This is a genomic window from Corallococcus sp. Z5C101001 (assembly GCF_007352635.1).
GTDB lineage: Bacteria > Myxococcota > Myxococcia > Myxococcales > Myxococcaceae > Corallococcus > Corallococcus silvisoli.
The window spans coordinates 224,790-340,132 of record NZ_VKLU01000008.1 but is presented as its reverse complement, the minus strand read 5'-3'; the positions used below and the strand labels follow the sequence as shown (position 1 = coordinate 340,132).

Here is a 115,343-nt window from a genome sequence, read left to right as displayed (position 1 = left end):
GTTGAAGCGGCCCATGTCGGTGAGCAGCTTCTCGCTCGGCATGACGCCCGCTTCGCTCGTCTTCGTGGCCTTCACGATCACCATGACCTTCATGTCGGATCCTTTCGCTCGGGCGCCGTCGGCGCCAGTGGAGGGCTTCATCGAGGCGACGACCGACCCCTGACGGGATCGACACGGCCCCCAGAAAAAAATAAGGCCCCGGCTTCCACCGGGGCCCAGCCCTTCACACCCCTGTCCGCCTCACGCCTCCGGAGCGGGGTGCGGCGCCTCGCCGTCCTCCGTCGCGGGCGGCGGCGTGGCGCCGTGCTTGTTGCGCCAGCGGTCCACCAGCAGCAGCAGCGACGGGAAGCCCACCAGCACGATGACCATGTTCACCGCGAAGCCCAGGTTCGCCAGGTCGCCAATGGAGTTCAGGCCCGGGTGCTTGGCGAACACCAGCGCCAGGAAGCCGATGGCGCTGGTGAGCAGGCCGCCCGAGATGGCGCGCCCCGTCTCCGCGTAGACCGTGACGAAGTCCGCTCCGGGCTCTCCCAACCGCTCGACCAGGTGCACGCCCGCGTCCACGGTGGTGCCCACCAGCACCGGCAGCACCACGATGTTCAGGTAGTTGAACTGCAACCCCATGATGGCCATCAGGCCCACCAGCGCCGCGACGGACAAGAGCGTGGGCAGCATGCAGATGACCGCGTTGCGCAGGCTGCCCAGCGTCAGCCACATCGCCAGGAACACGCTGATGACCGCGGCGGCCAGGATGCGCGGCCCCTCCGACGACACCATGTCCAGGATGTCCGCCAGGATGAGCGCCTCACCGGCCGCGGACACCTGGCTGCCGTCCGGCATCTGGAGGTTGCGCACCTCCTTCGTGAAGCGCCGCGTGCCCAGGCCGTCCGACAGGCTCACGTTCGCGTAGACCAGCACCACGCCGCCCTTCTGGCCCGCCGCCGGCTCGAACTGGCGGCGCAGCCCCACCGGCAGGTCCTCCCGCGTGAAGGGACTGGCCGCGGTCATCCTCACCGCGCGCACCAGGTTGTCCCGCTGGTCCTTGCCCACCCGCTCCGGGTCGATGCGCGCCAGCTTCTGGTGGATGGACTGGAGCAGCGCGTGCTTCTCCTCCTGCTGCCGGGGCACCAGGTCCTCCAGCGCGCCCACGAAGTCGATGGTGGAGTCCTTGCCGTACTGCTGCTTGCGCGCCAGGAGCTGGTTCACCACCTCGCGCTCCATCCCCTCCGTGTCCGTCAACACCACCACCGGCGTCGCCGAATAGCCCAGGATGTGGTCGATGCGCCGGTCCAGCCGCACGCTCGGCAGCGACACGTCATCCAGCTTCGTGGAGTCGTAGTTGAACGTCACGCGGTACGCCTGGCTGATGAGCCCCACCAGCGCCACGCCAATGCCCACCGCCACCGCGCGGTAGCGGCGGGGCAGGAAGCGCGCCAGCAGCGCCATGGGCCCGTTCTGCCCCTGGTGCTCGCGCGGCACCCAGCCCCAGCGCGACACCAGCCCCAGGAGCGCCGGGAGGATGAGCAGGTACGACGCCACGCTCACCATCATGCCCACCGCCGCGATGACGCCGAACTCGTGGAACGCCCTGAACTCCGACCACGACAGGCTCAGGAACGTGAGCGCCGCCACCAGCGCGGAGATGAGCGCGGAGAAGCCCGTGTGCCGGAACGTCTCCCGCACCGCCTCCTCCGAGGTCATCCCCTCCGAGCGCAGCGTGCCCCAGCGCCCCAATAGATGGATGCCGTGCTCCACGCCCAGGCCGCCGAGCACCGCGGCCAGGAAGCCCGTGAGCAGGTTCACCTGCCCGTACGCGATGCCCACGAAGCCGTAGGTCCACGCCAGGCCGGCGAACACCGGCGCCATGGTCAGGGCCACCGACAGCGCGCTGCGGAAGTGGAAGATGAGGTAGGCCAGCAGCAGCACGGCGGCCAGCGTGGACGCCTGCGCCAGGTCGCCGGTGATGACGTCCTGCTGGTCGATCTTCTTCTTGAACGTGCCGGTGATGGCGGTGTGGAAGCCGGGGCCGTACTTCGACAGGTCCTGCTTCGCCAGGTAGTCCTCCACCTGCGAAATCACCTTCTTGGAGTACCCCAGGTCCGCGGACGACCCCTTCGCCTTGAGCAGCATCACCACCATGCGCTCCTGCGGATCCAGGTAGTAGAGGCCGCCCTGGCCCGCGAGCCGCATGTTCGCGCCGCCGGTGTACTTCTTCTCGATGTCGCTGAAGTCCAACGACGGCGGGGGCGACTCCTCCAGCCGCACGAAGAGCGGGTTGGCCTGCTCCTTCTCCCACGCGAACCGCGCGTCGATGCGGTCCTGGATGGTCTTCAGGTCCGGCAGGTCCACGTAGTAGAGGCCGTGCTCCTCGAAGAACTGGCTGGGCCGCTGGGCGTTGACGAAGCGGATCTCCGACAGCGACGCCAGCTTCGGCGACATGTCATCCACGAACTGCTTGAGCTGCTCCGGCTCCGCGCCGATGCCCGCCACCACCACGTTGCCCATGCCGCCGAAGCGCGTGCGCAGCTTCTCCAGGTCCTGCACGGACTGGAACGACTTGGGCAACAGGTTCGCCAGGTCCGCGTTGAGCCGCAGGTCGCGCGCGAAGAACGTTCCCAGGCCCGTGAGGACCAGCGTCACGAACAACGCCACCCAGGGCCGCTGGTGGCTCCGGGCCGCCAGGGAGCCCATCGCCGCCTCGAACCGTCCGGACCACCGCATCTCGCTCATGGATGTGACTTCCTGCTGAAAGCCCGCCTGACCTGGCGAGGCAACCTTGAGCCCGGTCGAACCGGGCCGCCCACGCGTATATGCCCCGAGCCTCCGTGCGTCCAGGCATCGGCCCAGGGCCTCCGCCGGCTGCATGCCCGGCCCGGGAATGGGACAAATGCCCATGTATGTCGCCCCGGCGTGCGGCACGCCAGGGGATCCACCTGTCGCAAGGGCTTGAGGCATTTTGCCCCAGCGCGGGAGGCACCGGACGGGCGGCCAGGCCGTGCTCTCGCGCCGTCGTGCAGGAGGACTGCGGGATGGCCAGCTTTTGCTTCGACACGGGCCCTGCCGGGAAGCAGGCGCCTTTTGGAGGGGATGCCGCTGCGTGACCCACAGGCCGGTCGGTTCCGGAACCCGGGGCAGCAGCGCCCACGGTGATGGCCTCGGACCCTTCTTCGCCAGCGGAACGCACGTGGATGCACCGGGTGGAGCACGCGATGGGTACGCTCGCGGCGCACAACCACCGCCGTCCTGTCATCGCCCTGCTGTGCGCGCTGTTGCTCTCCGGTGTGGGGCTGCTGCTCGCGCGCAACCTGTCCCTCAACGCCAACCTGGTGGACCTGCTGCCGGAGTCGTTCGAGAGCGTGCAGGCGCTCCACACCCTGGAGCAGCGCTTCGGGGCGCTGGGGTGGGTGGTGGTGGTGGGCGAGGACGGCGACCCGGAGCAGCTCCAGCGGTTCGCGGATGACCTGGCGCCCCAACTGGAGGCCATTCCGGGCATCCGCTACGTGGAGGTCACCCGGCCCAGCAGCTTCTTCCGGAGCCATGCGCTCTACTTCCTGTCGCCAGAAGACTTGAAGGAGGTGCGGCGCCGCATCGACGCGCGCCTCACCTGGGAGAAGCAGCAGGCCAACCCGCTCTTCGTGTCGCTGGAGGACGAACCGGCGCCATCGCTGGACTTCAGCGACATCGAGAAGAAGTACGGCGGCGGCGCGGCGACGCGCATCTCCACCAACCCCAGCGACTACTACCTGGACCCCGAGGCACGGCGCGTGGTGGTGCTGGCCAAGCCCGACACGACGTCCGCGGACCTCACCTACTCCCGGAAGCTCATCGACCAGGTGGAGGGGGTGCTGAAGCAGCAGGACCTGTCGAAGTACGGGCCGCACTTCCACACCGCCATCACCGGCACCTTCCAGAAGAAGATCGATCAACAGGCGCAGATCACCCGCGACGTGGCGGTGGCCTCGGCGGTGGCCACGGCGCTGGTGTTGCTCTACCTGTTCCTGCACTTCCGCAGCGCGCTCGCGGTGGGGATGGTGCTGGCGCCGGTGGGCGCGGGCCTGGCGTGGACCTACGGCTTCGTGGGCGTGGCGTACGGGCGGGTGAACCTGCTCACCGCGTTCCTGGGCGCCATCCTGGGCGGCCTGGGCGTGGAGCACGGCATGCACCTGCTGGGGCGCTACCTCAACCTGCGCGGAGAGGGGGTGTCCTCCGAGGAGGCGACCCGCGAATCCTTCACGCACACGGGCGGCGCGGCGCTGGTGTCCGCGCTGGTGGCGGCGCTCACCTTCTTCGTGCTGGGCACGTCCCGCCTCCGAGCGTTCCGCGAGTTCGGCGTCATCGCGGGCGTGGGCATGCTGGTGCTCATCGCGGCCTATGTGCTGGTGCTGCCGGCGGCGCTGGGGCTGGTGTCCCGTCACGGCTGGAAGCCGCGCCCCTCCTCCACGGAGACGGCGGAGGCCCCGCTGGGCCGCGTCATCCTGCGCCGCCGCGCGGTGCTCACGGGGGTGTCCGTGATCATCGTGGCGGGGCTGCTCACGCAGCTGCCGCGCGTGCGCTTCGACTACAACGTCTCCTCGCTGGAGGACGAGAGCCTGGGCTCGTTCGTCCTGGACCGCGACGTCAACCGGCTCATCGGCTATTCGCAGACCCCCGTGGTGGTGCTCACCGACTCGCGCGAGGAAGAGGCGGCGGTGGTGAAGGAGCTGATGGCGCGCAAGCAGCAACTGGGCGCGGACTCCAAGGTGGACTTCGTCGCGTCGCTCCAGAGCCTCGTGCCGGCGCGGCAGCAGGAGAAGCAGGCGCTCCTGAAGGACATCGGGACGTTGTTGACGAACGTCCCGGAGAGCCAGCTGGACGTGGAGCAGCGCGAGCAGCTGGTGGAGCTGCGCCGGCAGGTGGAGGCGACGCCGTACACCGCCGCGGACCTGCCCCCCAGCGTGCGCCAGCAGTTCGAGGGCCGGGGAGGACCGGGCACCGGCTTCGTGCTGGTGTACCCGTCCGCGAACCAGTCCGACGGACAGGCCATGCGTCAACTGGCGGACGAAGTGCGCGGGGTGAAGCTGCCGGATGGCCGGCCCGCGGTGGTGGCCGGTGAGGCGCTGGTGCTCGCGGACATCCTGGACCTGGTGTCGCACGAGGCGCCGCTCATCCTGGTGGGTACGACGCTCGCGGTGCTGGTGGCGATGTGGCTGACGTTGGGCGGCCTGCGCACCGCGCTGGTGTGCCTGATGCCCACGGCGGTGTCGCTGTTCGCGCTGCTGGGGCTGATGCCGCTCATGCGGATGGAGTTCAACTACCTCAACATCCTGGTCATCCCGGTGCTCATCGGGACGACGGTGGACGCGGGGGTGCACCTGGTGACGCGGCTGGCGTCGCCGGGCAGCGACTTCGTGCAGGTGTACTCGGAGACGGGCAAGGCCATCTGCGGCGGCCTGCTCACGAGCGCGGTGGGCTTCGGCGCGCTGTTCCTCGCGGACCACCCGGGGCTCAACTCCATTGGCGCCCTGGCGAACGTGGGCTTCGGCATGAACCTGCTCATCATGTTGGTGACCTTCCCCGCGCTGCTGCTGCTGCTCTCGCTGCGCAAGCGGCGCCGCCGTGCGGTACCGCCCAAGGCCCTGGGTGAGCACCTCTTGGATGAAGGCCAGGGTCCTCACCGGCCCACGCCCACCCACTAGGCCGAGGCGCAGTCCGCCCGGCCGCACACCGGCAAGGAGCGGGACATGTCTCAGCGATGGATCTGGATGAGCCTGGCGGCGAGCGCGCTCGCCCTGGGCACCGCGAGCGCGCAGGTGGACCCCGACTCGGCGGGCGCCATCACCACCGGCCAGCCGAACCCCGGGGCCCCCGCGGGCTCCGTGCCCTCGACCACCGACACCGCGACGGGCGTCCCCGCCACCGTGCCCATCGGGAACACGGCGTCCGGCGCCAACACGGACACGGGCGGCATCGGCGCGGGCGCGGTGCTCCCGCAGCCGTACACCGCGCCGCCGTCCATCACCGGCAGCGCGTCCGACACCGTGACCGGCGCGGGCGCGGTGTTGCCCCCCAGCACGGGCAGCACGGTGCCGGGCTCCACCGGCTCCGTGGCCACCACGGGCGCGGTGCTGCCGCCGTCGTCGACCACGCAGACGGGCACCCCCACCACGGGGACGATGGGTGGCCCCCAGACCGGCACGAGCACCCTCGGGTCTCCCATCAACAACAGCAACCCTGTGACAGGTGTCACGGGCTCCATGTCCAGCACGGGCGCGGTGCTTCCTCCGGCCACCGGCACCACGGCCCCGGGAGCGGCGGGCACCACGCTGTCGCCGGACAACAACACGTCCAGCAACTCCGTGACGCCGCTCAACGGCGGCAACGTGACCAGGCCTCCCGTGGGCCCTTGAGTCCCTGAAGGGCCGCCCCCTGTCCGCCCGCCCTCGGGGCCAGGGGGCATGCCCCGGGATGGACATCCGCGGCCGTGCAACCCCGTCATCCCGTCCGCCCGCGACGTCCCCCGAGCAGGCAGGCGGAAGAGCCGTCCCTGCACACACCGCGGGGCCTGCTCACTTTCGGTCCAGCAGACAGTCAGGGCCTCTCAAGCGCTCAGACTCCTATCCGGGGGAATCACATGAAGAAGTTCCTGAAGACCCAATTGACGGTGACGGCGGTGCTCGCGGGCGCGTTGGCGCTCGGCGCGGGCTGCAAGTCGGATCAATCCGCGACGCGCGGCAATGACTCCACCATGGGTACGGACTCCACGGGCACCGGGACGGACACCACCGGGACCGGCACGACCGCGACCCCGCCGCCCAGCAACAGCGGCGGCTCCGGCTACGACACGGGCAACACGTCGCCGGACTCGCAGACGCCACCTTCGGACATGGACACCGGCGGCTCCGGCATGCCGGATGATCCGAACCTGCCCCCCAGCGACAGCGCGGCGCCGGGCACCCGCGAGGCCGAGCCGGGCGTGCACGACGGCGAGATGACCGAGCCGGGCACGGGTGGCTCCGGCACGTCCCCGGATGACAGCGCCATGCCCGAGGACGGCAGCCTGCCCAACGACTCCACCCTGGATCCGAACAACTCCGGGACGAAGGGCGGCGACATGAACACGCCGGTGCCGGACTCCACGGGCACCCTCGCGCCCAACAACGGCACCTCACGCTAGGCCCTGCCTGCCTCCGCCGTGGGCTCCACGGCGGCTGCGGGGACGTGAGCGCCCGCGACCTCCACCGGTCGCGGGCGCTTCGCTTCGCGGCGAAAGGCACGAGGCCCCGCCAACACCTGGGAACCCATGGCGTCAGCGGGGCCCTGGAGGCAGCGACGGCAGGGAGGCTCAAGTCACCTTGACGCCTGGAGACCAGGGCTGGCCCACCGGCTCGATGATCAACGGGTCCCCGTTGTCACCCGGTCCATTGCCGGGCCCCCCGCCCGGGTCGAAGGTGGACGGCACGTGATGTTCGCGCGCATCGCCCTCCGTCCCGGCTTCGCGCGCGGGCGCGGGAGGCAGCCCCTCCAAGGGAATGTGCAGCACATCCTTCTTCTTGCTCATGACGAACGCCTCCTTTCGCCCTACAGGGTGGGGTGGCTCCGGGGTTTCCGCATGCCTTCAGGGAGGAAGGCGGCAGCCATGACGCTCGCTGGCATCCCCCGCGGCCGTCCCGCGCCAGACCGGGTGCCTCCCCGCCTGGATGCCCCCCGCCTCGTCACAGGCCAGGAAGAGCGCGCTCCAGGATGACAGGGAGCAGCCGGGGGCTTATCCAAAGGGGTCCAGGCTGCGCACACCCCAACCGAGAGCGTCCAACGCATGAAGCTGTTGCTGGCAGGCCGACGAGGAGCAAGCGAAACGGTGTTGGCTCCCCCGGAGGCGCCCCTGCCCTGGCTGCGAGGCGTGGAGGCCTGGTTCCAGGAGGTCGCGGAGCCGGTGCTGGAGGGCAGCCGCATCGAGGACGGCCCCCAGGACTCGCCGGTGCTGCGCCTGCGCCTGCACCCGGCGGCGGGCGAGGTGTCCCTGCTGGCGGCGAGTCAGGAACGCATCGTCGTGTCCGCGGACACCAGCGCCGCGGGCCCTGGCTACCACCGCTATCTGGTGGACCTGCTCAAGGCGCTGGGCGACCTCCACGACATCAGCTGGGCTCCGCCCGACGAGGACGTGGGCGTGGGAGACGCGACGGGCTACTTCCACACGGGCGACGCCAGCGCGGTGGAGCCGCGGTTCCTCGGGTGGCTCCAGCAGTCAGTGGGTCAGGTGCTGCGCATGCGCAGCCTGGGCAACTCCGGCTTCGCGCTGTCCATGCGCTTCGGCCACACCTTCCAGCACCCCGGCGCGCTGCTCACGCCCCTGGGTGCCCGCGACGAGCGCTGGCTGCGCACCGTGTTCGAGGATCCGCGCCAGGGCACGGACGTGTTCCCCTGGTGGAACCCCGGCGTGGACGCGCGCGAGCGCTTCACGCGCGCGCTGTGCCGGCTGTGGACGGACATCGTCTGGCGTCCGCCGCTCCTGGAGGAGGAGCGCCAGCGCCTGCGCGACGTGGCCCGGCTGCTGGAGCAGGCGTGGCGCGAGGACCCCACGCTCCCCTACCCGTGGCGCGAGTGGCAGGAGGTGCTCGGCTACCTGGGCCAGGGAGGGACGGTGGCCGAAGAGGTCCACCGCCGCGCCCTGGAGTCGCCCGGCGTCGGGCCCTCCATCGGCTACCGGCGGGGCTCCGTGCAGGTGGCGCTCCCCGAGGGCTGGGAGATTCGCATCCCTGGCTCACTCGCCGAGACGCGCCTGGGAGACGGCAGCTGGGTGGCGCGGGACCACCGGCGCACCGTGCGCGTGCTGCCCCTGGAGGACTCCGTGGAGGAGCCGCTGGCGCCCACCAGCCCCGAGCGCCGCGCCCTGGAGCTGGAGCACCACGGCGCCCGCGTCAGTGGCCGGGCCTCCCTCCAGATGGGTCCCGGTGAATGCAGGCTGACCGCCCTGTGCCGCTCGGGCAAGCGCCGCGCCTTGTGCGTCGTCAGCTTCGACGACCCGGACGAGCAGGACTGGGCCCTGGGCACCTGGCGCTCGCTGGACCACGCCGTCGCCGCCTGATGTCCGGTTTGTTTCACCTCCTGGGGCGGCGCGAAGCGCTCCCGGGTGGACACTAGGCATGTCCGGGCGTCTTGCCGCACCACGGGGTCGCACCCACATTCCGCCGGCAGTGTCCCCACGGAATCGAGCGATACGCATGAGCGGCAAGCGGGAGATCTGGCCGGGCAAGCCCTGGCCGCGTGGCGCGACCTTCGATGGGTCGGGCACCAACTTCGCGGTCTACTCGCAGGCGGCGACGCGGGTGGAGGTCTGCCTGTTCGACAAGGCGGACCCGGCGAAGGAGATCGAACGTTTCGACCTGCCGGTGAGCACGGAGTTCGTCTGGCACGGCTACGTGCCGGACCTGGAGCCCGGGATGCTGTACGGCCTGCGCGTGCATGGCCCGTACGAGCCGGAGAAGGGGCACCGCTGCAACCCGCACAAGCTGCTGGTCGACCCCTACGCCAAGGCGCTGTACGGCGAGGTGGACTGGAAGCAGCCGGTGTTCGGCTACCCGCTGGAGCATCCGAAGAAGGACCTGATGCGCGACGAGCGCGACAGCGCCGCCGGCATACCCAAGGGCGTGGTGGTGAGCGACTTCTTCGACTGGGGCAATGACCGGCGCCTGGACATCCCCTGGCGCAAGACGGTCATCTACGAGGCGCACGTGCGCGGGCTCACCATGCGCCACCCGGGCGTGCCGGAGCACCAGCGCGGGACGTACGCGGGCCTGGGCTCACCGGCCATCATCGAACACCTGCAGAAGCTGGGCGTCACGGCGGTGGAGCTGCTGCCGGTGCATGAGTTCGCGGACGACTCGTTCCTCAACGACAAGGGCCTGTCGAACTTCTGGGGCTACAGCACGCTCAACTACTTCAGCCCGGTGCAGCGCTACGCCAGCCGCAAGACGCCGGGCGGCGCGGTGGCGGAGTTCAAGTCGATGGTGAAGTCGCTGCACGCGGCGGGCATCGAGGTGATCCTCGACGTCGTCTACAACCACACGTGCGAGGGCAACCACCTGGGGCCCACGCTGTCGTTCAAGGGCATCGACAACGCGTCGTACTACTGGACGATGCCGGAGGCGCGGCACTACCTGGACTTCACGGGGTGCGGCAACAGCCTCAACGCCTCCAACCCGCAGACGGCGCGCTTCATCGTGGACTCGCTGCGCTACTGGGTGGAGGAGATGCACGTGGACGGGTTCCGCTTCGACCTGGCCACAGTGCTGGGCCGGACCGGCAAGGGCGGCTACGACCCGAACGCGCCCATCTTCCAGATCATCAACCAGGACCCGGTGCTGGGCCGCGTGAAGCTCATCGCGGAGCCATGGGACGTGGGGCTGGGGGGCTATCAGGTGGGCGGCTTCCCGTCGCCGTGGCACGAGTGGAACGGCAAGTACCGGGACGCGCTGCGCAGGTACTGGAAGGGCGACGAGAATCAAGCGTCGGAGGTGGGCTACCGGCTCACGGGCAGCGCGGACCTGTTCGCGGCGGCGCGCAGGCGCCCGCAGGCGTCCATCAACTTCGTCACCGCGCACGACGGCTTCACGCTGCACGACCTGGTCACGTACAGCAGCAAGCACAACGAGGCCAACGGCGAGCACAACCGCGACGGCGCGGATGACAACCAGGCGTGGAATTGCGGCGTGGAGGGAGAGACGCAGGACACCGCCATCATCGCCCTGCGCGAGCGACAGAAGCGCAACCTGCTGGCGTCGCTGTTCATGTCCAATGGCGTGCCGATGATCGTCGCGGGCGACGAGATGGGCCGCACGCAGCACGGCAACAACAACGCCTACTGCCAGGACAACGAGCTGTCGTGGGTGGACTGGGACCTGGACACGACGCGACAGGACCTCCTGGAGTTCACGCGCAAGCTCATCCACTTCCGCCACCGGCAGCCGGTGTTGCAGCGCCGCCGCTTCTTCCGGGGCGAGCACCTGTGGGAGTCCGAGCACAAGGACCTGTCGTGGTACCGCCCGGACGGCACGGAGATGGGGCCGGACGACTGGCAGAAGCCCTTCGTGCGTTCGCTGGCGTTCCTCCTGGGGGGCGACGCCATCCCCACGCCGGACGAGCGAGGCCAGCGCGTCAGCGGCGACTCGCTCTTGGTGCTGCTCAACGCGCACCACGACACGGTGGCCTTCATGGTGCCGCCGCCGGGCGAGGGCGGCGCGTGGCGGCTGGAGCTGTACACGGCGGACGACCAGCGCGGCGACGAGGAGATGCGGCCCGGGAAGTTCGAGATGGCCGGGCGTTCGCTGGCGGTGTTCCGCAAGGCCGGGAGCGCGAACACGCCGTGATAGCGTGATGGCGCGGACGGTTCACGAGAGGCGTGGCATGGCGGACGAAGGGGACGGCGGTGGATCCGGGACACGGTCCGGCGGATCCGCCGTCGCGCGGGTGTACGGGGAGATCGCCGCCGCCTACGAAGTGCTCTACCCGTCCTTGCACCGCTACGGGGACCGCGTGGAGCGCTTCCTCGCGGACACCGTGAAGCCGGGCATGCGCGTGCTGGACGTGGGCTGTGGCCCGGGTCCGCACACGCGCGGGCTGGACGCGTCCGTGGACGTGGTGGGCCTGGACCTGGCGCCGGAGATGCTGGAGCTGGCGCGGCGCGCGCGGCCCTCCGGCACGTGGCGTGTGCACGGCTACCTGGATCCGGTGCCCGAGGAGCTGGGCCTCTTCGACGTGGCGCTGGCCATTGGCTGCCTGGACTTCTGTGACGACCTGCCGCGCGTACTGGGGCATCTGTCGCGGGCGCTGAAGCCGGGCGGACGGATGTTGTTCACGGTGCTGGAGCGCCGCCAGGGGCTGGAGGGGCACGAGGAGGCCACGCGCACGGTGGGCACCGCGGACACGGAGGTGACGCTGCACCTGTGGTCCGCGGCGGAGACGGCGCGCGCGCTGGATGCGGCCGGGCTGCGCACGGACCTCTATCTGCATGCGCCTGGATGGGAGCTGCTCGCGGAGGAGCGCACCATGTGGTTCGGCTGGTGGTACGTGACGCGGGGCTGAGGCGCGCTGTCAGGATTGTTCGCGCGTTCCGTCTGCTGGCCCCGTCGGCAGCTTCAGGGGGCGCACGGGGTTGTCCCGAGGCGTGCGGTTCCACGCGAGGGCGCTCTGCGCCGGTGCATGGGCTCGGACGTTCCTCACGGCCATCACGCCCGTGTGTTCCTACCTCCATCGAAGGCCGTACCGGTCGCGCGCCACCGCGAGGCGCGCAACGGATGCCCACTCCGGGCGCACACGAACTAGCTCAACGGTAGAGCACGAGATTCTCCATCTCGATGTCGAAGGTTCGAATCCTTCGTTCGCCGGGACCCCGTCGTTCCGCTGGTGTCAACGCGAGTCCACCGCGTCCTCCTTCCCCTCGCCGCATCCTGGCCGGTCGCCAGGGCCTCTGGAGGCTTCCGTGCTGCTCGCGGAACGCCCTGGTCGCCGTCCGTGACCGGCATCCGGTGCGAACGCTCGGGTCGCGGGGCACGGCCCGGACGGTCTGTTCGCGGGAAACGCCCGTGGGCGGCGGGGTCCCTTTTTCCAGCCTCCGGTTCTTCTCAACTTTTCGCGGGTCCCTCCCCTGATGCGGGGAGGTCACAGAGGTGACGTGTCATGGGTATCGGTCGGGTCGAAGTGGCGCAGAACGAGCGGTTGTTCGTGGTCGTGAACGGGCGGGCGGAGCAGTACCTGGGGCCGGGACGGCACTGGGTGGTGCGACCGTTCCAGCACGTGCGCTACGAGCGCGTGTCGTTGGAGCCCGCGCTGACCCGGCTGGACGAAGCGAAGCTGGCGCTGGTGCCAGAGAAGGACCTCCAGGTGGTGGAGCTGGGCGCGGACGAGCGAGCCATCCTCTTCCACCACGGCCAGCCGCTGCGGTGGCTGGGCCGGGGTCAGCATCAGGTGTGGACGGCGCAGCGGCTGCCCGGTCGTACCGGTCGGCCCGAGACGCCGACCGTGCAGGTGGAGCGCGTGGACGTGTCCGGAGTGGCGACGAAGCCGCCCCGCGACGAGGTGCGCGCGCTCCTTCCGGCCAGTGACTACGTGGAGACCACCGCGACGGAGGGCACCGTGGCGCTGCGCTTCGTCGACGGCGTGCTGGATGCCGTGCTGCCGCCGGGCCGTCATGCGGCGTGGACCGTCGCGCACAAGGTGCAGTTCGCGGTCATCGACCTGCGCGAGAAGCTGCTCCACGTCACCGGCCAGGAGGTGATGACGAAGGACCGCGTGACGCTGCGGCTCAACCTGTCCGCCGCGTACCGGGTCGTGGACGCGCGCCGGCTCGCGGTGGTGGCGCGCGCGCCGGATGAAATCCTCTACCTGGCGATGCAGCTGGCGGCGCGAGAGGCCGTGTCCACGCGCACGCTGGACGAGCTGCTGGCGGCGCGAGAGGCCGTGTCGGAGGAGCTGTTCGGGCAGGTGAAGGCGGGAGCGGAGAAGGTGGGCCTGGAGCTGCTGCGCTTCGGCATCAAGGACGTGGTGCTGCCCAAGGAGATGAAGGACCTGCTCAACCGGGTCATCCAGGCGCAGAAGGAAGCGGAGGCCAACGTCATCCTGCGGCGCGAGGAGACGGCGGCGACGCGCTCCATGGCACAGACGGCGAAGGTGCTGGCGGAGAACCCGCTGCTCGTGCGGCTCAAGGAGCTGGAGGCGTACAAGGACCTCGCCGCGAAGGTGGGTCAGGTCCACCTGGTGCTGGGCGAGGGCGCGGTGCCCACGCTCCAGCTCAAGTCCAGCTGAGCACGGCCGTGTGGCCGCACAGCCACACGCACCGTGTCCCGAGCGCCTGCGTCCGAGGGTTCCCGAGGGGAACGGGGTTGGCCCGGGGGCTGCAATGTCCCCGGGCACACCCTGAAACCAAGGTTCCCGACCATGCGAGTCACGCTCGCCACGCTCTTCGTCTGTCTGCTGGCCCTGCCGGCCTTCGCCCAACCCAGTCCTGACTGCCCTCCCGTCGCGTCGCCCACCGCCGGCGTGGCCCAGGGCACGCTCGTGGCGCGCCTCCGCCCGCGGGACAGCACCGCGTGCCCCGACGCCGAGGTCCGCACCTTCAGCCTCAAGCGCACGGAGGTGGACGCGGAGGTCAGCGGCTTCCTCGCGTCCGTCACCGTGACGCAGGTGTTCGAGAACCCCTACACCTCGCCGCTCGAAGCGCTCTACGTCTTCCCGCTGCCGGAGCTGGCCGCGGTGGATGGCATGGAGCTGCACATCGGCGAGCGCATCATCCAGGGCGTCATCCAGACGCGCGAGCAGGCCCGCGACACCTACGAGCGCGCCAAGGCCGAAGGCAAGACGGCCGCGCTGCTCGACCAGGAGCGCCCCAACGTCTTCACCCAGTCCGTCGCCAACATCCTCCCCGGTGAGACGATCCGCGTGCGCATCCACTACGTGGAGCGCCTCACCTACGACGCGGGCACCTACCGCTTCAGCTTCCCCATGGTCGTCGGCCCCCGCTTCATCGGCGGCGCTCCCCTGCCCACGCGCCAGGGCGAAGGCGTGGAGCCCGACACCACCACCGTCCCCGACGCCAGCCGCATCACGCCCCCGGTGCTGAGCGACGTGCGCAGCGGCCATGACATCCAGCTCACCGTGCGCCTGGACGCGGGCCTCCCGGTCCACTCGCTGCGCTCCACCACCCATCGCGTGGACGTGACTCGCGAAGGCCCGTCCCGCGCCAGGGTCAGCCTGGGCCGCGACGACCGCATCCCCAACAAGGACTTCACGCTGGAGTACGTCGTCGCGGACGCGCTCATCCGCCCCGCCGTCCTCATGCACCGCGACCCCGGCGCGGACCACGGCTACTTCCTGGTGATGCTCAACCCGCAGCTCGCCCCCACGCAGAAGGAGATCGTCCCGCGCGAGCTCTACATGGTGCTGGACACGTCCTGCTCGCAGTCCGGCCTCGCCATCGAGAAGTCCAAGGCCATCACCCGGGAGGTGCTCAACCACCTGATGCCCGAGGACACCTTCCAGGTCCTCAACTTCGACACGCAGGTCACCAAGTTCGCGCCCACCGCCGTCCCCGCCACGCCGGAGAACATCCAGAACGCCCTGCCCTACGTCGCCAACTTCTGGGGCGGTGGCGGCACCGACGTGCGCATCGCCGCCCAGGAGGCCATGGTGCCCCCCAACGACCCGGCGCGCCTGCGCATGGTGCTCTTCATGACGGACGGCCTCATCGGCGGCGACGAGAGCGTCCTCTCCACGCTCCAGTCCCACCTGCGCGAGGAGACGCGCATCTTCTCCGCGGGCGTGGGCTCCAGCGTGAACCGCTACCTCATCACCAAGATGGGCGAAGTGGGCCGGGGCGCCTCCACCCTCGTCAACCTCAACCGCCCCGAGGAAGACGTCGCCCGTGAGTTCGAGCAGCGCATGCGCGGCCCCGTGCTCACCTCGCTCGCGGTGGACACCGACGGCCTCCCCGTCAGCGACGTGTACCCCAAGTCCGTGCCGGACCTCTTCTCCGGCCAGCCCCTGTTCCTCGTGGGCAAGTTCACCGGCACCGGTGACGGCCTGCTCCGCATCTCCGGCCGCGTGCGCGGCGAGGTCCGCCACTTCGACGTGCCCATGCACTTCCCGGAGGTGGCCCCGGAGCACGACGCCCTCAAGAGCCTCTGGGCCCGCCAGCGCATCGAGGCGCTCACCGTGGAGGGCTACCGCGGCGAGACGCCGGAGGTCGTGCAGGGCATCACCCAGACCGCGCTCCAGTACCACCTGATGAGCCGCTACACGTCCTTCGTCGCGGTGGAGCAGGTCGCCCGCACGGACGCCAACGGCGAGACGGTGCGCGAGAGGGTCCCCGTGCAGCTGCCCGACGGCATGGTCGCGGGCACCCTCAGCCGCGAGGAGATTCCCCCCGGCGACCCCATCATCTCCGTGCGCGCCCCGCGCAACGCCCGCCGGGTCACGGCCTACTTCCCCTTCGGCCTGGTGAAGCCGCTCACGTTCGACTCGCTGACCCGCGCCTGGCGCGGCCGCTTCCTGGTCCCGCTGGGCATCGAGGACGGCTACTACACCGTGTTCATCATCGCGGAGCTCGCCGACGGCCGCGTGGAGCGCAGCGAGGTGCGCTACCGCCTGGACTCGAAGGGCAACGACTTCGACGCCGTCCTCTCCCAGAAGGAGCTGGCCCCCGGTGACACCCTCACGCTGGACGTGGACGCGGTGGAGGCCACGCAGGAGGTCAGCGTGTACGGCGAGCTGTTCGGCGAGGACCAGCACCTGCTCGACACCCAGGACGGCCTGCGCTTCACGAAGTCGCTGGTCATCCCCGCGGGCACTCCCGCCGGCACGTACGAGCTGGTCTTCGTCGCTCGCGACGCCGCCGGCAACCGCTTCGAACGCCGTGAGACGCTGCGCGTCATCCACTCGCGGCGCGACTGACTGGTGAATCAATCTCGGGTACCCTGACGGTCCGCTTCGGCCCCGTGCCTTCACCGGCGCGGGGCCGTCTCTCTTGCGCTGGCCGTGAGGAGTCTTCCGATGTCGTCGTCGTCCCTGCACTACACGCCCAACCTCCGCGATATTGAGTTCAACCTCTTCGAGTTCCTGGACATCGGCCGCACGTCGCTGGGCAAGGCGCCCTTCGGGGACCTGGACGAGACGGCGGCGCGGCAGACGCTGGAGACGTTCTCCCAGCTGTGCACGCAGGAGCTGGCGAAGAGCTTCGACGAGTCCGAGCACAACCCGCCCACGCTGGTGAACGGCGAGGTGAAGCTGCCCCCCGGCCTCAAGGCGGCGATGGGGGCCTACTACGACACGGGCATGCACCTGCTGGAGCAGCCCGCGCACCTGGGCGGCCTGGGCGCGCCGCCGTCGCTGGTGTGGGCGGCGTTCGAGCTGCTGCTGGGCTCCAACCCCGCGCTGGCCTTCTTCACGCTGGGCAACCTGCTGGCGCGAGTCATCGACAGGCTGGGCACGGATCCTCAGAAGAAGCGCTTCCTGCCGCACCTGGTGGAGCGCCGCTGGAGCGGATCCATGGTGCTCACGGAGCCGGACGCCGGCAGCGACGTGGGCGCCGCGCGCACCAAGGCGCGGCACGTGGACGGCGACATCTGGGAGATTGAAGGCGTCAAGCGCTTCATCACCAACGGCGAGTCGGACATCGCGGAGAACATCATCCACATGGTGCTGGCGCGTCCGGAGGGCGCGGCGCCGGGCACCAAGGGCCTGTCGCTGTTCGTGGTGCCCAAGTTCTGGGTGAACGAGGACGGCAGCCTGGGCGCGCACAACAACGTGGTGTGCACCAAGCTGGAGAAGAAGATGGGCCTGAAGGGGTCCGTCACGTGCGAGCTGACGTTCGGCGACGGCAAGCCCACGCGCGGCCTGCTGCTGGGCGAGGTGCACGACGGCATCCGGCAGATGTTCCACATCATCGAGAACGCGCGCATGGCGGTGGGCCTCAAGTCCATGGCCGCGCTGTCCGCGGGCTACTTCCGCGCGCTGGCGTTCGCGAAGGAGCGGCAGCAGGGCAGCGACCTGGCGAAGGCGCGCGACAAGACGGCGCCGCGCGTGACCATCCTCCAGCACCCGGACGTGCGCCGCATGCTGATGGCGCAGAAGGCGCACGCGGAGGGCATGCGCGCGCTGGCCCTGTTCACCGCGTCCGTGCAGGACCAGGTGGAGCTGCAGGGCGGCCACCGCTCCACCGCGTCCGGCGAGGCGGACGTGCTCAACGACATGCTGCTGCCGCTGGTGAAGGGGTACTGCTCGGAGAAGGCGTACGAGCTGCTGTCCCTGTCGCTCCAGGTGCATGGCGGCTCGGGCTTCCTCACGGACTACCCGGTGGAGCAGTACATCCGGGACCAGAAGATCGACTCGCTCTACGAGGGCACCACGCACATCCAGGCCCTGGACCTGCTGATGCGCAAGGTGGCGCGCGACGGCGGCGCGACGCTGCAGGGGCTGCTCGGGCGCATCCGTGAGACGGCGGAGGGCGACGAGGGCGGAGCGGACCTGAAGACCGAGCGCGCCGCGCTGGCGGAGGCGCTGGGGCACCTGGAGACGCTGCTCGGCACGCTGATGGGCAAGCTGGGCGAGTCCGTCTACCACGTGGGCTTCCAGGGCAACCGCGTGCTGTTCGCCGTGGCGGAGGTGGTCATCGGCTGGCTGCTGGTGCGCCACGCGGCCGTGGCGCTGGACCGGATGAAGGCGAACCCCGGCGACAAGGCGTTCTATGCCGGCAAGGTGGCCAGCGCCCGCTGGTACTGCCACGAGGTGCTGCCCGGCATCGCCCACGCGGCGCGCATGGTGGAGCACGGCAACCTGGACCTGATGGACCTGCCGGAAGAGTCGTTCTAGGCCCACGCCACCGGCCAGCGGCCCCGCACCCGGCCGCTGGCCCCTGGCCACACATGTGGCTGGGGTGAGACACGCGGCGCGGCCCGGCCCGGCGCTCCGAGGGGCGGAGGGCTGGCCCGGGGTTCGCAATGGGGGTGGAGCATGATGCTCTCCACCCTCACGGCCCTGGCGCTCGCGGCCACCGTCACCAACACCGAGGCCGTGCACGACCTGGAGCCGTTCGGCGGCCACGTCGTCGCGTGCACCGAAGGCGGCCTGGAGCTGTTCACGCCCGCGGGCCGCGCCGTCCGCGTGCTCACCGTCGAGGACGGTCTCCCCAGCCACTTCTGCCGCGCGCTGGAGTCCACGGGCGACCGGCTCTTCGTGGCCACGGACGAGGGGCTTGTGTCATTGGACACCGGCTTCCGAGTGACGCCCGTGCTGGACGTGCGCTGGCAGGCCCTGCCTCCCGCCGAGGACGCGAGCACCCCGGACTACGTGAGCCGGCTGGAGTCCCTGGCCGCCGTGCTGACTCCGGGCGCGACGTACACCGCGTTCTCCCCTCGCTTCGCGGGCACCGCGGAGGGACGGCTGTTCGAGCTGGGCACCTCGCGGGCGTGGTCACTGCCCGGGCCAGTGCGCTTCATCTCCGACACGCTCGACGGCGTGGACGTGGGCACCAGCGAGGGAGCGTTCTCCATCGACTCGCGAGGACGGCTGAGCGCCGTGGGCAACGTGCCCACCGGGCCCCTGTCCTTCACCGTGACCGAGCAGGGCGTGCGCATCGTGGGGAGCACCGGCGACGTGCGCGCGTGGGGCGCGCCCGGCTCCGCCGAGGCCCTGCGCGTTCCCGAGGGCATCGCCGTGCCGAGTGCGGGAGCGACGAGCGCCCATGCGGGCACCGCCGCGCCGGGCGCGGGAGCGACGAGCGCCCCTGCCAGCACCGCCGCGCCGGGCGCGGGAGCGACGAGCGCCCCTGCCAGCACCGCCATGCCGCGCGCGACCCACGCGGGCCCCGTCGAAAACGCGGCCGTTCCGGCCGGCGCCACTGTGCTCAAGGCGGACTGGGCGGGCACCCGGGCCTCGGGCGTGTTCCTGCGGGAGAAGAAGGGCTGGCGCCGCGTCACGCCCACCGGACAGCTCTGCGGCAATCACATCACCGCGCTCGCGCGCCACCAGGGGCGGCTCGTCGTGGGGACGTTCGACCGGGGCGTGTGCTGGCAGCTCGAGGACGGCCGGTGGCGCACCACCCGCGCGCCCTCGCTTCCCAGCGACCAGGTGTTGGGCCTCACCAGCGATGGGCAGAACCTCTACGTCGCCACCACCTACGGCCTGGGCCTCCACGACGGAAAGAGCTGGTCGCGGCTGTCGTACGGCGCCCGCAACCCCGTGGCCCTGGCCAAGCTCTCCGTGCTCGGCGTGTCCCAGATGGAGGGCGGCATGGCGCTCGTGGATGGACGCGGCGTGTCCCTCGTCACGCCCGACGGCTCGCCCCTGTCCCTGGTGAAGCGGCTGCCCCTGCCCGAGGGCTGGAGCAAGCACGCCTCCGTCGGCGAGGGCGCCGGCCGCTTCCTGTGGATGGGCAGCGAGGACCGGGGCCTGCTGCGCTGGAACGGCGAGCGCTGGCAGCGCTTCCACGACGGGCGCGACCTCACCGACAACTGGATCACCACGCTGTCCACCGACGCGGAGGGGCGCGCCATCGCGGGCACCTGCCAGGATGGCTTCAACTACTTCGACGGCGCGAAGTGGACGCGCGTGCGCGCCGCGCCCGGCCTGCCCTCGTCCGCCATCGTCTCCACCGCGCTCGTGCCCGGCGGGGCGCTGGTGGGCACACTGCTCGGCGCGTCCTACTTCGACGCGGGCACCGGTGAAGTGCGTGCCCTGCCGGGACTCGCGGATCCGCGCGTGTACGCGGTCCTCCCGGAGGGAGACTCCGCCCTCTTCGGCACCGAGGGCGGCCTGTCCACCATGGCCTGGAGGCCCGCGCCCGCCCTCAGCCGGCGCTGAAGCCCTCAGGCCGGCTTCGGGGCCTTCGCGCGCGCCGCCAGCTCACGCTCCACGTACAGCCGCAGGATGTGCATGAAGTCCTGCGCGTTCGTCACCACGCCGAACGCCTGGTGCGTGCCCCGGTCCTTCAGCTTGCTCACCACGAACTCGGACGAGTCCACGCAGATGGTGGGCAGCTCCCGCAGGCCGCCGCCCTCCTCCGTCACGAACGCCGGCAGCATGTTCCCCGTCGCGATGGCGTGCAGCGCCGTGGCCACGAGCACCGCCATCGTCGCCTTCACCGCGTGCCGGCGCATCGCGTCCTGCGCCGCCAGGTTGTCCGTCACCACGTCCGGCAGCGGCCCGTCATCCCGGATGGAGCCCGTCAGCACGAAGGGCACGCGGTGCACCACGCACGCATGCATGATGCCGTTGGTGATGATGCCCGCCTCCACCGCCTTCGCGATGGAGCCCGCCTGCCGCACCCGGTTGATGGCGCGCATGTGCAGCCCGTGCCCACCGGACGTCGCCTCGCCCGCGCCGCTCATCCCCAGCGTGGTGCCGTAGATGGACGCCTCGATGTCGTGCACCGCCACCGCGTTGCCCGCGAGCAGCGCCCCCACGAAGCCGTTCTCCACGAACCACGTCATGTCCGCGCGCGCCCGCGAGTGCACCAGCGCCGGCCCCGTCACCCAGATGGGATAGCCGCCGCGCTCCCGCTCCTCCACCAGCAGCCGCGCCATGTGCCCATAGTCGATGGGCTTCTCGCGCGACACCTCGCTCGTCATGAACTTGAACTCGCCGTCCCCGCCCTCCGCCAGGTACGCCATGTTCACGTAGACGCCCTCGCTGCCGTCCTCCGCGCGCCCCACCACCACCCGCTCCCCCGCGCGCACCCGCCGGCCCTCGCGCACCCACAGCTCCCCCTGCGCGTCCAACACCAGCGCGCCGTCCATGCGCGGCTCGCGCGGCATCCGCCACCGCCCGTCCACCCGCACGTATGTGGGCAGGTTCGTCGTCGTGAAGAAGCCCTCCGGCAGCACGCCGTCCGCTGGCGCCGGGGTGAAGCGTGCGTCGGGGAAGCCGCCAAACCGCGCCGCCGTGAAGTCGGGATGAGCAATGGTCGTCACCCCGCCACCATGCGCGGGGCCCCCACCCGGTTCAAGCGCCCCGCGCCCACCAGAGCCCCCCACCCCCATCAACCGTTCTCCTTGAACCCATTTCCCTGGGATGTTTCCGCCGCCCCGGGCCCTCCCACCGGGAAAATGCCCCCGCAACCGCGGCGCGAAGCCCGGGTTCATCTCCCCAAGGACGATGCGCCGGCACTGACGCCAGCGCGAATCGAGGAGGAAGCGCCATGAAGCGCGACGGACTGGGCATGCTCGCGGCGGTGGTGGGACTGATGGTGGCGCTGCCGGCCGTGGCCGCGGAGGCGGACCGGCGCCAGGTGAACCAGCAGCAGCGCATCAACCAGGGCGTGCGCAGCGGGGAGCTCACGGGCCGCGAGGCCGCGCGCCTGGAGCGCCAGCACCGCGCCATCCAGCGGGAGATTCGCCGCGACCGCAGGGATGACGGCCACCTGGATGCCGCCGAGCGCGCCCGCATCGACGCGAAGCAGGACGCCCTCAGCCGCCGCATCGCCTGGCAGAAGCACGACGGCCAGAGCCGCTAGGAAATCCCGCTGGAAATTGCGCACCGCGCCATCCACCCCGAGCGGCCCCCGGGGCGGTCCTGGCGCCGGTGCGCGGCCCTTTCATGACGGGGGATCCGCCCCGGGTGCGTTCCTCGCCGGGATGTATGTGCCTGGAGTGAAAAGGAGGCAGGAGACGCAACCTGGGTTCTTGAATACCGAGAATGGAAACAATCGCAGCCGGTGACCTCGGTCGGGTCGCTGCTCCCTTCTTGGAGCCCTCCATGAGCTACCGCATCCAATCTGGCGACACCCTCTCCGCGCTGGCCCAGCGCTATGGCACCTCCGTGGGCGAGCTGATGAAGGCCAACCCGGAGATCCAGAACCCGGACCTCATCTACACCGGGCGCACCCTGAACATCCCTGGCTCCCGGGACAGCTTCGAGGCCGGCACCTCCGGCTCGCGGGGCGGCGGTTCGCAGGGCTTCCGTGGCGCGGGGGACGTGACGGCGCCTCCGGGCGGCGCGGGGCCGGGCACGCGCGGCCCTGGCGGCAGCCCCTTCGACATCGCGGTGTCGCACCTGGGCAAGAACGCGGGCTCGCTGAAGTACGAGAGCAGCGGCGTGGGCGCGGACATGGAGGACTGGGTCCCCAACAACGTCAACTGCGCCAACTTCGTGTCCGCGTGCCTGGAGCAGGCGGGGCAGATCAAGGACAGCCAGCACAGCGCCTCCGTGATGACCCTCCAGGGGAACCTGGACCGCGACCCGAACTTCCAGCGCGTGGACCTGAAGAACGCGAAGCCGGGCGACGTCGTCTGCATGAAGGTGGGCAGCGGCGAGCACGTGGTGATGTTCGCGGGCTGGAAGGACGGCAAGGCCCAGTTCATCGGCTCCAACAACGTGAACGCCGACGGGTCTCAGCGCATCTCCTACTCGTCGTCGAACTACCCCATCATGTCCGTGCACCAGTACCGGGGCTGAACCGGGGGCGTCACCTGCCCTCCAAGGCAACGGGAGTGAGGCGGGCCGCACACTGCCCACCGCCTTTCGTCCAGGGTTGGACGTTCATGGCGCTCGGGGGGTTTGCGGACGGGGGCGGACGGGAGGAGGCTTCCGTCCGCCATGCGAAGCCTCATCCTCCTCGTGGAAGACCATGTCGACAGCCGTGAGATGCTGGAGGAGTTCCTCACGCTGGAGGGCTTCGCGGTGGAAGTCGCCGGGAACGGCCTGCACGCGTGGGAGCGCCTTCGCCGCCAGCCGCTGCCGGACGTGATGCTGCTGGACCTGATGATGCCGGTGATGAGCGGCTGGGAGCTGATGGAGCGCGTGCAGAAGGAGCCGCGCCTCGCGGACCTGCCCGTCATCGTCGTGTCGGGCGCGGGCGCCACCCGGCCCGTGCCCCAGGGCATCCGGGCGTCCATCCCGAAGCCCCTGGACCTGGACGACCTGATGCGCGCGCTGGAGCCCTTCCGCTCGCAGTCGGAGTTAGCCGCCGCGTACTAGGGCGCGGCGCGCGGCAGCAGGACGCGGAAGACGGTGCCCTCCGACGCGCGCGAGCGCACCTCGATGCGGCCACCGTGGCCCTTCACCACCTGCTCGACGATGTAGAGCCCCAGGCCCAGGCCCCCGTGCGTGTTGCCACCGCCGCGACGGAAGGGGTCGAACAGGTGCGGCAGCAGGTCCGGCGGGATGGGCTCTCCGCCGTTGTGCACCTCCAGCACCACGAACGCGTCCGCGTCCGTCAGCGTGAAGCGCACCAGTGAGTCCGGCGGGCTGTACTGGAGCGCGTTGCCCCCCAGGTTGCTCACCACCTGCAGCAGCCGCTCCGCGTCCCAGGCGCCCTCGTAGCGGCCCGGGCCCACGTTGAGCGCGAGCGAGCGCTCGGGCCACGCCGCCTCCAGCTCCTCCACCGCCTGGCGCACCACGGAGCGCACGTCGCCGGACACCCGCTCGATGGGGATGCCGCCGCCCAGCCGGCCGCGGGTGAAGTCGAGCAGCTCCGAGATCATCCGCGCCATCCGCTCACCGGAGCGGGCGATGCGGGACACCGCCTTGCGGTCGCGCTCCTGGAGCGCGTCACCGTGCAAGAGCCGGGTGACGGACAACTGGATGGCGTTGAGGGGGTTGCGCAGGTCGTGGCTGACGATGGCGATGAGGCGCTCTCCGAACTGCGCCGCTTCCCGCGCCGCCTCCTCCGCGCGCCGCCGCTCGGTGACGTCCACCAGGGTGACGACGCCCGCGACGATGTGGTCGTCCCGGTCGCGCACGGGCGCGCTGGAGCCCAGCAGGTGCGCGGTGGTGCCATCCGGGCGGCGCACCTGGAGCGGCTCCGCCTGGCGCGTCTCTCCGGTGCGCAGCGCTCGCGCCATGGGCCAGGCGTCGTCCGCCAGCGGCACGTTGTCCGCGGTGAACATCTGGTGGGACCCTTCGTAGTCCGCGAGGCTGGAGGCGGGCCGGAAGGGGTGGCCCAACAGCGACTCCAGCGCGCGGTTGCCCAGGAGCAGCCTGCCGCTGGGCGCCTCCGCGATGAGCACGCCCGCGGGCAGCTGGTCCAGCACCGCCGCCAGCCGCGCGCGCTCCGCCTCGATGGTGGCCAGCAGCCGCTGCCGCTCCGCCTCCCCGTGGCGCCGCTGGGTGATGTCCAGCACCGTGGCGGCGCGGCCCACGCGCCGGCCCGTCGCGTCCCGCAGGGACGTCACGTGCACGAACGCGGGGAAGCGGCTGCCGTCGCGGCGCAGGTGCAGCGCTTCGTATTCGTGGAATGGCTTGGAGCTGGCGGCGGCCATGTGCCGGGGCAGCGCGCCGCGCGACTCGGGCGCCACCAGGTCCTCCAGCCGCAGGCCCTTCAACGCTTCGGGAGCCTGTCCATGCATGCGCGCGAGCGCGGGGTTCGCCGCCACGAACGCGCTGTCCTCCGCGTCCATCACCGCCACGCCCACGCCCAGGTGGATGAAGATGTCCTCCCAGCGCCGGGGCCCTCCTGGCCCGGCCGGGGCGCCCCGCTCGCGCGCTTCCTCCGCCGCCTCCCGCGCCGCGTGCAGCCTCGCCTGGACGTGGGCCTCCAGTGCGGCGGCCTCCACCGCGTCCACCGCGTCGTGGAAGCGCTCGACCTCGTCCTCCAGGGCTGGCCCTCCCTGCTCGCGCCACAGCCGCAGCACCATGTCGCGCAGGCGCCGGAAGTTCGTCGTCGTGGGATGCCCGTCGGAGCCCTGCACCAGGAGCGACAGGTCGCGCGCGAGCGCGTCGGAGACGCGGGCCCCAGGGTTCGCCATCCAGGCCGCCACCGCGGACAACCCCTGGGAGAAGAGGTCGCCAGAGCCCGGGGCTTCGTGCAGCCAGGCGTCCTGGAGGACGTCCTGGGACTGGAAGAGGAATTCGGCCAGGGGCAGGGGCACGGTGCGGCTCGCGGTGGGAGGAGGTCCGGCAAGACGCCCGCGCCGGCCGCGGAGGTCTCCACCGACTTAGGCGCCCCCCTCTCATGCGACAAGGACCGCGTGGCGGAGGCGTCAGGAGGAAGTCGAACGGACCAGCCCCAACCGCCGCAGCGTCGTCAACCGCAGGAGCCCCTCCGTGGGCTCCAGCCGGTAGCGCACCTGGAAGCCACTCGCGAGCACCACCGCCCCCTCCCGCCCCGGCCGAGGCACCGGGATGGACGGCATCCGCCCGACCAGCGCGCCCAGCTCCTCCTGAAGCCGCTCGCGCACCGCGGACGGACACGCCGTGAGCATGCACACCACTTGCGGCTCCAACTGGAAGCGGTAGGCCATGACCTCCGCAAGGGTGTGCACTTGCAGCGTCCCTGCAAGATGACAGCTTCACGGTGTCCAAGCTGTCGTGCGCTGAGCGCCTGGGGGGAACAGTCCCCGACCCGCACTGTCTGACAGGTGACGGTGGGGCTCCCGTCAGACCCAGGTCTGCTACAAGAATCCAAGGAAAAGAGTCGAATCCACGGAATGGCTTTGGGGATCCACCACCTGCTGCTCGTCGAGGACGACCGGACGTGGCGGGACGGCGTGGGTCGCGCCGCGAGCGAAGCGGGCTTCGTGGTGTCGCACGTGTCCGACGGCGCGGAGGCGTTGGACTGGCTGCGTCATCGCCCGAGGGCACAGCATCCGGACCTCATCCTGTTGGACCTGGTCCTGCCGCGGCTGGATGGCTGGGAGCTGTACAGCCAGCTGCGCACGGACACGCGGCTGAGGCACCTGTCGGTGATGATGGTGTCGTCGGCGAGTGGCCCGCCGGACGTGCCGCTGCGCGGGGTGGTGGGCTTCCTGCGCAAGCCGCCGCGGCCGGAGGCGCTGGTGGAGGAGCTGTCCGCGCGGCTGCGTGAGCTGCCCAGCCGCGAGCCGGAGCCGCCGCGCATGCCGTACGCGCTGCGCCTGCCGGACGACTCGCTCTACAGCCTGCATGCGCTGCCAGCCCCCGTGCGCCACTCCGTGCGCGTGCACCTGCTGCGGGCCGCGGAGCTGGCGGCGACGGAGCTGCCGCTGGCCTCGTCGTGGCTGATGGCGCTGCACAGCGAGCAGCCCTCGCTGCTGGTGACGGTGGAGGGGGTGCGGGTGGTGCTGGAGGTGGACGACGCCGCGTGCGCGCTCACGGCGAGCATCGTCATCGTGCCCAGCCATCTGCGCTGCGCCTGAAGCGGCGCTCGCGCTTCACACCACCGGCACGCGGTGGACCTCTCCCGAGTGCAGGTCCAGCCACACCACGCGGCCGAACCGGTCGTGGACGAGGCACCAGTCGTCGGTGAGCCGCACGACCTGCGGTGGGGCGCCGGAGAACAGGAACGTCGCGCGAGGGTGCCCCGCGAGGTCGGTGAGGTGCGCCTGCTGGACTTCGCCGGAGACGCAGCGGGTCACGCTCCAGGAGCGCCCCAGCACCACGCCCACGCGCCGCGGATCGCGCCACGGCAGCTCGCGCAGGCGCCGCGAGGAGAAGGGGAGCAGGAAGGGCCAGGGCGCGGGCTCCTCGCCTTCGGGCCGCGCGCTGCGCCCCGCGAGCACCTCTCCATCCGCCGTGAGCGAGTGGACGTCCGGCGTCCAGGTGAGGTCCGGCACGTCCGCGCGCTGGCGCAAGGTGGGGCCGCCCTCCAGCTCATAGGTCCAGCGCTCCAGGCGTTGGAAGTCCTGGTCCGAGGCCAGGTGCAGGACGAGGAAGGACAGGTGCTTCGCGTCGACGCCCAGCGACAGCACCGCGCCGCCGGGCTCCGCCACGCGCCAGAGGGCGCGCGGCTCCATCGCCAGCGTGTCCACCATCCGCACGGTGTCGCGCACGGCGGTGAACCACCGGTCCCCGTCGTACGTGGTGGCCCACGCGTCCAGCTCCGTGTCGCACCAGCGCGAGGCGCGGCGCTCCACCAGGTCCAGCCGCGACAGGCGCCACAGGTCGCCCCGGCGCGCCAGCGCGAGGGCCCGGTGCCCCTGGGTGGAGATGACCAGCGCGAACGCCGGCACGTCGAACCACGCCAGCGTGCGTCCGTCCGCGCCCACCAGCCGCGCGCCCGCCTCGCCGAGCGCGAGCAGCACGCGCCGCCCCGGCAGCACCACCGCGTCGTGCACGGCGTGGGCGCCCGCGTCGTTCGCGTCCATCACCACCTGCACGGAGGGCACATCCCGGGACTCGGCCCACGGCTTCGCGTGCACGGCCTTCGGCGCCGGGAGGTCCGTGTAGAGCGCGGCCACGCCAGGAGTGCTCAGGGAGCGCAGCTGGTGGATCAGCGCGTTCAACGGCAGCGGGACCTCCATGAACGCGTCGCGCATCAGCGCGCGGAGGGTGGGCACGAGGAGGGTGGCCCGAGCATCGGAGGGGTCGTCCCGCAGCAGCTCCGTGGCGAAGGTCAGCCGCTCCGGGGCGCGCTCCGGGGCGTCGTCCGACAGCAGGGCCTCCACATCCGCCCGCGCGGCGCCGAAGCCGTCCTCGAACCCGAGCGCCAGCCGCGCCAGGAGCTTCGCGCCGCTCACGCCACCGGCCTGGATGCCCCGGTCCACCCAGGCGCGCGCCAGGGAGCGCGCGCCGGGGACCCGCCAGATGGCATCGACCGCGCGCGCCCAATCTCCGGCCTCCGCGAGGGACTCCGCCCACAGGCGCCGCAGCGCCTGGGCCTCGGGGGGATGGGTCTTCTCCAGGCGCAGCACCGCGTCCGCGAACGCGCCCGAGCGCCGGGCGATGGCCACCGCGCGCGCCTCGTCCTTCGCGAGGAACCATTGGCGCACCACCAGGCTCGCGGGAAGGTTGCGGCCCTCGGCGAGCTCGGCGGCGAGCACCAGGCGGCCGTGCTGTTCCAGGAACGACACGGCCTCCTCCGCCGCGTCCAGCAGCTCCGCCAGGACGAAGGCGGCCTCATCGATGCGGCCCGCGCGAACCAGCAGGCGGAAGGTCTCGCGGTAGCGCTCGCGCAGCGCCTCGAACACCTCGGGGCCGCCGCCGAACACCTGCGCGGCGCCGCCACGACCGCGAGGGCGGATGCGCAGCTCCTGACGCGGCCCGGGGATGCCGAGCGCCAGCTTCGCCCGCGCGTCCATGTCCTTGCCCAGGGGAACCGCGTGGCGCAGGGCCTCGTCGAGGTTGCCCTGCTCGAAGAGTTCGAAGAGGCGGCGCAGGTAGTCGCCCTTGCGCTGGCCCACCAGCTGCCCCAGCGGGGTGTGCTGGAGCATCCACTTCTTCAGCCGTTCGAGCGCGCCGGGCCCCCGCGACTCGGAAGGGCGTGGAGGCCCCGGGTCATGCGAGGTGCTGGCGCCAGCGGCGTCAGGCCGTCCCCCCAGCAGCCGCGAGAGCCAACCCGCCGGTGCGCCCGCTGAACCGAAGAGCCATCGCCACGGACCCGGGCGGGATGCGCGCTGGGTGAGCGCCCCAGGAGTGCTGGCCTCCGGGACGTGAGCCTTCGAGGCGCTTGCACCCGCGAAGAGCGCACCCCACCACCGGCTCAGCAGGCCCGCGCGCCGCGAGGTCGCCACGCCCTCCCGCGAGCCCGTGTGTCTCGCGCGGAAGGCCTGTCGCAGTCGTGCGAGCAGCCCTCCTCGACGTGCGGACGACTCCTCGCGCAGCGCGACCGGCGTCGCTCCGCCCGGCTTCCTGGAGAAAGCCCGCTTCAGCTTCACCAGGAAGCCCTCTGGCACCACGGGAAGCTCCAGCCCCGTCATGCGCGCCAGCATGCGCTGGGCTTCGGGCGCGAGCGCGGGCACCTTCGGTCCGAACCACGCTCGCGTGGGTGGCGGCAGGGGCTGCAACACATCCTGCATGTCCGGAGGGGGCGCCCCCAGGCCCTTCACCCGCACGCGACGCCACGCCGACACGTCCAGCCACGCGCCTGGATCCACCGGTCGCAACGCGCCTGGCGTGTGCAGCGTCGCGACCCCCTCGTGCACCAGCACGACGGAGCCGGGCGGCGGCGACAGCCGTTCGCGCTCCTTCGGCGTCAGCGGCGCGCTGGTCAGCACGCCGGCCTCCATCACCAGGGGCAGGCCCGGCGCGTGCTCCACCGCGACCTTGCACGGCGCCGCCAGCCTGAGCAGGTGGCCTCCCGCCAGCGCCCACACGGTGGCCCCGGGCATCCAGGCCGCCAGCACGCGGCGGCGGACCTCGGGCTCCCCCAACGTCCCGGGATGGAACCAGAAGGCCATCGCCACCACCGTCCCCCGGTGCACGTGCGCACGGGGACGCAAGGCCGCGGACGAAGCACTCATGACGCCGCCGCCGGGAAGGCCCGGTAGAGCACGGTCTTCTCCATCAGGTCCCACAACACGAACTCGCCGGCGTCCGTCAGCCAGCCGAACACCGGCTGCCCGTGGCTCGCCGCCGCCTGCACGACGGGGGCACTGGCCACCGCGAGCGCCTGGGGCGACTGTCGCGAGAAGAATCGGAAGGTGCGTTGATCCGGATCCAGCGCGACCAGCCCGGGAGGAGCCGGCGCGGGAGGCTGCACCACGCCCACCACGCGATACGCCTCCGGCATGAGGATGACGGACACCCCCGTGTCCAGGAACAGCCGCCAGTCCAGGTCCTGGTCGCGCACCGCGAGCAGCCCCGCGTCTGGATGCGCGGAGGATGGGGAGTAACCAAAGAAGGCCTCCCCCCGGCGGGCATTGAGCGGAGTGAGCCGGGCCGGCTCCTCGCCCAGCATCTTGAGCCGCGAGATGACCGCCTGCCCCGGCTCGCCACCCTCGGGAGGAAGGACGCAGACCAGGCGCGAATGCACCTCCGCCATCGCGGAGGACTGCTCCTCCTCCACGAACAGCGCCGACGTCCCCTCCTCCTTGGGACGCGCCAGGGAGAACAGCCGTCCCCTGCCGTCCCTCAACCAGAGGTGTTCCTGGCCGCGAGGATCCACCCAGCTCATCAGCGGCAACGGCAGCGCGCCCGGCGGAGGATCCGGCCGCTGGGAATCATCCAGCGCCTGGTAGCGCGCCTTGCGGAAGCCCTCCGGCGTGCGCACCAGCCCGTGCATCACATACTCGTGCTGATGGCGCGCCAGGACGAGCAGCCCCCCCGAGGAACGCCAGCCAGCGGCCACGACCCGCTGTCCGCTGGGGACCTGGACGCGCCGGGGCTTGGGCACGGTGGCGCGCGGTGAGTGAGGCACGGCCATGCCCTCGACGCCGCCATCCGCGGAGAACAGCAGCACGCGCCGTCCGTCCCCGGAGAAGGAGAAGCCGATGATGCGCCGGTCGACCTTGCGAAGGTACGCCGGCGGTGAGCGGTGGCCGGGGCCGAAGGGGTTGCGCAGCAGGCGCAGGCAGTCATCCGGCGGCGGCAGCTCCAGCACCACCGAGCGAGGAGCGCGGGCCGAAGGCCGCACGTCCACCGCGAGCCGATGCGCGCCGGGCTCCATCGGCTCGACGACCTCCACGCGGGACAGGCCCTCCGCGCCCTCCAGCCGCGCGAGGCGCGGTGCGCCCACGAGCCACGCGTCGCCGGGTGCGTGCCGCAGCTCCAGGGCCTCGCGCCACGCGGACAGGTGGCGCGCGGACGCGGGCTCCGGCGAGCGGGCCCCCAGCCACGCGAGGAGCGAATGGACCTCCAGGCCCGTCCAGGTGGCGCGCGCGGGGTCGGACTGGAGCGCGCCCCAGGTGAAGGCGGCCCCCACGGCCTCCGCCCGGCGCGCGAGCACGATGAGCAACACCAGGTGCGCGATGCGGGGGAGCCCCAGTTGATCCGGCCCCACGTCCAGCAGCACCACGGTGCGCCGGGCGCCCTGGGGCGCACGGAAGGCGGGCTTGAGGAACGCCAGCTCTCCGAACGCCGCGCGCCGCACCAGCTCCTCGGGCGCCTCCAGTGCCCAGAGCCATTCGCTGACGAGCAGCCGCTCGAAGGGCCCGCGGCGGGAGAGTCCGTCATAGCCCTGGGGCTCACCGCCCTCGGCCTCGCCGCGAGGCCGCAACGTCCCGAGCGCCGCCGACAACCGCGCCACGTACGGGCCCAGGTGCAGCGCGAGGTCCTCCGGGAAGAGGGAGAGCTGGGCCGCCCAGGGACGCAACGCGGGGGGCAGCGCGGTCACGGCGCGGACTCCCCGCCATCCCACGAGGCCAACCAGCCCGCCAGCGAGGCCCGCACGACGGGCTGAGCCACACCCACGGGGATGAGCAGGCCGGACGCAGGCAGCACCGCGAGCGGCGCATCCCCCTGCCCCGCGAGCAACGCGCGCTCCAACAGCGACACCGCCACGTCCGGCTCCAGCGCGCAAGGCAACAGGAGCGCGGGGGCCAACGGATCCCGTCCCAGGTACACCGAGCCATCGACCCAGGGCAGCGACGCGGAGGCCCCCAGGAGCACGAGCACGCCCGGCCCCGAGACGCCGCTCCACGCCGCCAGCGTGGCGGCCTCCGCGCGCGAAGCACGCTGTCCCAACGCACGCGCCACCGGGCCCACACCGGCCACGGCGACAGGCTCCAGGGGCAGCACACGAGGGCGCCAGCGCACGGGCCGATCCGCGACGACAGGCTCCAGTGCGGGCCTCATGACTCCCTGCCTCCGCGCATCCCGCACCGGGAGGAACCGCCATGACGCCCGTGGCTCACCCGGTCACTCTAGAACGCCTCCCACGACGGACGAAGGGGGCGGCGCGCCCGACAGGGGGCTTGACGCACGCCGCGAAGCCGCACGTCCTCACGCCGCGCGGCATGCCTCAAGCCACGCACCTCCCCGCGCCACTCAGCAACGCGGCCACCTCACCACGCAGCGCGCGCAGGGCCTCCGGCAGCGCTTCCGGCGCGAAGCCCGCGTCCATCTCGCGCGCCACGCCCTCCAGCTTGAGCCGCCATGCGGCCACCGCGTCCTCATCCGCGTCCTGAGGCCGCGAATCCAGCAACGCCTGCCCCGCCTGCGCGATGCGCTGAGCCCGCGCGAGCGGCCCCGCGCTCGCCTCCAGCGCCGCGGCCGGCAGCGCCGCGTTCTCCGACCCGGCGAGCACGTCTCGCAGCACGTCCCGCGCCAGCGCCTGCGCTTCCTTCGTGGGCACCGCATAGACGAGCGGCCACAGGTCCGCGACGCCCGGCGTCGTCCGCCCCGCCAGCACCGCCGCCGCCGCCACCAGCCGCTGCACCTTCACCGCGCGCCGGTCCGACAGGCCAATGCCCGCGGACCGCAGCGCCCGCAGCGCCTGCGCCAGGTGTGGCCGCACCGGCTCCAGGGCCGCGCATCGAGCGGCGTTCGCCAGCACGTCCAGCGCCTCCAGCGACGCCACGCGCGGCACCGCGTCCGTCCACAGCGACGCGCCCCCCGCGAGCAGCTCCTCCAGTCGGGGATCCGGGACCGGCTCCACGAAGATGCGCGCGAGGAAGCGGTCCGCGAACGCGGCCAGCGCGTCGTCCTCCGGCAGCGCGTTGGACGCGCCCACGCACACCCGCAGCGGACACTGCATGCGCGTGTGCCCGCGCCGGAACGTGCGCTCGTTGAGCAGCCCCAGCAGCGTGTTGAGGATGGCGGTGGAGCCCAGGAACACTTCGTCCAGGAAGGCCACCTCCGCCTCCGGGAGCATGCCCGCCGTCTCCGTCTCCACCACGCCCTCGCGCAGCCTGCGCAGGTCCACCGGCCCGAAGATTTCGGACGGCTCCGTGAAGCGCCCCAGCAGGTATTCGAAGTAGGAGCCGCCCAGGCCGCGCGCCGTCCTGCGCACCGCCTCGCTCTTCGCGGTGCCCGGCGGCCCGACGACGAGCAGGTGTTCGCCCGCCACCGCCGACAGCGCCACCAGCTCCACCATCGCCTCGCGCTCCACCAGCCCCCGCCCCGCGTCGGTGAGGGCGTCGCGGACCGTGGCCGCCGCGACTTCGAAAGTAACGGACATGGCGCCAAGCCTAGCCGCGCGCCCGGTCCGGCATACAGTGGCGCCATGGAAACGAAGTGGACGTGGCTGGCATTGGTGGGCGTGCTGGGGGCGGGGCCAGCGGTCGCGGACGGGTGGCACGGCTATGTCTCCCTGGGCGCGGGCATCACCCTGGATCACTTCAGCGACTGGCGCGCCAAGGGCCCCGCCCTCCAGGCCTGGCTGGGCGTGGAGACGCCGCCCGGCCTGTCCCTGGGCGCGGTCTTCGAAACGACCCAGACCTGGGGCCGCCAGTTCGCCGAGGCCCAGGACCCGTCCCAGATGAGCCGGGTGCAGCTGGACTACACGGCGGTGGGGCTGGAGGCCCGCCTGCGCTTTTTGGGCGACAAGCCGGTGACGCCGTGGATCGGCGCCCGGCTGGCGAAGAGCTGGTCCCAGCCCTTCACCCCCAACAGCCTGGGCCAGCTGCGCCGCGAGGACTTCGACGTCACCAGCATGGCCTTCCGCGTGGGCCTGGACGGATGGATCAGCGACCGGTGGGGCGTGTCCATCGCCACCGCCCTCCAGTTCTGCGACGTGAAGTTCACGAAGGACGCGGACGACACCAGCGCCAGCGCCGGGGTCAGCGTCAGCATGTGCGCCAAGCCGCTGCAGAGCATCGTCGCCGGACCCGTACTGCGCTTCTAGCGCGGCTACAGTGCGCGCCCATGAACGCGCCGCCCCCCACCTCCGCTCCCCGCTGGCTGTACCTGCATGGCTTCGCCTCCGGCCCCGCCTCCGCCAAGGGCGTCTGGCTGGACGCGCACTGGGCCAAGCAAGGCATCCCCCTCCAGCGGCTGAACCTGCGAGTGCCGTCCCTGGAGCACCTGGGCCTGCACGCGATGCTGGACACCGTGCGGGATGCGCTGGGCGGCCCCCAGGACCGCGCCGTGCTCATCGGCTCCAGCCTGGGCGGGCTCGTCGCCGCGCGCACCGCGGAGCAGGACGCGCGCGTGGGGGCGCTGGTGCTGCTGGCCCCCGCCTTCCACTTCGTGGAGCAGCTCCAGCGCCGCATGGGCCCCACCGCCTGGGCGGACTGGAAGCGCACGGGCTTCCTGGAGACGGACGACCACGCGGAGAAGCGCCGCGCGCGCGTGCACCACGGCATCGTGGAGGAGGCCCAGGCCATGGACGCGAAGCGCGGCGTCTGGCCCGACGTGCGCGTGCCCACCCTCATCGTCCACGGCCGCAAGGACGACACCTGCGACGTGCGCTACTCGCGCGAGTGGGCCCAGGGAAAGCGCCACGTGCGGCTGGTGGAGGTGGACGACGGCCATGAGCTGACCGCCTCGCTGGAGCGCATCGCGCAGGAGGCGGATGCCTTCCTCACCCCATGGCGGGGTGGAGCGGACCCCCGTCAGGTGTTCACTGCCGACTGAGCGCGCCATGCCTCCGCGCCCGGCCGCGCTCGCGGCGCGGGCGCTCCGGTTAAGGTGGCGGCCATGAACCGCGAATACCACCGCTGGCACAGCCCGCGGCTGAGCCGGGACATGGAAGTGCTGCTGTACGGGCACTCGGGTGAGCCCGTCATCCTGGTGCCCACCAGCAAGGGCCGCTTCTATCAGGCCGAGGACTTCGGCCTCATTGGCGCCATCGCGGATGGCATCTCCGCGGGCCGCTACGTCGTGGTGTGCGTGGACTCCGTGGACGAGGAGTCCTGGTACAACAAGGACGTCGCCCCGGCCGTGCGCGTGGCCCGCCATGCCCAGTGGGAGGACTACGTGGTGCAAGAGGTGGTGCCGCTCGTGCGAGGCCGCGCCAGCGGCGGGCGGCTCACGCTCGCCGGGTGCAGCCTGGGCGGCTTCCACACGTACAACGTGGGCCTGCGCCACCCGGAAGTCTTCCAGCGCCTCATCTCCCTGGGCGGCAAGTTCGAGACGGACGACTTCCTCGACGGCCACCACGACGAACAGGTGTACTTCCACACCGCGCCGCAGTGGCTGCCCGGCCTCCACGAACCCGCGCGCCTGGGCGCCCTGCGCCGCGTGGAGATGACCCTGGCCGTGGGCGAGCACGACTTCTGCCGCCCCTCCAACGAGAACCTCTCCAAGGTGCTCTGGCAGAAGGACATCCGCAACGACCTGTCCATCTGGCACGGCGGCACCCACGACTGGCCCGTGTGGCGGCAGATGATCCGCCAGTACCTGCCGGCCTGACCCCCGGACTCCGGACATGACAACGCCCCCGGACAAGGACCCCGGGGGCGTCAGCGGCTTCACCGCCCGAGGCGGGAGCTACACCGTGGGCATGAAGACCTTGAAGCCCGTGCGGCCGTTGTTCGTCGTGTTGCGCTCGATGAAGTCGCTCGCGGACGAGTGGCCGTCGCCGGTGGTGATGGCCGTGTGGCCGTAGATGCTGCCCGCGGCCGACGAGGTCCGCTCCCACGTGAGGACGAGGCCCGGAATCTTCAACGCCTCTTCCAGGGACATGTTGACCTGCTTGAACTTGTCGCGCGGCAGGTTGTTGTCGATCTGGTTGCCGTTGCCCGACACGCTGATGCCCAGGGCGTTGCGGAGGGCCCGGCTCACGCCCGTGGCGCACAGGCCCTGGCTGTTGTAGCCGCCCATGCCCATCGCCGCCGCGCGGCCCGCCTGCGCCAGCCGGCGCATCGCCGCGGACGCGTTGCTGGGGCCAGCGCCCGTCGGGCCACCCACGTCCGCGCCGCCGCCCACGCCCCCCGAGCGCCCGCCGCCCGAGTGCCCGCCGCCGCGCAGCCCCTGACGCCCCCCGCCCGCATCGAAGCTGTCACGACCGGAGTGGCCGATGCGCAGCGTGCGGCCCGAGTAGATGAGGTTCGGGTTGGCGATGTTGTTGTCGCGCGCCAGCTTGGAGACGCTGGTGCCGAAACGCTGGGCAAGGGCAGAGAGGGTGTCGCCAGGGCGGATGCGGTAGTTGGACATGTGGGCTCCTGCGCCAATTCTCGGAGCATCCAGATTCAGGTTGCGAGAGATTCCCAGATTCCTAGAGTTTTTTACGCAACTGTAACCTTCCAGCCAGCCCGTCCGAACTCAGCCCTCCAGGGGCCGCAGGGTGCCCGCGCTGACGCGCAGGAAGCGCCACAGCACGGCCCCGGCCACGGTGATGAGGCCCGCGCACAGGCCCCACCAGATGCCCAGCACGCCCATGCCCAGGTGGAAGCCCAGGAGCAGGGTCAGGGGCAGGCCCACGGCGTAGTGGCCCACGATGTTGGCCACGAAGGTGAAGCGCGTCTGCCCGGCGCCGCGCAGCACGCCCGCGCCCACGCCCTGCACGCCGTCGAACACCTGGAAGATGGCGCTGACCATCAAGAGCGGCAGCAGCAGGGGCAGCACCTCCGGCGGCGCGCCCGCCAGCTTCGCCAGGCCGTGGGGGAAGAGCGCGAACACCAGCCCCCCCATCGACATGACCACCGCGCCGGTGGCGAAGGCCATCAGCCCGCTGCGGCGGGCCTGCGGCGTGTCGTGCGCGCCCACCGCCCAGCCCACCCGCACGCTGCCCGCGTTGCCGATGCCCAGCGCCATCGTGAACGTGAGGCTGGCGAAGGAGAGGGCGATTTGATGCGCGCTCACGCTCACCGGCCCCAGCCGCGCGGCCAGCACGCCCGCGAGCGCGAAGACGCCCACCTCCGCCCCGATGTGCAGGCCAATGGGCAGCCCCACCCGGAACGCCCGCAGCTGATCCGCCAGCACCGGCTTGAGTGACGACGTGCCGGGGACGGGAATCCCTCGCACCGCCAGCGCCACGATGAGCACCTCCAGCGCCGTGCACAGCAGCGTGGACAGCGCCGCGCCCGCCGCGCCCATCGCCGGCACGCGCGTGAGCGGCCCCGCCCACTCCGGCAGGGACGCGCCGCCGAAGACGAACAGCGGCACCAGCATCACGTTGACCACGTTGGCCAGCGCCGCGGACACCACCAGCGGCCGGGGCATCCCGATGGCCTGGAGGTACGCGCGCGCCGTGAGGAAGATGAGCATCAGCGGCAGGCTGGGCGCCCGGAAGTGCAGGAAGGCGCGCACCTGGACGATCTGCTCCTCCGCTACGCCCACCCACGGCAGGCCCGAAGGCACCGTGATGAGCACCGCCCACAGCACCACTCCCACCAGCGCGGACAGCCACACCCCCTGCCAGAGCACGTCGCGCGCGCGGCGCGGACTGCCCGCGCCAATGGCCTGGGACACCAGCGGATCCACGCCCATCATCAGCCCCATGCCGAAGCTGCTGACGGCGAAGAACAGGGCGTGGCTGAGGCCCACCGCCGCCAGGGCCGACGTGCCGGCCCGTCCGACGATGAAGGTGTCCGTCACGCTCATCAGCGACTGGCCCGCCTGCGCGATGCACAGGGGCACCGCCAGCGCGAGCAGGGCGCGGAGCTCCCCCCGCTTGCCACCGGACGGGGGGGACGACAGGGAAGGCTCGGCGGCTTCGGGCGGCATGGCGGGGCCTATAGCCTCTTCGGGAGGGGAATGCGCTGCCGCAAGCGACGCGCCTCCCCTCCCTGCCTGACCGCCTGCCCTTTGCGTCAGGGGGTGGCGGGGAGGAACGGCACGGTGACCAGCGGCGTCTGGAGGCTGTCCACCTTGGCCACGCGCACGCCCGAGTCGCTGATGGCGTAGACGTAATCATCCGCCATCACGCTGCGGCGCACGTCCGGCGCGTAGTACCAGCTCCACGTCGGCATCCCCGAACGCTTGTACATGTCCGCCATGGACACCGCGCCCACCGGGGAGATGCCCGCCTCCAGGTCCACGCGGAACACGCGCAGCTCCGTGCGGAAGTTCCTCCAGTAGTCCTCATAGGAGCCGTAATACGGCGTGTAGTCCGTGAAGGGGATGGCCACCAGCCCCTTGGCCGCGAAGTAGTTGAAGGCCTTGTGCTCGTAGACGGCCTCGCTCCAGCCGTAGGCGGTGCCCACCAGCTGCGTGGCGGTCTCCTTCGGGTTCGCCAGGTCGCTGACGTCGAAGAGCGACAGCTTCAGCGCGCTCGTCCCGCAGCAGCCGCCATCCGCGTCCCGGTGGACGCCCATGGTCAGCAGGTGGTGGTCGCCCACCGGGTGCATGTACGTGGAGAAGCCGGGCACCTTCAGTTCGCCCACCTTGCGCGGGTGCGCCGGGTCGCTCAGGTCGAAGGTGAAGAGCGGATCAATCTGGAGGAACGTGACCACGTAGCCACGCGGGCCCACGAAGCGCGCGCTGAAGATGCGCTCGCCGTCGGCCAGGTTCTCACTGCGGCCCAGCTCCGCCAGGTGCCCGTTCCGCACGCCCAGCGTCGTCACGCGGCTGGTCGTGGTGGTGCGGCCCCACCACCAGTCCTCGTGCTCCGGCTCCGGCACGCGGGTGGTCACCGTGGTGGCCAGGCGCAGCACGCCCTCGTACTCGTCCAGGGCGAACTGGTTGACGGGGGTGCCCTCCACCGTACCGGAGCCCACGTACACCGCGCGGCCCGGCTGGCGGATGTCGAACTTGTGCAGGTAGGTGAAGTCCTTCTGCCCCGGCACCGGCCACCACCAGTAATGCGAGTGCGCCAGGTAGAGCGAGTCCTTCGACGCGTACACCGTGCCCGGCTCCGCCACCAGGCTGGTGCGCCCCGGCGCCGCCGCCCGGGCATCCAGGTCCAGGGACGCCACCGTCACGAAGCCCAGCGCGGACGGGGCGTTGCTCCGGTAGAAGTCACCGCAGGACACCGGCACCGCCGTCGTCACGCCCGCCGCGTCCACGTGCTTGCCCTCGGGCAGCCACTGCGCCAGCGTGCTCGCGCGGATCCGCTGCTCGTTGCTGGCGATGAGGGCGTCGATGGCCTTCTCCAGCTTCTTCGTGTCCTTGTAGAGGTCCTCCGAATAGTCCACCCAGAACTTCACGCCCTCCGGCCAGCGGAACGCATCCGACAGCACCAGCCGCACGGAGCTGTCCACGCGGCGCGCCTGCGTGAAGGCGCCGGGCATGTAGAGCTGATCCACCACCGTGGGGTGGGCCACGTCCGACACGTCCACCGTCGTCACCTTGGTGCTGTCGGCGTTGTAGAAGCCACAGCCGAAGGCGGTGCAGGCGATGTCTGGCATTGGCACCATGGTCCCGCCAGCGGAGCCCTTGGCCGGGATGCCCGGCAGTCCCAGGGCCACCTGCGAGACGATGACCAGCCGGTCGTGCTCGTCCAGCAGCATCTCCCGGGGCCAGCCTTCAATCTCCAGCGACGCCGCCAGCGTCAGCTGCTCCGCGGGCCACGAGCGGTGCGCGTACAGCCGGTTGCCCGACAGCACGAAGATGCGCGTGCCGTCGTTCTGCACGAAGTCCGACTCGTGCACGCCCTCCACCTGGTTGTTGGTGCCGGTGGAGTCCTTCGGGCCCGAGTTGGTCGTGGAGCCGCCCGCCGTCTCGGGGCCGTCCGCCGACATGGGCGGCGGGCCGCCGAAGTCCACGCCCCGGTTGCGGCCGAAGCGCTCCCAATAGCCAGGCTTCTGCTGCTCCAGGCTCGCGCGCATCTGCTTGGACGCGGTGTCCTCGATGTACTGCTCCAGCTTCGCGCAGTCGTTGAAGCTCTCCAGCTTCAGCGATTGCTGCACGGGCTCGTTGCCCAGCCCGTCCGGGGTGCCGTCCCCGCCACTGCATCCCACCGCCAGGAGCGTGAGCCCCACGCTTCCGAAATGACTCCAGCGCATGCGCGATTCCTCCCTCTCAAGCTTTGCGGAGCGCAGCGCTTTGCGACACGCATGCCAGCAGGGAATCCCCCAGGGGCCGCCTGGGATTGCGGGGGTTTGGGGCGCGCGCCCAGGCCCGGGATGCTCTCAGAAACCTGAGGCGCGCGCCGGGCCCGCGGCGGGAAAACCGAGGGTCTGCGGCACGAAGCGCACGAAGCGCTGCTGAAGCTGCGCGTCCATGCCCTCCAGCCGGAGGCCCATGCCCGTCTGCGAGCGGAAGGCGCTGCCCAGCCCGGGCGGGTTGCACCACGCCACCACCGCCTGCGCCTCGCAGGGCGTGCGATGGCCGGCCATCACCAGCCGCAGCGACAGCCGCGAACCCTCGCGCGCGGGCGTCAACGTGCGCACGAAGAGGCCCTGGGGGCTGGCGTCATGGCTGAAGCCGCTGAGCGCGGGCCCGCCCTGCGCGGAGAACTCCACCACGGTGAAGAAGGGCACCCGCTCCGCGGCCCGCAGGGGCACGGTGCCCGGCGACAGGCGCGCCATCACCTGCCCCAGCAGCTCGTCCGCGCCCAGCTGCCGCTTCTGGAGGAGCGGCGCGCCGCTCAGCTCCCGCGCCCGCGCCAGCACGTCGGGCGCCTCCTCCACCCGCGACATCAGGACCAGCGGCTTGCGCGGGAACTGCTCCCGCAGGCGCTCGGCCAGGGACAGGGCCTCGCGCGGCAGCCGCGACACGTCCACCACGAAGCCATCCAGCTTGTCGCCGTGGGCCACCGCCTGCGCGCCCGCGTCGTCCAGGTCCTTGGCGTAGAGCACGTGCAGCCCCTCGTGCTCCAACGCGCCGCCCAGGAAGGTGTGCAGGAACCGGCCGCCCTCCACCAGCAGCACGCCCTTGCCCCGCGGCGGGCCCGTCCAGGCGCGCTCGCGCGACAGCCGCACCGCCGCCACCTTCGCCGCCAGCGCGTCCTGGCTCACCGGCTTGGGCAGGAAGTCGTCCGCGCCCGCACGGCCACAGTGCATCACCTCATGCGGTTCGTCCGCCGCGGTGAACATCACCACCGGCACGTTGCGCCCGGCCGCGTGCGCCTTCACCGCCCGGCACGCCTCGTCCCCCTGGAGCTTCTCCAGGTGCAGGTCCATCAGGATGAGCGCGGGCACCCGCTTCCCCAGCTCCCCCAGGCACGCATCCGCCCCCTCCAACCCCACGACGTCGCAGCCCATGCGCGACAGGTGCAGCCGCATCACGTCCCGCGCCGTCCGCGAGTCGTCCACCACGAAGACCAGATCTCTCGGGCGGAGAGAATTACCGGGGTTCGTCATGACTCCCGGAGATAAGCGGACTCCGGGAAAGGCACCACGGACCCGGAGAGACAACGTGCTCTGGTGGACGGCTCTCGTGGTGGCATGGGAGGTCAGCCGCGCGGTTCGGCGCGTCCGGACAGCAGTTTCGTGAGCTGGCGGGCAATGAGGGCGCACTGGGCGGCGTCTCCCGCCGCGAGCGCGTCCTTGCCTCCCACCAGCAGCTGCTGCACGGTGCCCACGGCCGACTCGGTCTCCGGGCTGGGGTTCTCCCTCGCGCTCTTCTGGAGCAGGCGGGCGAGCTTCTCCCCGCGCACCAGGAGCTTGCGGAAGGTCTCCTCCGCCTTGCGCGCGTCCACCACGCCCTGGGCCTGGGCGTAGTGGGATTGCTCCTGGCCCAGCTTCTCCGCCTCGCCCTGCGGGAGGGTGGCGCGGGCCTCCAGGCGCACCAGCTCCATGTTGCCGGAGGTCAGGTCGGTGGCCTTCACGGAGAGGGTGCCCTCGCCGGACAGCTCGAAGACGACCTCCAGGGGCGTCTCCCCGCGCGCGGCGACGTGCAGGTTCTTGAGCACCACCTCGCCCAGCTTGTGGTTCTCGTCCTGGAACTCGCTCTCCCCCTGGTACACGGGGATGCGCGCCTCGGACTGGCCGGAGGTGCCCGGGAAGAAGATGTCGCGCGCCACCACCGGCACGCCCGTGTTCTTGGCGATGAGCCGCTTCACCCGGCCCCCCATCACGCCCACGCCCAGGCTCTGGCTGGCCACGTCCAGGAGCAGCGCCTGCCCCGCCTGCCGGATGAGCTCGTCCGCCTGCACCGCGGCGCCCAGCGCCACCGCCTCGTCCGGGTGCACGTCCGTGGAGGGCGCGCGGCCGAAGAAGTCCGCCACCAGCCGGCGCACCATGGGGACGCGGGTCATCCCGCCCACCAGCAGCACCACGTCCACGGAGCGCGGATCCATCCGCGCCTCGGCCATCACGTTCTTGCAGACGTCCAGGCAGCGCCGCGACAGCGGCTCCGACAGCGTCTCGAAGAAGCTGCGCGTGAGGGCGGTGTTGATTTCGGTGAAGCGCTTGCCGCCCGCCGAGTGGTCGCCCAGGCCGGCGACGGAGATGGTGGCCTCCTCCGCCTCGGTGAGCTCGCGCTTGGCCGCCTCCGCCGCGACCTTCAGCCGCCGCAGCGACTGCGCGTCCTTGGAGACCGCGTCCTGGAAGGAGTCCTCCACCTGCGCCAGCAGCCACTGCACGATGCGCTGGTCGAAGTCCTCGCCGCCCAGCGCGTGGTCGCCGCCCGTGGCCTTCACCTCGAAGACGCCCGCCTTCACGTCCAGGATGGACACGTCGAAGGTGCCGCCGCCCAGGTCGAACACCAGCGCGCTGCCCTCGAAGCCCCGGGACAGGCCGTACGCCAGCGCCGCCGCGGTGGGCTCGTTGACCAGCCGCACCACCTCCAGCCCCGCGATGGCCGCCGCCTCGCGCGTGGCCTGGCGCTGGTTGTCGTCGAAGTTCGCCGGGACGGTGATGACGCACTTGCGCACGTCGCGCCCGAAGTGCGCCTGCGCGTCCAGGCGCAGTTCACCCAGGATGAAGGCGGACACCTGCGTGGTGGGCAGCACCCGCCCGGACAGCTTCACGCGCACGTCCCCCGTGGGGCCGGCCACCAGCGGGTACGGCACCACCGCCTTCGCCTGCTGCACCAGCTCCGGCGTGTAGCGACGCCCCAGGAAGCGCTTGGTGGCCCACACCACCGCGTCCGGGTGCTGCTCCGCCAGGACCTGGGCCGGCTGCCCCACCAGGCGGTCCCCCGCCCGGGTGAGGCCCACCACCGAGGGCGTGAGGCGCCCACCCGCGCGCGAGGGGATGAGCCGCGGACGTCCGTCTTCCACGGTCGCCACGACGCTATTGGTGGTGCCCAGGTCGATGCCGATGACAGGTTCTTGCATGGCGAGGGTGGAGCGCACGCTACGGGCACGGGCCCATTCCGCCAAGTCCTCATGCTCCCAGGGCGTCGGCTGGCGGGCGCTGGCCCGCGCGGATGGGGACAGGGGCTGGCCCGCCCCAGTGGGGGACAGGGATGCCTCCCCACCCCCGCCAGTCGGCCCGGCTCCCACGGACGGACCGCGCGAAGCCGGCATGATTGCCGTGGGGGACGCCCCATGCTAAGGGCGCCACCGTCATGGTGAACGTCTCCATCGCCCGCCGCTACGCCCGCGCCATCCTCGACGTCGCAGCGGAAGGCAACCGCACCGACGTGGTCGCCGAGCAGCTCAACGCCTTCGCCGACGTCGTCGGTAAGAGCCCCGAGCTTTCGGACGTGCTGCTCAACCCCGCCTACAGCCGCGCCCAGCGCAGCCGCGTGGTGGAGGCCGTCCTCCAGTCGCTGCCCGTCACCGCGGAGCCCGCGCTGGCCAACGCGCTGCGCCTGCTGGTGGACCGCAACCGCCTGGGCTACCTGCCCGACATCGCCCGGCTCTACCGCGACATGGCGGATGCCCGCGCGGGCCGCGTCCGGGGTCAGGTCACCAGCGCCGTCCCGCTCACGCCCGACGCTGTCACCCGCCTCCAGCAGTCCCTCCAGCAGCTCACCCAGCGCAACGTCGTGCTGGAGACCCGCGTGGACCCGGCCCTCCTCGGCGGAGTGTCCGCCCAGGTCGGCGGCACCCTCTACGACGGCACCCTGCGCACCCAGCTGGAAGAGATGCGCCGCCAGCTGAAGTAGCCGGCTGTCACTCCCGGTACGGCCCACGTCCCGGGTTGGCGGGGTTGCCCCGTAGTCCTAGTCAAACCTGTATTTCCCGTCGGCTCCGGGAATGGGTATACTTCTCACTAACGCGGACAAGCCCGCGTTTTTCGAGACGACCCGCCCATGCCGCAGCCTGTGTTCCAACGGCTTCCCGGAGCCCTTCCGACCCCGGGGGTTCCCGAGGAGACCCTGCCCTTCCTGGGCGCGTTGCTCAACGCGCCGGGTTGGGGGGTGGCGCTGCTGGACGTGGACTCCCGCTTCCTGTGGATGAACGACCTGCTGGCGTCGCTGTGCGGCCGGCCGGCGCCGCTGTGCGTGGGGCGCTTCCTGGCGGAGGCGTGGCCGGGGCTGGCGCCGCCGCTGTCGCCGCTGCTCGCGCGGGCGCAGTCCGGCGAGCGGGTGGCGGAGGAGCTGGTGTCGGGCCGCTTCGGCGAGGTGGGCACGCTGCGCCACCTCACGGTGAGCGCGCTGCCGGCGTCTTTAGGGGCGGGCGTGCTGCTGCTGCTGCGCGACAACTCCTCGCGCCTTCGCGAGGAGGCGGCGCTGCGCGCGAGCGAGGAGCACATGCGCTCCATCGTGGAGATCTCCTGTGACGGGTACTTCTTCCACGACCGCGGGCAGTTCCTGGAGATAAGCCCCGGCCTGGGGCGCCTCCTGGGCTACTACGAGACGGCGGAGATGATCGGCCGGAACATCCTGGAGTGGGTGGCGCCGGAGTTCCGCGCCCCCGCCCGCGACGTGATGGACCGCGGCGTGGAGGCCCCGTACGAGCTGGCGGTCCTCCACCGCGACGGGCGCCGCATCCCGGTGGAGGTGATGGGCCGTCCGGCCACCTATCAGGGCCGCGCGGTCCGGCTGGGCGCGGTGTGGGACGTGAGCATCCGCAAGGCCTCCGAGGAGCGCCTGACGCGCATGGAGCACTTCCGCGAGCAGTTCCTGGACGCGGCGGGCGACGGCTTCAAGGCCCCGCTCCAGCGGCTCCACTTCGACGTGCTCGCCCTCCAGCACGCCCCGGCGATTCCGGAGTCCTTGACGGAGCAGGTGGGGCGGGTGGGCCAGGGCGTGCGGCGGGTGGAGCGGTTGATCCGCCAGCTGCTGGACTTCACCCGCGCCCGGCTGTCCGGCGGGCTGCCCGTGCAGGCCACCTCCGTCCACCTGGGACAGCTGGCGGAGCGCGTGGTGGCGGACCGGCGTCAGGCCCACCCGGGCCGCGACCTGCGGCTCGTCACCGGCGGCGACCTCCAGGGCACCTGGGACGCGGAGCGGCTCACCCAGCTGATGGATTCGCTCGTGGGCAACGCCCTGCACCACGGGCCGGTGACGTCATCCGTGGTGCTCCAACTTCAGGGCCGGTGGGATGGCATCACGGTCCAGGTGCATGACCCGGACTGCCGGGTGCCGCCGGAGTACCAGGGCACCCTCTTCGAGCCCTTCAAGCACCGCGCGGTCTGCGCCGCGGACGACGGCCTGGGCCTGTCGCTCTTCATCGTCCGGCAGATCGCCCTGGCGCACGGCGGGCGCATCTCCGTGGAGTCGGGGGCGGCGGACGGCACCCGCTTCATCGTGTGGCTGCCCAGGACGGACTGCCCGGTGGCGTCCGGCTCCTGAGCCGCCGGACGGGCGGGCCCCGGAGGGCGTCCTCCCAGGGGGCGCGGAGCACCGGCTTACGTCCGCGATAACGGGCGGCCCGGGGTGGGAAAAGGCCCCGGCGCGTGGTGCGTTGCGATGGGGCCGGTGGGCGTGATAGGGGGCCACCCGGTACATCAAGATTCGTGGCGGCCCTCCCCGTTTCCCAGGCCGCCCCCTCCGCAAGGACGCTAGACGCCCATGGAAATCCGCGCCGACGAGATCAGCAGAATCATCCGGGAGCAGATCAAGGACTACGGCAAGAAGGTCACCGTCGCCGAGACCGGCACCGTGCTGTCCGTGGGCGACGGTATCGCCCGCGTGTACGGCCTGGAAGGCGCGCTGGCCGGCGAGCTGGTGGAGTTCGCCAACGGCGTGCAGGGCCTGGTCCTCAACCTGGAAGAGGACAACGTCGGCGTCGCCATCATGGGTGAGTTCAAGGACATCCGCGAGGGTGACACCGTGAAGCGCACCGGGCAGATCGCCTCCGTGCCGGTGGGCAAGGGCCTGCTGGGCCGCGTGGTGAACGCGCTGGGCCAGCCGGTGGACGGCAAGGGCCCCATCGAGGCCACCGAGCACCGCCGCCTGGAGGTGAAGGCGCCCGGCATCGTGAAGCGCAAGTCCGTGCACGAGCCCCTGCAGACGGGCATCAAGGCGCTGGACGCGCTGGTGCCGGTGGGCCGCGGGCAGCGCGAGCTCATCATCGGTGACCGCCAGACGGGCAAGACGGCCGTCGCGGTGGACGCCATCATCAACCAGAAGGGCCTGGGCGTTTACTGCATCTACGTCGCCATCGGGCAGAAGCAGTCCACCGTCGCGCAGGTGGTGGAGAAGCTGAACCGCTACGGCGCCATGGAGTACACGACGGTGGTCGCGGCGAACGCGTCCGACCCGGCGCCCATGCAGTACTTCGCCCCGTACGCGGGCGTCGCCATCGGCGAGTACTTCCGCGACAACAAGATGCACGGCCTCATCGTGTACGACGACCTCTCCAAGCAGGCCGTGGCGTACCGCCAGCTGTCGCTGCTGCTGCGCCGCCCGCCGGGCCGCGAGGCGTACCCGGGCGACGTGTTCTACATCCACAGCCGCCTGCTGGAGCGCGCCGCCAAGCTGTCCGACGAGGAGGGCGCGGGCTCCCTCACGGCGCTCCCCATCATCGAGACGCAGGCGGGTGACGTGTCCGCCTACATCCCGACGAACGTCATCTCCATCACCGACGGGCAGATCTTCCTGGAGACGGACCTGTTCTTCTCCGGCGTCCGCCCGGCCATCAACGTGGGCCTCTCCGTGTCGCGCGTGGGTTCCGCGGCGCAGATCAAGGCCATGAAGCAGGTCGCGGGCTCCATGAAGCTGGAGCTGGCGCAGTACCGCGAGCTGGCGGCGTTCGCCCAGTTCGGCTCCGACCTGGACAAGGCCACGCAGGAGACGCTGGCGCGCGGCGCCCGCATGGTGGAGCTGCTCAAGCAGGGCCAGTACGAGCCCCTGTCCGTCGAGCGTCAGGTCATCCAGATCTACGCGGCGACGAACAAGGACGACGCCGGCAAGCGCGGGTGGATCCGCCAGGTGCCGGTGGGTGACGTGGTCCGCTGGATGAAGGAGATGCTGGAGTTCGTGGACAGCAAGTACCCGAACATCGTCCTGGACCTGGTCGCCAAGCGCGAGCTGACCGCCGACATCAAGGCGAACATCAACAAGGCGCTCACCGAGTTCAACGAGCTGTTCCAGGCGACCCCGGGCGCCAAGGTCTAGCCCTCCGTCGATTCGCGCCCCACGCGCGGTGCAGTGCGAGCAGCCCCGCTCTCCCCTTCACCCGGGAGGCGGGGCTTTTCGTTGCCCGGGAAGGCTCAGGGCGCCGGGGCCGCGTCCACCGTGCGCTTTTGCGTCCCGGTGAGCTCGTCCGTCAGCCCGTTGAGCATCACCGGCACCGGGACGGTGCCCGGGGGCAGCGGCTCCTCCACGGGCGCCGGAGCCGCCTCCGCCCGGGGCTTGTCCAGGAACACCAGCAGCCGCGCGCGGTACTCGCGCAGGGGGCGACTGCCGCTGAGCTTGCGCTCCGACGGGTGCCCCAGGATGACGCCGTCCGCTTTCGCGTCGCAGACGGACCTGGCGAGCAGCGCCTTGCGCCCGTCCATGCTCATCCACTCGTTCGTCGTCAGCGGCACCTCGCCAATGACCTCGAACGGGCGCGTGGGCTCCCGCGCCTCGTAGAACGCGAAGTCACAGTCCGCCGGAGGCGAGGACTCGGCCCTCCGCTCCGGCGTCCCGGCACAACCTCCCAGGGCTCCCAGCCCCAGGAGCACGCAGCACCCCAGCCTCGCGCTTCGCGGCATCCGCATACCCCCTGTTCCAGATGGAAGCCTCACGCCTCCCGGGCCGCGCGCCTCAGCGCAGCCGGGGCAGGATGGCGCGCAGGCTCTTGTCCGCGCCACCGCGCGCGCCCAGGCGCTCCACCGCGACGCGCTCGTAGGGCATCACGTTGGCGCGCTCCACCAGCTGCACGTGCGCGCCCAGCGCGGCGGGCATCGCCAGGTCCAGTTCGAAGATGTCGCCCGCGACCAGCGTGGACTCCGGGCCCGTGTGCGTGGCGTCCCAGATGCGCTTGAGCGCGGAGAAGTAGCGCCCGCGCCGCAGGTACACTGGGCGCCCCAGCACGCCATCCAGGTGCAGCGCTTCCGGGAGCGCGTCGAAGCGCGCGTCCTGGGGCTGCGTGTCCTCCAGCTGGAACTTGCGCGCGTCGCCGAACACCTTCAGCCGCTCGCGGCCCTTCGGCGCCAGCTGCGTGAGCTTCGCCTCCACCAGCTCCGTGTGGGCGTTCGTCACCACCGACACCGGCAGGCCCGTGGCGAGCAGCGCCTCCAGCACCTCCTTCGCCTCCGCCTTGAAGGCCGTCGCCGAGTGCTGGTACGCGTCCCGGTAGAGCGTCTGCACCGTGTCCGTGCGCGCCGCCTCGTCCTGGCCCCCGCCGAAGCGCTGGAGCAGCCGGTGCGCGGTGCAGGTGGCCGTCAGGTAGGGGTCCGCCGTGGCCGGCGCGACGATGCGCCCCCCGACTTCCCAGCCGTACCGGTCCACGCCGTCATGCAGCGCGGCGACTTCCTCGTCCCACGCGGCCGTCGCGTCCTGCCCCAGCACCCGGTACAGCGCCTGCTGGAAGTGCTTCAGGAAGGGCGCACCCTCCGCCAGCACGTCCGTGAAGGTCCCATCGAAATCCAGCACCACGCACGAAATCGCCATCCACCTGTCCTTGAGGCCTTGAACGAAAGCCTCGAATGACGCCCCGTTGGCCGCTGCGAATCAAGCCCCTCCCCTGCTTCTGGACGCAGGGATGTGCCAACTCCCGGAAAGCCGGATCCCCCCCGGGTCGGGTGGTCCAGGGCCTCCCGCGCACCCACCGTACGGACTCCCGCGGGGGAAGGGGGCTCCGCGCCCAATGTCCGAGCCAACCGGCACCTTTCTGGGGGAGTCCACGCCCGTGCGACATGAGTGGTTGCGCACGGTGCTGCAGCTGCTGCCCGTGGGGGTGATCATCGCGGACACGGGCGGCCGGCTGCTCGCGGCCAACGCCGCCGCGGATGCCCTGTGGGGCGCGGACGCGTTGGCGGAGATGAACCTGGAGCGCTACGGCCTCTTCGAGGCGTACTGGCCCGGCACGGGCAAGCGGCTGAGCGGCGAGGAGTGGGCCCTGGCCCGCACCCTGCGCACCCGGCAGACCGTCTCCAACGAGGAGGTGGACATCGTCGGACGCGACGCCACCCGGCACACCATCCTCAACTCCGCGGCGCCGCTGTACTCCGTGGAGGGCGACCTGGTGGGCGCGGTGAACATCAACGTGGACATCACGGAGCGCAAGGCCACCGAGCGCGCGGAGTTCTTCGTCAGCGAAGCGAGCCGGCTGCTCGCCGAGTCCCTGGACTGGGAGACGACGCTCAAGGCCGTGGGCCGCCTGGCCACGGTGGAGTGGGCCGACTACTGCATGGTGGACGTGCTGGACGGCGACGGCGACCTGCACCGGCTCGCGGTCAGCGCCAGGGACCCGCGGCGCCAGGAGCTGCTGGAGCGGCTGATGCCCTTCGCCCCGCGGACGGACTCGGACACGCCGCTGGCGCGCGTGTTCGCGCGGGGCAAGCCCGTGCTGGTGGCGGACGTCACCTCCCGGTGGCTGGACCGGGTGGCCCTTTCGGCCGAGCACCGCGCGCTGCTGGAGCAGCTGGGGCCGCGCTCCACCATGCTGCTGCCCCTGGCGGTGGGGCAGCGCCGCTTCGGCCTCATCAACCTGGTCTCCGTGTCCCCCGCGCGGCGCTACACCCGGCGGGACCTGGGGTACGCCACGGAGTTCGCGCGCCGGGCGGCGCTGGCGGTGGAGAGCGCCCGGCTGTACCGCGAGGCGAAGGTGGCCCTGCGCGAGCGCGACGCGTCGGCGGCCATGCTGGAGTCCTTCTTCGCCGCGTCGCCGGTGGGCATGGGCTTCGTGGACCAGGACCTGCGCTACGTGCGGCTCAACAAGGTCATCGCGGCGAACAACGGCATCCCCCTGGAGGAGCACCTGGGCCGCACGCCGCGCGAGCTGATGGGCGAAGCGGGAAACCCCATCCAGGATCTGCTGCGCCGGGTGCTGACCTCGGAGGTGGCCGTGGTGGACGACCGGGTGGAGTACGTCGCGGGCCCGGAGCCGCGCACCTTCCTGGCCACGTACTTCCCCGTGCGCACCCGCCGCGAGCTGCTGGGCGTGGGCGGCGTGGTGCGCGAAATCACCGACCAGCGCCGCATGGAGGACCACCTGCGCTTCCTCACGGACGCCACCACGCGGCTGGCCACGTCGCTGGACTGGCGCACCACCGTGCGCAACGTCGCGGAGCTGGTGGTGGCGCAGCTGGCGGACTACTGCCTGGTGGACATGCTGGGGGAGGACGGCGAGCACCTGGAGCGCGTGGAGCGCCGCGCCCGGGGCGACGCCCTCCAGGCCCAGCTGGAGAAGTCGATGCCCTTCGCGCCGCCTCCCGGCAGCAACACGCTCCTGCGCCAGGTGCTGGAGACGGGCCGCTCGGCGCTGGTGGCGGAGGTGGATGAGGCCGCGGTGCGGGCCTTCGCCCTGGACGAGGAGCACCGGGACATCGTGGAGAAGTTGATGCCGCGCTCGGTGATGGTCGTCCCGCTGGTGGCGCGCGGGCGGACGCTGGGCATCGTGAGCGCCGCGACGTGCTCCCCCACGCGGCGCTTCAACACGCGCGACCTGTCCCAACTGGAGGACCTGGCCTGGAGGGCCGCGCTCGCGGTGGACAACGCCCGGCTGTACCGGCAGGCGGAGCAGGCCGTGGCCGCGCGCGACGAGTTCGTGGCGGTGGCGACGCACGAGCTGCGCACGCCCCTGTCCGCGCTGCACCTGCAGCTGTCGTCCCTGCAGCGCACGCTGGACAAGGTGCCGATGGAGGAGTCGGAGCGGCTGGGCCAGGGGCTCGCGGGCGCGCTGCGCCAGGCGGACCGGCTGACGCGGCTGGTGACGCACCTGTTCGACGTGGCGCGGCTGGGCACCGGGCAGATGTCGCTGGAGCTGGGCGCGGTGGAGCTGTCCGCGCTGGTGCACGCGCTGGTGGCGCGGATGGAGGACGCGCTGGCCACCGCGGGCTGCGTGGCGGTGGTGCACGCGGACGCGCCGGTGGTGGCCCAGGCGGACCGGCCGCGCGTGGAGCAGGTGCTGATGAACCTGCTCACCAACGCGATGAAGTACGCGCCGGGCCTGCCGGTGGAGCTGTACGTGGAGCGCGACGGGGACATGGCCGTCATCGCCGTGCGGGACTGGGGCCCTGGCATTCCTCCGGAGGCCCGCGAGCGCATCTTCGAGCGCTTCACCCGCGCCACCGGCGCGCACGCGCGCGCGAGCCTGGGCCTGGGCCTCTACATCTCCCGGCAGCTCGCCCGCGCGCACGGAGGCGAGCTGTCCGTGGAGCCGACGATGGAGGAAGGCCCCGGCTCGCGCTTCGTGCTGCGACTGCCCCTGTGGAAGAAACCGTCCGGAGCGGCCCCGGCCTGACGCGGTGGGGCCACGCGGCGGGCCCTCCGGGGGTGTCGCACGGCGCCCACCTTGCCGCCCACCCCCGGGGCACCGCTAGCCTCGCGGGCCATGGACGACGCGCGGACCGAAGCAGCGCGGAGACGCTGGCGGTGGCTGCCCTGGGGGCTGCTCGCCGTCGCGGTGGCACTGGCCTCCACGGGCGCGTGGCTGGGCTCGCGCTCGCTCCAGGCGCTGGAGGCCCGGAGCGCGCAGCTGGAGCGCGAAGCCTCCGAGTCCGAGGCCCACGTCGCGCAACTGCAGACGCTGCGGCAGGCCATGGAGCGCAGGCTGCGCGCGCTGGAGCGCCAGCAGCAGGCCCAGGAGTGGGGCGGCGCCGCGGCGGAGCTCCAGGCCCGGAGCGCGGAGGCCCAGCACACGCGGCGCGAGGCGGCGCTGGCGGCCCTGGGCGCGACATGGAAGGACGCGCTCAAGGATGGGGACGTGTCCCTGGACCTGGAGGATGACGCCCTGCGCGTGGAGCTGTCCGAGCGGCTCCTCTTCGCGCCCGCCAGCACGGAGCTCACCCCCGAGGGTGCCCGGTGGCTGAAGCAGTCCGCGGGCGTGCTCCAGGGCCTCCTCGCCGACCACCGCGTGGCGGTGGAGTCCCACACCGACGAGGTGCTCCCCACCGCGCCCGCCTCCACCGCGTGGGAGCTGTCCGCCGCGAGGGCCGTGGCGGTGGTGCGCCACCTGGGCGAGCGCGAAGGGCTGGCCCCGGAGCGCCTGAGCGCCACGGGCCACGCCGCGTACCGGCCGCTCGTCCCCAACGACAGCCCGCCCCACCGCGCCAGCAACCGGCGCGTCACGCTGAGGGTGTCACCCACGCCGGTGACGCCGGAGGGCGCGGCCGTGGCCCGCACTGAACCGCCGTCGAGGCCCACCCAACGCCTCGCGAAGGCCAAGGGGAAGAAGACGGCCCGCCGCTGAAGGCGCGGGTGTTTTGAATAGAACCACGGGTCCGCACGTCGGCCGGAGGGTCCGCCCCTGCCCTGGAGCCACCCGTGCCTTCCTTTTCCCCTGCGCTGCGCGCCGGAGTCGCCGTGGGCCTGCTGTTGGCCGCCCCCGCCGCGGAGGCCCGCTTCGGCAAGAAGTCGCCGGACAGCTCCGACAACAAGAAGGACGACGACACGGGCTCGCGAGTCCACGCCGCGACGCCCATCCAGCCCGACCGCCCCCACGAGGCCTCCGCGTACACTCCGCCACCGCCGCCGGACAACGATGACGACTGCTGCGACGTCCCGTCGTCGTCGTACGTGTCGCCGGGCTACAGCGAAGCAAGCTACAGCGAGGCGGGCTACAGCGAGGCGCGCGCGGCGAACTACAGCGAGGCGAGCTACAGCGAGGCGCGCGCGGCGGGCTCGGAGCTGGCCGCGGACCTGTGGGTCACCCGCGCCGCGGCGACGCGCGCGCGCATGGCGGTGGAGCGCGCGCGGTCCACCCCGCTGCTCGACGTGCGCCTGGGCCTCAACGTCGGCGCCATGGGCGGTGGCTCCGCCGGGGACCTCTTCCTGGGCATCGAGGGACAATCGCTGGGCTTCGACGTCCAGGGCACGCAGCTGACGCTGCCCACCGACGACGGCACGCCGGGCACGGACATCATCCGTCTGGGCTCCGCGCACCTCACCTGGGCCGTCCTCTCCACGGACCGCCTGCGCTGGCGACTGGAGGGTGGCCTCACCACCGCCAGCGCACCGGACCTCTCCCTCACGGCCCCAAGCTTCGCCACCTCCGTCGAGGCCTGCGTGGCGGGCCCGCTGGACGTGGAGGCGCGCGCGCAGGGCACGTTCGGCCCCTACCGGCAGCTGGACGTGAGCGCGGGCGTGGCGCTGCACCTGGGCCCCCTCATGCTGCGCGGCGGCTGGCGCGGGCTCATCCTGGACGACGCGGGCCTCGTGGATGGCGTGCAGCACGTGGACCGCTTCATGGGCCCCTACGGCGGCGCGGGCTTCGCCTTCTAGGGCCAGCCCCTGTCCGGGGGCCCACATGCCCCCTTCCGGACACCCCTCCCCTCCTCGAGGCCCCTGGTGTCCCACGGGGTGATGGCGGTTGAATATTCCGGGCGAGCAGGCGTCCAGATGCCGCGGCCCATCCCGTGGGCCCGTGAAGAGGAGGGGTCGCCGTGGGGTTCTGGAAGACGCTGTGTGTCGCGCTCTCTGTCGGTGTCCTGCTGGGGGCGGGGCCCGCCGAGGCTCGCTTCGGCAAGCGCTCGAAGCCGAACGCCTCCGACTCGAAGTCCTCGGACTCCCAGGACAAGGACGACGGCGGGAATGAACACCGCGCCACCCCGGTGGGCCGCCCCTCGGACGCGCCGCTGCGCTCCAACGTGCGCGCCGCCAGCGTGGGCGTGGGGGTGGGCTGGTTCGACTTCCTCTTCCTGGGCTCGCCGGGCGGCGGCTACCACCGGCGCGCGCGCGCCGCGACGGCGCCCCGGGGCCGTGAGCCGCGGCCCGCCCCGCTGGTGCACCTGAACGTGCAGGGCGACAGCTTCGGTGAGACTGGCGGCGCGCTGGGCCTCTACATGGCGCTGGACGGCCAGCGCTGGGGCATGGACGCGCGCGTCACCGGCATCGCGCTGGAGTCGGATGACGGTTCCCGGCTCGACGACCGGCTGACGCTGCTGGACGCGCACCTGACGCTCTCCCCGTGGTCCTCCGAGCGCGGCCGCTTCCGGCTGGAGGGCGGCCTCGCCAGCGCGCACACCCCGGACGCCATCTTCGTGGGCCCCAGCTTCGCCGCCTCGCTGGAGGCGTGCATCGGCCCGTCGCCCTTCGACGTGGAGGCGCGCATCCAGGTGGTGCCCTTCCCGCACCGCCAGGTGGACATGCAGGCCGGGCTCGCCATGCACCTGGGCGTCCTCAACCTGCGCGGCGGCTGGCGCACGCTGTACCTCAATGACGCCGGCCGCCTGGACGGCGTCGTGCACTCGGACCTCTTCTCCGGCCCCTACCTGGGTCTGGGCTTCACGTTCTGAAGGCTGAAAGGCTGAAGAAAAGACTCCCGGTGTCCTGGCGCGCCGCGCGGACCCGGGAGCTGGAGCGCCGGGCTACTGCTCGTCCGACGACGCCCCGTACGCGACCGCCGGGCTCTCCGTCCCGGAGCCATTGGACACGCCGGAACGCTTGACGCGCCGCTTGGGCGGCGGGGCCAGCTTCGGATCCGACGAGAAGAGCGACCGGTAGATGGCCGGCGTGTTGATGTTGACGATGACGCCCGGGTCCTTCATGGGCATGCGGCGCGGGTTGAGCGCGCGAAGCGCCACGTTCAGGTCGTCCCCTTCGGCCTGGAGCAGCTTCTGCGCGGCGCCGCGCGAGAGCACCACCGGCCAGCCCATGGCGTTCTCATACTCCGGCCGCAGGGCCACGACGCCGTCGGTGCCGCCCCGCTCCATCTCCTTGAGCATCGACTTGACGGTCTTGTCGCGCAGCGCGGGCATGTCCACCGGGTGCAGCAGCACCACGTCCGCGTCCTCGGCCAGGGCCGCCTCCAGCCCCGCCTTCACCGACGACAGCAGGCTCTTCTCCCAATCCTTGCTCGTCACCAACTCCAGGCTGGGGTGCTGTTCGCGAACCTCCGCCTCGTTGTAGCCCACCACGCCCAACACCCCGCCCCCCGCCTTCCCGAAGGTGGACGCCAGCGACTGAAGGAAGCTCTTGCCCCCTTCATGCTCGATGAGCGCCTTGGGGTGGGCCATCGACTGGGCCTTGCCCGCCGCCAGGATGATCGCCACTGCCTTCATGACCCGCCTCCTTGCCCTCGACGAAAAGCCGGGGGCACCGCCAACAGGCTGTTGACCTCCTTCCGGGATTGCAGCCCGCCCGCCAGTACGAGTCGTCAGACAGCCGCCAGCCACACGCACAGGTGTTGGCTGTTGGCCCTTCGCGCAAGCGGGGATGTCCACCACCGTTCAGCCAGCCGGCCCACCGGACCTCCCCTCCCCGAAGGCCAGTGGCGCCAACCCGCCCTTCAGTGCAGCCAGCCGCTCGAGGCCGCCAGCCGCGGGGGCGCCGCGGTGTCCACGGTGTTTTCTTCCGGCGCCGCCAGCGCCTTGACGGTCAGAATTTCAGCCAGCCGCGCCAGCGGGCGGCGGCGGGCCACGCGGTGCAGTTCGTCCTCCGTGACCTCGCCCAGCAGGTCGCCCCCATCCCCCTCCACCACGGGCAGCACCTGCACCCCGTGGCGATACATCTGTTGGAGCGCCGCCAGGACGGTGTCCTCCGGGAACAGCGTGATGGCGCGGGTGAGGAGGTTCTGGAACTCAGGGGTGCGGCACATCGACACGTGAGGCCTCCGGTGCTCGGCGTTCGGGCGCCGTGTGCCCCGTGGCCTTAGCAATCCGCTTGCCGACGTCCCGCGAGCCCCGCGGATCCGCTTGCCGGCCTACGGCTTCGCCACGGGCTTCACCGACTCCACCATCTTGCGGAAGCCCTTCTCCGCGCCGTTGACCGTCTTCTCCGGCCCGGTGAGCTTGTAGAAGACCGCGCCCTCCGGGCCCTCCACGATGGCGCCGCGCAGCTTGAAGTTCGGCTTGGGCGCGGAGGGTCCCATCATCGGACCGCCCCCCGCGTACGTGCCCTTCACCTCCACCGTGGTGACGGGCATGCCGTTCACCTTCTCCTGCTTCGTCTTCGCGTCCTTGTCGTCCAGGGGCTTGCCGTCGGGCTTCTGGAACTGCGCTACCCAGCGCTTCACGTTCGCGTCCACCGCGCCGCCCTGGCCCTGCCCGAAGTAGAAGATGGCCAGCTCCGCGTCCTCCGCGTCGCCCTTCGCCGCGGGCACCTTGTACGTCGCCGCGCGCATGGGCCGCGCGGGCTGGACGGCCCACTCCGCGGGCGCGCTCCACGTCAGGCCTCCGGCCTCCTCCGCGCTCGCGCCCATCGCCACCGTCATCGCCAACACCAGCATCAGTCGTTTCATGGGCTGGCAGCGTAACCGCGTTCCCGCGGGCGTCACGCGCCCCTCCCGCACGCACCCAGCGAGACGTCCACCCGCACGCGTGAGACGCCACCCCATACCTGACTCATTGCGTCAAGCCCCTCTCTCTTTGTGCCCGGAAGATGGCGTGCTACTCACTGCATTGTTTCCAGCAGTTCACCTTGGGCTGGAGGGGAATCCCACCATGAAGAAATCGCTGTTCCTCGGGGCCATGGCCCTGGGAGCCGTTGCCTGCACGCCGGAGATCGCGCAGGACGCTCCGAATACGAACGTCGGCCTCGCGGAGTTCGATCCCACGGGCACCCCCGCTGTCGTCCCCTCTCCCAACGACCTGGCCATCAATCCGGTCACGAAGCTGGTGGCGGCGCCCATCAACCCGCAGGCGTCCGCCGCGGAGCAGGAGTTCACGCGCGACTACCTGAACACGCTCAACGGCTTCCCGACGTCCGCCATCGCGTCGACCAAGGTGAAGGACCTGGACGCGTTCACGGTGAACGCGCACACGGTCGTCTTCATGGACGTGTACGCGGGCACGCCGCTGGCGAAGCCGGTCACGCCGACGATCGCGTACAACGAGGACACGGACCTCATCAACATCATCCCCCCGGTGGATCCGAACACGGGCCTGCCGGCGTGGCCGAAGGGCGGCCGCTACGCGGTGGCGCTCATCGGCGGTGAGAACGGCCTGAAGACGACCGGGGGCTTCCCGGTCATCGGGTCGGCCACGTGGGCCTTCGCCAGCTCCGCGAAGCCGCTGGTCACCTGTGAGGACCTGACCGCGCCGGACTGCGCGCCGGCCACGGAGATCATCCCCTCCACGCAGACGGACCCCGCCAAGCGCCTGGCCGACCAGACCGCCAGCGCCCTGCGGCTGGAGCAGCTGCGCCGCGGCTACGCGCCCATCATCGAGGGCCTGGTCGCCAAGGGCGTCAAGCGCGAGGACGTCGTCCTCGTGTGGACCTTCAGCGTGCTGAACCAGCCGGAGGCCACCATCAACCTGGCGGCCACGCCGCGGGTTCCCACCATCATCCCCTTCCCCAACGACCTGCTGCGCGTGCCGGCCACCGGCACCACGGCGGCGCACCTGAACTTCCCCGTCCCGGCGGAAGCGGGCCTGCAGCGGGACCTCTTCCAGGGCCTCAACACCCTGGACGGCTTCTCCACCACGGGCGCCATCGTGTCGGAGAACGGCGATGCGCAGGGCGTGCTGGACGGCACGATGTACCGCACGCCGGCGGATCCCCCGGCGCCCAAGCTGGACCCGTCCACCCTGGCCACGGGCGTGAAGTTCCTCAAGCTGTCCAACCTGGACAAGGGCACCAAGCCGGACGTGGCCACCTGTCTGGTGAACAACACCGGTGACTGCGGCACCAGCGTGGGCACCGCGGGCGTCGTCGCCGTGCCGCAGCAGCTGCAGATCGTCCCGAAGGCGCCGCTCGATGGCGCCACCCAGTACGGCGCCGTGATGACCACGGACCTGAAGGACACCCAGGGCCGCAACGTCGCCCCGGCCACGGCGTTCGCGCTGATGCGTCTGGCGAACCCGGTGTTCGCCAACGGCAAGAGCCAGATCTCCTCCGTCCCGGACTCGCTCGCGCAGGCGCTGGAGCCGGTGCGCGCGGCCTACAAGCCGTACTTCGACGGGCTGGCCGCCGCGGGCATCCCGCGCTCGAAGATCGCCCTGGGCTGGTCGTTCACCACCCAGAGCACCACGTCCATCCTGCAGCAGCTGTACGCGCTGCCCACGGCGTACTCGACGCCCACGGCGCCGAACTACGTGGTGCCCGCCACCACGCAGGTGAAGCAGGTGATGACCGCCTCCGGCCTGCCGTCCGACAACATCGGCGCGGTCTTCGAGGTTCAGGCCAACACGCCGTTCCTGCTCACGGGCCCCAGCGACACGCTGAACCCGGCCGAGCCGCGCCCCACGCGCTACCCGTTCATGCTGTTCGTGCCCGCCACGGCGGCGCCCGCCACGGGCTGGCCGGTGCTGGTGTTCGGCCACGGCCTGACCAGCAACCGCACCGCGGTGCTGGGCGTCGCCAACAAGCTGACGGGCGCGGGCTACGCGGTCGTCGCGATGGACGCCGTCTACCACGGCGAGCGCTCCAGCTGCGTGGGCTCCGCGTCGGTGGCCGGCGGCTCCGATGACGGCGCGTGCGCCAGCCCCCAGACGCAGCGCTGCGAGACCAACCCCGGGAGCGCGTCCTACGGCCGCTGCGTGGCGCGCGTGGAAGCGTCCCGCGCGGACTGCAGCGCCGCGGTGCGCGGCCAGGTGCCGGGCGACGTGTTCTGCTCCACCATCACGTCCCCGTCGCAGGGCCGCTGCATGGCGGACAACAAGTGCGAGGGCGCGGACTTCCTCCGCAACAGCACGGGCGTCCCGGCCATCTCCGGCTGGAACTTCCTCAACCTGGGCAACCTGTTCACCACGCGCGACAACTTCCGTCACCACGTGGTGGACTTCGGCCAGTTCCTGCGCGTCCTGAGCAGCGCGGAGCTGTCCGCGGCCGTGGGCAAGCTGGACGCCAGCCAGGTGGACTACGTGGGCCAGAGCCTGGGCGGCATCATGGGCACCATGTCCACCGCCGTGTCGCCGCGCGTGCGCCGCTCGGTGCTCAACGTGGCCGGTGGCAACCTGGCGGGCGTGCTGCTGACCGCGCCGGCCTTCGCGGCCCAGAAGACGGCGTTCCTCGCGCAGCTCGCCTCGGCGGGCGTCACCCCGGGCTCCCCGGGCTTCGACACCTTCATCAGCCTGGCGAACACCATCCTGGACCCGGCGGACGCGCGCAACTACGCGTACCTGCTGGAGAACAACTCGGCGGCCGGCACGAACCCCGCCGTGCACCGCGCGTTCATCCAGTACATCGAAGGCGACGAGGTCATCCCGAACCCGAACACGCTGGCGCTCATCGCGTCCGCCAACCGCGCCGACGCGCCGCGCACGGTGGCGTCGTACATGTTCAAGTTCGACACCATCCCCGCGTCCGCCCGCCACGCGTTCCTCAACAACCCCGCCATCCCGGAGGCCGTGCGCAACGCGGCCCAGGACCAGATCATCGGCTTCCTGCAGACCGGCGCCGTGGCGCAGTAACCCGGACCACTGAGAGAGGAATCAAACACCCATGAAAAAGACACTCTCCCTCGTGGCGATGCTGGCGGCCGGTACGAGCCAGGCCGCGGGCTTCCAGATTGACACCCAGAGCGCCCGCGCCACCGGCGTTGGCGGGGCCACCACGGCCTGGCTGGAGGACTCCTCCGCCATCTATTACAACGCGGCCAACATCGTCGGCGTGAAGAAGCTGGACATCACGCTGGGCGACACGGGCATCCTGCCGAGCATCACGTTCCAGCGGCCGGGCATGGAGCAGGAAGGGCAGAAGACGACCCTGTCTCCGCCGCCGCACGTGTTCGTGGTGTACAAGCCCTTCGAGCGGGCGGCGTTCGGCGTGGGCGTGTACACGCCCTTCGGCGCGCGCAGCCGCTGGGAAGACGGCTTCAGCGGCCGCTTCCGCGGCTTCGAGTCCTCGCTGGCGACGTACAACATCAACCCGACGTTCGCGTATGAGCTGCACCCGCGCTTCCGCTTCGGCGCGGGTCTGGACATCACGCGGGCCACCATCGAGCTGACGCGCGGCCTGGACTTCGTCAACAGCGAGGGTGCCATCCACCTGGGCGGCGCGGACTGGGGCTCCGGCTTCAACGTCGGCGTGCAGGCCCGGGTGCTGGACAACCTGAGCATGGGCCTGCACTACCGCAGCTCCATCGACATCGCGTTCAAGGGCAAGGCGGACTTCCAGAACGTGCCGGCGGAGTTCCAGAGCCGCCTGAAGGACCAGTCCGCGAGCGCGAACCTGGTCCTGCCGTCCATGGTGACGGCGGGCCTCGCGTTCCAGCCCATCGACCGGCTGAACGTCTCGTTCGACGCGAGCTGGGTGGACTGGTCCTCCTTCGCGGAGCTGGCCATCCGCTTCGAGGACTCCTCCATCGACAACCCGCTGCCCAAGCGCTGGCACGCGAAGTGGAAGTACTCCCTGGGCGCCGAGTACGGCGTCACGGATGCGCTCCAGGCGCGCGTGGGCTTCGTGTACGACCCGTCGCCCAGCCCCAACAACACGCTGACGCCGGACCTGCCGGACGCCAACCGCATCAAGGCGACGCTGGGCCTGGGCTACCAGTTCCGGCCGTTCCGCGCGGACCTGGGCTACCAGTTCGTCGCGCTGGCGGACAAGGAGAGCAGCGCCCCGGGCATGCCCGGCACGTACGCCGGCACGGCGCACGTGTTCGGCCTGACGCTGGGCTTCTCGCCGGAGTAGTCGGAAGTCCATCCTGAAGCACCCTGGCGCCCGGCTCCTTCCCCACGTGGAAGGGCCGGGCGCTTTCGCTTACGGTGCCGGCCCGTGAGCCCTTCCAAGCCCGGCCGCAACGACCCGTGCCCCTGTGGCAGCGGGAAGAAGTACAAGGCCTGTCACGCCGCCGAGGACCGCGCCAAAGCCGCGCCGCCTCCCACCGCCCCCGCCCATCCGCTGAAGCAGGACCTGGAGGGCGCCATGGCCCTGCTGGGCGACGCGGACGTGTCCCGCCTGTCGCAGGCGCTGGAGCACCTGGGCGCGCTGCTCTCCAGCGCCGGTCCCCAGCCGGGGCTGCGCTACGACGACACAGCCTTCAGCGACCACGTGGGCCAGGCGCTCGCGAAGCTGGCGGCGCGGGAGGGCCTGGATGCCATGGAGGCCCGGAACACGCTGCGGGTGGGCGTGGTGCGGGAGCTGGGCACGCGGAGCTTCCAGGAGAAGCTGGGCGCGGGGCTGCTCGCGCAGGTGGCCCGGAGCGGGCGCACGCCGGAGGAGCGCCGGGCGCTGTGCGTGGGCGCGCTGCTGGCCACGGCGGCGAAGAAGACGGGCAAGGTGCGGCCGGAGGACAACCCGGTGCTGGACGTGGTGTTCGACGTGCAGTTCCGCGAGTGGAGCCAGAAGCACGCGGAAGGGGTGCGCAAGTACGAGGCGCTCATCGCGGGCATGGAGCCGGAGTCGCTGACGCCGGAGGCCTCGGAGGCCCTGCGCCGCGCGGAGGCCGGGGAGCTGGACGCGCTGGTGAAGCACGTGCAGGCGGACCCGGCGCTGGTGGAGCGCATCTCGCGCGAGGCGAAGGAGCGCGCGCAGCGGGTGGAGGCGAAGTTGCGCGAGCCGTCCACGCCGTCCGTCTTCTCCCCGGAGGAGGAGCTGTGGCTCACCTGCGTGCTGTGGGAGCCCCTGCGCGCGATGAAGACCCAGCCCAAGGACGCGCAGGGACGGCGGGAGGTCATCGCCGCGCTGCTGCGCGCGGTGAAGGGCGCGGTGGACGCGGACTTCCTGGAAGGAATGCTGGAGCGGCTGCGCGAGGGGGCCAAGGACCCGGCGGCGGACGAGGCCACGCGCGAGTGGCTCACCGACGCGGCCATCGCCTTCGAGGCGGAGCCGGCGCGGCTGGTGCTGGCGGCGCTGCTCACGGCGCGGCAGGAGGCGCGGGGGCGGAGCGCGGAGGAGCTGGTGGCGCTCGCGGACCTGAAGGCCCTGCCCGCGTGGACGCCGGAGCAGCTGGAGCCGTACCGGCTGCTGCTGGAGAAGGAGGGCCGCGCGGCCGGCGCCCAGCGCATCCACCGCGCGCAGGACTGGCTGCGCGAGCACCCGGTGAAGCTGGACGCGGAGGGCTAGACGATGAGCGCCTTCGCGGTCTGCTGAAGGCGCTCCGTGCCCATGCGCATCAGCAGGCCCTTCAAGCCGGGCTGACTCACGACGTGCCGCTCGAAGGCGGCGCGCTCCAGGCGCAGCACCACGCAGGCCGTCTTCGTGCGCACCGTGGCGGACACGGGCTTGTCGAGCAGCAGCGAGATTTCACCGAACACGTCGCCTTCGCGCAGCTCGGGCAGGGCCACGGTGCGGCCCGCGGGCTGCGACAGGGACAGCTGACACTGGCCTCGCAAGAGCAGGTAGAAGGCGTCCCCTGGCTGGCCCTGGGTGAGCAGCACCTGGCCCGCGGGGATGGCGCGCAGGTCGAACTCGCGCGACATCGCCTGCTTCAGGGTGGGCGACAGCTGGGTGAACAGCGGGCTGGTGCGCAGCAGGTTCTCCACCAGCCGCCGCTGGTAGAAGTCCTGCACCGCCGCGTCCACCTCCGGGTGCGCCGCGCTGACGCGGGACAGGGCCTCGCGCTTGAACTCCAGCAGCACGGAGCGCTGCCGCACCTCCACGCTGGCCAGCCTGGGCCCCTCGGACACCAGCGCCACCTCGCCGAAGAAGTCCCCGGGCCCCAGCGTGGCCACGGGCTGGCGGGCGTTGCCCTCCACCCGCCGCGTCACCTCCGCCTGTCCCTCCACCAACGCGAACATCGAAGCCCCCGGCTGGCCCTCCTCCACCACGCGCTGGCCCGGCCAGAAGGCCCGCACCTCCAGCGCCTCCACCAGCGCCACGAAGGCCTCGCGCCCCACGCCGGACAGGACCGGGACGTGCGTGTCCGGGCGCTCCGCGAGCCACGCGAAGGTGGGGGCCAGCGCGCCGGGAGGCCGGGCGAAGCGCTCCGCCAGGGTGAGGACCGTCCTCGGCCGCGCGCCCCGGAGTCCGCGCGACAGCACGGCGGCGGCCACCGCGCGCAGCAGGTCTCCCGCCTGGGTCCAGGCGAGCGCGGCGTCGTCGTAGGCGCGGGCGGCCTCCGGGGTCCGCTCCAGCCACTCCAGCAGCTCCGCCACGCGCTGGTGGCCTTCGGCGTCCCCAGGTGAGGCGCGCAGGGCGTCCTGGTAGCCCGCCAGCGCCGCCTCCAGCTTGCCCTCGGTGGCGAGGGCCGCCGCCTGGGCCTTCAGCGACCGAGCATGTGGGGTGTCCGCCATGCGGGCCTCTGTAACCCAGCTGCCCGGCGCACGCATCCGTTCGCCGGTCGCGGCGGGGTGTTGGTGGACACCCACCGTCGGCGCTTCAGCTGCTCAAGTCCCTCACGCGCTCCGCCAGGCTCTGCGTGAAGAGGCGGTAGATGCGCAGGGCCGCGGCCTCGTGCGTCTCCAGGAAGTATTGGAAGTCCGTCCGCGTCACCCGCAGCGCGCGCACCACCGTGTGCGCGCGCACGTGCGCGGACACCGGCCCGTCGAGGATGAGCGAGATCTCCCCCAGGAACGCGCCCGGCCCCAGCATGTTGAGCTGGCGCGCGTCCCGGCCCGGGCCCGTGGACACGCTCACCATGCCCTCCAGCAGCACCACCAGCCCCATCCCCTTCGCGCCCTTCTCCAGCACCGTCGTCCCCGCCGGCACCAGTACCGGCCGGGCCAGCCGGTAGAGGTCCCGCATGTCCTCCAATGACAGACCATCGAAGATGGGAATGGCTTTCAGATAGCCATACCCATCCACCACCGGCGGCGCCTTCTCCGCCGCGGCCGCGCCCTCCGGCGGCGACGCGAGCCCCAGCCGCTGGAGCAGCCGCGCCTGCTCCGCCTGGAGCAGCACCGCCCCCGTCCCCGTCGCGTGCTTGATGCCGTCCGCCAGGAGCACCAGCGCGCGCCACGTCGCGCCCTCCGCGTCCAGCAGCTCGCACATGCGCAGCACCGCCTCCGGCCGCTGGCCGTCGTCCACGGGCACCGCGCGCAGCATCTCCAGCTCCGCGTGCGCGTTGCCCAGCACCCGGAACACCTGCGCCGCCTCCATGGGCCGGTGCATGCGGCCCAAGAGGTGCGCCAAGGACTCGCGCGCGCCCAGCGCCTGGTACAGCGCCAGCGCCTGCTCCAGCGAGCCCGCCCGCTCGAAGGCCCCCGCCGCGCGGGCCTGCTCCCCCACCCTCAGCCACGCCTCCGCCGCCAGCAGCGGCGCCCCCGCCTGCTCGTACAGCGGCGCCGCCCCCAGGTCGTCGCCATCCGCCTCCAGCAGCCGCGCCGCGCCCGCGAAGTCGCGCGCCTGCCGCAGCACCTCCACCAGACGGGCACGCGTGTCGGCGGGGACCGCCAGCGCCTCCTCCAGGACCCGCTCGCGCTGCCCGGCCCCCATCGCCTCGTAGGCGCGCATCGCCTCCGCGAACGCCCCCTGCATCACCCGCGTCCACACCCCTCGCGTGACACTGGAACCGGGGCCCCCGGCCTCATCGCTCAGGTTCGAATCCACTGGAGTCACGGCCTTGTCGTTCCCCCCGGACACCCTGGCGGACAAAAGGGTGGCCTCACCTGTGTCCGGGACCTCAATTCCGTAGCATCCCGAAACAGGGAAAGCCAGCCATCACGGGAGCTTAAGGCAAGCGTTGGACACTTTCTCCACCGCCCTGCATGGGTGCGCGAGACCTGGGAGGTTGGGGGCCTGGGGCCGCGACCCAACGCGCCTCCACTCAGCCGGCGCGCGGCTCCAGGGGGTCTTCGTCCGGTGCCACCCGCCGCCATTCGGGAAACGGATCCTTCAGCCGAGCCCACGCCGCGGGCCCCTTCGCCAGCTCCGCGGGGGTGAGCAGGCAGCGCTCCAGCGCCGCCGCCAGCGCGTCGTGGTCCGCGTCGCGGGTGATGAACACGACCTCCTGACGCCGGTCGCCGTGGGGCCCGCCCGCCACGTCGCGCTCCACCTCCGCGCGCACCTCCGGGTCGTCGGGCCACTCCTCGCGCGGCGTCGCGGCCCACCAGAGGCCCGCGGGTTCGAAGCCGCACGCGCCGCCCGCCTGGGCCCACAGGCCGGTGATGTCCATGCGCGTCGCCAGCCAGAAGAACCCCTTGCTGCGCAGCACCCCCTTCCAGCTCCCGTGCACGAAGTCCCAGAAGCGCTTCGGGTGCAGCGGCACGCGGCTGCGGAAGACGAAGCCGCGGATGCCGTAGGACTCGCTCTCCGGCAGGTGTTCGCCGCGCAGCTCCTGGAGCCAGCCGGGGGCGCGGCTCGCCCGCTCGAAGTCGAACGCGCGCGTGTCCAGCACCTCCCGCAGCGGCACCCGGCCCCGCTCCGACCGGAGGATGCGCGCCTGGGGATTCAACCGGCGCAGCACCGCCTCCACCCGCCCCAGCCCGTCCGCGTCCACCAGGTCCGTCTTGTTCAGCACCAGCACGTCCGCGAACTCCACCTGCTCCACCAGCAGGTCCACCACCGTGCGCTCCTCCTCCTCCGCCAGCGCCAGCCCGCGCTCCGCCAGCCCCTCCGACGCCTCCCAGTCCCGCAGGAAGTTGAACGCATCCACCACCGTCACCAGCGTGTCCAGGCGCGCCAGCGTGGACAGGCCCTGGCCCTCCGCGTCCTCGAAGGTGAAGGTCTCCGCGACGGGCAGCGGTTCGGAGATGCCGGTGGATTCGATGAGCAGGTAGTCGAAGCGCTTCGCCTTCGCCAGCTTCGACACCTCCTTCAAGAGGTCCTCGCGCAGCGTGCAGCAGATGCACCCGTTGGACAGCTCCACCAGCTTCTCGTCCACGCGGCGCAGCGCGGCGCCCCCCTGCCGCACCAGCTTCGCGTCGATGTTCACCTCGCTCATGTCGTTGACGATGACCGCCACCCGCAGGCCCTCGCGGTTGGTGAGCACGTGGTTGAGCAGCGTCGTCTTCCCCGCCCCCAGGAATCCCGACAGCACCGTCACCGGCAGGCGCGTGTCCTTGTCTTCAAGCATCGTACGGCTCCAGCATGGGTTCGCGATTAGATGTAACTCAGTTACAAGTACACATCAAGTACACATGGATGGGGTCGCGGCGCCTTCGGACGCCCTGAAGGTGGGATACCGGCCGCCTGCCCTGCGCGCGGGGAGGCGCGGTCCGGCCGGAGGGGCTCCCGAGCGCAAGCATCCCTATGCAGGCGCGCGCCCGGCGCTATCGTGGGGGGCCATGGGGCCAGCGCCGGAGCGGCGGATGCGAAAGCCACGAATCATGGGGGATGTGCGAACGGCGGCGGCCGCGGCCGCCCTGCTGGGCTCGGGCGCGGCGTGGGCGCACGCGGGCCTCCCGGAGACATCCAACGTCACGCTGCGGCGGGGACACCCCGAGGACGTCTTCGTGGGCGCCACGTTCGGAGCGATCATCTCGCGCGACAGTGGGCGGACGTGGCGCTGGGTGTGCCCGGATGCGATGGGCTATGGCGGCTGGCGCCCGGAGTCCTTCATCTGGCGCGAGACGGGGACGCTGCTGGCGGCCACCGGCAACGCGCTCCTGAGATCCAAGGACGGCGCGTGCTCGTGGTCCACGCACCCCGCCTTCAAGGACACCTGGGTGACGGGGCTCGCCGCGCAGCCCGGCGATGACGCGGTGCTGTACGCGTCCACGGGCCGCTCCACGGCGGCGAGGAACGGGCTGTTCCGCTCGGATGACGGCGGGGAGACGTGGCGGGCGCTGCCGCTCCAGCGCGACGGCATCGTCTTCTCCGCGGTGCGCGTATCGGCGGCGGACCCTCGCACGCTCTACGTGTCCGCGTGGGACACGGCGCGCATGTACCTGTTCCGCAGCGACGACGCGGGCGACACGTGGGAGGAGCTGCCCCAGGCGTTCCCGGACCTGGTGCGCCCGTTCGACTTCGTGGTGACGGCGACGGACCCCACGGACTCCCGCGGCGTCTGGGCCCGCGTGTCCGCGCAGGGCACCACGCACATCCTCCACAGCACGGATGGCGGGCGCACCTTCCCCCCGAGCCCGGGCGGAGGCATCGAGGACGTCTTCGTCAACATGGACCTCTCCGCCGACGGCGGCACCGCGTGGGTGTCCACCTACAACGCCTTCTTCCGCAGCCAGGCGGGAGGGCCCTTCACCCAGCTGGAGCTGCCCACCGGCAACGCGTGCGTGACGCGCGTGGGCGACGTGCTCTACGGCTGCGGCTCGCCGTGGCTCCATGACTGGTCGCTGGCGCGCAGCCACGACGAGGGCACCACCTGGGAGCCGCTCTTCAGCCTGGAGCAGATCCAAGGCAGCCACCAGTGTCCGGCGGGCACGCCCGTGCGAGAGCTGTGTCCGTCGCGGTGGCCCCAGCTCGCGGGGACGATTGGCGCGCCCCTCTACCCGGACGGGATGCCGGATGGCGGCGGCATTCCGGAGGGCGGCACGCCGGACGCGGGCGCCCCCGATGCCGGCGCGCCGCCCACCGACGCGGGGACGACGCCCTCCAGCCCGAAGCCGTCCTCCGGCTGCGCCGCCGCGCCCGCGGGCACCCTCCTTCCCCTGTTCCTTCTCCCCTGGTGGCGCCGCGGCCGGCGGCGCGAGGACCCCTGCCCATGACGATGCTGAGAACCTCCCTGCTGTGGAGCACCGCCGCCGTCGCGCTGCTCGGCCTGACGGCCTGTCACGGCGACGACCCCGAAACGGCCGACTGTGGTGAGCCGCTGTACGCCGGCGGCGCCACGGACGAGGCCTGGCGCACGCTGGTGGACGCCCAGAGCCGGCCCGAGGACAGCTCGCGCGCGGTGACGCTCGTGTCGCCGGAGTCCGGGCAGACGTACGCGCCGGACGCGGCAGCGCCGCTGTGGCGGTGGACGTCCCCCCTGCGCGCGTCGCTCCAGCGGCCCGGCCGCGCCACGCCCCTCCGGGAGGCCGCCCCGCGCGAGTCGAAGCGGTCGATGCTCGCGTGGCTGGGCGACCTCGTCCTGCCCAGCGCGGAGGCCCACCTGCCGCCGTACACGGGCGACCTGTACTGGGTGAAGGTGTACACGACGGGGCGCCAGTGCCCCCTCGCGCAGCTGTTGACGTCGGAGTTGCAGTGGCAACTGGATGATGGCTCCTGGCGGACGCTGCGGGACGCCGCGGGCGCGACGTTCTCGGTCCAGGTGACGAGCGCGTACCTGGTGCAGAACCGCATCACGGAGGGGCCCTACACGATGGGGTCCACGGTTCCCTTCACGCTGGGGCGCGAGAAATGAGGCGCGTGGCCTGGCTTTGCGCGCTGGCGCTGGGCGCGTCTTGCAACGATGGGGCGCTCCGGGCGGAGGGCACGCTGGAGGTGCCTCCGCTGGCGTACGCGGATCCGAACCCATGGACGCGCGGGGGCGCGACGGTGCCGCCTCCGGGGCCTTCCGGGCGGCTGCTCGTGACCAACAGCCTGGATGACTCCGTGAGCCTGCTGGACATGGACGGGCTGGGCACGCCGGGCTGGGGCGAGCTGGCGCGCGTGCCGGTGGGGCTCAACCCCGTGGAGCTGGAGGGGCCGCACCACACGGCGGTCTCCCCCGGCGGGGACTTCTACTACGTGGGCATCTCCAACTACGTGCCCGGCGGCGGCTCCGGTCCTCACGGCGCGCACGGCACCGGCACGGCGGATGGCTACTGCCTGAAGCTGAGCGCGAAGGACAACCGGCTGATCGCGTCCGCGCGCGTGGACCGCAACCCCGGTGACGTCATCGTCAGCGCGGACGGGCGCACGCTGTACCAGACGCACTTCGACCTGCTGCGCATCGCGGACGTGGCGCGTCAGGGCGGCCCGGAGGAGGACATGGTGGCGCGGATGGCCATCCTGGACGCGGCGACGATGGAGGTGAAGTCGCGGGTGAAGGTGTGCCCCGCGCCGCACGCGGTGCGCCTGTCCCAGGATGAGCGCACGGCGTACGTGGCCTGCTGGTCGGACGAGGTCGCGGTGGTGGACCTGGCGACGGAGGGCACGCCGGTGACGCGCGTGAAGGTGGCCGCTGGCGCGGGCACCGCGACGAATCCCCGCCACCAGCCTTACGCGCTCACCTTGTCGCCCACCACGGGGGACGTGTGGGTCAGCTCCCTGGCGAGCCGGCAGGTGCAGGTGCTGGAGCCCGGGACGCGCACGATGAACCCGGCGCGCACGGTGTATCTGCGCGGCTCGCCCATGTTCGGCGCGTTCACGCGGGACGGCGGCACGCTGTACCTGCCCTACCAACAGGAGGACGCGGTGGCGGTCATCGACCCGGTGACGTCCACGGTGACGCGCACGCTGCCGCTGTCCCAGGCGGGCTGCCTCAACGTGCACCAGTTCATGCTGACCCCCGACGAGCGCCAGGGCCTCGCGGTCTGCGAAGGCGACCACCTTGGCCCAGGCACGTTGCACGTCGTGGACCTGGCGGAGGGCACGGTGGTGTCCACGGTCCAGATGGGCCTCTTCCCGGACTCGGTGAGCCTGCTGCGGGGGACGCCATGAAGCGCCTTCTCGCGAGCGTGGCCGCGCTGGGGCTGGGCGCGCTGGCCGGGTGCGGTGACAGCGAGCCTCGCCCGGCCGCGGACTACGGGGAGTCGCTGTTCCAGGACGCGCGGCTGTCGGAGAGCACGTTCAACCGCTTCTCGTGCGCGACGTGCCACGTGACGACGCCCGCGCTGCCGGCGGGCCGCATCGACGCGGGCTACTCGCTGTACAACGTGGCGGCGCGGCCCAGCTGGTGGGGGGGCTACGAGACGCACCTGCTGGACGCGGTGAACTTCTGCTACGTGAACTTCATGCGCGGGGTGACGAAGCTGGAGGCGGAGGACCCTCGCTCGCGCGCCCTGTATGAATACCTGTCGCGCATCAGCCCGGACGCGCAGGCGCCCGCGCTGCCGTTCACGGTGGTGAAGGACATCGAGGACGTGCCCCGGGGCGATGCCGCGCACGGGGAGGCGGTGTACCGGGCGGCGTGCCAGGACTGCCACGGCGCGACGCACACGGGCGCGGGGCGGCTGACGGAGCTGGCCTCCGTGTTGCCGGAGGTGACGCAGGACTACGACCGGCTCTTCCCGGGCATCCCGCACGCGCAGGTCGTCATCGAGAAGGTGCGGCACGGCCAGTTCTTTGGCGTGGGGGGCAACATGCCACCCTACAGCCGGGAGGCGCTGTCCGACGCGGACCTGGGCGCCCTGCTGGCATACCTGGGGCTGTAGCCACGCACGGGCGTCCTCCCTGGCAAGCGGCCAGGCAGGACGGGAAGCGCCCGGCGTTCCGCCCCTGCCAATGCACGCCGGGCATCCGCACCTCTGAGGAATCCATGGCCTCGGCGGGTTCACAGGAGCGGGGCCCTTCGTCGGAAGGGCGCACGCCCAGGGCGGGTGCGGTCCCGTCGTCCCTGGCCGAGCTGCTGGAGCCCCACCGCGACGCCATCACGGACGACTGGGTCGCCCGCATGGCCGCCCTCGCGGCCCCCCTGCACCTGTCGCGCGAGCAGATCATCGACGGCCTGCCTGCGTTCCTTGCCGAGCTTCGCGAAGCGCTGTCGCGCGCGGAGGCCGAGGGCGTGGACTTCGACTCGCTCCACCACGAGGAGACCTCCGAGGCGCACGGCCGCAGCCGCCTGCGCATGGGCTTCGACGTGGCCCTGGTCACGCGCGAGTACACCCTGCTGCGCGACTGCATCCTGGAGCGGGCGGAGCGCGAGGGCCTGGAGCCCCCGCTGTCACAGCTGCGGCTGCTCAGCGCCTGCATCGACACCGCGCTCGCGCAGGCCGTGGTCCCGTTCGAGCTGGACAGCTCCGAGCGCCGCCGCTTCGAGGCCGATGAGCGCGAGCGCTTCTTTCAGCTGTCCCCGGACATGTTCTGCATCGCGGGCCTGGACGCGTACTTCAAGCGGGTGAACGTGTACTTCCTCCACGTGCTGGGCTGGAGCGAGGCGGAGCTCTACCAGCAGCCCTTCCTGGACCTGGTCCACCCCGACGACCGGCAGGCCACGCTCGACGAGGTGGGCAAGCTGGCCCAGGGCATCCCCACGCTGCGCTTCGAGAACCGCTTCCGCACCAAGGACGGCCAGTACCGGTGGCTCGCCTGGGCCGCGCGCCCCGTGCCCGAGCTGGGGCTCATCTACGCCGCCGCGCGCGACATCACGGAGCAGAAGGCCGTCGCCGCGGAGCGCGAACGCCTGATGGACGCCCTGCGCGACAGCGAGGGGCGCTTCCGCAACATGGCGGACCACGCCCCCGTGATGCTCTGGGTGACGGACGTGGATGGCTCCACGACCTACATGAACCGGGGCTGGTACCACTTCACCGGCCAGACGGAGGCCACGGGGCTGGGCTTCGGCTGGCTCGACGCCGTCCACCCCGACGACCTGGAGCGCACGCGGCAGACCTTCATCCTCGCCAATGCCAGACACACGCCCTTCCGGTTGGACTACCGGCTGCGCGGCCAGGACGGCCGGTACCGCTGGGCCGTCGACACCGGCTCGCCCCGCTTCGACACGGAGGGGCACTTCCTGGGCTACATCGGCAGCGTCATCGACATCACCGACCGCAAGCAGGCGGAGGTGGAGCGGGAGGCCCTGCTCGCCCGCGAGAGCGCCGCGCGCCAGGATGCGGAGGAAGCCAATCAGCTCAAGGACGAGTTCCTCGCCACCATCAGCCACGAGCTGCGCACGCCGCTGACGGCCATCCTGGGCTGGGTGCAACTGCTGCGCACCGGCCACCTGCCGGAGCCCCGCCGCGAACGCGCGCTCGAGACCATGGAGCGCAACGCGCGCGCGCAGGGTCAGCTCATCGAGGACCTGCTGGACGTCAGCCGCATCATGTCCGGCAAGCTCAGGCTGGATGTGAAGCCGGTGGACCTGTCGGCCGTGGTGCAGCAGGCGCTCGACTCGGTGCGGCCCGCGGCGGACGCGCGGGGGGTCCAGCTGGGGGCCACGGTGGACACCTCCAGCAGCGTCATGGGCGACACGCACCGGCTCCAGCAGGTGGTGTGGAACCTGCTGTCCAACTCGGTGAAGTTCACGCCCCGCGGCGGCCACGTGCGGCTGGTGGTGGCGCGGCGGGACTCCCTGGTGGAGCTCACCGTCGAGGACACCGGCCAGGGCATCCCCGAGGCCTTCCTGCCCCACGTCTTCGAGCGCTTCCGTCAGGCCGACAGCGGCACGACGCGCAAGACGGGCGGCCTGGGGCTGGGACTGGCCATCGTGCGCCACATCGTGGAGATGCACGGCGGCACCGTCTCCGCCGCCAGCGAGGGCGAGGGCCAGGGCGCCGTCTTCACGGTGCGCCTGCCCCTGTCGGTCACGCAGCGGCGCGGCCCCGAGGTGCCCACGGCGCCCCGGACCTCGGCCCCGGGCCCGGCGACCGCGCATCCCTCGGAGCTGGACGGAGTGCGCGTGCTGGTGGTGGACGACGAGGAGGACGCGCGCGAGCTGTTGAGCACGCTCCTGGAGGAGAACGGCGCCAGCGTGCTCACCGCCGGCTCCGCGGCGGAAGGGCTCCAGGTCATCCAGGCGGAGCGCCCCGACGTGCTGGTCTCCGACATCGGCATGCCGGGCACGGATGGCTACGGGTTCATCGAGCGCGTTCGCGCGCTGCCCGAAGAGCAGGGCGGGCGCACCCCAGCGGTGGCCATCACGGCCTATGCCCGCTCCGAGGACCGCACCCGCGTGCTGCGCGCCGGCTTCCAGAGCCACGTGCCCAAGCCCGTGGAGCCCGTGGAGCTGCTCGCCGTGCTCGCGTCGCTCGCGGGCCGCTTCCAGAAGCAGCCGAAGGACTGAGGTCGCGCGAGCCAGAGCGCCGCGCGCCACCGGGGCCTCGGGGCGCGCCGATGACCCGAGCACGCGCGGAGCCCGTGCACGGGAGCCACGCGCGGTGCGCCAGGGCCGTGGGGCATCGACGCCTCGGAGCACGGACCCGCGCATGGTCGGGAGCCGCGCGCGGTGCACCAGGGCCGTGGGGCATCGACGCCTCGGAGCACGACGACGACCCGCGCATGGTCGGGAGCCGCGCGCTCGGTGCACCAGGGCCGTGGGACGCCCGACACCTCTGGACGCATCCTTGTGGCCAGAGGGCGGGGACAGGGCTTAGCTTGCAGGTCATGCGTCCGCCGCCCGGACAACTGGCGATGTTCGACGCCCCGTCCCCCGGGAACACCCCGGCGCACGCGCGGCTGCCCTCGCGCGAGGACGCGCTGCCCCGCGCCGCCGAGCTGGCCCGCCGCGTGTCCGCCCTGCTGGGCATGCCCGTGCACCTGCGCCTCACCGACAACCGCGCCACCCTGGTGAGCTACCGCCGCCTCCCCGAGGGCCTCCGGCTGCGCCTGCACCACCTCTTCCTGGACGCGCCGGACCCGGTGGTGCGCGCCCTCGCCCTCTACGTGTCCGGCGACCCCGCCGCGCGCGACGCGCTGGAGGCCTTCAGCCACGCGCACCAGGCGCAGGTGCGCCGCGAACGCGAACCGGGCGAACCCCTTCGCACGCGCGGACGCTGCTTCGACCTCAAGGCCGTCCACGCCCGCCTGGACGCGGCCTGGTTCGACGGGCGCGTGCAGGGCGTGGAGGTCGGCTGGGCCCGCCGCCCCGGCCGCCGCACCCGCCGCACCATCCACCTGGGCGGCTACGACGCGCGCCTGCGCGAGGTGCGCGTCCACCCCGCGCTGGACCGCCCCCACGTGCCCGCCTTCGTCGTGGACTTCATCGTCTTCCACTCCCTGCTGCACGCGGACCTCGCCGCCGCCGACGCGGCCCAGGACGCCCACGACGGCACCGGACGCTGCGCCGCCGAACACCCCCCCGCCTTCCTCGAACGCGAGGCCGCCTTCCCCCTGCGCGAGTCCGCCTGGCGCTGGCTGCTGGACAACCTGTCCTCGCTGCGGCGCGGATGACCTGCCAGCCCCCCGCTGAGCCGTTTCCGACAGGCGGCCCCCACCTGTCCACCCAGCCCCCTGGGAAGGTGGTGGCCAGCGAGGGCCGCACACTGCATGCTGTCGCCCCGATGCGGTTTTTCAGTGTGGAAGAGGCCAGCCGACTGGTGCCGTTGCTGACGACCATCTTCGGGCGCGTGCGCCCCTGGGTGGAGCGGGTGCAGAAGCTGGCGGAGGTGCTGGACGGCCCGGAGGCCCTACCCGACACGGAGGACGTCCGCACCCAACGCGAGGAGCGCGACGCCCTGCTGGAGCGCATCCGCGTGGAGCTGGTCCCGCTCCAGGAGATGGGCCTGGAGATCAAGGGCGCGGACGGGCTGGTGGACTTCCACGCGCGGCGCGGCGAGGAGCCCGTCTACCTGTGCTGGCGCTACGGCGAGAACACCGTGGCCCACTGGCACGACCTGAAGGCGGGCTTCTCCGGGCGCCTCCCCATCCAGAGCCCGGACGACTTCGAGCCCAGCTACCTCAGCTGACCTCCTCCCGGAGGAAGTGGCCCCCTCAACTCGACAGGCTCTGGTGCAGCAGGCCCAGCTTGTTGCGCGCGGACAGCAGCTGCTGGCGCAGCGAGTCCGCCTGTCGGCCGATGTCCGCGAACCGGTCCGCGTCCGCCGCCTGGGACAGCGTCGCCGCCTCGTCCGCCACCTCCGCCATCCGGTCCTGCAGCGACGTGAAGACGGACGTCAGCCGCGCGTCCTCCTCCGCCGTGCGCGTGGCCTGCTGCCGGAGCGCCGCGAACTCCTGCATGCGCCCGTTGAGGTCCGCCGCGCTCTGCCCCAGCGCGCCGTAGCGCGTGAGCAGGTCCTTGAACACCTCCGTGCGCCGCTGGAGCTCCTGCGCGCACGCATTGACGGCGTCCGCCTGCGTCTGCTGGCGGGTGCGCACCCCGGTGATGGCCTGCACCAGCGCGCCCACGCGCACGCGGAGCGCGTCGTCCAGGTCCGCCAGGTCCTTCAGCGTCTTGGAAGCGCGCTCCAGCTGCTTCTCCGAGGTCAGCGGCGCCTCCTGGAGCTGGCGCGCCAGCGATTCGAAGCGAAGCAGCTCGGCGTCCAGCGCCTCGGCGGCGGAGACCAGCTCGGAGGACGGGGGGGTGTCACGCTTGCTCATGGGGCGGGGAGGATGCCACGTCCGGCTGCCCGCTCCCTCGCGTTCGCCTGCCTGCTTCAGGAGCCTGTGCTCGGGGGCGGACAGTGCGACTTCCGGCCCTCGCCAACGCCCGGGGGCGTCTCCAGGTTTCCGTGACACGTCGCGTCCGGAGGTCTGAAGCCATGCCCGTGGATTTCTCCATCACCGTGCTCGTCACTGGCGCCACCGGCCAGCAGGGCGGCGCCGTGATTCGCCAGCTCCTCAACCGTGGCCACCACGTGGTGGCCCTGGTGCGGGACGTGGAGTCCCCGTCGGCCCGCGCCCTCCAGAAGCCGGGCGTCGTGCTGGCGCAAGGCGACTTCGAGGACCGCCGCACCCTGGAGCGCGCGATGCGCGGCGTGGACGCCGTCTATGCCATGGGCACGCCCTTCGGCTCCGGCGGCGTGGACGCGGAGCTCCACCACGGCCAGAACCTCGCGGACGCGGCCAAGCGCTCCGGCGTGCGGCACTACGTGTATTCCTCCGTGGCGGGCGCGTCGGAGCTCACCGGCATCCCGCACTTCGACAGCAAGCACGCGGTGGAGCTGTACCTGCGGCGCCTGGACATGCCCTTCACCATCCTGGGCCCCACCTACTTCATGGAGAACCTCACCCAACGGCCGCTCCGGGACGCGCTGGCGGCCGGGCAGCTTCCGGTCGCGCTGCCCGCCTCGCGCGGCCTGCAGATGGTGGCGGTGGATGACCTGGGGGCCTTCGCGCTGCAGGTGCTGGAGGATCCGGAGAAGTTCATCGGCGAGCGCATCGACGTCGCCTCCGACGAGGTGACGGGCCAGCAGGCCGCGGCGCTGCTCTCCATGGTGAGCGGACACCGCATCCACTTCGAACAGGTGCCCCTGGAGCAGCTGCACCAACAGAGCGAGGACCTGGCGGCCATGTTCGAGTGGCTGGACAAGGTGGGCTACCACGCGGACATCCTCACCCTGCGCAACGACTACCCGCGCGTCGCCTGGCAGACCTTCGAGACCTGGGCGCGCCATCAGGATTGGGGCTTCATCACGTCCCCCTCCTGGCCAGCCACCGCCGCCGAGCCGGTGACGCCCCAACCGTAGGCCCCCTGCCCGCGCGCTCGCCCGCCGGGGTGGAGGACGGGGCATGTCAGCCGCTGAACGCCGCGCGCCTACCTTCAGGTGAAGGAGGCATTGCGATGCGAGCACGGGTGTTGGGGGCCGCGGCATTGTTGTTGGTGGCGGGCTGCGCGGCCCAGACGAAGTTGCGCCCCACTCCGGAGGCGGGGGTCCTCCAGAACGGCAAGAGCGGCGCCATCACGGAACAGCAGGGCGTGCGGCTGGTGGCGGACTCCTCCGCGTGGCAGGGGGCCCCGTACGACCTGGAGCGCCGCCTCACCCCCATCTACATCCGCCTGGAGAACCAGGGAGACCGTCCCCTCCGGGTCCAGTACCCGTCGTTCGCGTTGGTGGGCCAGCAGTCCCGGTTCCGCTACAGCGCGCTGCCCCTGGTGTCGCTGCGGCGGGCCATGTCCTCCAGGGACCCGGCCTGGGTCCCCCCGTCCTACAACGGCGTGGTGGCCCCCTCGGTCAGCCTGCGCGTGGGCCCGGGCGCCTACGCCTACGGCCCTCGCCGGGGCTGGGGACCGCGCTGGTACGGCCCGTGGTGGGGCAGCCCGTTCTACGACCCGTACCTGTACTACGGGCCCCCGCGCTACGTGGAGCCGCTGCCCACGGCGGACATGATCAACAACGCGCTGCCAGAGGGCACGCTGGAGCCCGGAGGGACGCTGGAGGGCTTCCTGTACTTCCAGGGCGTGGTCCACCGTGAGGACGCGGTGACGCTCCAGATGAACCTGGTGGATGCCCAGACGGGGGAGCCGTTCGGGACGCTCGCCATCCCCTTCCAGGTGAGCAAGGGCTAGCTAGTGCAGCAGCGTGCTGGGCGGCGCGTAGGGGGAGCGCCCGCCGTCGTGCGCCAGGTCGATGAGCCGCGCGTCCTCGGGCTGCCCCAGCGCGCGCCGCACCTCCGGGCCCCGCACGGGCAGGCCCCAGAGCGGCCCCAGGAGGAACAGGTCCAGCGCCCCGGACAGCAGCGGCGCCAGCCCGGCCAGCGCGACCGCCGCGCCCCGGGGAGAGCTCGCCCGCAGGCCTCCCAGGACCATGCCCGTGCCCGCCAGAATCCGCACCCACCGTCCCGTCCGCGACGCGATGAAGCCGACCATGCACACCTCCCCACGCCGAAGATGAACACGCGCGAGGGGGCGACCATCGGAGGTGTCCACCCGGCGACCCTCCCGGCTGGGGGCCCGGCCGCCCGCTCGCCTCCCGGGTGGCCAGCAAGCGTGGAGCCGCGCGGGCATACTGCGCCCCCGTGAGCGAGAACGACGCGAAGGCCCGGCCCTCCCCCGAACCGCAGGCGGCCCTGGCCGCGTTCCGGGAGGCCGTGGGCGAGGCGCACGTCAACGTCGACCCCGACGCGCTGGAGGCCGCCCAGACGGCCACCTTCGCCACCACGCAGCGCATCCCCGCCATCGTGCGGCCCGCGGACACCGCGCAGGTGCAGGCCTGTCTGCGCATCGCGGCGGCGCACCGCGTGCCGGTGTACCCGGTGAGCGCCGGCCGCAACTGGGGCTACGGCTCGCGCGTGCCCCCCGGCGACGGCAGCGTGCTGCTGGACCTGGGGCGCATGAACCGCATCCTCGCCCACGACGAGCAGCTGGCGTACCTCACCGTGGAGCCGGGCGTGACGTTCCGGCAGGCCCATGCGTGGCTGCGCGAGCGCGGCTCCACCACGTTCATCACCACCATCGGCGGGTCGCCGGACGCGAGCATGGTGGGCAACGCGCTGGAGCGCGGCGACGGACGCGGCCCCCACGCGGACATCTTCCAGCACGTGTGCGCGCTGGAGGCCGTCCTGCCCACGGGAGAGCGGGTGGAGACGGGCCACGCGCGGTTCCCCGAGTCTCGCGCCGCCCCCGTCTTCCGCTGGGGCCTGGGGCCCGTGCTGGACGGCCTCTTCAGCCAGTCCTCGCTGGGCGTGGTGACGCGGATGACGTTCTGGCTGTCGCGCAAGCAGCCCTGGCTGCGCGAGTTCTTCTGCGCCGTGAACGACGACGCCCAGCTCTGGGACATGGTGGACCGGCTCCAGGCGCTGGCCCTGGACGGCACGCTCCGGGGCAGCTTCTTCTTCTGGAACGACATCAAGGCCTTCAGCGTCACCCAGCAGTTCCCCTACGCCTCCGTGGGCCGCACGCCCCTGCCGGACTGGGCCCGCGACAAGTTCCGCGAGGGCTTCGGCCGCTGGGCCATCAGCGGCGCCCTCTCCGCCCCGGACGCCGAAATGGGCGCACTGCTGGAGAAGCGGCTCGCACGCGCGGTGGAGGGCGCCTTCCGCCCCCTGTCCTTCGGCCCGGTGGCCCCCGACGGCGAGAGTCCCTTCCAGGGCGTCCCCACCGAAGCCAACCTCGCCATGCCGTACTGGCGCAAACGCACCCCGCGTCCGGAGGACCCGGACCCCGACCGCGACCGCTGCGGCTTCATCTGGTGCTCCGTCGCCGTGCCCTTCACCGGCCCGGAGGCGAAGCGCGCCGTGGAGATCGCCGACCGCGTCCCCCGCCTCTTCGGGTTCGAGCCCAACCTGGCCCTCCTCGCCCACTCCCCCCGCTGCCTCTATCTGGTCGCCGCGCTCGCGTATGATCGCGACGCCCGCGGCGAGGACGCCCGCGCCCAGGCCTGCTACCGCGCCCTTTCCCGCGAACTGGCGGACGCCGGGTACCACCTGACCCGAGCCGGACTCCAGGCGCAGGAGGCCGCACCACCCGTGCGGGACGACTCCCCGGAGGTGGGCCGGCGGCTGAAAGCGGCGCTCGATCCCGAGGGAATCCTGGCTCCCGGGAGATCCGAGCCCTGAGGCACGGGTGGATCAGCGGAGAAAAAAGAGGAGTGGAAACTTTCCGCGGCCCCCCCCCGATAAACTCTCAAGTCACAAGATTTCCCACCGCGCCTCGCGCCGCCGGAGCCCTTCGCCATGTCCATCGAGACCAACCGCTACCGCCCCGTGTTCCGGAACCCCACGACGACGCCCCCGGCCAACGGGACCAACGTGCGCCGTGAGGTCCAGGCGCAGACGCAGAACCGGGCGCAGGGCGAGGCGACGATCGACCTGAACCGCGGCGTGCAGGGCAACCGGGTCACCACCAGCAACCAGGCGAACCCCTCCACCACGACGGACATCCAGAAGCAGCTGGAGACCAGCCGCTTCGACCAGACGGTGGCGCAGGGCGAGTGGAACAAGAGCTGGACCGCCGCGTCCGGTGAGCACACCTTCGGCGACCCGAACGGCAACTTCCACACGACGGTGGAGGGCCAGGCGCTGACGGCGGACGTGGGCGCGCAGGGCAACGTCTCCATCGACCCGCTGCACGGCAAGATTGGCGCGGAGGGCTCCGTCGACGCGAGGGCGGACCTGGTGCGCGGCTCCGTGGAAGGCCACGCGGACAGCGCCCTGGGCCGCTCGCAGTGGGGCGCCGAGGGCAACGTGGGCGCCGAGGCGGGCGCCACGGGCCAGGTGGTGTTGGATCCGCTCCACGGTCAGGCCGCGGCCTCCGTGAAGGGCGAGGCCTTCGCCGGCGCCCGCGCCAGCGCGGAGGTGAGCCAGGAGATCGGGCCCGCGACCGTCACGGCGGGCGCGGAGGCCTTCGCCGGCATCGGCGTGGAGTTCGAGGCCAACGTCGGCCTGAAGGACGGCAAGCTGTCCGCCAACTTCGACGTGGGCGCGGCGCTGGGCATCGGCGCCAGCCTGGAGTTCGGCTTCTCCGTGGACGTGGGCAAGCTCGGCGACACGGCGAAGAACGTCGCCGAGGGCGTGGGCCACGCGGTGCAGAACGTGGGCGAGGGCATCAAGAACGTGGGCGAGGGCATCAAGAACGTCGGCGAAGGCATCAAGAACGCGCTGACGAGCTGGTAGTCCGCCGCATCGCACCGACGCTCTTCCCAGGGCCTCGTCCATCCGGGCGAGGCCCTTCCTTTTTCCCCGTTGCTCGACAGCCCCCGGCCCCTGGGGGAGACTTTCCCTTATGAACTCTCTGGAAACCCTCCTCGCGCAGGGCCAGGTGGCCCAGGCCAAGGCCGAGGCCGAGAAGCTCCTCGCGAAGAACCCCTCCCACCGCGACGCCCTGGTGGTCATGGCCAAGCTGGCGCTGGTGGAGAACAAGGTTCCCCAGGCCGAAGGGCTGCTCGCCAAGGCGGAGGCCGGCGGGGCCACGCCGGAGACCGGCCTGGTGCGCGCCAACATCGCCGCGCAGAAGGGCCAGCTGGACGCCGCCCTCAAGGCCTACCAGGGCGTGCTCGCGCTGGACCCGAACCGCGCCGAGGCCCACTTCGGCAAGGGCATGATGCTGATCAAGCAGGACAAGGCGCCCCAGGCGCTGGAGGCGCTCACCCAGGCGGTGAAGCTCTCGCCCCAGCAGCCGGTGTTCCGCTACCGCCTGGGTCAGGTGCAGCTGGAGGCGGGCAAGACGGACGCGGGGCTCGCCACGCTGCGCGAGGTCATCACCCAGCAACCGAGATTCGTGCCCGCGTACCTGAGCCTGTCGCACGCGCTGGCCTCCGAGGAGAAGCTGGTGGACGCCCGCCGCGTGCTGGAGCAGGGCCTCAAGGCGGTGCCCAACCAGCCGCGCATGCTGGCGTCCGTGACGGTGCTGTCCATGGCGCTGCGCGACCTGCGCACGTCGTACCAGGCGGCCTCCGCGCTCGCGGCCCAGCGCCCGAAGGACGCGGACGCCCAGGCGAACCTCGCGCAGCTGATGCTGGCGCGCGGGCAGATCGAACAGGCCCGGCACCTGTGCCAGACCATGGCGTCGCTGGGCGTCTCCAGCGAGTCCCTGAAGATGGCGGAGGCCACCTGCTTCGAGGCGCAGGAGCCGCCCGCGTACGACAAGGCCATCACCGCGTACGAGCAGGGCATGGGCGTCGCGCCGGACGGCTGGCGGGCCGCGAACAACCTGGGCCAGCTGCTGCTGCGCATCCCCGCGGAGCCGGCGAACGCGAACCTGCCGCGCGCGGTGACGGTGCTGGAGGAGGCCGTGCGCCGCGCCCCGGAGCGCCCGGAGCCGCTGCTCAACCTGGCGCTCGCGAAGGCGCGCCTGGGCGACGAGAAGAAGGCGAAGGAGCTGGTGCAGAAGGTGCTCGCCATGCCGCTGGCGGAGGACACCGACCTGCACGAGGAGGCCGTGCGCCTCTCGCAGGCGCTCGCCAAGGCCTGAAAGCCGCGCCCGCGCGGGGCCTTGCGTCCCCGCGCGCGCCTACGCGTTGAAGTCGAGCGTGGGCACGTCCTCGTCGCCGGACGCGGACTGGAAGACGTGCCACGCGGTGGCCAGGTCCTGGAAGGGCAGGCCCACCCCGGCGAACACCGTCACCTGCTCCTGGGACGTGCGCCCGGGCTTGAGGCCCGCGAGGATCTCCCCCAGCTCCGCGTGGATGGCGGACTCGGTGAGGCCCGCGGCGCCCGCCGCGCCGGTGGAGACGCTGAGCCCGCGGTGGTCGCAGACGAACAGCGACTGCTGGAGCAGGTCCTGGGACAGCTCCGCCTTGCCCGGCTCGTCCGCGCCCAGCGCGGTGATGTGCGTGCCCGGCCGCACCATGCCCGCGTGCAGGAAGGCCTGGTGGCTCCACGTCGCCGTCACGACGATGTCCGCGTCCTCCACCGCGTCCGCCACGGACGTCTCCACGCGCACCGGCAGGTTCAGCTCCTGGTACATGCGCGTGGCGAACGCCGCCGCGTGCGCGATGTTCGTGTCGAAGACGCGCACCTGGCTGAGCGTGCGCACCAGCCGCAGCTGCTTGAGCTGGAGCACGCCTTGCTGGCCCGCGCCCACCACCGCCACGCGCGTCGCGTCCGGCCGGGAGAGCACGTCCGCCGCCAGCGCGCCCACCACGCCGGTGCGCACGGCGGTGAGGTGGCCGGAGTCCATCACCGCGAGCAGCCCGCCGGAGACCAGGTCATGCAGGTGCACCACGCCCTGGATGGCGGGCTTCTGCCCGGGGAACTTCGCGTCCACCTTCACGGTGTACGCGGGGATGCCGGGCACGCTGCCCGGGAAGAACACCTGCGCGGAGCCCTCCGAGTGAAGCGGCGCGCGCGCGCGCTGCGGGGCCACCGTGCGGGCCAGGGCGTCGGTGCGGAAGGCCTCGCGCAGGTCGTCCAGGAGCAGGAGCGCTTGGAGGTTCCGGGCCACGGCGGAGCGGTTGAGCAGGAGGGTGCGCATGCTGTGACGGCCACCCTACCCCGAGCCCCCGGTGCGCAGGACGGAAGATGGGCGCGAGTCCGCCGAGCGCCCGAAGGTGAACGGCGCGCCGGGCGGTCCGCCCCAGGTCCGGCCCACGGCCGACGGCCGGAGGCTCGGGGTGGCGCCCTCCACCGGACTGGGGAGCGAGGCGGGGCGCCAACACCATGCGCACCGTTCCCCGGGGGGCGGCGCGACCGGGCGAGGGCCCGGGGAGACTGGCGATGCAGGAGCCGGATCCACACTCCGTGAACGCGAGCACGGCAGGCGAGCCCCGCCTCGCCGCGGCGGACTTCCTGCGCACGCAGCACGACGCGCTGCTGGAGGACTGGCAGCAGGCGGTGCTGGAGCACCTGAGGGGGCAGGTGCCGGCACGCGCGCCATGGCTCATCGATCACATGCCGGAGCTGCTCTGCACGCTGGCGGACGCGATGGAGTCCGGGCCGGAGGCGCTGGATGAGCACCTGGAGATGGTCCACGCCGCCGCCCGGCTGGACGAGGGCTTCGACCTGGGCGACGTGGCGCAGGAGTACGCCCTCCTGCGCCGCTGCATCCTCCACCGCCTGGAGGCGCGGGAGCAGCCCCTGCGGGCCGGAGACCTGACGCGGCTGGAGGAGACGCTCGACCGGGTGGTGACCCGGACGATGATGTTCTTCTGGACGATGAAGCAGCGCACCCTCCAGACGCTGAACCGCATGGCCGAGGCGACGCTGGATGACCCGGACATGGAGACGCTCCTGGAGCGCCTGCTCACCCGGCTGATGGAGGCCGCGCTCACCGTGGACGCGGCGGCGGTGATGCTGCTGGAGGGCGACGCCCTGGTGGTGCGCGCCGCCGTGGGCCTGGGCACGCAAGAGGTGAAGGGCTCGCGCGTGCCGCTGGGGCGGGGCGTCACGGGACAGGCGGCCCTGGAGCGGCGGCCCTTCTTCATCCGCTCGGCGGCCACCGACCCGCGCGTCCTGTTCGCCCCGCTGCGCCAGGCGGGGCTGCGCGCGCTGTATGGCCTACCGCTGATGGACGGCGAGCGCCTGCTGGGCGTGGCGTACATGGGTTCGCGCACGGCCTTCGCCTTCTCCGACTCGGACGTGCTGCTCTTCCACGCGGTCGCCGAGCGGTCCTCGGCGCACATCGCCCAGACGGAGCTGCACGCGCGCGAGCACGCCGCGCGCAAGGAGGCGGAGCGGTCGCTGGCGCTGCTGGACTCACTCCTGGACGCGGTGCCCGTGGGCATCGCGTTCCTGGATCCGGACCTGCGGTACCTGCGCATCAACGGCTTGCTCGCGGCCCTCAACCGCAAGCCCGCGGAGGCGCACCGGGGCCGCACGCTGCGCGAGATGGTCCGCGAAGGCGCCGCGGACCCCATCGAGCGCGCGATGAAGCAGGTGCTGGCGCTGGGGCAGCCCGTGCAGGACGTGCTCATCGAAGGGCCGGACCGGGGCGGGCTGGGGTACTGGCGCGCGGACTACTTCCCGGTGCGCACCGCGGAGGGCGTGCTGCTGGGCGTGGGCGGCACGGTGGTGGACATCAACGCCTACAAGCGCGCGGAGGCGGCGCTCCAGCAGGCCATCGACTTCCGCGAGGAGCTGCTCGCGGTGCTGGGGCACGACCTGCGCAACCCCCTGCACGCGGTGAACGCGTCGGCCTTCATGCTGGGGCGGGCGCGGGGCCTGGACGACGCCTCGCTCCGCGCGGTGGACCGCATCCGCAAGTCCTCCGCGCGGATGACGCGGATGATCAACGACATCCTCGACTTCGCGCGCACCCGCCTGGGCGGCGGCATCCCCGTCACGCCCGAGCGGGTGGACATGACCGAGCTGTGCCAGGGGGCGCTGGAGGAGTTGCAGGTGACGTACCCGGAGCGTCCGCTGTCCCTGGAGGCTCGGAGCGACAACCCGTGGGGGTACTGGGATCCAGACCGCGTGTCCCAGGTGCTGGGCAACCTGGTGGTGAACGCGCTCCAACACGCGAAGAGCGACACCCCTGTGCGCACCACGCTCAGCGACGAGGGACCGGACGTGGTGATGCGGGTGCACAACGAGGGCGACCCCATCCCGGCGGCGCTGCTTCCGCGCCTGTTCGACCCGTTCAAGGAGTCGAACGCGCCGGAGGAAGGCGCCAGCCGGCGCAGCCTGGGGCTGGGGCTCTACATCGTGCACGAGATCGTCCAGGTGCACGGCGGCAGCGTCCACGTGGAGTCCACCCTGGAGCACGGCACCACCTTCACCGTGCGCTGGCCCCGAATCCCGTCCCGCCCGCCCTGAGCCCCGTCACGGCGTGGCCTTCACCTCTGGCGCCGGCGTGATGGCGAGCGTGTGCACGGCCTCCGCGAGCATGCGCGTGCTCAGGTCCAGCGTCTCCAGCGCGATGGACTCATCCGGGGCGTGGCCGGTGTAGGGCTCGTTGGGGAAGGCAGGCCCGAAGTCCACGGCGCGCGGGAACAGCCGCGCGTAGGTGCCGCCGCGGATGGAGCCGGGCACCGCGTCCGGGGCCTTGCGCTGCCGCTGGTAGATGTCCATCAGCGTCTTCACCAGCGGGCCGGACGTGTCCGCCACGTGCGGGTCGCCCAGGTAGCGGCCGGAGGACTCCTTCACCTGACCGCCGGAGTCCTCGCCCACGCGCTTCGCGGCGGCGTCCAGGGCCGCGTTGAACGCGGCCGCGTCCTGGCCCTGTGGCCGGCGCATGTTCACCCCCAGCGACACGCTGCCGTCCTTCACGCGCAGCACGGTGGGCGCCACGAGCAGCGACCCCATCAGCGCGTCCTGATACGCGAGCCCCAGCTTGTCGCCGTGGTGGTCGCCGTCGAAGCGCTTCGCGACGACGCGCAGCAGGGCCGCGATGCCGTTGTCCTCCAGCGGCAGCCGCGCGGCCACGGCGGACAGGTCCCACAGCGCGTTGTGGCCCTCATCCGCGGTGGACGAGTGCACCGCGACGCCGTGGGTGGTGAGCACCACGGCGGCGCCTTCGCGCTTCGCCTCGGCCTTCAGGTCCTTGCGCGCGGGCGCCTCCTGGGCGATGGCGGCCTTCACGGCGGCGAGCACCGACTCCGGCGTCTGGCCCTTCACCGGCTCCAGCTTCAGCGTGGCGGTGCCGGGCACCTGGGTGAGGAACTCGCCCGCGCTCACATCCACGGCGCGCGCGAGGGAGCCCTCCTTCGGCGCGGCCAAGGCCGGGCCCACGGGCGCGTCCAGCGTCCACGCGACGAAGCCGGACTGCGCGGCCATCACCGGGTAGCCGGAGTCCACGGAGATGACGTGCGTGGGCGTGGGTTCGGTGTCCGCGTACTTCTTCATGCCGTTCCAGTCGCTCTCCTCGCCGTTGCCGATGATGACGAGCACCTTGCCTCGCGGCTTCAGGCCCAGGTCCTTCGCCATGGACAGCGCGACGAGCGCGGAGGCGATGGGGCCCTTGTCGTCCTCCACGCCCCGGCCGTACAGGCGGCCCTTCTCCACCACGGGCTTGAAGGGCGAATGCTTCCACTCGTGCGCGGGCGCGGGGACGACGTCGCCGTGGAAGACGAGCCCCAGCAGCGGCTCGCCCTCGCCCCAGGACAGCTCGAAGACGTCGTTCTCACCCACGGTGCGGAAGCCGAAGCCATGCGCCTTCGCCCAGGACTCCAGCGCGCGGCCCATCGCGGCCACCTCCGGGCTCTTCGCCGCGGGGGCCTCGCTGCTCACGGTCTTGAAGCGCACGAGCGTCTGGGTGAGGGACACCACGTCGTCCAGCGCGCAGGCCTGGATGTAGGCGGCGTAACGCTCCGCGGCGGGGGTGCCCTTCAGGGCAGCCTCGGAGAAGCGGGCGGCCCGGGCCGCGGGCTTGCCGGCGCAGCGAGGGTCCTTGGCGGCGAGGGCGGCGGCGGGCGCCAGGAGACAGAGGGTGGCGAGGAAAAAAGTGCGCATGAGGGTCCTTGGGGAACCGTCGAGGGGACGGGGCATTCCAGGTAGGACGAAGGGCGGGGAGGCGGCCGTGCGCCGGGCGTGAAAATCGGGCCGCCCGGGGCTAAAGCTAGAGCATGTTCTTCACGTCTCCGAAGAAGTCGAGGCTCCCCACTCCGCAGGAGGCGCTGCCGGGCCGTCCGCAGGAGATGCCGGTTCCGCAGAAGCACACCGTGCTGAGCACCCCGCTGAAGGGGCCGGTGCCGGAGGGCTTTGAAACGGCCATCTTCGGCATGGGCTGCTTCTGGGGAGTGGAGCGCAAGTTCTGGCAGGTGCCGGGCGTGTACTCCACCGCCGTGGGATACGCGGGCGGCCTGACGCCGAACCCCACGTACGAAGAGGTCTGCTCGGGGCTCACCGGCCACAACGAAGTGGTGCGCGTGGTCTACGACCCGAAGAAGGTCCCCTACGCGCAGCTCTTGAAGCTCTTCTGGGAGAACCACGACCCGACGCAGGGCATGCGCCAGGGCAACGACGCGGGCACCCAGTACCGCTCCGGCATCTACTACGCGGACGACGCGCAGAAGCGCGCCGCGGAGGAGACGCGCCAGACGTATCAGGCCGCGCTGAACGCGAAGGGCCTGGGCGACATCACCACGGAGATCCTGCCCGCTCCGGCCTTCTATTACGCCGAGGACTACCACCAGCAGTACCTGCAGAAGAACCCTGGCGGTTACTGCGGCGTTGGCGGCACCGGCGTGAGCTGCCCCATCGGCGTCGGCGTCAGCGCCTGAGGATGCGGTGAGGTCGCTGGGGCCCGCGCTCCTCGCGGACACGGGCCCCGCGCGCGGACGATGCGAGGCGGCGAAGCGGGGCGCTCGGACGAAGCGCTCCACGAGCTCGACCACCGCGGGCGCGAGGAAGGACCGGCGCCCTACTCCGCGGAGGCCGGCGCCAGGGTGGCGGTGGCCGGCGTGCCCGCGTTGGCGCGCTCCAGGTGCGGCCCCAGCTGACCGGTGGCCATGAGCGCCGCCATCCGGAAGTCGGAGATGAGCGACCAGAGCGGGTACTTGAAGGTCGCCGGACGGTTGTGCTCGATCTTGAAGTGGCTGGCCCACGCGAAGCCGTAGGCGGCCACCAGCGCGGCGGGAACCAGCGCGCCACGCCCGGTGATAGCGGCCGTCACTCCCAGGCCCACACCCAGGCTGGTGCCCGCGAAGTGCAGCCAGCGTGTCGACGCATGCGAGTGCTCGCGCAGGTAGAACGGCCAGAACTCGGCATAGGTCTGGATGCGGTCGGACATGAGGTGAAGTTGTGTCCAGCTCCCCGCCTCCCGTCAACCCGCTCCCGCATGCGGCGTGTAGGCAGCGACACCGGTCGGCCCACGCGTCCCGGCAACCCGAGCGGCACCGTGGACTGGCGAGCAGGCGACCAGGCCCGACGCAGCCCGTCGTTTTCAGACGGCCCGGGAACAATCCGGTGCGGGCGGCATGGCCGGGAGGAGGCAGGGGGTGCGCGTGTCGTGAAAGACTCGGGGACGCGCATGAACGACTGGACGCCCAAGCTGAACCCCACGGTGGACCTGCGCCGCCTCCCGCTGAACGCGGAAGAGGGCTTCGTGCTGTCCCGCCTGGACGGCCACACCCGCGCCCGCGACCTGCCCGCGCTCACCGGACTGCCGCCCGAGCGGCTGCGCGACATCCTCACCCGGCTGGTGTCGCAGGGAGCGTTGCTACCCGGAGTGGAGCCATCCCCCGCCATGAACACCGTGAGGCAGGACGCGGCGCCAGCCCAGGCCGGCGCACCGCCTCCGTCACATGCGAGGCCCCCCGCCTCCGCCAGCGCGGCGGCCGGCTCCGGCGCGCATGCTGGTGGCGCCGCAGCGGTCCCGCACGAGGCCAGTGACCTGGAGCCGCTGCCAGAAGCGGAGGCCACGGAGGGAGCCCCCGAGGAACCCGAGCCCGCGGACGACGTGCCCGAGGCCGTGCTGGGCGACTACCGCAAGCTCTTCGAGACGCGCCTGCACGCGCTGCCGGAGGACCAGCGGGTCGCGCTCGCGCACGGGGCGGAGGATCCGGAGCTGTCCGCGCTGTGCTTCGACCCGGTGCCCGCTGTCATCAAGGCCGTGCTGGAGAACTCGCGCGTCGGGCTCGCGCACGCGCGGCTCATCGCGCGGCACCACCGCAACCCGGTGGGCCTGGAGGCGCTGGTGGCCCGCGCGGCCTTCGCCTCGGACACTGGCGTGCGCCGCTTCCTCGTGCGCAACCCGCAGCTGCCGGTGGCCCTCTTCCGCCGCCTGTGGGCGATGCGCCGCTTGATGGAGCACCACAAGCTCACGGTGGACCGCGACGTGCCGGAGCAGACCCGCCGCACCGCGCGCGAGCTGCTGCGCCAGCGCTTCTCCACGGGCCCCTCCGAGGAGAAGGTGGAGCTCATCCTCAACACGGAGGGCCGGGCCCTGGGCGCGCTCGTGGGCATGCCCGTGGACGGCAAGACGACGTCACTGCTCTGCGGGCGCACGTACCGCTCACCCATGCTCGTGCAGAACATCGCGCGCTGGAGCGCCGCGCCCCCCGCCCTCATCACCCACCTGCTCAAGCAGGAGCTGGTGCGCCGCCAGCCGCAGCTCCGCGCCATGCTCGCTCGGCACCCCAACGCGCCCGCGGACGCGAAGCGCGCATGACTGCATCTCAGATCTTGATTCCTAGACTACATTCGGAAGTAAGCTGTATGCACCGAACCAAGAATGAAAGCCAGACCCAGCCACCAAAACCCCACCAACCATACATGGATAGCGGCGAGAAAATGAACGACCAACTAAGAGCAATGTTCCGAAAAGAGGAGCTTGAACTCGCAGGCGCCATTGGAGCTCAAGACATTCCCATAAAAGACAAAATCACATCTCTCTTCGAACAACTAAATGACCCACTTCTCTCTGACGAGGATGTTTCGTCACTACTCGCAGTCAATGGAGCCAAAGGCGAGATTTCAAGCCTCCTGGGTGAACTATGCGCAACAGGCCAACTCCAGAGCTCCAACAAGACCCGCAGACCCCTAGACCCAGAATCCATAACCCTCTACAGATCAACAAAAACAGCCTCTTCCCGACTCAAACTAATCGCAACAGAAGCAAAGCTAAACAACGGCACCTCTAGATACCAGCTAACATGCAACGGGCGACTCATCCGTTCGATCGCCCGAATTGACCGACTCGACGCACTCGCGGGAACTGGGAATCAACGCGACGAGATTCGTCGACATGTAAGCGACATCTCAAAAGGCATCCGTTCGGGAACTCAAGTACCTAACTCCGTCCTGCTAGTACTGCTTTCAGAGCATGTAACCCTCGAAGGCGACGAAGAGACACCAAGTTCCTTCATCTCCATTCGTCCGCTCGATCAATTTATCGACACGCCCATCCCAGGCAACACCAATGATCTTGCGCAGTCCTTCCGCTTGGTCGAACTTGACTTCCCCTTTCGGAAAGCAGCCTTTGACGAAGAAAAATCGGCCGTTCTTGTAGACGGACAGCAACGAACCGCAGCACTATCGCTAGTTGACCTAGACGCAATTCCCGCATTCTCTCTCTCAATCAACGCGATAGTCGCCGATGAGTCTGAGGCCAAGAAGATTTTCATGGTCTCAAATAGCACCGTAAAAATTGAAACCCAATTCTCTCGCGCATTATTAGCGTCTCTCGAGGAGTCGCCTGGATACCTTCGCGAAGAGCAAATACGCGCCCAAGCAGCAAAAATGCTGGCCCTCGAAGAAAAGACTTCTCCATTCCTAGACCTAGTCCAGTACCCCGGAATCAAGAAAGACAAAAGACCACCAATTGCATACAATTCAATATTTCAAATACTAACAACGTTCACAGACTCAAGCCTACCAATAGGGGATGATGCAAAAACCCTGGCAGAGGTGGTTGCCCGCAGTTTCACCGCCGTACGCAACGCTTGGCCCACAGCCTGGGCCAAAAAACCCAATGATTCAAGACTCATGCACGGAGCAGGCCTCCGAGCAATGGCGAACCTCCTTGTCAACAAACTCGAGCAATTCTTCCCTGAGCACGAAGGCAACATTGACTCTCCAGAACTCTGGAAAGCCCTAGAGCACAGTCTCGGCCGCCTTAAAAACACTGTCATCTGGACCGTCCAGGACACTGCGACATCGACCGCACAAGCCAAGAACAACTACATCAACGAAATCTCAAACCGCCAAAACACAAACCAAGACATCACAAAGCTATCAAATTTCCTAAAAAAAGAAAGCCTCGATCTTGACACCAAGGCAGCAAAGGACACACGCTCCTCGAAATCAAAAACAAAAGACCAATGAGACTTACAGACAAGGCACTCGCCCATTTAGAGGAGCAGTGCCAAGAACTAGGCATCAACGTCGAGGATGCCCTCACAGAGAAGGCCCAAGAAATTGCTCTTCGTAATTTTTGGCGCTGCCTCCCCGGTGACCGCCTAAAGGAAGAACAGGTCTCCTCCTACATAACAGAGGTTACCGGATACCCGCCCAGCGAGTTAATTCTCGACATGATCAAGGAGAACAGAAGAGGTTCACAAATCAACTCTGCCGACTACAGGCTACTTGAACGGGCTCAAAACAGCCGATGCGCCCTGTGTGGAACTATCCTTCTAGCCACCGTTAGCCCACATGTAGACCATCGGATTCCACTAGCGCTTGGCGGACAGCACAACCTTAGCAACTTTCAAATACTCTGCCAAAACTGTAACCTCGGGAAAGGCGCACTACTGAACTGGATGATGGGCTCTCCATACTTTGATGAATGTCGCGGAGAACTCAGCCGGCGAATGCGATATTGCGTACTATCAAGACATCAGGGGGCATGTACGCATAGCGACTGCGAGGAAACTGCCGCGACCAGTGAGATTTACGTAATACCAACAGTGCCCATTCAACGAGGCGGTCGGCTAATATTCGACAACCTTGTCACGAACTGTGACCAACATTATCAAACCTATCAACACAAACTACTGCAGGATGCCCAAGCCGGAGTGCGCCGCCTTCGGTCCGGGATTACGCGATTCAAAGTACGCACTTCCTGACTTTGGGTCGCGGTAGGGATGACTCTTCACCCGTGAAGGTTGGAGCCGCCCCCCCCGCACAGATCCCAGCGGGCGCTGCTAACGCACTGGGCTCTTGCCTTGAATGGTGACGTCGAACCGCTCTTCAGGCCAGGGATGCTGGATACGAGCTTTCGGAAGCCATCGGTCCACCAAGGTCTTCATCCTCGCCCAGTTCGTCCGGTCACGCTGGCTCCGGCGCCGGAGCGCCCGGTACCAGTGCTGGCCGACCTGAGTTCGGAATCGCCCCATGGTACCCGTCCGGCCAATGACGTGACACGTATCCGTCCGGCCAACGACGTGCTGAGAGGCGTTGAGTGAGGCGTCGGGGCGGTGGACCCTGGCGTGCATGTCGAAGCCAATGGAGAAGCCGGAGTGGGCGCGCGTCGCGGAAGCGTTCGAGGCGAGCGGGCTGACGCAGAAGGCATTCTCAGCGCAGCGAGGCGTGCGGCTGAGTACGTTGCAGTCGTGGTAACCGTCCGGCCAACGACGTGCCGGAAGGATTGAAGGCGGACTACGACCGTGCTCGGCGGGCGCCGCGATGCGCGAGCTGTTCAGGGACTGAGCTGGAGGGGTGAATCCGGTGGGTCAGCAGCGCGTCGCCACTTCCACTCGTGGGGTAGCAGTTCACCGATGCGCGAGTGAGGGTGTGTCTGCACGCGCAGCAGTACGTCAGCGAGGTGGGCCTCGGGATTGACGCCGTTGGCCTCGCAGGTGGCCACCAGGGCGTAGAGGCCTGCGAGGTTGGCCCCCGCGGCCTCATGGCCGACGAAGAGGAAATTCTTTCGGCCCAGGGCCGCCTTGCGCAGCGCGGCCTCGGAGCGGTTGTTGTCCAGGGGAAGGCGCGCGTCGGAGACGAAGCGCGTCAGGGCGTCCCACTGCTTCAGCGCGTAGGAGAGGGCCTGGCCCATGGGGCCCTTGGGCAGGTGGCGTGGGGCCTGTGCTTCCATCCACGCGCGCAGTGCCGTGAGGATGGGGAAGCTTTGCTGCTGGCGCAGCTCGCGGTGAGCGTCCGTGCGTACGACGCCCGCGTCACGGGCCAGCGCCTCCACCCGGTAGAGGGCGAGGATGAAGTCCAGGGCCTCGCGGGCCTCGGGCGCGGTGGGCAGCGCGTCGAAGAAGCGGCGACGCACGTGGGCCCAACACCCGACGCGCACTCGGCCCTCGGGCAGCGTCACCGCGTTGTAGCCGGTGTACGCGTCCACCACGAGGGCCCCCGTGGTGCCGCCCAGGACTTCCTTCGGCGTCTTGCTGGCCCGGCCCAGGCTGAATCGGTAGCCGATGAGCCACTGCCCCGCCTCAGTCTGGGTGAGGAAAGTCCAGAGGTAGCCCAGCTTCGTCTTCTTCACGTCCAGCACGCGAAGCGGCGTCTCGTCGGCCCACACCACGTCCGCGGACGCAATGCATTGCAAGAGGTGCTGGGACAGAGGCAGCAACACCGAGGCGGCCTGGTGGAAGAGGTCCGTCAGCGTGCTACGGCTCATGGGCACGCCACTTCGCTCCACCCGCTGTGCGAGTCGCTGCAGGGGCATCGCGTCGGCGCACTTCGACGTCACCACGTGGGAGAGGAAGCCGGGGCCGTACTCGCCCCGGTCCACCACCCGGGCCGGAGGCGGGGCCGTGACGACGCCCCGGCCACACGCACACGCCAGAACCTCCTGCACGTGCACCTGCTTCTCGAAGCGGGCCGGCACGTACTCGTACACCACCGAGGTGCGGCCCTGGCCCAGGGGCTTCAAGTCCTCGCTGCCGCACGCGGGGCAGTGGCGCTCCTCGGCAGGCACCGCGTGGCGAATCTCCCGCGCCGGGGCCTCCTCGGCCCTGCGGGCGGCCCGCTCGCGCCGCTTCTGCTTCGCGGCCTCGGCCCGAGCCGCCGTCGAGTCCGCGTCCCCGCGCAGCTCCGTCGCCACCGGGGGCAGCTTCTCCGCCCTACGGCCGAAGACGTGGCGCTCCAGCGTCGCCATCTTCGCCTCCAGCGACGTCAGGCGCTCCTTGAGTTCCTCCGCCTCCTCGCGCCAGGGGCAGAAGTGCTCCTGCGGAAGCTCTCGGGGCACCTGGCCTCAACACGCCACCGCCGCTCGGCGTCCCGGACCGGGCGCGTCAGGTGCCCGTGCGCCCGGGAGGCGTCCAGGCGGGCGGGCGCCTCACCTGGGCCACGTCGATGCCGTCCAGCAGCATCGCCAGCTGCGTGGCGTCCAGCGTCACCGCCTGCGCGCCCGCGTCCACCGGCGGTAGCCGGAATCTCCCCGCCTCCAGCCGCTTGTAGAGAAGCACGAAGCCGCCCCGGCTCCACGTCAGCACCTTGATGCGGTCCCCTTTGCGCGAGACGAAGGCGAAGAGGTGCCCCGAGTAGACGTCCTCGCCCCAGGCCGTGCGCACCAGCGCCATCAGCCCGTCAATCGACTTGCGCATGTCCACCGGCTCCACCGCCAGCACCACGCGCACCGGCGCAGGCAGGGCGAACACGGCTTACCGCCCCAGCGCCGCGACGAGCCGGGCCACGTATGCCACGTCCGTGCCCACGGCGAAGCGCAACCGCGCTCCGCCCGCGGCCACCACCTCCAGCACGGACTCCATCGAAGCAGGCGTCGGCGCCACCTGTACCGGCAAGAGTCTCACCGGCTCGGCTCGTGTCGTCGCGGCACGTCGTGCCCGGTACACCCACGACTGCAACGTGCTCAGCCGCACGCCTCGCTGCGCGGAGAACGCCTTCTGCGTCAGCCCGCTCGCCTCGAACGCTTCCGCGACGCGCTCCCACTCCGGCTTCTCCACTGGCTTCGACATGCACGCCAGCGTCCACGGCGCCGACGCCTCATTCAACGCCTCTCAGCACGTCGTTGGCCGGACGGATACGCCCTGGGCCGAAAGAACTTCCTCTTCGTCGGCCATGAGGCCGCAGGGGCCAACCTCGCAGGCCTCTACGCACTGACCTGCGAGGCCAACGGCGTCAATCCCGAGGCCCACCTCGCTGACGTGCTGCTGCGCGTGCAGACACACCCTCACTCGCGCATCGGTGAGCTGCTACCCCACGAGTGGAGGCGGCGACGCACCGCCGACCCGCCCGAGTCGCCCCTCCAGCCCAGTCCCTGAACAGCTCGCGCATCGCGGCGCCCGCCGAGCACGATCGTGGTCCGTCTTCAATCCCTCCGGCACGTCGTTGCCCGGACGGTTACCCGGCTGCTCTACCTGCTTCGCCATGCCCGGAAGCGTCCGCCGCGCGCGGCTACGCCGGCAATCCCTCACGGCACGTCGTTGGCCGGACGGTTACGTCTTCAATCCCTCCGGCACGTCGTTGGCCGGACGGTTACGAAAGGTGCACCCGCCGCACGCCGTTCGTCGGTCGGTTACTGCTGATCGCCTTGTTAGATGAGGGGTTCCCTCAACTCAAGCACCCCAACAAGTCGTTTCGGGATGCCAAACACCCCTCTTTGACGCCCTGTCATTGCGCGAATGATTTCTTCTTCGTTGATGCACGCGAAGCCTTACCTACCTTGGCAACACCTTTTTTGACTGGTTCGGCAGGCACAACAGATGCAGACCACACTTTGCTCTTATATTGAATCATCAGATAATTGGTCAGCACCTCAATATCCTTGGACGTATTCTGAACCTCGTTCCACTTACGCTGGAGTCCGGGGCCAAAATCCCAAAAGCCTGCGGTCCATCGACAATACTCCTTCAATCCCAGCAGGTCAGTCGCGAACTGAGCCGCAGTAGGATAAGGACGCTCACGATAGCGATCACTGATCGCATCCATGATAAGCCCCATGCTGATGATGCCAGCACCGTGCATGAGTCGGGACTTCTTGGGTGGGAGCCCCCATGCCGCCTTGAAGACCTCCTTCACCGCTGTCCAGTAGGCATAGAGGGCGTTAATCATCTGCTCAACATTCGCTGTCGACTCATCTGCGGAATTAAACCTATAGAGCACTCCGTCATTTAAACTATTCTCCAACATCCGCAGGATCGAATTATCCTTGATTATACCATTTGGATTGGTCGCAGTCTGAATCATCCTATGAAGAGGTGATCCTTCCTCCAGATTCATCCTCTCCAGCAACTGCGCAGGTAAGCGACGCCGATCAAGCAGGGATGGGAGCCGCGCGGTCGTTCCTGGCAGCAACTCATAGATGAGCCCCTTGGGAAGAGGCTTCGTTGAGTTAACCAGAATAAACTGCTCTGTCTGTTGGCCGACATCATCTGTAACAAATGCCGTCATGCAAACAGGAAATCGTTCGATATTGGCATCGCGGATGGCAGCCAGTCGTTGCTGCCCATCAACAATGAAGCCGGGCTTTCGATCATCAGCCATCTCTACTTCAAATGGGATGGTAAGGACCCCAGAGCGAGAGTAGTCGGAAGTAATGGCCTTTGAATCCGGATGAAATTTGACCCGCGAGTCGAATGCCACCACAAGCGCATTCGGCACCATGGGCGAGTTAGACTCCAGATAGGTCCGGATTTCATCGATATGAGAAAGCACTTCAGGGCGTTGGTAACCCGAGAGGGCACCATCTTCCTTACGGCGTACGCGTGAAATTGTCGCAAACTGAGGAACCAATTTCCCATCAACAGCAAACGTATAAAGCGTCCTACCTCGTGACTGTTTGACCTCAATCGCGGGAAGCTTCAGTTCTTTTGGCATATTTTTCCTATATGGGACTGAGGCCTTCAGGCCGCACTTCCCTGCTCAAGCCCGAGTTCCTTCTCGAGTTGCTGATAAAAAGTCCAGATATTGTGAAATCCACGCCTGCGGTTTCGTTCTGCTCCACGGAAGAGCACTACATGGTATCGCAACTTTCGGCACACCTCACAACCACACTGCTGCCAGGGAGCGTCCGTCAATGTTTTCCGGTACGCAACTTCGTGACTCTTCTTGGAATCCGGGTCATAAAAGCGCTCATACTCCAACAGCACAGACAGAACCTTGTCAACAGTCCACCGCCCTTCATCAAACAACCTCATGGCCTCAAGGCAAGCCTTTTCAAGCTTCCGGGCGACATCTTGTGACACCTGGCCAGATGAAATCTTTCGCTGCAGGGATGGATTCCCCTCCACCTGAGGAATCCGGATCGCAGTATAATTCGACCCGGATGAATAATAATTATCCTTATCATCCTTAAAAGCCTGCCTCAGCGGCGATGTGCTATCAAAAGAAGCGATGCCCAAGCGTTCGAATGTCTTCAGGTGCTCGGTCCTAGTAACTCCCAGCAAATGCAACTGAACACCAGGATTCCGAATCGCATCGATAGCCTTGAGACACGAAACAATATCATTCGATTTAAGCGGAACCATTCCGCCCAATGCAATTAAACGATATCCCATCCGTTGGAGCTCTTCGACGGAGTCCGCATACGACAAGGGACTCCATCCCTGCGCAACTCCCACAGGTTCAAAGGAGTAGCCTCCTGCCTTGTGTTTTTGATGGAACTCCCTAGCGAGCTGCAGTGTTAACTGCCGCCTTTCGCGCCACTCGCGGGGAACTAGTTCCGTTGAGGCGCCGTCCTCGTCTGCTGCAGGCTTGAACAGAAGGATGACGTGATCTAGGGAGATACCGTAATCAAACTGGCAGTTCCCATAAAAATCCAAAACCTCCCCAACGGAGTACGGTGGTACTTCCTCCTTCACGTAAGTAAACGCGCCGCAATCTCCCATGATGGAGAGTTGCCGGGGCGATTGGTCGAGACGGAAGAACTCGGGAGCCCCGAGGCGCAGCAATCGGTGTCGCTGAGCAAGGGTGTATCGGCTTCCAATCGCGCCGTATCCATCCACGATTCCTTTTGAAACCAGGAAGCCGTCAAACGGAGTCGCCTTGAAGACCTCATGAGCGTAGAGGTCATCCCGCTGCCGTTTTCTCGTGGTCGAGCGCCGTTCATGTTCGAAGTCAAAACTGGGATCGATCAAATCCTGGCTGTCAGGAAAAAAGAACTTCATGCGGCCGTCCGGAGGCTATTCATATACGCACGAATCAGGGCATTCGACAGAAGTCGAACATGTTGAGACGTATTTTGAATCTGATTCCACGCAAGACCTGATTCTTCCCAACACCCTTCGGTCCATCGACATACGGGTTGGATACGAAGAAGCTCCGCCTTCACCAACCGCAAAGCGCGCGCCCCATTAATATCAATATTACTCATAACCTTATCCATCAGATGCCCCATCGCGCAGATTCCGGTTCCATGCATCAACCGGCTTCGTGATGGATGGCGCCCCCAAGCCTCTGGAAACACATCTTTCACAGCAGTCCAGAATAAAATCAACATCCTTCGAATAGACTCGAAGTCAGTCTCCTGGGTGACAATGTTCCGATAGGGAAACAAACAACCCGTCAAACCGCTCAGGCTGTCTTTGATCATCGCCACTACAGCCGTGTCGGTGATGATGGCGCGGCGTCGGGCCTCCGCATTCATCGAATTTCGGCGAATGAGCCCCTTGAATGGCGACTCAGGGTCTCTGTTCAGCAGGTCGCAGAGCGCAGCTGGTGCCTTACGCACAGCCAAATTCGGCGGCAGCAAGGTTCCCACTTCCGGCAGCAACTCTGTGATGAGCCCACGAGGCAGAGGCTTAGTACTGTTGACCCTCAAGAATTGATCTCTTTGCAGGTCTACTTCATCCGCAATGAACGCGTTGACAGGAACGAGTAGATCTTGCCGTCGACATTGCGACAGGGACAGCGCCCTTTGCTGGCCATCCACGATCCATGCAGGCCTAGGCTGCCCAGGCTTTGGCAATGGAATACTCAGCGTGCCGGCCTCGGCACCACCACCATCTACGCGCGGTCCCCTTACTTTTCTGAAAACGACCGCAGAGGAAAGCGCGAGAATAATTGAATTTGGGAAAATGACTTCTTCCCCATTCAAATACTCCGTGATATTACGAACGTGTCGCTTTACTTCAGGACGTTGATATCCAAGCAGTCGCCCTTCAGCATCTCGGGACACTCGGGACACTTCTGCGATTACCTGCAACTCCTTTGCACTTAGCGCGAACATAAGGAGCGGATGTTGTGGCGTCTGAATGATCCGAATGGCACGCCGCTCGATGACTTCTCGCTTTGCCCTTTTCATGAGTTCTCCTGGACCTGGACGAATAGACTCTTGAAACGGCGTTGCTCACATGCGAATTGCCTGCCTCGCAATTGCCTCAACGCAGCGCTCCAAGACTTCGTCCCTTCATCCATGACTTGGCGGATGAATGTGCGCAGTTCGTCGTCAGTCATCGGCTGTCGATCATAGCTTTGAATCGGGTCGCTCGTCTTGATGAGATTCTGATATTTCGACTGAGCTTCTGCCGCATCCAGGCGGGCTCCTTGAGCGGACAGAAGAATCTCGCGTGCGACCCGAGCGTGAAGCCCCAACCTCGAACCACCCAGCCGTTGTTGATGATGGGCGCTCGACGGAATCCAATGCGGGGCTAGCAGTCCCTTTGAAAGAGGCGCAGGCGAGGACACCACCAACAGCCTCTCTGGATGCTGCAGGGCATTGGCCGCACCTTCAAGGTCATCCGAGATTGCCGCGATGTAGAGCGGAGAGGCCACGACCAGGATGCTCGAGTTCGACTGTTCGCTGGCCAATTGGCGAATAGTGCGTGCGTGGTGAGGAGCAGGCCCGGCATGGCTGGACAACGTTCCCCACCAGCGCCGGAGTTGTGTAGCCATGTCCTGATTGCCAGCATCACGTGCAACTGAATCCGCATGCCCTCGAGCAAACGTCGCGGAATAGGGCCGAACCAGGGCCTCGTTTGGAATCAATCCATATCCTGCGGAAGCAACCCATAGGTTGGGCTTGAACCCACTTTCATGCGCAATCGTCGGGAGTCCGAGAACAACGCTCCAATGCTCACCAGCATAGAGCTCTTGAACTGGGCCCAGAGGATGCATGTGGGACTGCAGTTGGTGCCACCAGGTGTTGGCTCGGACCTCAGCTTGCGCACCTCGAATGTGGCGCAGGTGAAGTGTCTCAGGCACCGGTAAGCGCTTGCGGTCCGTACAACTCGCGACGATGTGCAGCACATTTCCCATAGGTACTCCTCAGGGAATTCCCAGAACCTTGTGCATCTGCAGCCCCAGTCGCCACCTCGGATGCTCCAGGCAATACTCAAGCGCCAATTGGGTGTTCCGCGCACGATCCGGTCCATCCATGGGCTGGAGGATGAAATGGGTGAACCCGAGTGATTCAAAGCGCCCTGGCTCGAAGCCTATTTGGGGAAAAACCAGCTTCAATTCGTTGCCAACTCGCTGCACCAACTCACTGCCCGACTTCGGGCTGACGCAGACCCAATCCACCCCTTGGGGAACAGGCCTTGTTCCGTTGGTCTCCACCGAAACCTGGAATCCTCGGGCATGCAGAGCATCCACCAATAGGCCATCAAGCTGGAGCAGCGGTTCCCCCCCTGTGCACACCACCATTGGCTGTGAACTGGACTGCTCGCGAGGCCACGCTGCGGCAACAGAGTCGGCCAGAGCCTCTGCTGAAGCGAAGCGACCTCCACCTGGGCCGTTCGTTCCTACGAACTCGGTATCACACCAACGGGAACATCCCCCGGGCCCCTTGGCCCGATCTCGTTCGAGGCCATTCCACAGGTTGCATCCCGCGAAGCGGAGGAATACAGCGGCACGCCCAGCCTGAGCGCCTTCCCCCTGCAACGTGTAGAAGAGTTCCTTGACCGCGTAACTCACGGCTTGGACCCCAGTTCATTTTTCTCCGTGTTGCGGGCCACGTTCCTTTTCCTTCGCGCTTGAAGAACTGCAAGGCGTACTGACGTACCTTGCGCGCAGTTACTCCGCTGCACAACGCTTCCGTTTCTGCATCATGCCCTCTGCCGTCCGTAGGTCGAGGAAAAGCATGGAGTAGCAGGGTCCGCTGACCTACGCCAAAGCCCGATAACTTCCAGTAGACTCAGCGGGTCCAATCGGTGCTTCGGGCTACGGCTTCACCAGGAGAGCTGCTGCGGCATACTGACCGCATTCGCCCTCATGCACACGGTCGACTCCGGTACGTCCGCAGTCCAGGCGTCCTAGCCGATCCGTCACTGCGCGTATGTCCATGAAGCAGAGGGCACCGCACCAGGCGCCGAGCGTATCTGCTGCGCAGAGTCGTGCGACCAGAGCAGTCACCTTATCGAGTACATCCATGGACGTGCCGGCAAGAACTGTTTGAGACCGCGCCTGAAACGCCCCCTCTTGACTACAGCTGTAGGCATGCCATATCTCTCATGACTACAAATGTAGCCAGGAGGGATACCGTGAGCAGACCGCTGCGTGGACAGGTGGACCCTGACGGACCTCCCGAGTCCCCCTCCGGGGGACCCCAGCCGCTCCCTCCGTTCATCCGAGAGGGACTGGGATGGGTCCTGGCGATCCAGCTCCTGCTGGCCTTCATCTGGCTGGGGCCACCGCGCGCGGAGCTGTTTCCGGTCCTCCAGATCGCGCTCTCCATCCGCATGGCTCCAGTAGCACACGAGCGGGCCGAATGGAGTGCGTGGCTCCCGGCGGCCGCCTCCACGTCCTCGTCCGTGCTGGACGCGCTGCACACCCGGGTCCGTCGGGCGCGCGTGTGGTTGAAGGCCGCGGCCACAGTGCGTCGTCACGCCGTCCCCCTCGTGCGCGCGGAGCTGGAGTCCTGGTGGCACGAGGCGCTGGCGGCGCAGGCCCCCTCGGAGACCCGATGCGCGTCCTGAGCCTCATCCTGCTCCTGTTGGGCGCCAAGGCCTCCGCGCTGCCCCCGGATCCATTTCTCCTCCAGTACGCCCAGACGCGTCAATTAAACAACGGCCGCCCCATGGCCGCGCGCATCACGCCCGATGCGCGCACCGTCTTCTTCCTGCGCAGTTCGCCCACGCCCAGCGTGATGACGCTCTTCTCGTTCGATGTGGCCACCGGCCAGACGTGCGAGTGGCTCACGCCGGCGAGCCTCCTCCTGGGCGCGGAGGAGACCCTGACCGCCCAGGAGAAGGCCCGTCGCGAACGCACCCACACCACGACGTGAGGCTTCACCACCTACGCCCTCTCCGAAGATGGCACGAAGCTGCAGCCCCCCCTCTCCAACAGACTCTAGGTCGTGGAGCGCGCCACCGCGAAGGTCTCCGAGGTGCCCACGGGTCCCGTCGTCCTCGACCCGCAGCTCTCCCCCGGACGGCAGGCAGGTGGCCTACGTGCGTGGCAACGACATGTACCGCGTGGACCTGGCGGCCCGCACAGAGCGCGGCGGCACGCTGGACGTGTCGGAGTTCGTCGCGCTGGAGCCTGCCCTGCGCCTCCAGCTCGACTTGCGTCAGGTCGGAGCCGAGCGGTACCAGGCCGCGCTCGTGCGCCCCCGCGACTTCAAGCCGGGCGTGAAGCTGCCCGTCATCGTCCAGGCCTACTGCGGGCCCACGGTCACGGTCGTGCACCAGTCCCTGGCGCAGAACCTCCTCGCCCAATGGATCGCCGACCACGGCTTCCTGGTCGTGAAGTTCGACGGGCGCGGGACGCCCCTGCGGGACAGGGCCTGGTAGCGCGCACTGAAAGAAATACGACGTCTACGGCATCACGCTGGACGACCAGGTGACCGCGCTCCGCGCGCTCGCCGCAGAGGTCTCCGAGATGACCCTGGACCGCGTGGGCATCGAGGGTTGGAGCTACGGCGGAGACACGGCGGCCCTCGCGGTGCTGCACCGGCCGGATGTCTTCAAGGCCACCGTCGCGGACGCCACGACCGCAGATCAACGCGACGACGACACGCACTAATCGGAGCGCTACTTGGGCCTGCCCCAGGAACACCCCGACGCCTACGCAAAGGGCTCGCTCCTCACGTAAATCCAGGAGGACAAGCCCATCGGGAAGCTGCTCCTCGTGCACGGTACGGTGGACGACAGCGTCCTCTTCTTCCACACGCTCAAGCTGTCGGATGCGCTCTTGAGAGCGGGCAAGGACCACGACGTGCTACCGCTCAGCGGGGCCACGCACCAGGTGACAGATCCGCTCCTCAGCGCACGCCAGGGGGAGCACGTGATGCGCCACTTCTAGACCGCGCTCACGGCCTCCGCGCGGTGATGAGCGGCTGGTTGAAGCCCGTCTCCTCTGGCGTGTACCAGCGCGGATCCACGAGCCCCGCCCTCGTGAGCGCCTGCTCCAGCTCCACGCGCTGCAACAAGCGGTAGATGCCGGTGTGCTCGGTGGTGTGCCAGACGCCGGACTCCTGGCGCAGGATGAACTGGCGCACCGTGTACTGCCTTTCATCCACCGCCCAATCCCAGACCTGGAAGAGGACGCGGCGGCCCAGCGGTGTGTCCAGCACCCGCTCCGCCGTGAAGCGCGGCCGCTTCTCCAGGAGCGCCGAGTGGTCGCGCAGGCTCGCCACCAGCAACCCGCCCGGCACCAGTCGCGACGCCATCGCGTTCGCCGCGTCCTCCAGGTCCGAGTCCTCCAGCAGGTGCGCCATCGCGTTGTCGCAGGACATCACCACGTGAAACGTGCCCGGCACCTGCCAGTCCAGCATGCGCATGTCCGCAACGCCGGTGGTGAGGCTCACGTGCATGGCCCGGGCTTCCCGCTCCGCGCGGGCCACCGCGGAGGGACTCAGGTCCGTGGCATGCACCGCGTAACCCCGAGCCGCCAGCCCCAGCGCCTGCGTGCCGATGCCGCATGCGCAGTCCAACACCCGGCGCGGAGGCGGCGCGCCTGAGCGGCGCAGCAACGCGTCCAGCACCGCGCCCTGCCGGTCCACCGCCTGCTCCCAGTCCGCGAAGAGCAGGTGGTATTCCTCGGCCAGCCCTTCGTAGAAATCCAGGACGCTGTCAGACATGACGGCTTCCTCCTTAACACCCTCCTACGTCCCGTCACGCGCGCCGATGCAGGACGTCGCCTGGCTGCCCTGCCCCTGGCAAGGAGGCCTTCTCTCCCGCGAAGCTGTTGCCCGGAGGACGGGGCTCCGAAGCGCTCACCGGGGCTTTCGGGGCGCCGGGGCAGGATGGGATGTCGTTCCCGGCGTGAAGCGCACGCGCACTCGAAGCAAGGAGCCCCGATGCTGATGTTGACCCCCTCGCAGGTCCGCCTGGGACGGTCCGCCGCCGACAAGGCGGAGGCCATCCGGCAGGTCGGGCAGGTGATGGTGGACGCGGGCTTCATCGCGCCCGGCTACGTCGACAGCATGCTCCAGCGCGAGCAGGTGTCCGCGACCTACCTGGGCCACGGCATCGCCATTCTCCATGGCCTGCCAGCGGCGCGGGACCTGGTGCTCCAGACGGGCGTCGTCGTCGTGCAGTTTCCCGCCGGGGTCGCCTGGAATCAGGACGGCCACGCGCGCATCGTCGTGGGCATCGCGGCGAAGTCCGATGAGCACCTCCAGGTGCTCGCCAACCTCACCGGCGTGCTGGGCGACGAGGCCCGCGCCGAGGCCCTGGGCCACACGCGAGACCCCGCCGTCATCATCCACGCCCTCAACGGCATTGACTCCGCGCCGGAACCTCCAGCCGCGCCTCCTGTCATCGAGGGCCGCCACCTCCAGGTCGCATCCCCTTCCCCGGATGGCCTGCACGCGCGCCCGGCCACCGTGTTGGTGGAGGTGGTGCGGCGCTTCCGCGCGGACGTCACCGTCCATCACGAAGGGCGGCAGGCCAACGCCCGCAGCCTCCTGTCACTCCTGCGCCTGGGGGCCCGGAGCGGCACGGCCCTGACCTTCACCGCGACGGGCGATGACGCGGACGCGGTGCTGGTCGCGCTGCGCGAAGCGTTCGCGTCCGGCCTGGGCGAGGAGCCCCCCGCCGCGCCGCTCCCGAGCGCGGCGCCCAGGCCCGCCGTCACGCTCGACTACGAGGGCACGCTGGTGGCGGGGCTGTCCGCGTCGCCGGGCATCGCCGCCGGGCCCGTCTGGACCTGCCAGCGGGAGCGGCTGGAGGTGGAGGAGCGCGCCGCCGACACGGCCCGCGAGCACCGCCTGCTGGAAGAAGCCCTGGCGGGCGCGGCGGCGGAGCTGCGCCAGTTGCACGAAGGCTTCCTGACGAAGGCGGGGGCGCGGCGGGCCGCCATCTTCAAGGCGCACCTGGAGCTGCTGGACGACCCGGAGATGCTGTCGGAGTCCCACGTCCTCATCGACACCGGCCTCAGCGCGGGGGCGTCCTGGCGCCGCGTCTTCGAGAGCCGCGCGGAGGCGCTCGCGATGCTGGACGAGCCGGTGCTGGCCGCTCGGGCCGCGGACCTGCGGGACGTGGGCCGGCGCGTGCTGCGCCCCCTGGCGAAGGGGGTGGAGGGCGAGGCCACCTTTCCGGATCACCCGGTGGTGCTGCTGGCGGAGGACCTCGCTCCGTCCGACACCGCCAAGCTGGACCCCGCCATGGTGCTGGGCCTGTGCACGGCGGGCGGCGGCACCACGTCGCACACGGCCATCATCGCGCGCTCGCTGGACCTGCCGGCGGTGGTGGCGGCGGGGCCGTCCGTGCTGGATCTGCGCGACGGGCAGCACTGCATCCTGGATGGGGATGCGGGCGTGCTCGTCGTGGATCCGTCGGAGCGGGACCAGGCGAAGGCCGCGCACCAGCTCGAGCGCATCCGGGCCCGGCGCGAGGAGGAGCAGTTGGACCGCTACCGGCCCGCCATCACGCTGGACGGCAAGCGCGTGGAGGTGGCCGCGAACATCAGCGAGGCCGCGGATGCCCGGAAGGCCGTGGACGCGGGCGGCGAGGGCGTGGGCCTGATGCGCACCGAGTTCCTCTTCCTCCGGCGCGACGATCCGCCCGACGAGGAGGAGCAGTTCCAGGCGTACCGCACCATGGTCCGCGCGCTGAACGGCCTGCCGCTCATCCTGCGCACGCTGGACATCGGCGGCGACAAGCAGGTGCCCTACCTGTCGCTGCCGGCGGAGGAGAACCCGTTCCTCGGCGTGCGTGGCATCCGGCTGTGCTTTGAACGGGAGGACCTGTTCCGCACGCAGCTGCGCGCCATCCTGCGCGCGTCCATGGAGGGGCCGGTCCGCATCATGTACCCGATGGTGGCGATGCCCGAGGAGCTGGCGAAGGCCCGCGCCATCACCGAGTCCGTGCGCCAGGAGGTCGGCGCGGCTCCCGTGGAGACAGGCATCATGATTGAAGTCCCGTCGGCGGTGATGATGGCGGAGCGGCTGGCGCGGGACGTGTCGTTCTTCTCCATCGGCACCAATGACCTGACGCAGTACGTGCTGGCGATGGACCGGGAGCATCCGGTGCTCGCGCCGCTGGCGGACGGCCTGCACCCGGCGGTGCTGCGCATGGTGGACCTCACGGTGCGAGCGGCGCGCAAGGCGGGCATCTGGGTGGGCGCGTGCGGCGGCATCGCGGGTGACCCGTCCGGCGCGGTGGTGCTGTCCGGCCTGGGCGTCACGGAGCTGAGCGTGGCCATTCCCAGCATCTCGTCGGTGAAGGCGCTGCTGCGCGGCATCCGCATGGAAGAGGCGGAAGCCGTGGCCCGAGAGGCGCTGGAGTGCGGCGGCGCGGCCGAGGTGCGCGAACGGGTGCGCCCGCTGCTGAACCGGAAGGGAGCGCGGGCATGAGGCCAGTGAAGCCGGGCGTGGTGACGGTCACGTTGAACGCGGCCATCGACCAGACGCTGGAGTGTCCGGGGTTCACGGCGGGCGCGGTCAACCGCGTGGTGGCGGAGACGCGAACGCCGGGGGGAAAGGGCATCAACGTGGCGGCGTTCCTCGCGGGAGGCACCCGGCCCGTGACGGCGGCGGGCTTCCTGGGCACGGACAACGTGTCGCTGTTCGAGACGCTCTTCCACGACCGCGACATCCAGGACCGCTGCATCCGGCTCCCGGGCTCCAGCCGCGTGAACATCAAGGTCGTGGACCGCACGAGCGGCGCGGTGACGGACCTGAACCTGCCGGGGCTCCGCGTGCCGGAGGAGGCGCTGGACGCGCTGTTCGCCACGCTGGACGCGCTGACCGAGGACCACGGGTGCTTCGTGCTGTCGGGCAGCGTACCGGCGGGGGTGCCCTCGAACATCTACGCCACGTTGACGCAGCGGCTGCACGCGAAGGGCGCGGTGGTGGCGCTGGATGCCAGCGGGGAGCCCCTGCGCCACGGGGTGGCCGCGAGGCCGGACTTCGTGAAGCCGAACGTGCACGAGCTGGGGGAGCTGGTCGAACGTCCGCTGAAGACGCCGGGAGACGTGGCCCGGGCCGCGCGTGAGCTGCACGCGGGGGGCATCGGGCTGGTGGTGGTGTCGCTGGGCGCGGAGGGGGCCCTGTTCGTGTCGCACGAGGGCGCGTGGCGCGCGCTGCCGCCGCCGGTGGAGGTGGCGAGCACGGTGGGCGCGGGCGACGCACTGGTGGCGGGCGTGCTGGCGGCGAGGTTGGACGGCCATGACCTGGAGACGTGCGCCCGCAGGGGCACGGCCTTCGCCGCGGGGAAGCTGGCCAGGGTGGGGCCGGTTCCCCCGGCGCCGGAGCGGGTGGCGGAGCTGGTATGCGCGGTGCGGATGCACCCGCTGGGCACGGGCTGAGACAAGGGTGGGGCCGGCTCCTCCGATGGCGGAGCTGGTATGCGCGGTGCGGATGCACCCGCTGGGCACGGGCTGAGACAGCGCTGCGGCAAGGACTCGACGACGATGGCGAAACTGGTGGCGGTCACCGCCTGTCCCACGGGCATCGCGCATACCTTCATGGCCGCCGAGGCGCTTCGTCGCGTGGCGGAGCTCAAGGGTCACGACCTGATGGTCGAGACGCGCGGCGCGGAGGGCGTGCGCACGCCGCTCGATGGCGCGGCGGTGGCCCAGGCGGACGCGGTCATCCTCGCGACGGACATCACCGTGGACGAATCGCGCTTCCACGGCAAGCCGCTGGTTCGTACCTCCACGGCGACAGCCATCCGCGACACCGAACGCATCATTGACGAGGCCATCGCCCGCGCCACGTTGCACCGCACGACGGCAGCCGAATCCGTACCGGGGGATCCCACCCGCCCGAACTCCGGAGCCGAGGAAACTCCATCCCTCGCGCCACGCCGTGCCGACGCGTCCACGACAAGCATTGCCTCGCAGCCCCTCGTCACCTCCCGCGCCACGCGCAGCGCGGATGCGCCCTCGACAAGCGTCGCCTCGCCCCCCGCTGCCACCTCCAGCGCCTCGCCCCGCGCGGAAGCGCCCACGACAAGCATTGCCTCGCAGCCCCTCGTCATCTCCCGCGCCACGCGCAGCGCGGATGCGCCCTCGACCAGCGTCGCCTCGCCCCCCGCCACCTCCAGCGCCTCGCCCCGCGCGGAAGTGCCCATGACAAGCATCGCCGCGCCCCCCGCCACTTCCAGTGCCACCCCTCGCGCGGAAGCGCCCACGACAAGCATCGCCTCGCCCCCCGCCACCTCCAGCCCCCCGCACCGCACTGATGCCACGCCCCCGCGCACGCCGCCGTCCACCGCGCCCACGAGGACCCTGGTCGCGGTGACGGCCTGCCCCACGGGCATCGCGCACACCTTCATGGCCGCGGAGGCCCTGACGCGCGCCGCCCGCGCGAAGGGCTACGCCATCCGCGTGGAGACGCAGGGCTCCGTGGGCGCGAAGAACACGCTGACCTCGGAGGAGATCGCCCAGGCGGACGCGGTCATCATCGGCGCGGACACGCACATCTCCACCGAACGCTTCGCGGGCAAGCGCCTGCTCCAGACCTCCGTCGGTGAAGCGCTGAAGCAGGCGGACCGCGTCGTGGAGCAGGCCCTCGCCCTGCCCGCGCCCCCGGGCGCCATCCCCGCCATTCCCCTCCCAGGCGCTCCCGCGAGAGCCGAACCCACGGGCGTGTACAAGCACCTGCTCACGGGCGTGTCGTTCATGCTCCCGTTCGTCGTCGCGGGCGGCCTGCTGCTGGCGCTGTCATTTGTCTTCGGCATCGACGCGTACAAGCAACCCGGCTCGCTGCCCGCCGCGCTGAAAGGCATTGGCGACGCCGCCTTCGCCCTGATGGTCCCTGCGCTCGCGGGCTACATCGCGTACTCCATCGCGGACCGGCCCGGGCTCGCGCCGGGCTTCATTGGCGGAATGCTGGCGAACCAGCTCAACGCGGGGTTCCTCGGCGGCATCGCGGCGGGCCTGCTCGCGGGCATCGTGGCGCGCACGCTGCGCGACCGCATCCGGCTGCCCGCGAACCTGGAGGGCCTCAAGCCGGTGCTCGTCCTCCCCCTGCTCTCCGCGCTCATCGTCGGACTGCTGATGACCTACGTCATCGGAGCGCCCGTCGCCGCGCTGATGGGGGCCCTCACGCGCTTCCTCCACGGCCTGTCCGGAACGAATGCCGTGCTGCTGGGCCTGCTCCTGGGCGCGATGATGGCCGTCGACACCGGAGGCCCCATCAACAAGGCCGCGTATGCCTTTGGCGTGGGCCTGCTGGGCTCCAACACCTTCACCCCCATGGCCGCGGTGATGGTCGCGGGCATGACGCCGCCGCTGGGCCTGTCACTCGCCACCCGGGTCGCGAAGCGGCGCTTCACCCTCCAGGAGCGCGAGGCCGGCAAGGCCGCCGCCGTGCTGGGCCTCGCCTTCATCACCGAGGGCGCAATCCCCTACGCGGCACGCGACCCGCTGCGAGTCATCCCAGCCATGGTCTTCGGCTCCGCCATCGCGGGCGCCGTGTCCATGGGCTTCGGCTGCACGCTGCGGGCGCCCCACGGCGGCGTCTTCGTGCTCGCCATCCCCAACGCCGTGCAGCCGCTGGGGCCCTACGTGCTGGCGCTCGTCGCGGGTACGCTGGCCACCACGCTCGCGCTCGTCGTGCTCAAGCGGCCCCTGCCCGACACGCCGGGGCCCTGACGGGGCCCCTCAGCATCCGCGCGGCAGGCGCACCCGGCAGGGGGGGCCCTCCTCCACCGTGCGCGAGGGCCCGCACTTCCGGGCGCGGCGGCACTACGTCTGCGCAGCGGCCGAGCGACCCTCCAGCAGCTCGATGGCGCTCCGCACCGCCGGCGGGACCGGCACCTTCTCATGCGTGGCGTAGCGCAGCGTCACGATGATGGAGCCCCCGCGCGTGTAGAGGACCCCGTCGTCCGCGCCCGCCACCACGTGCTCGAAGGTGATGGAGGACGTGCCCACCCGCGCGACGCGCGCCCCCGCCACCAGGCTCACCGGGAACACCACCGGCCGGAGGTAGTCCGCGTGCGTGTTGGCCAGGATGGGCCCGACGCCCTCCGCCGTCGTCCGCTCCGTCCCCGCACCAGACGGCCCCACCAGACCGATGCGCGCCATGTACGCGATGCGCGCGGACTCGAACCAGGTGAACGTCCGGGCGTTGTTGACGTGCCCGAACGCGTCCATCTCGCTCCAGTGCACGGTGAAGGGCACGACGACGGGGAAGTCCTTCAGGGCCGCATTCGACATGCCCTCATGGTCGCAAGGACCGTCCCACCGGGGAATGGAAACCACGCCTGCCTGCCCTCCAGGAGGCAGGGGCAGGCGTGCTAAGCCAGGGGTTCATGGCTCTCCGGTCCGCCCTGGCGCCTTCCTTCCGGCCGTTCCCCTCCACCGTCCCGGGTCCTCGCGATGGCGGGTGAGACCACGCGGCCCCAAGGGGACCGCCAAGACACCACGCCCGCGCCCTGGGAAGACCCAGGACCCAAGCCGCCGCCGCAGCTGGTGCGCGAGCGGGGCAGCGCCACCGCCACGAAGCCCCAGAAGCACGCGGACATGGTGCGCTGGCTGCATCCCACGCAGGTGCTGCGCACGGGCCTGGACGCGGTGGTGGCCACGGTGTTCGGCGCGCGCGCGGACCACCGGCTCATCGAAGCGGTGGTGCGTCCGCAGGCGCCCTACTTCGACTACTCGGAGGAGGCCGGCGCGGACGGCGACCTCTGGCTGGACTACGTCTCCGACATCGGCGACGGCTGGGACTCCACCTACGCGGTGGCCCGCCTGCTGGCCCTGCCAGAGCTGAACCTCCCCGAGGAGGAGGGCGGGAAGGTCCACGCCACGCCGCGCGGCCGGGTGCTCATCTTCGGCGGGGACGAGGTCTACCCGGGCGCCAGCCGCGAGACCTACGAGGAGCGCACGGTGCAGCCCTACGAGGCCGCCATGCGCCGCTCGCAGGCGCCCCACCCGGACCTGTTCGTCATCCCGGGCAACCATGACTGGTACGACGGGCTGTCCGCCTTCATGCGGCTGTTCTGCGCGCAGCGCTGGCTGGCCGGGCGACGCACGCGGCAGACCCGCAGCTACTTCGCGCTGAAGCTGCCACAAAAGTGGTGGCTCATCGGCACGGACGTGCAGCTCAACAGCGACATCGACGTGCCCCAGGTGGAGTACTTCCGCCAGGTGGCCGAACAGATGGGCGCAGACGACCGCGTCATCCTCTGCAACGCGGAGCCCGCGTGGGTGCTCGCGGCCGCCCGGCGCGCCAAGGGCAGCTACCTGGAGAACAACCTGGAGTACCTGGAGGAGAAGGTGCTGGGGCGGCGCATCTGCGTCTTCCTCGCGGGGGACCTGCACCACTACCGCCGGCACGAGGACGACACCGGCCAGCACCGCATCACCGCGGGCGGCGGTGGCGCCTTCATGCACCCCACGCACGCGCCCGCGGCCCCCGTGCTGCGCGACGGCTCCACGCTGCGCAAGTGCTTCCCGGACGAGGCCACGTCGCGGCGGCTGGCGCGCAAGAACCTGCTCCTCATCCGCTACAGCCCCCTGTTCGGACTCATCACCGGGCTGTGGTACCTGCTGCTCGCGCTGGCGGCCTACGCGGAGGTGGGCTCGCTGGGCCTGTCCCGGCTGCCGGAGGTGGCGTCGGCGGTGGCCAACAGCATGGTCAACCGCCCCTGGACGCTCATCCTCGGGATGGTGACGGTGGGAGGGCTCGCGGGGCTGGCGGACGCGGCGCTCGGGAGGTGGCGCGCGCTGCTGGGCGGACTGCACGGGGCCGCGCACATCGCGGCGGCGTTCTGGGTCGCGTGGGGCGCCACGTACTTCACGGTGAGCAAGCTGGGCATCTGCCCGGAGCTGATGCCGGACGGAGCGCACTGCACGGACGGGTGGATGCACCTGGCCGGCAAGTTCTTCTTCTCGTGCACCCTCACGTTCGTGGGCGGCTTCCTCGTGGGCCCGTTCATCACCGGCGTGTACCTCTGGCTGTGCGTGAACTTCTTCGGCGCGCACTCCAACGAGGCCTTTGGCGCGCTCGCGCTGCCGGACTGGAAGAACTTCCTGCGCATGCGCATCGGGAAGGACGGGGCGCTGACCATCTACCCCGTGGGCCTGGAGCGCGTGCCTCGCAAGTGGAGGCCCACGGGCGCCGGCCCCATGGCGCCCGCGTTCGACCCGGACGACCCCAGGGCCACCGAGCCGTTCCTCATCGAACCGCCCATCCGCATCGGCGGTTGATCACCCCACCGGGCGCGAGGCCCCGGGCCCGCCGGCGGGAGCCTCCTCCTCCGCGCTCCCGCTCGCGGCCCGCGCGGTGTCCTCCAGCAGCGGCGCGATGCCGGGCTGCTTGCGGGTGAGCGTCACGTAGTCCTGGAGGGCCGCGTCCAGGCCCACGTCGCGCCTCGCGCGCTCGGACAGGAACCACTTGTGCTCCAGCACCTGGCAGTAGAGCTCCGCCGTGTCCGCGACGCGGCCCAGCTCCTTCTGGAGGCGGGACAGCGTGGGGTGGTAGCGCTCGTCCAGCCAGCGGAACGCGGCCACGCTCAGGGGCACGCTGCGGTCCAGCTTGCGCGTCAGCGTGGCCTTCATCTCCCGCACCTCGTTGAGCAGCAGGCTCGCCTGCCGCTCCTCCGCGACGATGCCGGTGAGCGTGTGCAGCTGGTGCCGGTGGTATTCGCGGTCCGTGACGATGGTGCGCATGCGCAGCTGGCTGCCCTGCCCGCTCGCGACCAGCTCCACCTCCCCCACGGAGAAGCCCAGGTCGTTGAGCGTGCGGATCCGCTCGTGGATGCGGTAGCTCTCGTGGGGCTGGAGGATGATCTCCCGGTTGATCTCGGCCCACAGCCGCTCATAGCGCTGGCGGATGCTGCTGGCCGTCTCCTGCCAGGCCTCCAGCTCCTGGGGCAGCTCCTCCGCCAGCTCCACGCGCGCGGCCAGGTCCGCCAGTCCTCCGGCGACGTTCTCCTCCATGATTTGCAGGTCCATCTCCCGCTGGCCCGCGGACAGCTGCTCGTGCAGCTCGGACGTCTCCGCGTCCACCGCGTACGCCTGCAGCTCGCCCGCGTCGCGGCGGAAGAGCACGTTGGACAGCGAGCAGTCGCCCCAGAAGAAGCCGCCCAGGTGCAGCCGCACCAGCAGGCCCGCCATCGCGTCCAGCAGCCGCGAGCGGTAGCGCTCCAGGCCCTGGTGCATGAACAGCGCGCGGTACGGCAGCGACGACGCCAGGTACTGCGTGATGAGCATCCCGGGCCGGTCCCCTGGCGCGGACTCCAGGTCCGCCTCCGTCTGGACCGCCAGCCCCACGGGACACACCGACGGCAGGCGGCGGTCCTCCAGGCCGCGCAGCACGTCGTACTCGCGCTGGGCCACGCGCGCGGGCGTCTCCTTGAAGGCGTAGATGGTGGCGCCGTAGCTGACGAAGACCACCACGTGCCGGGACAGTCCGCGCGGCACCTCCACCACGCGGGGTGAACGCTCCGGCCACGCCTCCAGCGGCAGCTCCCACGGGAGGTCGAGGAAGTCTGGGTGGCCCTGCCGGATGTGCAGGGAGTGGAGGCGGCGCGCGGGGTGGGACATGGCGGCTCCCAGCCTACTGGCCGGGTGGGCGCGCTTCACGGGACCCGGACGCTGGCCGGGGCGGAACGTTCGCTGCTAGAGGAAGAAGGCATGCGTCCCCTCCGCGGCCTCTCCCTGTGCAGCGCGGCCCTGCTGTCAGCCTGCGCGAGCTCCTCGCCGTCGCCCGGCATCAACCCGCCCGCGCCTGGAAGCGTCATCCTCGCCGCGCCGGCCGGAGACGGTTGGTATCGGGGCGCGGTCTTCTACGAAGTGTTCGTCCGCAGCTTCCAGGACTCCAACGGCGACGGCGTGGGGGACCTGCCGGGGCTCATCTCGCGCCTGGACTACCTGAACGACGGCAACCCGGCGACGACGGACGACCTGGGCGTGGATGCGCTGTGGTTGATGCCGGTGTTCGCGTCGCCCAGCTACCACGGCTACGACGTCGTGGACTACGAGCGCATCCAGACGGCGTATGGGTCGCTGGATGACCTGAAGCGGCTGTGTGACGAAGCCCACCGCCGGGGCATGCGCGTCATCCTCGACTTCGTCATCAACCACACCAGCTCATCGCATCCGTGGTTCGTGGACTCGGCGTCGTCGCCGCAGTCAGCGAAGCGCGACTGGTACCAGTGGCGCGCGAACAACCCGGCGTGGAACCAGCCGTGGGACACCTACTCGCAGACCAACACGTGGCATGAGCGCAACGGCGCCTGGTACTACGGCGTCTTCTGGGGCGGCATGCCGGACCTGAACCTCCAGACGCCCGCGGTGCGCGAAGAGGTGAAGCGTCTGGCCACGCTGTGGCTGGAGCGCGGCGTGGATGGCTTCCGGCTGGATGCCGCGCGCTACCTCATCGAGACAGGCGGAGGCGCGGGCCAGTCCGATACGCCGGAGACGCACGCGTTCTGGAAGGAGTTCTCCGCGCACGTGCGGTCGGTGAAGCCAGACGCGGTGCTGGTGGGAGAGAGCTGGAGCGAGACGCCGTCGGTGGCGAAGTACTACGGCTCCACCGCGACGGTGCCGGGCGGGGACGAGCTCCCGCTCAACTTCAACTTCCCCATGTCGACGCGGGTGCTGGAGGGCATCAACGCGGGCAGCAGCGGCGGCGTGGCGGCGAAGCTGCTGGAGATGCGCAACAACTACCCGGCGGGCGTGGCGGACGCGCCGTTCCTCACCAACCACGACATGGTGCGGTTGGCGACGCAGTTCTCCAACGACACGTCGAAGCTGGGGCTGGCGGCGGCGGTGCTGCTGACGCTGCCGGGCGCGCCGTTCCTCTACTACGGCGAGGAGCTGGGGCTGGGGAACGGCGCCGGAAACAACGACGAGGCCAAGCGCACGCCGATGCCCTGGACGGCCGCGCCGGGCGGAGGGTTCACCACGGGCACGCCGTGGTACGGCTTCTCCTCCGGCCGGGAGACGGCGAACGTGGAGGCGCAGCGCGCATCACCGGGCTCGCTGCTGTCGCGCTACCGGTCGCTCATCCACGCGCGCCAGGGTTCGGAGGCGCTGCGCACGGGAGGCCTGCGGCTCTTCACGGCGACGACGGGGGTGTCCCGCACGCTCGCGTTCGTGCGCATGCGGGACGACGAGCAGGTGCTGGTGGTGCACAACTTCTCCAACGCCCAGGAGGCCGTGGGGCCATTCGACGTGGAGGGCACAACGGTGGAGCCGCTGTTCGTGGATCCTGGCGTGGCGCCGCTGACAGGAGGCTCGGGGGCGTGGAAGACCAGCATCCCGCCGCGCTCCACGGGCATCTGGCGGGTGGAATAGCGGCCGGCGTCACGGCGCGGGCGACGGAGGATCCACGCGCCGTGCATCCTCCACACCGGGCACGGCCACCCCTGGCACCGACATGTCCTCCGTGCCCGCCGGAGCCACCTCCGGCGCACCCGCGCCTTCCGAGCCCGCCGCCGGGGCCACCACCGCCGCCGGGACCACCTCACGGCCCGCGGGGACCACCGCGCTCCACGCCGGCTTCGTGGGCCCCAGCACCTCCTCTTGCGTCGTGCCCGGCTGCACCAGCAGGTCCACCACCGGCGACTGCGACGCATCGCCCTTGCGGCCTCCGCCGAAGCGGTCGTAGGTGGCCTCCCCCGGCGCGATGCCCATCGCCATCAGCCGCTGGTTCGCGGTGACATCCCCGCCGAACATCCCGCCCAGCGCCACGCGCCGCTCGAGGGACGCGCCCGTCACCGCCACCGCGTAACCCCAGTCCGCCCGCGCGTGTCCCCCCAGGAAGCGGTCCGGCACCTGGAACATCACGGTGCGCCCGCTCACCTGGATGATGGTGGGGAAGAACACCCGCGCCTCCAGCGCCTGCTCCGTGGCCGCGTTCAGCTCCGCCTCCACCTTGCCGCCGATGGGGCCCGTCTTCTTCTCGTAGTCATCCAGCGCCGCCTGACGCCAGTGCT

92 protein-coding genes, 1 tRNA gene and 2 pseudogenes (2 of these 95 cut by a window edge) are annotated in these 115,343 nt (G+C 70.6%); 55 read left to right on the top strand and 40 right to left on the bottom strand.

Translation table 11 applies throughout. The annotated features are described in order from the left end of the window. Positions 1-93, bottom strand: the beginning of a protein-coding gene (locus tag FOF48_RS19320; protein ID WP_143903773.1) for a YciI family protein. It extends 345 nt beyond the left edge of the window; only the first 93 of its 438 coding nucleotides appear in the window; it begins with the start codon at positions 91-93; its stop codon lies off the left edge, out of view. 147 nt (positions 94-240) lie between these two features. After that, a complete protein-coding gene (locus tag FOF48_RS19315) occupies positions 241-2,730 on the bottom strand; it encodes an RND family transporter (protein ID WP_143903771.1) in 2,490 nt (829 codons plus the stop codon). A gap of 479 nt (positions 2,731-3,209) precedes the next feature. Between FOF48_RS19315 and FOF48_RS19310 the strand changes: the two genes are divergently transcribed. The 3 genes from FOF48_RS19310 to FOF48_RS19300 all read left to right on the top strand — a co-directional run bounded on the left by FOF48_RS19310 (position 3,210) and on the right by FOF48_RS19300 (position 7,153). Then, a complete protein-coding gene (locus FOF48_RS19310; RefSeq protein ID WP_186001978.1) occupies positions 3,210-5,675 on the top strand; it encodes an RND family transporter in 2,466 nt (821 codons plus the stop codon). 45 nt (positions 5,676-5,720) lie between these two features. Beyond that, positions 5,721-6,386 (top strand): hypothetical protein, encoded by a 666-nt coding sequence (locus FOF48_RS19305; protein WP_143903769.1) that lies wholly within the window; start codon positions 5,721-5,723, stop codon positions 6,384-6,386. A gap of 224 nt (positions 6,387-6,610) precedes the next feature. After that, positions 6,611-7,153, top strand: coding sequence for a hypothetical protein (locus FOF48_RS19300; RefSeq protein ID WP_186001977.1), 543 nt, complete (start codon positions 6,611-6,613; stop codon positions 7,151-7,153). A gap of 168 nt (positions 7,154-7,321) precedes the next feature. Here the strand turns inward: FOF48_RS19300 and FOF48_RS19295 are convergent, their stop codons facing one another. Then, positions 7,322-7,537, bottom strand: coding sequence for a hypothetical protein (locus tag FOF48_RS19295; RefSeq protein ID WP_143903768.1), 216 nt, complete (start codon positions 7,535-7,537; stop codon positions 7,322-7,324). Between the two features lie 255 nt (positions 7,538-7,792). Here FOF48_RS19295 and FOF48_RS19290 point away from each other — a divergent pair, with 255 nt between their 5' ends. The 8 genes from FOF48_RS19290 to FOF48_RS19255 all read left to right on the top strand — a co-directional run bounded on the left by FOF48_RS19290 (position 7,793) and on the right by FOF48_RS19255 (position 20,325). Further along, on the top strand, positions 7,793-9,061 hold the full coding sequence (locus tag FOF48_RS19290) for a hypothetical protein (protein WP_143903766.1): 1,269 nt from the start codon (positions 7,793-7,795) through the stop codon (positions 9,059-9,061). A gap of 136 nt (positions 9,062-9,197) precedes the next feature. After that, positions 9,198-11,342, top strand: coding sequence for a glycogen debranching protein GlgX (gene glgX, locus FOF48_RS19285; RefSeq protein ID WP_143903764.1), 2,145 nt, complete (start codon positions 9,198-9,200; stop codon positions 11,340-11,342). 37 nt (positions 11,343-11,379) lie between these two features. Next, positions 11,380-12,057: a bifunctional 2-polyprenyl-6-hydroxyphenol methylase/3-demethylubiquinol 3-O-methyltransferase UbiG gene (locus tag FOF48_RS19280; protein ID WP_143903762.1), complete on the top strand. Its 678-nt coding sequence runs from the start codon at positions 11,380-11,382 to the stop codon at positions 12,055-12,057. A 232-nt stretch (positions 12,058-12,289) separates the two neighbouring features. Continuing rightward, positions 12,290-12,359, top strand: a tRNA-Glu gene (locus FOF48_RS19275). A 292-nt stretch (positions 12,360-12,651) separates the two neighbouring features. After that, entirely contained in the window at positions 12,652-13,776 is a 1,125-nt protein-coding gene (locus FOF48_RS19270) for a slipin family protein (RefSeq protein ID WP_143903760.1), read from the top strand. Between the two features lie 132 nt (positions 13,777-13,908). Continuing rightward, positions 13,909-16,419: a VIT domain-containing protein gene (locus FOF48_RS37565; protein WP_143903758.1), complete on the top strand. Its 2,511-nt coding sequence runs from the start codon at positions 13,909-13,911 to the stop codon at positions 16,417-16,419. Positions 16,420-16,518: 99 nt separating this feature from the next. Continuing rightward, the gene (locus FOF48_RS19260) at positions 16,519-18,336 is read left to right on the top strand and encodes an acyl-CoA dehydrogenase (protein WP_143903756.1); all 1,818 of its coding nucleotides are present in this window, start codon (positions 16,519-16,521) and stop codon (positions 18,334-18,336) included. Positions 18,337-18,477: 141 nt separating this feature from the next. Further along, complete coding sequence (locus FOF48_RS19255) at positions 18,478-20,325, top strand: hypothetical protein (RefSeq protein WP_143903754.1); 1,848 nt, start codon at positions 18,478-18,480, stop codon at positions 20,323-20,325. A 5-nt stretch (positions 20,326-20,330) separates the two neighbouring features. Here FOF48_RS19255 and FOF48_RS19250 read toward each other — a convergent pair whose 3' ends face one another. Beyond that, positions 20,331-21,434 carry a hypothetical protein gene (locus FOF48_RS19250; protein ID WP_143903752.1) on the bottom strand — a complete coding sequence of 368 codons (1,104 nt, stop codon included), beginning with the start codon at positions 21,432-21,434 and terminating at the stop codon, positions 20,331-20,333. Between the two features lie 227 nt (positions 21,435-21,661). Here FOF48_RS19250 and FOF48_RS19245 point away from each other — a divergent pair, with 227 nt between their 5' ends. From FOF48_RS19245 to FOF48_RS19235, 3 genes are all read left to right on the top strand, one after another. After that, entirely contained in the window at positions 21,662-21,976 is a 315-nt protein-coding gene (locus tag FOF48_RS19245) for a hypothetical protein (protein WP_143903750.1), read from the top strand. Between the two features lie 242 nt (positions 21,977-22,218). Further along, a complete protein-coding gene (locus FOF48_RS19240) occupies positions 22,219-22,917 on the top strand; it encodes a LysM domain-containing protein (protein ID WP_143903746.1) in 699 nt (232 codons plus the stop codon). 141 nt (positions 22,918-23,058) lie between these two features. Then, positions 23,059-23,439, top strand: a complete 381-nt coding sequence (locus tag FOF48_RS19235; protein WP_143903744.1) for a response regulator — start codon at positions 23,059-23,061, stop codon at positions 23,437-23,439. On the opposite strand, the gene FOF48_RS19230 is transcribed toward FOF48_RS19235, so the two are convergent. Beyond that, positions 23,436-25,331: a PAS domain-containing sensor histidine kinase gene (locus FOF48_RS19230; protein WP_255442385.1), complete on the bottom strand. Its 1,896-nt coding sequence runs from the start codon at positions 25,329-25,331 to the stop codon at positions 23,436-23,438. The two genes, FOF48_RS19235 and FOF48_RS19230, sit on opposite strands and share 4 nt — an antisense overlap. 111 nt (positions 25,332-25,442) lie before the next feature. Continuing rightward, complete coding sequence (locus FOF48_RS19225; protein ID WP_143903742.1) at positions 25,443-25,703, bottom strand: hypothetical protein; 261 nt, start codon at positions 25,701-25,703, stop codon at positions 25,443-25,445. 186 nt (positions 25,704-25,889) lie between these two features. Here FOF48_RS19225 and FOF48_RS19220 point away from each other — a divergent pair, with 186 nt between their 5' ends. Next, positions 25,890-26,576, top strand: a complete 687-nt coding sequence (locus tag FOF48_RS19220) for a response regulator (RefSeq protein ID WP_143903740.1) — start codon at positions 25,890-25,892, stop codon at positions 26,574-26,576. 15 nt (positions 26,577-26,591) lie between these two features. Here FOF48_RS19220 and FOF48_RS19215 read toward each other — a convergent pair whose 3' ends face one another. The 4 genes from FOF48_RS19215 to FOF48_RS19200 form a co-directional block, all read right to left on the bottom strand. Next, complete coding sequence (locus FOF48_RS19215) at positions 26,592-29,618, bottom strand: bpX6 domain-containing protein (protein WP_143903738.1); 3,027 nt, start codon at positions 29,616-29,618, stop codon at positions 26,592-26,594. Then, a complete protein-coding gene (locus FOF48_RS19210) occupies positions 29,615-31,429 on the bottom strand; it encodes an LpqB family beta-propeller domain-containing protein (RefSeq protein ID WP_143903736.1) in 1,815 nt (604 codons plus the stop codon). The genes FOF48_RS19215 and FOF48_RS19210 overlap by 4 nt, the downstream gene beginning before the upstream one ends. Further along, on the bottom strand, positions 31,426-31,890 hold the full coding sequence (locus tag FOF48_RS19205) for a hypothetical protein (RefSeq protein WP_143903734.1): 465 nt from the start codon (positions 31,888-31,890) through the stop codon (positions 31,426-31,428). The genes FOF48_RS19210 and FOF48_RS19205 overlap by 4 nt, the downstream gene beginning before the upstream one ends. Before the next feature lie 166 nt (positions 31,891-32,056). After that, positions 32,057-33,214, bottom strand: coding sequence for an AAA family ATPase (locus tag FOF48_RS19200; RefSeq protein ID WP_143903732.1), 1,158 nt, complete (start codon positions 33,212-33,214; stop codon positions 32,057-32,059). 45 nt (positions 33,215-33,259) lie between these two features. Here FOF48_RS19200 and FOF48_RS19195 point away from each other — a divergent pair, with 45 nt between their 5' ends. The 3 genes from FOF48_RS19195 to FOF48_RS19185 all read left to right on the top strand — a co-directional run bounded on the left by FOF48_RS19195 (position 33,260) and on the right by FOF48_RS19185 (position 35,388). Next, entirely contained in the window at positions 33,260-33,880 is a 621-nt protein-coding gene (locus tag FOF48_RS19195) for a hypothetical protein (RefSeq protein ID WP_143903730.1), read from the top strand. 20 nt (positions 33,881-33,900) lie between these two features. Then, positions 33,901-34,611 (top strand): YqiA/YcfP family alpha/beta fold hydrolase, encoded by a 711-nt coding sequence (locus FOF48_RS19190; RefSeq protein ID WP_143903728.1) that lies wholly within the window; start codon positions 33,901-33,903, stop codon positions 34,609-34,611. A 63-nt stretch (positions 34,612-34,674) separates the two neighbouring features. Beyond that, entirely contained in the window at positions 34,675-35,388 is a 714-nt protein-coding gene (locus FOF48_RS19185) for an esterase family protein (RefSeq protein ID WP_143903726.1), read from the top strand. A gap of 78 nt (positions 35,389-35,466) precedes the next feature. Here the strand turns inward: FOF48_RS19185 and FOF48_RS19180 are convergent, their stop codons facing one another. The 5 genes from FOF48_RS19180 to FOF48_RS19160 form a co-directional block, all read right to left on the bottom strand. Then, on the bottom strand, positions 35,467-36,132 hold the full coding sequence (locus FOF48_RS19180; RefSeq protein ID WP_186001976.1) for a LysM peptidoglycan-binding domain-containing protein: 666 nt from the start codon (positions 36,130-36,132) through the stop codon (positions 35,467-35,469). 108 nt (positions 36,133-36,240) lie between these two features. After that, positions 36,241-37,644, bottom strand: a complete 1,404-nt coding sequence (locus FOF48_RS19175) for an MATE family efflux transporter (protein WP_143903722.1) — start codon at positions 37,642-37,644, stop codon at positions 36,241-36,243. Positions 37,645-37,730: 86 nt separating this feature from the next. Beyond that, the gene (locus FOF48_RS19170) at positions 37,731-39,863 is read right to left on the bottom strand and encodes a beta-propeller domain-containing protein (protein WP_143903720.1); all 2,133 of its coding nucleotides are present in this window, start codon (positions 39,861-39,863) and stop codon (positions 37,731-37,733) included. Between the two features lie 126 nt (positions 39,864-39,989). Continuing rightward, positions 39,990-41,162 (bottom strand): TIGR02266 family protein, encoded by a 1,173-nt coding sequence (locus tag FOF48_RS19165; protein ID WP_143903718.1) that lies wholly within the window; start codon positions 41,160-41,162, stop codon positions 39,990-39,992. 92 nt (positions 41,163-41,254) lie between these two features. Continuing rightward, positions 41,255-43,081, bottom strand: coding sequence for an Hsp70 family protein (locus FOF48_RS19160; RefSeq protein WP_143903716.1), 1,827 nt, complete (start codon positions 43,079-43,081; stop codon positions 41,255-41,257). A gap of 233 nt (positions 43,082-43,314) precedes the next feature. Here FOF48_RS19160 and atpH point away from each other — a divergent pair, with 233 nt between their 5' ends. The 3 genes from atpH (at position 43,315) to atpA (ending at position 47,256) form a co-directional block, all read left to right on the top strand. Further along, positions 43,315-43,857: an ATP synthase F1 subunit delta gene (gene atpH / locus FOF48_RS19155; protein ID WP_143903714.1), complete on the top strand. Its 543-nt coding sequence runs from the start codon at positions 43,315-43,317 to the stop codon at positions 43,855-43,857. 147 nt (positions 43,858-44,004) lie between these two features. Beyond that, a complete protein-coding gene (locus tag FOF48_RS19150; protein ID WP_143903712.1) occupies positions 44,005-45,489 on the top strand; it encodes an ATP-binding protein in 1,485 nt (494 codons plus the stop codon). Positions 45,490-45,708: 219 nt separating this feature from the next. Continuing rightward, positions 45,709-47,256, top strand: a complete 1,548-nt coding sequence (gene atpA, locus FOF48_RS19145) for a F0F1 ATP synthase subunit alpha (protein ID WP_143903710.1) — start codon at positions 45,709-45,711, stop codon at positions 47,254-47,256. 95 nt (positions 47,257-47,351) lie between these two features. Here atpA and FOF48_RS19140 read toward each other — a convergent pair whose 3' ends face one another. Together FOF48_RS19140 and FOF48_RS19135 are read right to left on the bottom strand one after the other, a co-directional pair. Continuing rightward, on the bottom strand, positions 47,352-47,843 hold the full coding sequence (locus tag FOF48_RS19140; protein WP_143903708.1) for a hypothetical protein: 492 nt from the start codon (positions 47,841-47,843) through the stop codon (positions 47,352-47,354). A gap of 46 nt (positions 47,844-47,889) precedes the next feature. After that, complete coding sequence (locus tag FOF48_RS19135; protein ID WP_143903706.1) at positions 47,890-48,738, bottom strand: HAD family hydrolase; 849 nt, start codon at positions 48,736-48,738, stop codon at positions 47,890-47,892. A 238-nt stretch (positions 48,739-48,976) separates the two neighbouring features. Here FOF48_RS19135 and FOF48_RS19130 point away from each other — a divergent pair, with 238 nt between their 5' ends. The 4 genes from FOF48_RS19130 to FOF48_RS19115 all read left to right on the top strand — a co-directional run bounded on the left by FOF48_RS19130 (position 48,977) and on the right by FOF48_RS19115 (position 54,524). Further along, positions 48,977-51,532 (top strand): GAF domain-containing protein, encoded by a 2,556-nt coding sequence (locus FOF48_RS19130; RefSeq protein ID WP_161665106.1) that lies wholly within the window; start codon positions 48,977-48,979, stop codon positions 51,530-51,532. 90 nt (positions 51,533-51,622) lie between these two features. Further along, positions 51,623-52,480 carry an OmpA family protein gene (locus tag FOF48_RS19125; RefSeq protein WP_143903702.1) on the top strand — a complete coding sequence of 286 codons (858 nt, stop codon included), beginning with the start codon at positions 51,623-51,625 and terminating at the stop codon, positions 52,478-52,480. Between the two features lie 74 nt (positions 52,481-52,554). Beyond that, positions 52,555-53,511 (top strand): hypothetical protein, encoded by a 957-nt coding sequence (locus FOF48_RS19120; RefSeq protein WP_143903700.1) that lies wholly within the window; start codon positions 52,555-52,557, stop codon positions 53,509-53,511. Positions 53,512-53,672: 161 nt separating this feature from the next. Then, positions 53,673-54,524: a hypothetical protein gene (locus FOF48_RS19115; RefSeq protein WP_143903698.1), complete on the top strand. Its 852-nt coding sequence runs from the start codon at positions 53,673-53,675 to the stop codon at positions 54,522-54,524. Between the two features lie 72 nt (positions 54,525-54,596). On the opposite strand, the gene FOF48_RS19110 is transcribed toward FOF48_RS19115, so the two are convergent. The 3 genes from FOF48_RS19110 to FOF48_RS19100 all read right to left on the bottom strand — a co-directional run bounded on the left by FOF48_RS19110 (position 54,597) and on the right by FOF48_RS19100 (position 56,467). Continuing rightward, on the bottom strand, positions 54,597-55,289 hold the full coding sequence (locus FOF48_RS19110; RefSeq protein ID WP_143903696.1) for an NTP transferase domain-containing protein: 693 nt from the start codon (positions 55,287-55,289) through the stop codon (positions 54,597-54,599). A gap of 227 nt (positions 55,290-55,516) precedes the next feature. Beyond that, a complete protein-coding gene (locus FOF48_RS19105; protein WP_143903694.1) occupies positions 55,517-55,825 on the bottom strand; it encodes a CBS domain-containing protein in 309 nt (102 codons plus the stop codon). A 105-nt stretch (positions 55,826-55,930) separates the two neighbouring features. Further along, positions 55,931-56,467, bottom strand: coding sequence for a hypothetical protein (locus FOF48_RS19100; protein WP_186001975.1), 537 nt, complete (start codon positions 56,465-56,467; stop codon positions 55,931-55,933). 202 nt (positions 56,468-56,669) lie between these two features. Here FOF48_RS19100 and FOF48_RS19095 point away from each other — a divergent pair, with 202 nt between their 5' ends. The 3 genes from FOF48_RS19095 (at position 56,670) to FOF48_RS19085 (ending at position 62,175) form a co-directional block, all read left to right on the top strand. Then, the gene (locus tag FOF48_RS19095; protein WP_143903692.1) at positions 56,670-59,579 is read left to right on the top strand and encodes a hypothetical protein; all 2,910 of its coding nucleotides are present in this window, start codon (positions 56,670-56,672) and stop codon (positions 59,577-59,579) included. 31 nt (positions 59,580-59,610) lie between these two features. Then, positions 59,611-60,801, top strand: coding sequence for an OmpP1/FadL family transporter (locus FOF48_RS19090; RefSeq protein ID WP_143903690.1), 1,191 nt, complete (start codon positions 59,611-59,613; stop codon positions 60,799-60,801). An 84-nt stretch (positions 60,802-60,885) separates the two neighbouring features. Beyond that, positions 60,886-62,175 carry a YecA family protein gene (locus FOF48_RS19085; RefSeq protein WP_143903688.1) on the top strand — a complete coding sequence of 430 codons (1,290 nt, stop codon included), beginning with the start codon at positions 60,886-60,888 and terminating at the stop codon, positions 62,173-62,175. Here the strand turns inward: FOF48_RS19085 and FOF48_RS19080 are convergent. The 3 genes from FOF48_RS19080 to zigA all read right to left on the bottom strand — a co-directional run bounded on the left by FOF48_RS19080 (position 62,172) and on the right by zigA (position 66,064). Next, positions 62,172-63,344 carry a cyclic nucleotide-binding domain-containing protein gene (locus FOF48_RS19080; protein WP_143903686.1) on the bottom strand — a complete coding sequence of 391 codons (1,173 nt, stop codon included), beginning with the start codon at positions 63,342-63,344 and terminating at the stop codon, positions 62,172-62,174. The two genes, FOF48_RS19085 and FOF48_RS19080, sit on opposite strands and share 4 nt — an antisense overlap. A gap of 85 nt (positions 63,345-63,429) precedes the next feature. Beyond that, positions 63,430-64,527 carry a cyclic nucleotide-binding domain-containing protein gene (locus FOF48_RS19075; RefSeq protein WP_255442380.1) on the bottom strand — a complete coding sequence of 366 codons (1,098 nt, stop codon included), beginning with the start codon at positions 64,525-64,527 and terminating at the stop codon, positions 63,430-63,432. A 289-nt stretch (positions 64,528-64,816) separates the two neighbouring features. Next, positions 64,817-66,064, bottom strand: a complete 1,248-nt coding sequence (zigA, locus tag FOF48_RS19070) for a zinc metallochaperone GTPase ZigA (protein WP_143903682.1) — start codon at positions 66,062-66,064, stop codon at positions 64,817-64,819. A gap of 235 nt (positions 66,065-66,299) precedes the next feature. On the opposite strand from zigA, the gene FOF48_RS19065 reads away from it, so the two are divergent. The 7 genes from FOF48_RS19065 (at position 66,300) to FOF48_RS19035 (ending at position 74,435) form a co-directional block, all read left to right on the top strand. After that, a complete protein-coding gene (locus FOF48_RS19065) occupies positions 66,300-67,652 on the top strand; it encodes a sialidase family protein (RefSeq protein WP_143903680.1) in 1,353 nt (450 codons plus the stop codon). Then, positions 67,649-68,290, top strand: a complete 642-nt coding sequence (locus tag FOF48_RS19060) for a hypothetical protein (protein ID WP_143903678.1) — start codon at positions 67,649-67,651, stop codon at positions 68,288-68,290. Before FOF48_RS19065 ends, FOF48_RS19060 begins: the two co-directional genes overlap by 4 nt. Next, positions 68,287-69,531 (top strand): YncE family protein, encoded by a 1,245-nt coding sequence (locus FOF48_RS19055; protein WP_143903676.1) that lies wholly within the window; start codon positions 68,287-68,289, stop codon positions 69,529-69,531. The genes FOF48_RS19060 and FOF48_RS19055 overlap by 4 nt, the downstream gene beginning before the upstream one ends. Then, a complete protein-coding gene (locus FOF48_RS19050) occupies positions 69,528-70,244 on the top strand; it encodes a c-type cytochrome (protein WP_143903674.1) in 717 nt (238 codons plus the stop codon). The genes FOF48_RS19055 and FOF48_RS19050 overlap by 4 nt, the downstream gene beginning before the upstream one ends. A gap of 104 nt (positions 70,245-70,348) precedes the next feature. Beyond that, a complete protein-coding gene (locus FOF48_RS19045; protein WP_143903672.1) occupies positions 70,349-72,814 on the top strand; it encodes a PAS domain S-box protein in 2,466 nt (821 codons plus the stop codon). A gap of 320 nt (positions 72,815-73,134) precedes the next feature. Beyond that, positions 73,135-73,920 carry a hypothetical protein gene (locus FOF48_RS19040; protein WP_255442379.1) on the top strand — a complete coding sequence of 262 codons (786 nt, stop codon included), beginning with the start codon at positions 73,135-73,137 and terminating at the stop codon, positions 73,918-73,920. 110 nt (positions 73,921-74,030) lie between these two features. Next, positions 74,031-74,435 carry a DUF2203 domain-containing protein gene (locus FOF48_RS19035; protein ID WP_143903670.1) on the top strand — a complete coding sequence of 135 codons (405 nt, stop codon included), beginning with the start codon at positions 74,031-74,033 and terminating at the stop codon, positions 74,433-74,435. 25 nt (positions 74,436-74,460) lie between these two features. Here FOF48_RS19035 and FOF48_RS19030 read toward each other — a convergent pair whose 3' ends face one another. Continuing rightward, the gene (locus tag FOF48_RS19030; RefSeq protein ID WP_143903668.1) at positions 74,461-75,066 is read right to left on the bottom strand and encodes a hypothetical protein; all 606 of its coding nucleotides are present in this window, start codon (positions 75,064-75,066) and stop codon (positions 74,461-74,463) included. A gap of 161 nt (positions 75,067-75,227) precedes the next feature. Between FOF48_RS19030 and FOF48_RS19025 the strand changes: the two genes are divergently transcribed. Further along, positions 75,228-76,154, top strand: a complete 927-nt coding sequence (locus FOF48_RS19025) for an NmrA/HSCARG family protein (RefSeq protein ID WP_186001974.1) — start codon at positions 75,228-75,230, stop codon at positions 76,152-76,154. A gap of 95 nt (positions 76,155-76,249) precedes the next feature. Next, complete coding sequence (locus FOF48_RS19020; protein WP_143903666.1) at positions 76,250-76,975, top strand: hypothetical protein; 726 nt, start codon at positions 76,250-76,252, stop codon at positions 76,973-76,975. Here the strand turns inward: FOF48_RS19020 and FOF48_RS19015 are convergent, their stop codons facing one another. Then, entirely contained in the window at positions 76,976-77,275 is a 300-nt protein-coding gene (locus FOF48_RS19015; protein WP_186001973.1) for a hypothetical protein, read from the bottom strand. 149 nt (positions 77,276-77,424) lie between these two features. Between FOF48_RS19015 and FOF48_RS19010 the strand changes: the two genes are divergently transcribed. The 3 genes from FOF48_RS19010 to FOF48_RS19000 all read left to right on the top strand — a co-directional run bounded on the left by FOF48_RS19010 (position 77,425) and on the right by FOF48_RS19000 (position 81,316). Then, on the top strand, positions 77,425-78,963 hold the full coding sequence (locus FOF48_RS19010) for an FAD-binding oxidoreductase (RefSeq protein WP_186001972.1): 1,539 nt from the start codon (positions 77,425-77,427) through the stop codon (positions 78,961-78,963). Positions 78,964-79,080: 117 nt separating this feature from the next. After that, positions 79,081-80,019, top strand: coding sequence for a hypothetical protein (locus FOF48_RS36495; RefSeq protein WP_161665093.1), 939 nt, complete (start codon positions 79,081-79,083; stop codon positions 80,017-80,019). 109 nt (positions 80,020-80,128) lie between these two features. Further along, entirely contained in the window at positions 80,129-81,316 is a 1,188-nt protein-coding gene (locus FOF48_RS19000; protein WP_143903660.1) for a tetratricopeptide repeat protein, read from the top strand. 39 nt (positions 81,317-81,355) lie between these two features. On the opposite strand, the gene FOF48_RS18995 is transcribed toward FOF48_RS19000, so the two are convergent. Continuing rightward, positions 81,356-82,318, bottom strand: coding sequence for an ornithine cyclodeaminase family protein (locus FOF48_RS18995; RefSeq protein ID WP_143903658.1), 963 nt, complete (start codon positions 82,316-82,318; stop codon positions 81,356-81,358). Positions 82,319-82,584: 266 nt separating this feature from the next. On the opposite strand from FOF48_RS18995, the gene FOF48_RS18990 reads away from it, so the two are divergent. After that, on the top strand, positions 82,585-84,597 hold the full coding sequence (locus FOF48_RS18990; RefSeq protein ID WP_255442376.1) for an ATP-binding protein: 2,013 nt from the start codon (positions 82,585-82,587) through the stop codon (positions 84,595-84,597). 6 nt (positions 84,598-84,603) lie between these two features. Here FOF48_RS18990 and FOF48_RS18985 read toward each other — a convergent pair whose 3' ends face one another. Beyond that, positions 84,604-86,232 (bottom strand): Sapep family Mn(2+)-dependent dipeptidase, encoded by a 1,629-nt coding sequence (locus tag FOF48_RS18985; protein WP_143903656.1) that lies wholly within the window; start codon positions 86,230-86,232, stop codon positions 84,604-84,606. 113 nt (positions 86,233-86,345) lie between these two features. Here FOF48_RS18985 and msrA point away from each other — a divergent pair, with 113 nt between their 5' ends. Continuing rightward, complete coding sequence (gene msrA, locus FOF48_RS18980) at positions 86,346-87,002, top strand: peptide-methionine (S)-S-oxide reductase MsrA (RefSeq protein ID WP_143903654.1); 657 nt, start codon at positions 86,346-86,348, stop codon at positions 87,000-87,002. Between the two features lie 140 nt (positions 87,003-87,142). Here the strand turns inward: msrA and FOF48_RS18975 are convergent, their stop codons facing one another. Beyond that, positions 87,143-87,511 carry a DUF962 domain-containing protein gene (locus tag FOF48_RS18975; RefSeq protein ID WP_143903653.1) on the bottom strand — a complete coding sequence of 123 codons (369 nt, stop codon included), beginning with the start codon at positions 87,509-87,511 and terminating at the stop codon, positions 87,143-87,145. 240 nt (positions 87,512-87,751) lie between these two features. Here FOF48_RS18975 and FOF48_RS18970 point away from each other — a divergent pair, with 240 nt between their 5' ends. From FOF48_RS18970 to FOF48_RS37770, 3 genes are read left to right on the top strand one after another with little or no spacing between them, the layout of a single operon-like run. Next, complete coding sequence (locus FOF48_RS18970) at positions 87,752-88,891, top strand: hypothetical protein (RefSeq protein WP_186001971.1); 1,140 nt, start codon at positions 87,752-87,754, stop codon at positions 88,889-88,891. A 47-nt stretch (positions 88,892-88,938) separates the two neighbouring features. After that, positions 88,939-90,546, top strand: a complete 1,608-nt coding sequence (locus FOF48_RS18965) for a DGQHR domain-containing protein (RefSeq protein ID WP_186001970.1) — start codon at positions 88,939-88,941, stop codon at positions 90,544-90,546. After that, on the top strand, positions 90,543-91,286 hold the full coding sequence (locus FOF48_RS37770) for an HNH endonuclease signature motif containing protein (RefSeq protein ID WP_221938241.1): 744 nt from the start codon (positions 90,543-90,545) through the stop codon (positions 91,284-91,286). Before FOF48_RS18965 ends, FOF48_RS37770 begins: the two co-directional genes overlap by 4 nt. Positions 91,287-91,858: 572 nt before the next feature. Here the strand turns inward: FOF48_RS37770 and FOF48_RS18955 are convergent. Genes FOF48_RS18955 through FOF48_RS18945 form a run of 3 tightly spaced genes read right to left on the bottom strand, consistent with a single transcriptional unit; the run spans position 91,859 to position 94,088 of the window. Then, complete coding sequence (locus tag FOF48_RS18955) at positions 91,859-93,358, bottom strand: IS66 family transposase (RefSeq protein WP_143903633.1); 1,500 nt, start codon at positions 93,356-93,358, stop codon at positions 91,859-91,861. A gap of 46 nt (positions 93,359-93,404) precedes the next feature. After that, positions 93,405-93,770, bottom strand: a complete 366-nt coding sequence (tnpB, locus tag FOF48_RS18950; RefSeq protein WP_143903631.1) for an IS66 family insertion sequence element accessory protein TnpB — start codon at positions 93,768-93,770, stop codon at positions 93,405-93,407. A 3-nt stretch (positions 93,771-93,773) separates the two neighbouring features. Then, on the bottom strand, positions 93,774-94,088 hold the full coding sequence (locus FOF48_RS18945) for an IS66 family insertion sequence element accessory protein TnpB (RefSeq protein WP_143903628.1): 315 nt from the start codon (positions 94,086-94,088) through the stop codon (positions 93,774-93,776). Positions 94,089-94,157: 69 nt separating this feature from the next. Between FOF48_RS18945 and FOF48_RS18940 the strand changes: the two are divergent. Beyond that, positions 94,158-94,394, top strand: a pseudogene (locus FOF48_RS18940) (transposase domain-containing protein); the annotation flags it as partial. A gap of 349 nt (positions 94,395-94,743) precedes the next feature. Here FOF48_RS18940 and dbpB (FOF48_RS18935) read toward each other — a convergent pair. From dbpB (FOF48_RS18935) to queE, 5 genes are read right to left on the bottom strand one after another with little or no spacing between them, the layout of a single operon-like run. Then, the gene (gene dbpB / locus FOF48_RS18935; protein WP_143903626.1) at positions 94,744-95,949 is read right to left on the bottom strand and encodes a DGQHR domain-containing protein DpdB; all 1,206 of its coding nucleotides are present in this window, start codon (positions 95,947-95,949) and stop codon (positions 94,744-94,746) included. A gap of 26 nt (positions 95,950-95,975) precedes the next feature. Beyond that, on the bottom strand, positions 95,976-97,238 hold the full coding sequence (gene dpdA, locus FOF48_RS18930) for a tRNA-guanine transglycosylase DpdA (RefSeq protein WP_143903623.1): 1,263 nt from the start codon (positions 97,236-97,238) through the stop codon (positions 95,976-95,978). Continuing rightward, a complete protein-coding gene (gene dbpB / locus FOF48_RS18925; RefSeq protein ID WP_143903621.1) occupies positions 97,235-98,374 on the bottom strand; it encodes a DGQHR domain-containing protein DpdB in 1,140 nt (379 codons plus the stop codon). The genes dpdA and dbpB (FOF48_RS18925) overlap by 4 nt, the downstream gene beginning before the upstream one ends. Then, entirely contained in the window at positions 98,371-99,327 is a 957-nt protein-coding gene (locus tag FOF48_RS18920; protein ID WP_143903619.1) for a hypothetical protein, read from the bottom strand. The genes dbpB (FOF48_RS18925) and FOF48_RS18920 overlap by 4 nt, the downstream gene beginning before the upstream one ends. A gap of 9 nt (positions 99,328-99,336) precedes the next feature. Next, complete coding sequence (gene queE / locus FOF48_RS37765; protein WP_143903617.1) at positions 99,337-99,984, bottom strand: 7-carboxy-7-deazaguanine synthase; 648 nt, start codon at positions 99,982-99,984, stop codon at positions 99,337-99,339. 566 nt (positions 99,985-100,550) lie between these two features. Between queE and FOF48_RS18910 the strand changes: the two genes are divergently transcribed. The 4 genes and pseudogenes from FOF48_RS18910 (at position 100,551) to FOF48_RS37750 (ending at position 102,312) form a co-directional block, all read left to right on the top strand. Next, complete coding sequence (locus FOF48_RS18910; protein WP_143903615.1) at positions 100,551-100,985, top strand: hypothetical protein; 435 nt, start codon at positions 100,551-100,553, stop codon at positions 100,983-100,985. Further along, positions 100,973-101,293, top strand: a complete 321-nt coding sequence (locus tag FOF48_RS37760) for a hypothetical protein (protein ID WP_370456599.1) — start codon at positions 100,973-100,975, stop codon at positions 101,291-101,293. The genes FOF48_RS18910 and FOF48_RS37760 overlap by 13 nt, the downstream gene beginning before the upstream one ends. Before the next feature lie 157 nt (positions 101,294-101,450). Then, positions 101,451-101,801, top strand: coding sequence for an alpha/beta hydrolase family protein (locus FOF48_RS37755; RefSeq protein ID WP_370456598.1), 351 nt, complete (start codon positions 101,451-101,453; stop codon positions 101,799-101,801). 88 nt (positions 101,802-101,889) lie between these two features. Further along, positions 101,890-102,312: pseudogene (locus FOF48_RS37750) on the top strand (alpha/beta hydrolase family protein). A gap of 7 nt (positions 102,313-102,319) precedes the next feature. Here FOF48_RS37750 and FOF48_RS18900 read toward each other — a convergent pair. Further along, positions 102,320-103,090: a bifunctional 2-polyprenyl-6-hydroxyphenol methylase/3-demethylubiquinol 3-O-methyltransferase UbiG gene (locus tag FOF48_RS18900; protein WP_143903613.1), complete on the bottom strand. Its 771-nt coding sequence runs from the start codon at positions 103,088-103,090 to the stop codon at positions 102,320-102,322. Between the two features lie 219 nt (positions 103,091-103,309). On the opposite strand from FOF48_RS18900, the gene ptsP reads away from it, so the two are divergent. The 3 genes from ptsP to FOF48_RS18885 all read left to right on the top strand — a co-directional run bounded on the left by ptsP (position 103,310) and on the right by FOF48_RS18885 (position 109,053). Continuing rightward, entirely contained in the window at positions 103,310-105,808 is a 2,499-nt protein-coding gene (ptsP, locus tag FOF48_RS18895) for a phosphoenolpyruvate--protein phosphotransferase (protein WP_143903611.1), read from the top strand. After that, positions 105,805-106,761, top strand: a complete 957-nt coding sequence (pfkB, locus tag FOF48_RS18890) for a 1-phosphofructokinase (RefSeq protein WP_221938240.1) — start codon at positions 105,805-105,807, stop codon at positions 106,759-106,761. Before ptsP ends, pfkB begins: the two co-directional genes overlap by 4 nt. Positions 106,762-106,866: 105 nt before the next feature. Continuing rightward, complete coding sequence (locus FOF48_RS18885) at positions 106,867-109,053, top strand: PTS fructose-like transporter subunit IIB (RefSeq protein ID WP_186001969.1); 2,187 nt, start codon at positions 106,867-106,869, stop codon at positions 109,051-109,053. Positions 109,054-109,146: 93 nt separating this feature from the next. Here the strand turns inward: FOF48_RS18885 and FOF48_RS18880 are convergent, their stop codons facing one another. Continuing rightward, on the bottom strand, positions 109,147-109,617 hold the full coding sequence (locus FOF48_RS18880; protein WP_143903607.1) for a thioesterase family protein: 471 nt from the start codon (positions 109,615-109,617) through the stop codon (positions 109,147-109,149). A gap of 162 nt (positions 109,618-109,779) precedes the next feature. On the opposite strand from FOF48_RS18880, the gene FOF48_RS18875 reads away from it, so the two are divergent. Next, positions 109,780-111,609, top strand: a complete 1,830-nt coding sequence (locus FOF48_RS18875; RefSeq protein ID WP_186001968.1) for a metallophosphoesterase — start codon at positions 109,780-109,782, stop codon at positions 111,607-111,609. Here the strand turns inward: FOF48_RS18875 and FOF48_RS18870 are convergent, their stop codons facing one another. Continuing rightward, positions 111,610-112,947, bottom strand: a complete 1,338-nt coding sequence (locus FOF48_RS18870) for a DUF4032 domain-containing protein (RefSeq protein WP_143903605.1) — start codon at positions 112,945-112,947, stop codon at positions 111,610-111,612. A gap of 90 nt (positions 112,948-113,037) precedes the next feature. On the opposite strand from FOF48_RS18870, the gene FOF48_RS18865 reads away from it, so the two are divergent. Beyond that, positions 113,038-114,702 (top strand): alpha-amylase family glycosyl hydrolase, encoded by a 1,665-nt coding sequence (locus tag FOF48_RS18865; RefSeq protein WP_143903603.1) that lies wholly within the window; start codon positions 113,038-113,040, stop codon positions 114,700-114,702. Positions 114,703-114,711: 9 nt separating this feature from the next. Here FOF48_RS18865 and FOF48_RS18860 read toward each other — a convergent pair whose 3' ends face one another. Further along, positions 114,712-115,343, bottom strand: partial view of a glucodextranase DOMON-like domain-containing protein gene (locus tag FOF48_RS18860; RefSeq protein ID WP_143903602.1) — the 3' portion only. Its footprint extends 484 nt past the window's final position; 632 of the gene's 1,116 nt are visible here — the last part of the coding sequence; its start codon lies beyond the right edge, outside the window — the gene reads right to left on this strand; its stop codon occupies positions 114,712-114,714.

Coding starts and splice junctions, on each gene's coding strand:
- FOF48_RS19315 (WP_143903771.1), bottom strand. CDS start 2,730: ATGAGCGAGATGCGGTGGTCCGGACGGTTCGAGGCGGCGATGGGCTCC.
- FOF48_RS19310 (WP_186001978.1), top strand. CDS start 3,210: ATGGGTACGCTCGCGGCGCACAACCACCGCCGTCCTGTCATCGCCCTG.
- FOF48_RS19305 (WP_143903769.1), top strand. CDS start 5,721: ATGTCTCAGCGATGGATCTGGATGAGCCTGGCGGCGAGCGCGCTCGCC.
- FOF48_RS19300 (WP_186001977.1), top strand. CDS start 6,611: ATGAAGAAGTTCCTGAAGACCCAATTGACGGTGACGGCGGTGCTCGCG.
- FOF48_RS19295 (WP_143903768.1), bottom strand. CDS start 7,537: ATGAGCAAGAAGAAGGATGTGCTGCACATTCCCTTGGAGGGGCTGCCT.
- FOF48_RS19290 (WP_143903766.1), top strand. CDS start 7,793: ATGAAGCTGTTGCTGGCAGGCCGACGAGGAGCAAGCGAAACGGTGTTG.
- glgX (WP_143903764.1), top strand. CDS start 9,198: ATGAGCGGCAAGCGGGAGATCTGGCCGGGCAAGCCCTGGCCGCGTGGC.
- FOF48_RS19280 (WP_143903762.1), top strand. CDS start 11,380: ATGGCGGACGAAGGGGACGGCGGTGGATCCGGGACACGGTCCGGCGGA.
- FOF48_RS19270 (WP_143903760.1), top strand. CDS start 12,652: ATGGGTATCGGTCGGGTCGAAGTGGCGCAGAACGAGCGGTTGTTCGTG.
- FOF48_RS37565 (WP_143903758.1), top strand. CDS start 13,909: ATGCGAGTCACGCTCGCCACGCTCTTCGTCTGTCTGCTGGCCCTGCCG.
- FOF48_RS19260 (WP_143903756.1), top strand. CDS start 16,519: ATGTCGTCGTCGTCCCTGCACTACACGCCCAACCTCCGCGATATTGAG.
- FOF48_RS19255 (WP_143903754.1), top strand. CDS start 18,478: ATGATGCTCTCCACCCTCACGGCCCTGGCGCTCGCGGCCACCGTCACC.
- FOF48_RS19245 (WP_143903750.1), top strand. CDS start 21,662: ATGAAGCGCGACGGACTGGGCATGCTCGCGGCGGTGGTGGGACTGATG.
- FOF48_RS19240 (WP_143903746.1), top strand. CDS start 22,219: ATGAGCTACCGCATCCAATCTGGCGACACCCTCTCCGCGCTGGCCCAG.
- FOF48_RS19235 (WP_143903744.1), top strand. CDS start 23,059: ATGCGAAGCCTCATCCTCCTCGTGGAAGACCATGTCGACAGCCGTGAG.
- FOF48_RS19225 (WP_143903742.1), bottom strand. CDS start 25,703: ATGGCCTACCGCTTCCAGTTGGAGCCGCAAGTGGTGTGCATGCTCACG.
- FOF48_RS19220 (WP_143903740.1), top strand. CDS start 25,890: ATGGCTTTGGGGATCCACCACCTGCTGCTCGTCGAGGACGACCGGACG.
- FOF48_RS19215 (WP_143903738.1), bottom strand. CDS start 29,618: ATGAGTGCTTCGTCCGCGGCCTTGCGTCCCCGTGCGCACGTGCACCGG.
- FOF48_RS19205 (WP_143903734.1), bottom strand. CDS start 31,890: ATGAGGCCCGCACTGGAGCCTGTCGTCGCGGATCGGCCCGTGCGCTGG.
- FOF48_RS19200 (WP_143903732.1), bottom strand. CDS start 33,214: ATGTCCGTTACTTTCGAAGTCGCGGCGGCCACGGTCCGCGACGCCCTC.
- FOF48_RS19195 (WP_143903730.1), top strand. CDS start 33,260: ATGGAAACGAAGTGGACGTGGCTGGCATTGGTGGGCGTGCTGGGGGCG.
- FOF48_RS19190 (WP_143903728.1), top strand. CDS start 33,901: ATGAACGCGCCGCCCCCCACCTCCGCTCCCCGCTGGCTGTACCTGCAT.
- FOF48_RS19185 (WP_143903726.1), top strand. CDS start 34,675: ATGAACCGCGAATACCACCGCTGGCACAGCCCGCGGCTGAGCCGGGAC.
- FOF48_RS19180 (WP_186001976.1), bottom strand. CDS start 36,132: ATGTCCAACTACCGCATCCGCCCTGGCGACACCCTCTCTGCCCTTGCC.
- FOF48_RS19175 (WP_143903722.1), bottom strand. CDS start 37,644: ATGCCGCCCGAAGCCGCCGAGCCTTCCCTGTCGTCCCCCCCGTCCGGT.
- FOF48_RS19170 (WP_143903720.1), bottom strand. CDS start 39,863: ATGCGCTGGAGTCATTTCGGAAGCGTGGGGCTCACGCTCCTGGCGGTG.
- FOF48_RS19165 (WP_143903718.1), bottom strand. CDS start 41,162: ATGACGAACCCCGGTAATTCTCTCCGCCCGAGAGATCTGGTCTTCGTG.
- FOF48_RS19160 (WP_143903716.1), bottom strand. CDS start 43,081: ATGCAAGAACCTGTCATCGGCATCGACCTGGGCACCACCAATAGCGTC.
- atpH (WP_143903714.1), top strand. CDS start 43,315: ATGGTGAACGTCTCCATCGCCCGCCGCTACGCCCGCGCCATCCTCGAC.
- FOF48_RS19150 (WP_143903712.1), top strand. CDS start 44,005: ATGCCGCAGCCTGTGTTCCAACGGCTTCCCGGAGCCCTTCCGACCCCG.
- atpA (WP_143903710.1), top strand. CDS start 45,709: ATGGAAATCCGCGCCGACGAGATCAGCAGAATCATCCGGGAGCAGATC.
- FOF48_RS19140 (WP_143903708.1), bottom strand. CDS start 47,843: ATGCGGATGCCGCGAAGCGCGAGGCTGGGGTGCTGCGTGCTCCTGGGG.
- FOF48_RS19135 (WP_143903706.1), bottom strand. CDS start 48,738: ATGGCGATTTCGTGCGTGGTGCTGGATTTCGATGGGACCTTCACGGAC.
- FOF48_RS19125 (WP_143903702.1), top strand. CDS start 51,623: ATGGACGACGCGCGGACCGAAGCAGCGCGGAGACGCTGGCGGTGGCTG.
- FOF48_RS19110 (WP_143903696.1), bottom strand. CDS start 55,289: ATGAAGGCAGTGGCGATCATCCTGGCGGCGGGCAAGGCCCAGTCGATG.
- FOF48_RS19105 (WP_143903694.1), bottom strand. CDS start 55,825: ATGTGCCGCACCCCTGAGTTCCAGAACCTCCTCACCCGCGCCATCACG.
- FOF48_RS19100 (WP_186001975.1), bottom strand. CDS start 56,467: ATGAAACGACTGATGCTGGTGTTGGCGATGACGGTGGCGATGGGCGCG.
- FOF48_RS19095 (WP_143903692.1), top strand. CDS start 56,670: ATGAAGAAATCGCTGTTCCTCGGGGCCATGGCCCTGGGAGCCGTTGCC.
- FOF48_RS19090 (WP_143903690.1), top strand. CDS start 59,611: ATGAAAAAGACACTCTCCCTCGTGGCGATGCTGGCGGCCGGTACGAGC.
- FOF48_RS19080 (WP_143903686.1), bottom strand. CDS start 63,344: ATGGCGGACACCCCACATGCTCGGTCGCTGAAGGCCCAGGCGGCGGCC.
- FOF48_RS19075 (WP_255442380.1), bottom strand. CDS start 64,527: ATGCAGGGGGCGTTCGCGGAGGCGATGCGCGCCTACGAGGCGATGGGG.
- zigA (WP_143903682.1), bottom strand. CDS start 66,064: ATGCTTGAAGACAAGGACACGCGCCTGCCGGTGACGGTGCTGTCGGGA.
- FOF48_RS19065 (WP_143903680.1), top strand. CDS start 66,300: ATGCGAAAGCCACGAATCATGGGGGATGTGCGAACGGCGGCGGCCGCG.
- FOF48_RS19060 (WP_143903678.1), top strand. CDS start 67,649: ATGACGATGCTGAGAACCTCCCTGCTGTGGAGCACCGCCGCCGTCGCG.
- FOF48_RS19055 (WP_143903676.1), top strand. CDS start 68,287: ATGAGGCGCGTGGCCTGGCTTTGCGCGCTGGCGCTGGGCGCGTCTTGC.
- FOF48_RS19050 (WP_143903674.1), top strand. CDS start 69,528: ATGAAGCGCCTTCTCGCGAGCGTGGCCGCGCTGGGGCTGGGCGCGCTG.
- FOF48_RS19045 (WP_143903672.1), top strand. CDS start 70,349: ATGGCCTCGGCGGGTTCACAGGAGCGGGGCCCTTCGTCGGAAGGGCGC.
- FOF48_RS19040 (WP_255442379.1), top strand. CDS start 73,135: ATGCGTCCGCCGCCCGGACAACTGGCGATGTTCGACGCCCCGTCCCCC.
- FOF48_RS19035 (WP_143903670.1), top strand. CDS start 74,031: ATGCGGTTTTTCAGTGTGGAAGAGGCCAGCCGACTGGTGCCGTTGCTG.
- FOF48_RS19030 (WP_143903668.1), bottom strand. CDS start 75,066: ATGAGCAAGCGTGACACCCCCCCGTCCTCCGAGCTGGTCTCCGCCGCC.
- FOF48_RS19025 (WP_186001974.1), top strand. CDS start 75,228: ATGCCCGTGGATTTCTCCATCACCGTGCTCGTCACTGGCGCCACCGGC.
- FOF48_RS19020 (WP_143903666.1), top strand. CDS start 76,250: ATGCGAGCACGGGTGTTGGGGGCCGCGGCATTGTTGTTGGTGGCGGGC.
- FOF48_RS19015 (WP_186001973.1), bottom strand. CDS start 77,275: ATGGTCGGCTTCATCGCGTCGCGGACGGGACGGTGGGTGCGGATTCTG.
- FOF48_RS36495 (WP_161665093.1), top strand. CDS start 79,081: ATGTCCATCGAGACCAACCGCTACCGCCCCGTGTTCCGGAACCCCACG.
- FOF48_RS19000 (WP_143903660.1), top strand. CDS start 80,129: ATGAACTCTCTGGAAACCCTCCTCGCGCAGGGCCAGGTGGCCCAGGCC.
- FOF48_RS18995 (WP_143903658.1), bottom strand. CDS start 82,318: ATGCGCACCCTCCTGCTCAACCGCTCCGCCGTGGCCCGGAACCTCCAA.
- FOF48_RS18985 (WP_143903656.1), bottom strand. CDS start 86,232: ATGCGCACTTTTTTCCTCGCCACCCTCTGTCTCCTGGCGCCCGCCGCC.
- msrA (WP_143903654.1), top strand. CDS start 86,346: ATGTTCTTCACGTCTCCGAAGAAGTCGAGGCTCCCCACTCCGCAGGAG.
- FOF48_RS18975 (WP_143903653.1), bottom strand. CDS start 87,511: ATGTCCGACCGCATCCAGACCTATGCCGAGTTCTGGCCGTTCTACCTG.
- FOF48_RS18970 (WP_186001971.1), top strand. CDS start 87,752: ATGAACGACTGGACGCCCAAGCTGAACCCCACGGTGGACCTGCGCCGC.
- FOF48_RS18965 (WP_186001970.1), top strand. CDS start 88,939: ATGCACCGAACCAAGAATGAAAGCCAGACCCAGCCACCAAAACCCCAC.
- FOF48_RS37770 (WP_221938241.1), top strand. CDS start 90,543: ATGAGACTTACAGACAAGGCACTCGCCCATTTAGAGGAGCAGTGCCAA.
- FOF48_RS18945 (WP_143903628.1), bottom strand. CDS start 94,088: ATGTCGAAGCCAGTGGAGAAGCCGGAGTGGGAGCGCGTCGCGGAAGCG.
- dbpB (WP_143903626.1), bottom strand. CDS start 95,949: ATGCCAAAAGAACTGAAGCTTCCCGCGATTGAGGTCAAACAGTCACGA.
- dpdA (WP_143903623.1), bottom strand. CDS start 97,238: ATGAAGTTCTTTTTTCCTGACAGCCAGGATTTGATCGATCCCAGTTTT.
- dbpB (WP_143903621.1), bottom strand. CDS start 98,374: ATGAAAAGGGCAAAGCGAGAAGTCATCGAGCGGCGTGCCATTCGGATC.
- FOF48_RS18920 (WP_143903619.1), bottom strand. CDS start 99,327: ATGGGAAATGTGCTGCACATCGTCGCGAGTTGTACGGACCGCAAGCGC.
- FOF48_RS37760 (WP_370456599.1), top strand. CDS start 100,973: ATGCGCGTCCTGAGCCTCATCCTGCTCCTGTTGGGCGCCAAGGCCTCC.
- FOF48_RS18900 (WP_143903613.1), bottom strand. CDS start 103,090: ATGTCTGACAGCGTCCTGGATTTCTACGAAGGGCTGGCCGAGGAATAC.
- ptsP (WP_143903611.1), top strand. CDS start 103,310: ATGCTGATGTTGACCCCCTCGCAGGTCCGCCTGGGACGGTCCGCCGCC.
- pfkB (WP_221938240.1), top strand. CDS start 105,805: ATGAGGCCAGTGAAGCCGGGCGTGGTGACGGTCACGTTGAACGCGGCC.
- FOF48_RS18885 (WP_186001969.1), top strand. CDS start 106,867: ATGGCGAAACTGGTGGCGGTCACCGCCTGTCCCACGGGCATCGCGCAT.
- FOF48_RS18880 (WP_143903607.1), bottom strand. CDS start 109,617: ATGTCGAATGCGGCCCTGAAGGACTTCCCCGTCGTCGTGCCCTTCACC.
- FOF48_RS18875 (WP_186001968.1), top strand. CDS start 109,780: ATGGCGGGTGAGACCACGCGGCCCCAAGGGGACCGCCAAGACACCACG.
- FOF48_RS18870 (WP_143903605.1), bottom strand. CDS start 112,947: ATGTCCCACCCCGCGCGCCGCCTCCACTCCCTGCACATCCGGCAGGGC.
- FOF48_RS18865 (WP_143903603.1), top strand. CDS start 113,038: ATGCGTCCCCTCCGCGGCCTCTCCCTGTGCAGCGCGGCCCTGCTGTCA.